Origin of the sequence: Paenibacillus sp. 11B (assembly GCF_030487755.1) — a bacterium.
GTDB lineage: Bacteria > Bacillota > Bacilli > Paenibacillales > Paenibacillaceae > Paenibacillus > Paenibacillus vandeheii.
Genome location: NZ_JAUKNS010000004.1, coordinates 345206 through 460548 on the forward strand (window position 1 = coordinate 345206; position 115343 = coordinate 460548).

Annotated in this window: 109 protein-coding genes (2 of these 109 running past the window's edge); 9 read left to right on the forward strand and 100 right to left on the reverse strand. The window is 46.8% G+C overall.

The genetic code is table 11. From position 1 onward, the window contains the following. Positions 1-685, forward strand: the 3' portion of a protein-coding gene (locus tag Q0V21_RS18445) for a response regulator (protein ID WP_301880007.1). It extends 8 nt beyond the left edge of the window; only the last 685 of its 693 coding nucleotides appear in the window; its start codon lies off the left edge, out of view; its stop codon occupies positions 683-685. Positions 686-737: 52 nt separating this feature from the next. Here the strand turns inward: Q0V21_RS18445 and Q0V21_RS18450 are convergent, their stop codons facing one another. The 5 genes from Q0V21_RS18450 to ftsE all read right to left on the reverse strand — a co-directional run bounded on the left by Q0V21_RS18450 (position 738) and on the right by ftsE (position 6764). Next, entirely contained in the window at positions 738-2063 is a 1326-nt protein-coding gene (locus Q0V21_RS18450; protein ID WP_301880008.1) for a PDZ domain-containing protein, read from the reverse strand. A gap of 64 nt (positions 2064-2127) precedes the next feature. Continuing rightward, positions 2128-3597 (reverse strand): S41 family peptidase, encoded by a 1470-nt coding sequence (locus Q0V21_RS18455; RefSeq protein WP_079350383.1) that lies wholly within the window; start codon positions 3595-3597, stop codon positions 2128-2130. 133 nt (positions 3598-3730) lie between these two features. Further along, the gene (locus Q0V21_RS18460; RefSeq protein WP_079350382.1) at positions 3731-5017 is read right to left on the reverse strand and encodes a murein hydrolase activator EnvC family protein; all 1287 of its coding nucleotides are present in this window, start codon (positions 5015-5017) and stop codon (positions 3731-3733) included. Between the two features lie 153 nt (positions 5018-5170). Further along, positions 5171-6088, reverse strand: coding sequence for a permease-like cell division protein FtsX (ftsX, locus tag Q0V21_RS18465; protein WP_301880009.1), 918 nt, complete (start codon positions 6086-6088; stop codon positions 5171-5173). Further along, positions 6078-6764: a cell division ATP-binding protein FtsE gene (gene ftsE / locus Q0V21_RS18470; protein ID WP_024631580.1), complete on the reverse strand. Its 687-nt coding sequence runs from the start codon at positions 6762-6764 to the stop codon at positions 6078-6080. The genes ftsX and ftsE overlap by 11 nt, the downstream gene beginning before the upstream one ends. Positions 6765-7016: 252 nt before the next feature. Between ftsE and Q0V21_RS18475 the strand changes: the two genes are divergently transcribed. Then, positions 7017-8450: a VanW family protein gene (locus tag Q0V21_RS18475; RefSeq protein WP_301880010.1), complete on the forward strand. Its 1434-nt coding sequence runs from the start codon at positions 7017-7019 to the stop codon at positions 8448-8450. Positions 8451-8633: 183 nt separating this feature from the next. Here Q0V21_RS18475 and Q0V21_RS18480 read toward each other — a convergent pair whose 3' ends face one another. The 4 genes from Q0V21_RS18480 to Q0V21_RS18495 form a co-directional block, all read right to left on the reverse strand. Continuing rightward, positions 8634-10193 carry an MDR family MFS transporter gene (locus tag Q0V21_RS18480; RefSeq protein ID WP_301880011.1) on the reverse strand — a complete coding sequence of 520 codons (1560 nt, stop codon included), beginning with the start codon at positions 10191-10193 and terminating at the stop codon, positions 8634-8636. A gap of 73 nt (positions 10194-10266) precedes the next feature. After that, complete coding sequence (locus Q0V21_RS18485) at positions 10267-10962, reverse strand: hypothetical protein (protein WP_301880012.1); 696 nt, start codon at positions 10960-10962, stop codon at positions 10267-10269. Between the two features lie 32 nt (positions 10963-10994). Continuing rightward, entirely contained in the window at positions 10995-11720 is a 726-nt protein-coding gene (locus Q0V21_RS18490; RefSeq protein WP_301880013.1) for a polymer-forming cytoskeletal protein, read from the reverse strand. 14 nt (positions 11721-11734) lie between these two features. Then, entirely contained in the window at positions 11735-12358 is a 624-nt protein-coding gene (locus Q0V21_RS18495; protein WP_301880014.1) for a YhbD family protein, read from the reverse strand. Positions 12359-12663: 305 nt separating this feature from the next. On the opposite strand from Q0V21_RS18495, the gene Q0V21_RS18500 reads away from it, so the two are divergent. Beyond that, the gene (locus Q0V21_RS18500; protein ID WP_301880015.1) at positions 12664-13452 is read left to right on the forward strand and encodes an alpha/beta hydrolase; all 789 of its coding nucleotides are present in this window, start codon (positions 12664-12666) and stop codon (positions 13450-13452) included. Between the two features lie 215 nt (positions 13453-13667). On the opposite strand, the gene argH is transcribed toward Q0V21_RS18500, so the two are convergent. From argH to argC, 7 genes are all read right to left on the reverse strand, one after another. Beyond that, positions 13668-15071 carry an argininosuccinate lyase gene (gene argH, locus Q0V21_RS18505; RefSeq protein WP_079350399.1) on the reverse strand — a complete coding sequence of 468 codons (1404 nt, stop codon included), beginning with the start codon at positions 15069-15071 and terminating at the stop codon, positions 13668-13670. Positions 15072-15175: 104 nt separating this feature from the next. Continuing rightward, entirely contained in the window at positions 15176-16411 is a 1236-nt protein-coding gene (locus Q0V21_RS18510) for an argininosuccinate synthase (protein WP_079350374.1), read from the reverse strand. Positions 16412-16496: 85 nt separating this feature from the next. Further along, positions 16497-17465: an ornithine carbamoyltransferase gene (gene argF, locus Q0V21_RS18515; RefSeq protein WP_301880016.1), complete on the reverse strand. Its 969-nt coding sequence runs from the start codon at positions 17463-17465 to the stop codon at positions 16497-16499. Positions 17466-17658: 193 nt separating this feature from the next. Beyond that, the gene (locus Q0V21_RS18520) at positions 17659-18915 is read right to left on the reverse strand and encodes an aspartate aminotransferase family protein (protein WP_301880018.1); all 1257 of its coding nucleotides are present in this window, start codon (positions 18913-18915) and stop codon (positions 17659-17661) included. Between the two features lie 341 nt (positions 18916-19256). Continuing rightward, positions 19257-20096 carry an acetylglutamate kinase gene (gene argB, locus Q0V21_RS18525; RefSeq protein ID WP_301880019.1) on the reverse strand — a complete coding sequence of 280 codons (840 nt, stop codon included), beginning with the start codon at positions 20094-20096 and terminating at the stop codon, positions 19257-19259. A 321-nt stretch (positions 20097-20417) separates the two neighbouring features. Next, positions 20418-21656, reverse strand: a complete 1239-nt coding sequence (argJ, locus tag Q0V21_RS18530) for a bifunctional glutamate N-acetyltransferase/amino-acid acetyltransferase ArgJ (protein WP_483312381.1) — start codon at positions 21654-21656, stop codon at positions 20418-20420. A 116-nt stretch (positions 21657-21772) separates the two neighbouring features. Beyond that, entirely contained in the window at positions 21773-22822 is a 1050-nt protein-coding gene (gene argC, locus Q0V21_RS18535) for an N-acetyl-gamma-glutamyl-phosphate reductase (protein WP_301880020.1), read from the reverse strand. 331 nt (positions 22823-23153) lie between these two features. Here argC and cls point away from each other — a divergent pair, with 331 nt between their 5' ends. Then, positions 23154-24602, forward strand: a complete 1449-nt coding sequence (gene cls, locus Q0V21_RS18540; RefSeq protein WP_079350370.1) for a cardiolipin synthase — start codon at positions 23154-23156, stop codon at positions 24600-24602. Between the two features lie 221 nt (positions 24603-24823). On the opposite strand, the gene Q0V21_RS18545 is transcribed toward cls, so the two are convergent. The 5 genes from Q0V21_RS18545 to Q0V21_RS18565 all read right to left on the reverse strand — a co-directional run bounded on the left by Q0V21_RS18545 (position 24824) and on the right by Q0V21_RS18565 (position 32184). After that, positions 24824-25729, reverse strand: coding sequence for a YitT family protein (locus Q0V21_RS18545; RefSeq protein ID WP_024631595.1), 906 nt, complete (start codon positions 25727-25729; stop codon positions 24824-24826). Positions 25730-25829: 100 nt separating this feature from the next. Next, a protein-coding gene (prfB, locus tag Q0V21_RS18550) for a peptide chain release factor 2 (RefSeq protein WP_301880022.1) occupies positions 25830-26943 on the reverse strand; the annotation gives its coding sequence in 2 pieces (ribosomal slippage) (positions 25830-26870 and positions 26872-26943; 1113 coding nt in all). 480 nt (positions 26944-27423) lie between these two features. Beyond that, on the reverse strand, positions 27424-29928 hold the full coding sequence (secA, locus tag Q0V21_RS18555; RefSeq protein WP_079350368.1) for a preprotein translocase subunit SecA: 2505 nt from the start codon (positions 29926-29928) through the stop codon (positions 27424-27426). Between the two features lie 1072 nt (positions 29929-31000). Next, positions 31001-31564, reverse strand: a complete 564-nt coding sequence (hpf, locus tag Q0V21_RS18560) for a ribosome hibernation-promoting factor, HPF/YfiA family (RefSeq protein ID WP_024631598.1) — start codon at positions 31562-31564, stop codon at positions 31001-31003. Positions 31565-31986: 422 nt separating this feature from the next. Continuing rightward, a complete protein-coding gene (locus Q0V21_RS18565; protein ID WP_024631599.1) occupies positions 31987-32184 on the reverse strand; it encodes a cold shock domain-containing protein in 198 nt (65 codons plus the stop codon). Between the two features lie 328 nt (positions 32185-32512). Between Q0V21_RS18565 and Q0V21_RS18570 the strand changes: the two genes are divergently transcribed. Continuing rightward, positions 32513-33655: a DUF4309 domain-containing protein gene (locus Q0V21_RS18570; RefSeq protein WP_301880024.1), complete on the forward strand. Its 1143-nt coding sequence runs from the start codon at positions 32513-32515 to the stop codon at positions 33653-33655. A gap of 166 nt (positions 33656-33821) precedes the next feature. Here the strand turns inward: Q0V21_RS18570 and Q0V21_RS18575 are convergent, their stop codons facing one another. The 16 genes from Q0V21_RS18575 to Q0V21_RS18650 all read right to left on the reverse strand — a co-directional run bounded on the left by Q0V21_RS18575 (position 33822) and on the right by Q0V21_RS18650 (position 51555). Further along, positions 33822-35012, reverse strand: coding sequence for an IS701 family transposase (locus Q0V21_RS18575; RefSeq protein ID WP_301880025.1), 1191 nt, complete (start codon positions 35010-35012; stop codon positions 33822-33824). A 153-nt stretch (positions 35013-35165) separates the two neighbouring features. Next, a complete protein-coding gene (gene fliT, locus Q0V21_RS18580; RefSeq protein ID WP_301880026.1) occupies positions 35166-35501 on the reverse strand; it encodes a flagellar protein FliT in 336 nt (111 codons plus the stop codon). After that, positions 35494-35886: a flagellar export chaperone FliS gene (gene fliS / locus Q0V21_RS18585; protein ID WP_301880027.1), complete on the reverse strand. Its 393-nt coding sequence runs from the start codon at positions 35884-35886 to the stop codon at positions 35494-35496. The genes fliT and fliS overlap by 8 nt, the downstream gene beginning before the upstream one ends. Before the next feature lie 29 nt (positions 35887-35915). Further along, on the reverse strand, positions 35916-37484 hold the full coding sequence (gene fliD / locus Q0V21_RS18590) for a flagellar filament capping protein FliD (protein ID WP_301880029.1): 1569 nt from the start codon (positions 37482-37484) through the stop codon (positions 35916-35918). A 16-nt stretch (positions 37485-37500) separates the two neighbouring features. Beyond that, positions 37501-37890 carry a flagellar protein FlaG gene (locus Q0V21_RS18595; protein ID WP_301880030.1) on the reverse strand — a complete coding sequence of 130 codons (390 nt, stop codon included), beginning with the start codon at positions 37888-37890 and terminating at the stop codon, positions 37501-37503. A 130-nt stretch (positions 37891-38020) separates the two neighbouring features. Then, the gene (locus Q0V21_RS18600; RefSeq protein WP_301880031.1) at positions 38021-39655 is read right to left on the reverse strand and encodes a flagellin N-terminal helical domain-containing protein; all 1635 of its coding nucleotides are present in this window, start codon (positions 39653-39655) and stop codon (positions 38021-38023) included. A 144-nt stretch (positions 39656-39799) separates the two neighbouring features. Then, the gene (gene csrA / locus Q0V21_RS18605; RefSeq protein WP_301880032.1) at positions 39800-40045 is read right to left on the reverse strand and encodes a carbon storage regulator CsrA; all 246 of its coding nucleotides are present in this window, start codon (positions 40043-40045) and stop codon (positions 39800-39802) included. Next, positions 40046-40474, reverse strand: coding sequence for a flagellar assembly protein FliW (gene fliW / locus Q0V21_RS18610; RefSeq protein ID WP_301880033.1), 429 nt, complete (start codon positions 40472-40474; stop codon positions 40046-40048). 105 nt (positions 40475-40579) lie between these two features. Further along, positions 40580-41149: a DUF6470 family protein gene (locus Q0V21_RS18615; RefSeq protein ID WP_301880034.1), complete on the reverse strand. Its 570-nt coding sequence runs from the start codon at positions 41147-41149 to the stop codon at positions 40580-40582. Positions 41150-41166: 17 nt separating this feature from the next. After that, positions 41167-42087 carry a flagellar hook-associated protein FlgL gene (gene flgL / locus Q0V21_RS18620; protein ID WP_301880035.1) on the reverse strand — a complete coding sequence of 307 codons (921 nt, stop codon included), beginning with the start codon at positions 42085-42087 and terminating at the stop codon, positions 41167-41169. 24 nt (positions 42088-42111) lie between these two features. Continuing rightward, positions 42112-43665: a flagellar hook-associated protein FlgK gene (gene flgK, locus Q0V21_RS18625; protein WP_301880036.1), complete on the reverse strand. Its 1554-nt coding sequence runs from the start codon at positions 43663-43665 to the stop codon at positions 42112-42114. Positions 43666-43684: 19 nt separating this feature from the next. Then, positions 43685-44188 carry a flagellar protein FlgN gene (locus tag Q0V21_RS18630; protein WP_301880037.1) on the reverse strand — a complete coding sequence of 168 codons (504 nt, stop codon included), beginning with the start codon at positions 44186-44188 and terminating at the stop codon, positions 43685-43687. Between the two features lie 11 nt (positions 44189-44199). Further along, positions 44200-44484: a flagellar biosynthesis anti-sigma factor FlgM gene (gene flgM / locus Q0V21_RS18635; protein WP_053779526.1), complete on the reverse strand. Its 285-nt coding sequence runs from the start codon at positions 44482-44484 to the stop codon at positions 44200-44202. A gap of 153 nt (positions 44485-44637) precedes the next feature. After that, complete coding sequence (locus Q0V21_RS18640; protein ID WP_053779525.1) at positions 44638-45045, reverse strand: TIGR03826 family flagellar region protein; 408 nt, start codon at positions 45043-45045, stop codon at positions 44638-44640. A gap of 149 nt (positions 45046-45194) precedes the next feature. Beyond that, positions 45195-50186: a fibronectin type III domain-containing protein gene (locus Q0V21_RS18645; RefSeq protein ID WP_301880038.1), complete on the reverse strand. Its 4992-nt coding sequence runs from the start codon at positions 50184-50186 to the stop codon at positions 45195-45197. A gap of 328 nt (positions 50187-50514) precedes the next feature. Beyond that, entirely contained in the window at positions 50515-51555 is a 1041-nt protein-coding gene (locus Q0V21_RS18650; protein ID WP_301880039.1) for a ComF family protein, read from the reverse strand. Between the two features lie 236 nt (positions 51556-51791). On the opposite strand from Q0V21_RS18650, the gene Q0V21_RS18655 reads away from it, so the two are divergent. Continuing rightward, positions 51792-52079: a helix-turn-helix transcriptional regulator gene (locus tag Q0V21_RS18655; RefSeq protein WP_301880628.1), complete on the forward strand. Its 288-nt coding sequence runs from the start codon at positions 51792-51794 to the stop codon at positions 52077-52079. Positions 52080-52459: 380 nt separating this feature from the next. Next, positions 52460-52723, forward strand: a complete 264-nt coding sequence (locus Q0V21_RS18660) for a hypothetical protein (RefSeq protein WP_301880040.1) — start codon at positions 52460-52462, stop codon at positions 52721-52723. 18 nt (positions 52724-52741) lie between these two features. Here Q0V21_RS18660 and Q0V21_RS18665 read toward each other — a convergent pair whose 3' ends face one another. The 49 genes from Q0V21_RS18665 to Q0V21_RS18905 form a co-directional block, all read right to left on the reverse strand. Continuing rightward, entirely contained in the window at positions 52742-52969 is a 228-nt protein-coding gene (locus Q0V21_RS18665; RefSeq protein ID WP_301880041.1) for a helix-turn-helix domain-containing protein, read from the reverse strand. A 474-nt stretch (positions 52970-53443) separates the two neighbouring features. Continuing rightward, positions 53444-54379, reverse strand: coding sequence for a glycoside hydrolase family 25 protein (locus Q0V21_RS18670; RefSeq protein ID WP_301880042.1), 936 nt, complete (start codon positions 54377-54379; stop codon positions 53444-53446). Continuing rightward, complete coding sequence (locus tag Q0V21_RS18675; RefSeq protein ID WP_301880044.1) at positions 54366-54644, reverse strand: phage holin family protein; 279 nt, start codon at positions 54642-54644, stop codon at positions 54366-54368. The genes Q0V21_RS18670 and Q0V21_RS18675 overlap by 14 nt, the downstream gene beginning before the upstream one ends. 1 nt (position 54645) lies before the next feature. Beyond that, the gene (locus Q0V21_RS18680; RefSeq protein WP_301878325.1) at positions 54646-55119 is read right to left on the reverse strand and encodes a hypothetical protein; all 474 of its coding nucleotides are present in this window, start codon (positions 55117-55119) and stop codon (positions 54646-54648) included. A gap of 13 nt (positions 55120-55132) precedes the next feature. Next, positions 55133-55264 carry a hypothetical protein gene (locus Q0V21_RS18685; protein WP_278294822.1) on the reverse strand — a complete coding sequence of 44 codons (132 nt, stop codon included), beginning with the start codon at positions 55262-55264 and terminating at the stop codon, positions 55133-55135. 55 nt (positions 55265-55319) lie between these two features. Beyond that, complete coding sequence (locus tag Q0V21_RS18690) at positions 55320-55634, reverse strand: hypothetical protein (RefSeq protein WP_301878326.1); 315 nt, start codon at positions 55632-55634, stop codon at positions 55320-55322. Then, a complete protein-coding gene (locus Q0V21_RS18695; protein WP_301878327.1) occupies positions 55631-57400 on the reverse strand; it encodes a tail fiber protein in 1770 nt (589 codons plus the stop codon). Before Q0V21_RS18695 ends, Q0V21_RS18690 begins: the two co-directional genes overlap by 4 nt. After that, positions 57354-57572, reverse strand: coding sequence for a hypothetical protein (locus Q0V21_RS18700; protein WP_301880045.1), 219 nt, complete (start codon positions 57570-57572; stop codon positions 57354-57356). The genes Q0V21_RS18695 and Q0V21_RS18700 overlap by 47 nt, the downstream gene beginning before the upstream one ends. Next, positions 57562-57723 carry a hypothetical protein gene (locus tag Q0V21_RS18705; RefSeq protein WP_301880046.1) on the reverse strand — a complete coding sequence of 54 codons (162 nt, stop codon included), beginning with the start codon at positions 57721-57723 and terminating at the stop codon, positions 57562-57564. Before Q0V21_RS18705 ends, Q0V21_RS18700 begins: the two co-directional genes overlap by 11 nt. Further along, positions 57716-57985, reverse strand: coding sequence for a hypothetical protein (locus tag Q0V21_RS18710; RefSeq protein WP_301880047.1), 270 nt, complete (start codon positions 57983-57985; stop codon positions 57716-57718). Before Q0V21_RS18710 ends, Q0V21_RS18705 begins: the two co-directional genes overlap by 8 nt. Before the next feature lie 42 nt (positions 57986-58027). Next, positions 58028-58588, reverse strand: coding sequence for a stalk domain-containing protein (locus Q0V21_RS18715; protein WP_301880048.1), 561 nt, complete (start codon positions 58586-58588; stop codon positions 58028-58030). 43 nt (positions 58589-58631) lie between these two features. Next, positions 58632-60683, reverse strand: a complete 2052-nt coding sequence (locus Q0V21_RS18720) for a hypothetical protein (RefSeq protein WP_301880049.1) — start codon at positions 60681-60683, stop codon at positions 58632-58634. A gap of 4 nt (positions 60684-60687) precedes the next feature. Beyond that, a complete protein-coding gene (locus Q0V21_RS18725) occupies positions 60688-61047 on the reverse strand; it encodes a DUF6711 family protein (RefSeq protein WP_301880050.1) in 360 nt (119 codons plus the stop codon). 12 nt (positions 61048-61059) lie between these two features. Continuing rightward, a complete protein-coding gene (locus Q0V21_RS18730; RefSeq protein WP_301880051.1) occupies positions 61060-64080 on the reverse strand; it encodes a phage tail protein in 3021 nt (1006 codons plus the stop codon). Further along, positions 64081-64446: a Gp15 family bacteriophage protein gene (locus tag Q0V21_RS18735; protein WP_301880052.1), complete on the reverse strand. Its 366-nt coding sequence runs from the start codon at positions 64444-64446 to the stop codon at positions 64081-64083. Then, positions 64415-64726, reverse strand: coding sequence for a hypothetical protein (locus tag Q0V21_RS18740; protein WP_105597973.1), 312 nt, complete (start codon positions 64724-64726; stop codon positions 64415-64417). Before Q0V21_RS18740 ends, Q0V21_RS18735 begins: the two co-directional genes overlap by 32 nt. A gap of 25 nt (positions 64727-64751) precedes the next feature. After that, complete coding sequence (locus Q0V21_RS18745) at positions 64752-65204, reverse strand: phage tail tube protein (RefSeq protein WP_301880057.1); 453 nt, start codon at positions 65202-65204, stop codon at positions 64752-64754. A 9-nt stretch (positions 65205-65213) separates the two neighbouring features. After that, the gene (locus tag Q0V21_RS18750; protein WP_301880059.1) at positions 65214-65603 is read right to left on the reverse strand and encodes a minor capsid protein; all 390 of its coding nucleotides are present in this window, start codon (positions 65601-65603) and stop codon (positions 65214-65216) included. Beyond that, complete coding sequence (locus Q0V21_RS18755; protein ID WP_301880060.1) at positions 65600-65986, reverse strand: hypothetical protein; 387 nt, start codon at positions 65984-65986, stop codon at positions 65600-65602. Before Q0V21_RS18755 ends, Q0V21_RS18750 begins: the two co-directional genes overlap by 4 nt. A 1-nt stretch (position 65987) precedes the next feature. Further along, complete coding sequence (locus Q0V21_RS18760; protein ID WP_222215888.1) at positions 65988-66314, reverse strand: hypothetical protein; 327 nt, start codon at positions 66312-66314, stop codon at positions 65988-65990. Then, positions 66314-66679, reverse strand: coding sequence for a head-tail connector protein (locus Q0V21_RS18765; protein WP_301880062.1), 366 nt, complete (start codon positions 66677-66679; stop codon positions 66314-66316). Before Q0V21_RS18765 ends, Q0V21_RS18760 begins: the two co-directional genes overlap by 1 nt. 4 nt (positions 66680-66683) lie before the next feature. After that, complete coding sequence (locus Q0V21_RS18770) at positions 66684-66998, reverse strand: hypothetical protein (protein WP_301880063.1); 315 nt, start codon at positions 66996-66998, stop codon at positions 66684-66686. After that, positions 66998-67213: a hypothetical protein gene (locus Q0V21_RS18775; RefSeq protein WP_301880064.1), complete on the reverse strand. Its 216-nt coding sequence runs from the start codon at positions 67211-67213 to the stop codon at positions 66998-67000. The genes Q0V21_RS18770 and Q0V21_RS18775 overlap by 1 nt, the downstream gene beginning before the upstream one ends. Positions 67214-67225: 12 nt before the next feature. Next, positions 67226-68179, reverse strand: a complete 954-nt coding sequence (locus Q0V21_RS18780) for a major capsid protein (protein ID WP_301880065.1) — start codon at positions 68177-68179, stop codon at positions 67226-67228. A 30-nt stretch (positions 68180-68209) separates the two neighbouring features. Beyond that, positions 68210-68797 carry a phage scaffolding protein gene (locus tag Q0V21_RS18785; RefSeq protein WP_301880066.1) on the reverse strand — a complete coding sequence of 196 codons (588 nt, stop codon included), beginning with the start codon at positions 68795-68797 and terminating at the stop codon, positions 68210-68212. Between the two features lie 106 nt (positions 68798-68903). Continuing rightward, positions 68904-70019 (reverse strand): phage minor capsid protein, encoded by a 1116-nt coding sequence (locus Q0V21_RS18790; RefSeq protein ID WP_301880067.1) that lies wholly within the window; start codon positions 70017-70019, stop codon positions 68904-68906. After that, entirely contained in the window at positions 70016-71515 is a 1500-nt protein-coding gene (locus Q0V21_RS18795; RefSeq protein ID WP_301880068.1) for a capsid protein, read from the reverse strand. Before Q0V21_RS18795 ends, Q0V21_RS18790 begins: the two co-directional genes overlap by 4 nt. 111 nt (positions 71516-71626) lie before the next feature. Beyond that, positions 71627-72964 carry a phage terminase large subunit gene (locus Q0V21_RS18800; RefSeq protein ID WP_301880070.1) on the reverse strand — a complete coding sequence of 446 codons (1338 nt, stop codon included), beginning with the start codon at positions 72962-72964 and terminating at the stop codon, positions 71627-71629. After that, on the reverse strand, positions 72954-73751 hold the full coding sequence (locus Q0V21_RS18805) for a terminase small subunit (protein ID WP_301880072.1): 798 nt from the start codon (positions 73749-73751) through the stop codon (positions 72954-72956). Before Q0V21_RS18805 ends, Q0V21_RS18800 begins: the two co-directional genes overlap by 11 nt. 62 nt (positions 73752-73813) lie before the next feature. Then, a complete protein-coding gene (locus Q0V21_RS18810) occupies positions 73814-74155 on the reverse strand; it encodes a hypothetical protein (protein WP_301880073.1) in 342 nt (113 codons plus the stop codon). 157 nt (positions 74156-74312) lie between these two features. Beyond that, complete coding sequence (locus Q0V21_RS18815; protein WP_301880074.1) at positions 74313-74777, reverse strand: sigma-70 family RNA polymerase sigma factor; 465 nt, start codon at positions 74775-74777, stop codon at positions 74313-74315. After that, positions 74778-76166 (reverse strand): DEAD/DEAH box helicase, encoded by a 1389-nt coding sequence (locus tag Q0V21_RS18820; protein WP_301880075.1) that lies wholly within the window; start codon positions 76164-76166, stop codon positions 74778-74780. It abuts the gene before it with no gap. Further along, complete coding sequence (locus tag Q0V21_RS18825) at positions 76148-76420, reverse strand: PDDEXK family nuclease (RefSeq protein WP_301880076.1); 273 nt, start codon at positions 76418-76420, stop codon at positions 76148-76150. Before Q0V21_RS18825 ends, Q0V21_RS18820 begins: the two co-directional genes overlap by 19 nt. 287 nt (positions 76421-76707) lie before the next feature. Then, the gene (locus tag Q0V21_RS18830) at positions 76708-79110 is read right to left on the reverse strand and encodes a virulence-associated E family protein (protein WP_301880077.1); all 2403 of its coding nucleotides are present in this window, start codon (positions 79108-79110) and stop codon (positions 76708-76710) included. A 17-nt stretch (positions 79111-79127) separates the two neighbouring features. Continuing rightward, on the reverse strand, positions 79128-79391 hold the full coding sequence (locus Q0V21_RS18835; RefSeq protein WP_301880078.1) for a hypothetical protein: 264 nt from the start codon (positions 79389-79391) through the stop codon (positions 79128-79130). 16 nt (positions 79392-79407) lie between these two features. Beyond that, positions 79408-79809 (reverse strand): hypothetical protein, encoded by a 402-nt coding sequence (locus Q0V21_RS18840; protein ID WP_301880079.1) that lies wholly within the window; start codon positions 79807-79809, stop codon positions 79408-79410. A gap of 2 nt (positions 79810-79811) precedes the next feature. After that, complete coding sequence (locus Q0V21_RS18845; protein WP_301880080.1) at positions 79812-79994, reverse strand: hypothetical protein; 183 nt, start codon at positions 79992-79994, stop codon at positions 79812-79814. Between the two features lie 6 nt (positions 79995-80000). Then, on the reverse strand, positions 80001-80162 hold the full coding sequence (locus Q0V21_RS18850; protein WP_301880081.1) for a hypothetical protein: 162 nt from the start codon (positions 80160-80162) through the stop codon (positions 80001-80003). Between the two features lie 23 nt (positions 80163-80185). Beyond that, on the reverse strand, positions 80186-81571 hold the full coding sequence (locus Q0V21_RS18855) for an AAA family ATPase (protein WP_301880082.1): 1386 nt from the start codon (positions 81569-81571) through the stop codon (positions 80186-80188). Positions 81572-81583: 12 nt separating this feature from the next. Next, complete coding sequence (locus tag Q0V21_RS18860; protein ID WP_301880083.1) at positions 81584-83545, reverse strand: DNA polymerase; 1962 nt, start codon at positions 83543-83545, stop codon at positions 81584-81586. Positions 83546-83615: 70 nt separating this feature from the next. After that, a complete protein-coding gene (locus Q0V21_RS18865) occupies positions 83616-84545 on the reverse strand; it encodes a DUF2815 family protein (protein ID WP_301880085.1) in 930 nt (309 codons plus the stop codon). 3 nt (positions 84546-84548) lie between these two features. Then, positions 84549-85730: a DUF2800 domain-containing protein gene (locus Q0V21_RS18870; protein WP_301880086.1), complete on the reverse strand. Its 1182-nt coding sequence runs from the start codon at positions 85728-85730 to the stop codon at positions 84549-84551. Then, a complete protein-coding gene (locus Q0V21_RS18875) occupies positions 85730-86311 on the reverse strand; it encodes a hypothetical protein (protein WP_301880087.1) in 582 nt (193 codons plus the stop codon). The genes Q0V21_RS18870 and Q0V21_RS18875 overlap by 1 nt, the downstream gene beginning before the upstream one ends. A gap of 22 nt (positions 86312-86333) precedes the next feature. Then, positions 86334-86588, reverse strand: coding sequence for an AbrB/MazE/SpoVT family DNA-binding domain-containing protein (locus tag Q0V21_RS18880; RefSeq protein WP_301880088.1), 255 nt, complete (start codon positions 86586-86588; stop codon positions 86334-86336). Positions 86589-86792: 204 nt separating this feature from the next. Next, complete coding sequence (locus tag Q0V21_RS18885) at positions 86793-86984, reverse strand: hypothetical protein (RefSeq protein ID WP_301880089.1); 192 nt, start codon at positions 86982-86984, stop codon at positions 86793-86795. 24 nt (positions 86985-87008) lie between these two features. Beyond that, positions 87009-87560, reverse strand: coding sequence for a hypothetical protein (locus Q0V21_RS18890; protein ID WP_301880090.1), 552 nt, complete (start codon positions 87558-87560; stop codon positions 87009-87011). Between the two features lie 18 nt (positions 87561-87578). After that, on the reverse strand, positions 87579-87785 hold the full coding sequence (locus tag Q0V21_RS18895; protein ID WP_301880091.1) for a hypothetical protein: 207 nt from the start codon (positions 87783-87785) through the stop codon (positions 87579-87581). Positions 87786-87859: 74 nt separating this feature from the next. After that, the gene (locus tag Q0V21_RS18900; protein ID WP_301880092.1) at positions 87860-88231 is read right to left on the reverse strand and encodes a hypothetical protein; all 372 of its coding nucleotides are present in this window, start codon (positions 88229-88231) and stop codon (positions 87860-87862) included. Continuing rightward, positions 88207-88506, reverse strand: coding sequence for a hypothetical protein (locus Q0V21_RS18905; protein WP_301880093.1), 300 nt, complete (start codon positions 88504-88506; stop codon positions 88207-88209). The genes Q0V21_RS18900 and Q0V21_RS18905 overlap by 25 nt, the downstream gene beginning before the upstream one ends. Positions 88507-88673: 167 nt before the next feature. Here Q0V21_RS18905 and Q0V21_RS18910 point away from each other — a divergent pair, with 167 nt between their 5' ends. Then, complete coding sequence (locus Q0V21_RS18910) at positions 88674-89402, forward strand: helix-turn-helix domain-containing protein (protein WP_301880094.1); 729 nt, start codon at positions 88674-88676, stop codon at positions 89400-89402. Between the two features lie 14 nt (positions 89403-89416). Further along, the gene (locus tag Q0V21_RS18915) at positions 89417-91036 is read left to right on the forward strand and encodes a recombinase family protein (protein WP_301880095.1); all 1620 of its coding nucleotides are present in this window, start codon (positions 89417-89419) and stop codon (positions 91034-91036) included. 14 nt (positions 91037-91050) lie between these two features. Here Q0V21_RS18915 and Q0V21_RS18920 read toward each other — a convergent pair whose 3' ends face one another. The 14 genes from Q0V21_RS18920 to Q0V21_RS18985 form a co-directional block, all read right to left on the reverse strand. Beyond that, entirely contained in the window at positions 91051-91380 is a 330-nt protein-coding gene (locus tag Q0V21_RS18920; protein ID WP_301880096.1) for a hypothetical protein, read from the reverse strand. A gap of 24 nt (positions 91381-91404) precedes the next feature. Continuing rightward, entirely contained in the window at positions 91405-93303 is a 1899-nt protein-coding gene (locus Q0V21_RS18925; protein ID WP_301880097.1) for a helicase-related protein, read from the reverse strand. 557 nt (positions 93304-93860) lie between these two features. Continuing rightward, positions 93861-94241, reverse strand: a complete 381-nt coding sequence (locus Q0V21_RS18930; protein ID WP_301880098.1) for a hypothetical protein — start codon at positions 94239-94241, stop codon at positions 93861-93863. Positions 94242-94564: 323 nt separating this feature from the next. Further along, the gene (locus Q0V21_RS18935) at positions 94565-95287 is read right to left on the reverse strand and encodes a response regulator transcription factor (RefSeq protein WP_024631627.1); all 723 of its coding nucleotides are present in this window, start codon (positions 95285-95287) and stop codon (positions 94565-94567) included. A gap of 4 nt (positions 95288-95291) precedes the next feature. Then, positions 95292-96452 carry a sensor histidine kinase gene (locus tag Q0V21_RS18940; protein WP_024631628.1) on the reverse strand — a complete coding sequence of 387 codons (1161 nt, stop codon included), beginning with the start codon at positions 96450-96452 and terminating at the stop codon, positions 95292-95294. 47 nt (positions 96453-96499) lie between these two features. Next, positions 96500-99223 carry a stalk domain-containing protein gene (locus Q0V21_RS18945; RefSeq protein ID WP_301880099.1) on the reverse strand — a complete coding sequence of 908 codons (2724 nt, stop codon included), beginning with the start codon at positions 99221-99223 and terminating at the stop codon, positions 96500-96502. 324 nt (positions 99224-99547) lie between these two features. After that, positions 99548-103270, reverse strand: a complete 3723-nt coding sequence (locus Q0V21_RS18950) for a SwmB domain-containing protein (RefSeq protein WP_301880629.1) — start codon at positions 103268-103270, stop codon at positions 99548-99550. A 222-nt stretch (positions 103271-103492) separates the two neighbouring features. Further along, positions 103493-104695, reverse strand: a complete 1203-nt coding sequence (gene metK / locus Q0V21_RS18955) for a methionine adenosyltransferase (RefSeq protein ID WP_024631631.1) — start codon at positions 104693-104695, stop codon at positions 103493-103495. Between the two features lie 257 nt (positions 104696-104952). Beyond that, a complete protein-coding gene (locus Q0V21_RS18960; protein ID WP_079350342.1) occupies positions 104953-105225 on the reverse strand; it encodes an alpha/beta-type small acid-soluble spore protein in 273 nt (90 codons plus the stop codon). Between the two features lie 147 nt (positions 105226-105372). After that, positions 105373-105939, reverse strand: coding sequence for a hypothetical protein (locus Q0V21_RS18965; protein WP_301880100.1), 567 nt, complete (start codon positions 105937-105939; stop codon positions 105373-105375). Between the two features lie 140 nt (positions 105940-106079). After that, entirely contained in the window at positions 106080-108680 is a 2601-nt protein-coding gene (locus Q0V21_RS18970; RefSeq protein WP_301880102.1) for a hypothetical protein, read from the reverse strand. Positions 108681-108824: 144 nt separating this feature from the next. Further along, positions 108825-112004 (reverse strand): Ig-like domain-containing protein, encoded by a 3180-nt coding sequence (locus Q0V21_RS18975; protein ID WP_301880103.1) that lies wholly within the window; start codon positions 112002-112004, stop codon positions 108825-108827. Between the two features lie 588 nt (positions 112005-112592). After that, the gene (locus Q0V21_RS18980) at positions 112593-112934 is read right to left on the reverse strand and encodes a hypothetical protein (protein WP_076332560.1); all 342 of its coding nucleotides are present in this window, start codon (positions 112932-112934) and stop codon (positions 112593-112595) included. Positions 112935-113139: 205 nt separating this feature from the next. After that, positions 113140-115343 carry the 3' portion of an S-layer homology domain-containing protein gene (locus Q0V21_RS18985; RefSeq protein WP_301880104.1) on the reverse strand. Its footprint extends 1702 nt past the window's final position, so 2204 of the gene's 3906 nt are visible here — the last part of the coding sequence; its start codon lies off the right edge, out of view — the gene reads right to left on this strand; it ends in the stop codon at positions 113140-113142.

A 115343-nucleotide genomic window follows, 5' to 3' on the forward strand; every position in this document is an offset into this window, starting at 1 on the left:
CCTGAATGAATTAAATAACCCGAGCCATTCTGTCCAACCTCAGTCCATTCGGCTGATCCTTGCGGATGATGATTCCTTTATCCGTGAAAGTCTTAAAGTCCTGCTTGGACTCGATCCCGTTATTAGCGTTACAGGTACAGCTTCCAACGGACGAGAAGCTCTCGAACTGCTGGAGTCAGGAACACCTGCCGACGTTGTACTTATGGATATTCGCATGCCCGATGGTGACGGAGTCGAAGGTACCCGAATCGTTAAGACACGCTTCCCTGACGTGCGTGTACTGATGCTTACCACGTTTGACGATGATGAGTATATTATTCAGGCTTTGCAAAACGGGGCCAGCGGTTATTTGCTCAAAATTGTGCCACCTGACCGAATCATTCAAGGGATCAAGACTGTACATAACGGGGATATGTTGATTCATCCTGATATTGCTCGTAAGCTAGCGACTCTGCTCCGCCCTGCTGCATCGGCTCAGACCCATGAAACCATTGACTCTTACGGCCTAACTCGTATGGAACTAGCTGTTGCAGAGGCTATCTCTGAAGGGCTGTCCAATAAAGAAATCGCTGCAAAGCTATTTCTGAGCGAAGGTACGGTCAAAAACTATGTTACTGATATTCTCGGCAAGCTTAGTTTGCGAGATCGGACACAAATCGCCATTTTCATGTTGAAAAATAAGTAGCAAAAAGGGTATCTCCCCTGCCTCATTAGGCGGAGGAAATACCCTTTAATTATTACATCTCTATCGACTTTTTCTCTCCCACAGGAGCTGGCGGCAGTGCCAGTGGAGCTTCAACCTCATGCTTGTCTTTCCGACGTCTTGCAAACAACTTGAGAGTTACGATATGAAACAGGGTTAGCGGACGCAAGCGGAGCGCCCAGGCTTCATGATTGTCCGGAGCCATGAGGACGCCAAGTTGATGATGCTCGCCTTCATAGATCGCCCGCTGCATGAACTTGCTCTCTCCCTGATGATTGCGTACCTCCAGCTTGCAAAAAGCCGGATTCATGCGCAAGGCGCGATGTAATTGCTCAGGCGAATGTACCAGCACGCCATTCACCTTGTACAGGGTCTCTCCTGCTTCAATCCCCAGGTCTTCCGCAGGACTATCGGGAATGACACCCAGCACCTTCAAGCCGTGCTCAGGGTGAACAAACAGCGGGCTGCGGTTTTGTTCTTCGAAGCCACTATACCACACCAGGAACTCATGTCCAATGAAAGCAGCCAAAGCTGCAACAATCATGAGTGGAGACCACCACGCAGCCAGAAGGCTGAGCACAAGCAGCCCTGTCCCATATAACAGCAATCGCTTTGCGGAAATCTGAACTTTTTTCCCCGGGAGCATACTTTGAGTCACCTCTCCGAATCCAAGCATAATCGGCAGTGCAACCAGCATGTAGCCATTTCCTCCGCTGATTAAGGCGGTCCATGGTAATGCTGCCCCGCCCGTAACTGGAACTAGGATCAGTAACGGAATCGGCCAGAAATGCTGCAGCTGGTACCCTCCGACAAGCTTGCCGCGTTTGCCTTCGAAGAGAAGCGGCGATGCCATAGATACCCCTTGCATACGAACCATCAGTGCTTCACCGATATGTAATACAGCTGCGAGCACAAGAAGTGCAGGCATATCCAGCTCACGTAAGGCTTCGGTGACAGTTCCTATCCATCCTGCGGGCTGCCAGCCCGAAGCCATATTTAAACCAAACTGCAACACACCAAGCAAACCTGCAGCATAAGCAAAACATAAGTATCGGATACGGAATAAGGCCAGAAATAACGTTGCTGCCCATATACAGATGAGGCTGCCCAGTGTAAGATGTGCCCCGAGAAACAGCGACACGATGGAGACCATTACACCGATCAGAATACCTCCGAGCACTGCACGAATGGTCTGTGTTATCGAGCTTTGCAGACGAACGTGGAACAATTTACGTTCCTGCAATAGTTGACGATGATAAACGAGTGCAATCAAGATTACCGCAATATAATAAAACGGCTGAATAAACAACTGCAACAATGCTTCCCCTAATGTAGTTAACCATGGCCAAGCCCATTCCATTGTGGATGGTCACTCCTCTCCTTCAGCCGGTTCAGAAAAAAAGAAGGCTGAAAATCAGCCTTCTTTATGGTTTCGACACAGCGGATGAAATATCCTTTGAGACATTTTCAATCGCGCGCTTCAGCTGTGCATCATATTGAGGATTGGCAATGCGTTCAATCAGAGCCGCTTCAAGTGATTCCGCGGTTTTCTCGTCAATCTGGCCTGTTGCCTGAATGCCTTTTTGTTTCTGGAATGCTTTGACCGCTTCTTCTGTCTTCTGGTCATAGTATCCGTCCACACGATCCGGCTTGAAGTCAAGTCCTCTCAGCATCGTCTGCGCACTTTTCACATCCGTGCTATTGCTGTCGTATTTCAAAGGTAATTTTTCTTTATTGATTGGTGCCACCGAGAAGTAATCCGGCTGGTTCACCGCAATATCCGGTTTGATGCCTTTTTCATGAATCCAGTCTCCATTCGGAGTCAGCCATTTCGCGATGGTGATTTTCAGCAAGCTGCCATCACCCATCTGCTTATCATAACTCGTCTGTACGGTTCCTTTACCAAAGGAGTTTTCTCCAACCAACGTTGCGCCTGCCGACTGTTGCAATGCACCAGCCAAAATTTCTGACGCACTCGCGCTGCCCTTGTTCATCAAAACCGTAATTGGATAGGATTTACCTGATCCGTTTGATTTGCTTTGTTCCTTTTTACCGTTCTTGTCTTCGACTTGAACAATAACCTTGCCTTTGGGAACAAATTGTTCTGCAATATCAATAACGACCTGCAAAACACCACCCGGGTCATTCCGTACATCAATGATCAGGCCCTTCATGTTCTGCTTCTCCAGCTTCGCCAGTTCTTCCTTAAAGCGATCGCCAGTATTCAGCGAGAATTGAGTGATGCTAATCACACCAACACCGTTATCCTCCATGTGGGCGTAGACCGTTTCCAAATCAATATCAGCACGCACGATGACAAATTCAATTAGCTCGGAAGATCCGGCACGTTTAACCTGCACCTTCGCTTCACTGCCTTTTGGACCTCTGATTTTGTTAACGGCTTTGTTCAGTTCCAAACCTTGCAGGGATTCACCATTCACGGACATGATCATGTCTTTCGCACGAATACCCGCTTTTTCGGCAGGTGATCCTTTGATCGGCGATACCACGACGACATTCCCGTCTTGAGAGGATACCTCTGCACCGATTCCGGTAAACGAACCTTCAATCGATTCCTCGAACTGGGCTGCTGTTTCCTGTCCCATATAATTGGAGTACGGATCACCAAGGGATTCCATCATGCCGTTGATCGCACCATCAATGAGTTTGGTTCGATCCACGTCTTTATAATAGTTGCTTGAGATCAAATCCATCGCGGTTTCAATCTTCTTTAAATCGTTCTTCTGCTGTGCCGTGCCAGTTACACTGGCAAGCAATCCTTCACCAGGTGCCGTCTTTGCTAGGCCTGGGGAACTCATTAGCACCAGTGTAAGCAGGCTGCCTCCAAGAAGGGCTACAATGACAAGCAGCAGGGCCGATCTTTTCTTCATCATCCGTTTGTCACCGCCTTTAGTATTGAAGCGTGTCAAATTCAATTGTTCCGTGAAACATTCCCTGAACATGCCAGCTTAGTATATGCCTAGCTTGTACGGAATATGTTTATTCCATTCCCTTGCAATCCATCTATTATAGATAATTCATTGGGTTGACTGCCGTACCATTATCCCGAACTTCAAAGTGCAAGTGAGGTCCTGTAGAGTTGCCTGTATTGCCTGATTCGGCAATAAGATCGCCTTTGCTGACCGTATCTCCCTTGCTCACCTTAAATCCGCCTTCACGCAGGTGACCATACAATGTCCAAAGACCGCCACCATGGTCTACAATAACGGTATAGCCGTATCCAGTGTACCACTCAGCCATGATTACGATACCGCCTGATGCAGCATGAACTGAGGTACCCACAGGAACAGCGAAATCAACACCATTATGCATTTTTCCCACTTCCCCCGTAATAGGGTGTGTACGCCGACCGAATGGAGAAGAAATACGTCCACCGGATACGGGTTTGGAGAAAATGCCATTCCCCGCTGAATACGTGGTCTCACTGGTCTCACTGCTGCCTGTGCTGACCTTGGTCGGCGCCTTCGCAGCTGCCGCCGCACGTGCAGCTGCTGCTGCTTTTGCTTTGGCGGCCGCGGCCGCTTGCTGTTCACGCAATTTGTTTTTCTCTTGGAGAAGGGATGAACGCTTGCTTGCAATCTGCATCAATACGTCTTCCTGTTCTTGCGTCAGCTCTTCCGATTCTTCAATTTTAGCATCATAGGAAGCGAGAAGCACTTGCTTCTCCTGTTCCTTCTCGTTCAATTGGGACTTGCGCTGTTTCTTCTGCGCATATAGACTCTTAGCTTCTGCATATTGCACGTCCAGTTCTGCCTTTTTGTCCACGACGAGCTGCTTGTCCTTTTTGTGTTCATCCAGCAGATGCTGATCCTGATCCACAATCGTTTTTAGTGAATCGGCACGAGTCAGAAAATCAGAGAAGCTTGTTGAGGTTAACAACACATCGAGATACGAAACGGCACCGTCTGTATACATCAGCCGTACACGTGATTCAAGCAATTTCTCTCTTGCAACGATACGTTCTTCTGCGGCTTGCAGATCTTTTTTCGTTGTCCGAAGATCCTCTTCCGTATTTTCAATCTGCAAGGATACGTTTGCCAGCTCATCACTAACCACATTGATCTGTTCCATGACCACTTTCAAGTAAGCATTGGTCTTGTTCTTGTAATGCTGGGCTTCCTTTTTGTTGCTGGCAGCCTTTTGCTGCTCCTTTTTGGCCGAAGCCGCCTTGCTCTCCAGTTGCTGAATCTGCTGATCAATGTCGCTAATGCTACTCTTGGCATATCCGTCAGAAGGTTGAAGCGTCAAACTGGCCAATAACGTTAAAGCCAGCAGCGAAGCTGTTTTTTTCAAAATGTGATCCCCCATCCTATGATTTCACAAGAAAGCAACCTGCACAGGTGGTGAACAGCATGTTCTTTGCTTTCTTTACACTAAAGACTCCGTCTTTACTACATATCGTCAAACAGCGTTCAGTAGTGAACCTGCTTTGCCATTCTTTTTCGATTAAACGTTAAGAGACTTGCGGATGGACAATGTACTTCCCAAAATACCAACCAGCACACCAAGTCCAATCAAGAGTGTTCCAAACAGCAGCCAAATATCGCCGAGTGGAATCAGATTAAGCATCTGCATGAATACATCCTGACCAATTGTTGCCATCAGTCGGCTGTAGCCGAAGAACAGTACCGCTACCGTAATCGCCGAACCGATCAATCCAATCAATGCCCCTTCAACAAAGAAAGGCCAGCGAATGAACGTGTTGGTGGCTCCAACCAGTTTCATAATACCAATCTCCCGGCGCCGGGCCAGAATCGTTACGCGAATCGTATTCGAGATCAGGAACATGGACATCAAACCCAGTCCCCCGACAAAAATAAATCCGATATTCCGAACAAGCTTTGTAAATTTGAACAACACTTCCACCGTTTCTTTGCCGTAGTTCACTTTCATGATCGGCTTCTCCGGATGTTTATCGTTCAATGCTTCGATTTTTTGCGCCACAAAAGTGACGGTTTCCGGTTCAATGACCTCTACTTCAATGGTCTCCGGCAGTGGGTTGTTATCCACATCGAAACCGCTCAGCACGTTGTCTGCACTTGATCCCAGACGTTCACGGAACTCCTTGAGTCCTTCTTCTTTGGAGACAAAACGAATTTCACTGACTTCAGGCATGGCACTGATTTCCTGCTCCAGCGTGTTACGCAGGTTCTCATCCACGTTCAGTTCGAGATACGTACTGATCTCGACCTGGCTGTCCACCTGGTTGGCCATGGAATTCACGTTGAGCACCAGCAGCATGAACACACCCAGAATAAGCAGTGACACGATAATGGACATGATGGAGGCCACGGACATCCAGCCGTTGCGGAATACATTTTTGAATCCCTCCCGCAAATGGCGCAAGAGAGTACTAAAATTCATAACCGTATTCCCCTCTCATCTGATCCCGTACAATCTGTCCGCGTTCAATCGCAATAACCCGTTTACGCATCGTATTCACGATATCTTTGTTATGGGTCGCCATCACAATGGTTGTCCCGCGAAAATTAATTTCATCCAGCAGCTGCATAATGCCCCATGACGTCTCCGGATCAAGGTTCCCCGTAGGCTCGTCCGCGATAATAACAGACGGATTGTTCACGATGGCACGCGCGATGGCAATACGCTGCTGTTCCCCACCCGATAACTGCGAAGGTTCACGGTTCGCCTTGCTGCGCAGCCCTACCAGATCAAGCACTTCCATCACTCGCTTCTTGATGTGACGCTTCGGCGCTTCGATAACTTCCATGGCAAATGCCACATTCTCAAATGCGGTCATGCGTGGCAGCAACCTGAAATCCTGGAACACAACGCCGATATTCCGGCGTACATAAGGAATTTTGCGTGGCTTTAACTTCCCGATATTAAATCCGTTAATGGATATTTGTCCTTTGGTCGGAACTTCTTCACGGTACATCAATTTCATAAATGTCGATTTGCCTGCGCCGGACGGACCGACGATATAGACAAATTCATTGCGGTCGATCTTCACCGACACCCCTTGTAATGCGTGGGTACCATTGGCGTAGGTCTTCCACACGTCCTGCATTTCTATCACATCATCACTTCCCGTTGCATAGTTAGCCATTATCATTTCGACACAATCCCGGCATTTCCTTTAAAAAGACCTGAATTTCATCAGGAGAAATCCATTTCGCCCTATTTTCGATGGTGAAGCTTGGATTCATATGAGTTTTATTGTAACAAATTTGTTACCTATTGAGTACCCGAAAGTTTTCCATCATAGGATCATATATATGGAAAGTGTTACGAATTGCGGAACAACAGAAGTACAAAGGAGTGTACGGATATGAAAAAAATACATTTGACGGTCATTATTCTGTTCTCTATCCTCTTGATCGGTTCCGCGTCCTATGGATTGCTGTATATGTACGTGAACCAGCCTGCTCTACCGAAAGATGTGCGTGTTGGGGAATGGTCGTTGGAAGGTATGAATCGCAAGGAGGTGCAGCAAGCACTGGATGCGCGATTGAAACAACTGAAGGAGTGGCCAGTTACTCTTGAGGTGGACGATCCGGCAGCCAAAATGATGACGTTCACCGCCGCCCAGACGGGTGCAAATTACAGCGCTGACGACTTCCGGGCTGCCGTACAGCAGCTGGACGAAGGCAATCTGTGGGAGCGAGCCTACGCCCGATATCATTTCACCAAGGAATGGTCCCTGAAGCTGACGTATAATTCAAAATCACTGCAAGAACAACTTAATCCTGCCTGGGAAAAGGAAACCTTCGGTTCACCTGCGGACGCTGTCCGCCGCATTACCGCAAGTGACAAAGTGCAATACATCCCGGAAAAAGGCGTCCGCCGGATCGCCTGGGATGAACTCGGGAACCTGATGCAGGCTAAACTGCACCGGGATTTCGCTGCACTGGATCATGATACGAAGCCGAACCCTCTACTGATTCAGCTGCCACTTTATACGCTGCAACCTGAAGTGACCCTTAATTCGCTGCGCCAGGAGGGAATTGATCGGAAAATCATTCAGTTCTCCACTGGCCTCGGAAACAGTAGTGAAGGCCGGATACATAACGTCAGTGCAGCAGCGCAAGCGGTTAACGGCTTGATTTTACCGCCAAATGGTACATTTGATTATGAGAAGGTCATCCGTAAAGCCGAAGAAGACTACGGTTTCCGGGAAGCCCCGGTCATCGTAAACGGGCAGCTGACCCCTGGCATTGGAGGCGGCATCTGCCAGGTGTCGAGTACAGTCTATAATGCAGCTCTCTTAACCGGACTGGACATTGTAGAGCGTCGCAATCACTCCCTGCCCGTCAAATATTTGCCAAAGGGACTCGATGCCACGTTCGCCTCAGGTTCGATCAATTTTCGGTTCAAAAACAATACCGGTAAGTCCCTGCTCATTCTTGCCAAAGTAGAGGGCGGGAGGTTAACAGTTAAATTTTTCGGCACCTTCCCGGAAAACGTCAGTTATGCACTGGAATCCCGTACGATTGAGACGTTAAGTGTTCCCGTGAAATATGTATCGAGCAATGTGCTGCCTGACGGTGCCCAGCAGGTGCTCCAGAATGGTCAGCCCGGATATATTGTGGAGACACTGCGCACCAAAAGGGTAGATGGCAAAGTCGTCGAATCCAAAACCATTACACGTGATACGTACAAAGCCCAGAACCGCCTGATTGCCCGCTCTGGTCATACCAACCTCCCTGATCCCAAGGAGCCTTCTGTCGTAGAGGATGGGATCAGCGACACGAAGCAGCCTTAAACTTTCTCCCACTGGAGGGCCACTACACATACACATGGATAGGTCCAACTCAGCAAAATAATAACAAACAGAAAAAGACACATCTCCCGTTCCCCATACTTGGGCTCCTCAGAGATGTGTCTTAATTAGTTCTATAGAATTGTTCTACAGATTCATATTGTGTATGGATCAGACCAGACCTTTTTAATGTCCGCCTGTGTACTCTCCCTGCTCTTCACCTATAACCATCTTCTCCTTACCCATGAAGAATGCAGCAATCAACGCCAGTGCAGCCGGGATCGCAGCCCAGGCAAAGAGCTGCACGATGGATGAAGACAGCGCGTGCGTAATGGCATCCAGCACCTGAGGCGGAATCGCCTTTCTCAGCTCTGGTGACAGCAATGCATGTGGATCGCTCAGATCCACTCCCTGAGGCACGCCGCCTGCAGGAGCACCCGTTCCACCCGCTTCCGCCGCTGATCCGGCGAGGGCATCATTCATTTTGCGAGTAAATACTTGGCTTTGCACGATACCAAAGATCGTAATGCCCATCGTCATCCCCAGCGAACGCAGGAAGTTAAGTGTGGAGCTCGCTGCTCCGCGTCTTTGCGGTTCAAACGCGTTCATGGCTGCATTGCTGAGTACCGAGAATGAAGCTCCGACACCAAGACCAACCATCACCATATATATACGAATCGTCCATAAAGATGAACTTTCATCCAGCGTTGTCAGCAAGCCAAGACCAACCACCAGCAAGGCCAGCGTAGGAATCATAATGCTGCGATATTTGATTTTGGTCATCAGGACCCCACCCAAGGACGCCGTCACAACGGATCCAAGCATCATTGGCAACAGCACGAGACCAGAGTTGGTCGCCTTGCCACCAAGAACACCCTGAATGAAGATCGGAATGTACACGGATGCGGTAATAAACGCCGCACCACTGAACATGCCAATGACGTTACTAGACCAGTACACCCGGTTGCGGAACATGCCGAACGAGATGATTGGTTCCTTGGCTCTCGTTTCTGCAAACAGGAATAGCAGTGCAAGCACCACGAATCCGGCAAACAAACCGAGGATCTGCCACGAGCCCCAAGCATACGTTTTGCCACCCAGTTCAAGCCCGAAGATGAGACAGACCACCGCACCAATCAGTGTGATTGCACCCAGCCAGTCAATCTGTTGGGATTGATGCTGATGCGATTCCTTATAGAAGAATGCAATAAACACAAACGCGATCAGACCAAGCGGCAGGTTGATATAAAATACCCATTCCCATGTCGCATACTGCGTAATGTAAGCACCCAGCAGTGGGCCAAATACGCTGGACAAGCCGAACACGGCTCCAAACAAACCGCCCAATTTGCCTCGTGATTCTGGTGCGACCACATCAAACATAATCGTAAAGGCAATCGGCACCAGTGCACCTGCACCAATACCTTGAATAGCTCTGTACATCGTCAGCTCGACGATTGTTGTTGCCGTTCCACATAATGCGGAGCCAAGCATAAATACCAGTATTCCGAAAACAAAAAACTTCTTCCTTCCATACATGTCGGATAACTTACCGAAGATTGGCATACCCGCCATCTCGGCTACCATATACGCAGAAGTAACCCATACGAACTTGTCAAGCCCACCCAGCTTCCCGACAATGTCGCCCATAGCTGTTGCCACGATGGTATTGTCCATCGAAGCCATCAGTATGCTCAGCAGCAGCCCTGCCAGCACCAATCCAATATTATTTTTACGTGTAGCCATTGTACTCAATCTCTCCCATTCACAACCGATTCATATGACTGAATTAGTATATCCGAAAAGTTACGGCGGATAATCAGTCCAAGGACCGATTGCTTTGCACCAAAACTTCCGATAGCGTATGAATTTGCAGAGAAGAGCGGTATTCCACCGTGCCGATCCGGCAGCCGGGGCCAATTTTTATTTTATCCCCTCGAACAACTTCTGCCTCTGTATACTCCAATTCGATATCGTCGCCTTCGATCATCCCTGCCTTAAGTACTGACTTCTGCCCCGAAAATAGACCTTCGAACAGTTTGCCCTTGCCGCTCTTCACTGAAATGATGGATCCGCCCATTTCCCTAACCTCGGATGGACCCATGATTTTGAGTGTCATTTGTTCAGCGCTGAGCATACCCGCTATCGTAAAACGGCCGTTCAGCTTCATATCCTCCACCTGACAATCGCCTGATACATGAAGCTCCCCTACCACTTTCATATGTTCAGCTTTTGCATACAGGTTAGAAGCATAATGCCCCTCCTGATCTTCATTATCAGCAGCAGCCTGGTCTTTCAGGGTAAGGGTTCCCGTAATTTTGATATCTGTCGATTCAAGAGATCCGTATATGACCGATGTACCGGTACATTTGAATTGATCACAGATCAGTTTATCATTAAACGAGGCATCCCCTACTACCTTGATCTTTCCGTATACACCACCAGAAGAACTGCCGTCGCCGATGATGCTAATGTCATGTTTTTTATCCATTGAACTGGCAAAATGATTATTCATGTCGATCACATCCCTTTCACTCCAAATCAAAATTAAATTCGCTGACTGCTGCCCACCTTGGCATCTGGATCAACCTCTAGTTCACCCGAATATTCGACCACTCTGACGTTACATCCGCGACCGATATGAACCTTGTTGCCACGAACAATATCTGCCTCGGTATCTTCCAGCACGATTTCATCCCCCTCAATCAAGGATGTCTTGAATGAAGGTGTACCGCCCAGTCCAATACTTTTCCAAAAGCCAGTCTGTTCCTTACGACGGATATCAATGCGCTCCCCACCAATCTCTTTGGCCGAAGAGGATGTATGCAACCTGATCTCTACCGTTCCCGCATTCAGGAAGCCGCTGATTTTAATATTGCCCTGTACGTTCAGGGACTCGCATTGTACGTCACCTTCAATATCAATCACGCCACCAATATCGATTCGTTCCCCATTCACTCGTCCGCGTACGGTACATTTCCCGTTAACTTCAAGCTCAGGGCTATGGAGGTCTCCATTAATCGTAGTCAAGCCATCCACACGAACACGAGAACTGTTCAAAGGGCCGTTCAGCGTGCACATGCCGTTAATCGTTGCACTTTCTGCACTCAAAGCTCCATGCATCTTCAATGTTCCATTCACATTAAGGGAGGTACAGTCCAGGTTACCGTTTACCTTAGCCATGCCATCAATGGATACCCGGTGAAATTCCCCGCCTGCCGTTTGGCTCAAACCTGCTACGTTCAGATCGTTTCGCAAATTACGTTCCTCCATATATGACCCACTCCTTATCCCAATTTGAGTTTCAGCTCTTCCATAAACGTTCCCATGGGCTGTCTAAGAACAACCTTCACACCATTGTCAAAATAAAGCTCCGTCCCTGCCGTTACCAGCATGAATAAAGGGACACCCATCTTGCGAATAAGCACCAGCTCGCTTGGTTTGCCTGTGAAACGATAGTAATGCTCCGACATGACGTCGATGAGCATTGTACCCTCCTGGCGGGTAATATCCCCGCTCATTAGCAGCTTATCAAGGACATAGAGCATCATGATCTGATCCAATGCATACAGCGGCCGCTCCCGGCATGCTTCATTCAACAGCTCGAGCGAAATGTTCGAAACAATGTTTCGCTCCAATAGCTGCTCAGCGGACATTTCCACTTCACCCAAAGTTGGTGAAAACACGTCTGCCAGTTCATCCAGAGACAATCCGTCCTTCATATTGAGAATCTTGTCAATCCGCAGTAATATCTGTTGCTTTGGAAAAAAAGTCTCTTGTCCGGTATAGGACGACTTCCGAATAAACCATTCCTCTGGAATGAGATTCTTCCGCTTCCAGCGGTATAACTGGCCGTAGGAGATGCCCGTCAGGTCCAGCAATTCTTTCTTGGAGATCAAATCATCCGTCATATATGGTCCCCCTTTACGTTGAAAACAGTGTAACATAACATTGTTACGCTGTAAAGAGAGCGAACAACATGGTGAATGGAATCTCCGATTTCTGTTCATATCTACTGTTCCCACATAAAAATTCATATGATTTTGGAAGCGCTTATTTTCTTTGTTTCTACAGTGGATCTTGTTATTGCGTCGAAAGTGATTTACGTATAACCTGTTTACTACAGACACTTTGGAGCCATTTCCACTCCAGATCCATCCTCTCGTTTCAATTCAGGACCTTCATCAATGAATTATGAAAGGGGTTAATTTAACACATGGCACTTATTCAATGTAATTTTTACTCGGACACGCTTGGTCTAAGCACCAGCATGCATGTTATCCTGCCACAACAAACCCAAAATCAGATTGGTATGGAGAGCGTATCGGGCCAAGGACTGCATCCCACACTGTATCTGCTGCACGGTCTATCGGACGATGACTCCATCTGGCTGCGCCGTACATCCATCGAACGATATGTTGCCGACCTTGGTATTGCCGTTGTGATGCCTCAGGTTCATCGCAGCTTCTATACGGATATGGCTGAGGGTGGACGTTATTGGACGTTCATTAGCGAAGAGCTGCCTGCACTCGCGCGTTCCTTCTTCCCGCTATCTCACCAACGTGAAGACAACTATGTTGCCGGATTGTCCATGGGTGGCTACGGGGCATTCAAGCTTGCGCTTCGGAAACCGGATCAATACGCTGCCGCGGCAAGTTTGTCGGGAGCGCTCGACATGGTAGCGCATTTGGATAATATGAATTCCAGCCCACTCTGGCGGGCCGAAATGGAACGTATCTTTGGGCCGAAGATTGCAGGCTCGGAGAACGATCTGCTGCAACTACTGAAGGAGAACCATGCGAGCAGTGGACCTCGGCCATTGCTCTATCAATGCTGTGGTACGGAAGACTTCCTGTATGAGCAGAACCAGTCCTTCCGTGAAGCCTGTTCCCAGACCGATCTCCAATTGACCTATGAGGAGGAACCCGGTGAACATGAGTGGGGCTATTGGGACAAGAAGATTCAGAATGTATTGAAATGGTTGCCTCTACCTAAACGCGTCTAGTCGAGAAATTTAAATGTAGCAACTGCATTTTACATGGATATGTACAGGGAATAACTATATAAGTTTTATAAGTTCAACTAATGATATTTACACTAGCACTCCAATGACCAGAACAAGCTTCTGATCTCTGTAATACACAAAAAGCAGGCCCTTGAGAATAAATCTCTGGCCTGCTTTTACATTTCATACTCTTTTTCACTATAGTAAATGTGACATTAACCCCGATTGGTAATCCATTGCTCTGTCATTTCAAGCACCTTCTCACTGCGGGCAATTGCTTCAGCCACCTGATTCGAAGCTGTGCCGCCATAAACATTACGGGCATTTACAACCGCTTCCGGTTGCAGCACGTCATAAATACGCTCATCGAACAGCGGAGAGAATTGACGGAATTCATCCATTGTCAGATCCAGCAGGTACTTGCCGTTCTGGATACAGTACAATACCGTTTTACCAATAACCTCATGCGCTTGGCGGAACGGCAAACCTTCGCCCACGAGGAAGTCCGCAATATCCGTAGCGTTCGAGAAATCCTGATTAACCGCTTGACGCATCCGTCCTTTGTTGACCGTCATCGTTGCGATCATCGGTGCGAACAATTGAAGCGCACCCTCCAGCGTCGCCACAGTGTCAAACATGCCTTCCTTGTCTTCCTGCATGTCCTTGTTGTAAGCAAGCGGCAGAGATTTCAGTACGGTCAGCAAACCGATCAGGTTGCCGTACACACGTCCTGTTTTACCACGAACGAGTTCAGGAACGTCCGGGTTTTTCTTCTGTGGCATAATGCTGCTGCCGGTGCAGAATGCGTCGTCCAGTTCAACAAAACCAAACTCCGTGCTGCTCCACAGGACCAGTTCTTCACTCAGACGGGATAAATGAGTCATGATCAGCGAAGCGGCTGCCAGAAACTCCACGATAAAGTCACGGTCGCTGACCGCGTCCAGACTGTTCTCGTAGACACCGTCGAAGCCCAGTTGTTCCGCCACAAAATGACGATCAATCGGGAACGTTGTGCCTGCAAGGGCACCTGCACCCAACGGCAAAACGTTAATGCGTTTGTAGCTGTCCATAAGACGCTCCGCATCCCGTTGGAACATCGATACATACGCCATCAGGTGATGGGCGAACAGAATCGGTTGTGCACGTTGAAGATGCGTATATCCCGGTACGATCGTATCGAGATTATCTTTGGCTTGTCCGATCAGCGCTTCCTGCAACGAGTGCAGCATGCCAACAAATCCAACCACGCGCTCACGCAAGTACAAATGCATATCCGTTGCTACCTGATCATTCCGGCTGCGTCCTGTATGTAATTTGCCACCTACAGGGCCGATGGTATCGATCAGGTTTTTCTCAATGTTCATGTGGATGTCTTCATCCGATACGGAGAATTCCACTTCGCCTGCGCGGATTTTGTGCAGAACGGTGATCAAACCTTCCTTGATCGTTTCTACATCCTCTGCCGGAAGAATGCCGCATTTGCCCAGCATCGTTACATGAGCCAGACTTCCTTGAATATCTTCCTCGGCCAACGCTTTATCAAAATTGATTGACGCTGTGTATTCCTCAACCAGGTGATTGGTTTGTTTGGTAAAACGTCCTCCCCACAGCTTGCTCACAGTGAGTGCTCCCCTTTCGCTCATGGACAAAGCCGCTCCTGCCAGATGTGCAAGAACGGCCCGCCTTGTCAGTTATAATCGTGATGCTCTATATGCAGATGAAATTAGTTTTTGTTTTGCTCCACACCGGAGTTTACTTTCAAACGCAATGCATTCAGGCGGATAAAGCCCGTTGCATCCCCTTGATCGTATGCTTGTGTTGGATCAGCTTCCATTGTGGCAATGTCCGGGTTGTACAGGCTGACAGGGCTTTTCACACCTGCGCCAATGATGTTGCCTTTATACAGTTTCACCCGAACGGTACCTGTTACATTTTTCTGGCTTTCCGTTACCAGTGCTTGCAGCGCCAGACGTTCCGGTGCGAACCAGAAGCCGTTGTAAACGAGTGTGCTGTAACGTGTGATCAGGCTGTCACGCAGGTTCATGACTTCACGGTCCATCGTGATGGATTCCATTTTGCGGTGTGCAGTAAACAGAATGGTTCCACCCGGTGTCTCGTATACGCCCCGGCTCTTCATGCCAACAAAGCGGTTCTCAACCATGTCCACACGACCGATACCATGTTTACCACCAAGTTCGTTCAGTTGCTCCATCACTTGCAGTGGGCTTAAACGCTCACCATTCAGTGCAACACAATTACCTTGTTCAAAATCAAGTACAACATATTCCGCTTGATCCGGTGCATCTTCAGGTGCACTGCTGAGCAGGAACATGTCCTTGTTCTCGTCCGTACTTGGGTCGAACCAAGGATCTTCGAGCACACCGCTCTCATAGCTGATATGCAGCAGGTTACGGTCTGTGGAGTACGGTTTAGCCGCCGACGCCGTTACCGGAATGCCGTGTTTTTCAGCATAAGCTATCATCTCAGCACGTCCCGGGAACTGGTTGCGGAATTCTTCCAGACGCCAAGGTGCGATGACTTGAATGTCTGGTGTCAACGCAGCTGCGTTCAACTCAAAACGAACCTGGTCATTCCCTTTACCCGTAGCGCCGTGAGCAATCGCTGTAGCACCTTCTGCACGAGCGATATCAACCATACGTTTAGCGATCAGCGGACGTGCGATACTTGTACCAAGCAGGTACTGTCCTTCATAAAGGGCGCCTGCCTGGAACATTGGATAGATGAAATCTTTGGCGAACTCGTCGCGCAGATCGTCGATGTATACTTTGGAAGCACCTGTAGCGAGAGCTTTTTCCTCAAGGCCGTCCAGTTCATCCTTTTGTCCGATATCCGCCGTAAATGCGATAATCTCCGCATCATATGTTTCTTTCAACCATTTCAAAATTACAGATGTGTCCAACCCGCCAGAATAAGCGAGTACGATTTTTTCCTTAGCCATGTTCAATGGTCCTCCCCAAGTTCAGTTGCTTAATCTATCATCGCGAAATCTATGCCTAAAATCAACCCATTCAGGCAAACAGCGTCTATTCGCTCATTAACGCGGCCATTAACGCTTTCTGCGCATGCAGCCGGTTCTCCGCCTGATCAAAGATCAGGGAGTTTGGACCGTCAATAACTCCGGCACTCACTTCTTCTCCACGGTGAGCTGGCAGGCAGTGCAGGAACATATAATCCGGCTTCGCGCCTTTCATCAGTTCCTCATCCACCTGATACGCGGCGAATGCTTGTTCACGAACCTTCTGTTCCTCTTCAAAACCCATGCTTGCCCATACATCCGTATACACGATATCTGCATCTTTCACAGCTTCCTGTGCACTGTAGGTTACAGTCACTTGCGAGCCGCTCTCCTGTGCAATGCTGCGCGCCTGCTCAACCACTTCGCTGTCAGGCTCATAACCTCCCGGAGTCGCTACTGCTACATGCATACCCATCTTGGCTGCACCAAGCATCAGGGAATGCGCCATGTTATTGCCGTCTCCGACATAAGCCATTTTCAGACCTTCCAGCTTGCCTTTGTGCTCCAGCACGGTTTGGAAGTCTGCGAGTACCTGGCATGGATGTGCTGCATCACTCAGGCCGTTAATAACTGGAACATCCGCATGTTCTGCTAGTTCAGTCACATTATGGTGTCCAAAGGTCCGAATCATGATGCCATCCAGGTAACGTGACAAGACTTTAGCTGTATCATGTGTCGTTTCGCCGCGACCGAGTTGAATATCGTTTTTGCTCAAGAAGAGCGCGTGACCACCTAGTTGGAACATGCCTACTTCAAAGGATACACGGGTACGCGTAGATGATTTTTCAAAAATGAGTCCGATCGTTTTGCCTTGGAGTGGCTGATACGGCACGCCGTTTTTATGTTTGCCTTTAATCTCAATCGCAAGGTCCAGCAAATAGCGAATTTCCTCCGCTGTATAATCTGTAAATTCAATAAAATCACGGCCTCTAAGATCGACCTTCTTGACCTTCTCCGTCTGTTGTGTTTGTGTCATGTTCATTTTGTCCTCCTTATTTCCGGTTCCCTGCACCCGCATGGGCAGAAGAGTGTAGAAGGTTGAGCTCTTGCCATCCGGCTGCTCACTTTCATCTTCCGCTAGTTTACCGCGCGGCTACAGGGATTCATCATCTTGTTCTGGCTTCGAGGCCAGTGAAGGCCCCGAGTCAGAAAGGTTTTATAAAGTCTTATTAAGCGTTCTTCGCCGCCACATGCTCTTCAATTAACGTTGCTACCAAGGATACCGCCTCATCGATCTCTTCCTTGCTCACATACAAGTTTGGAAGCAGACGAATGACATTCGGTCCTGCGGAAACAAAGAGAATACCTCGCTTCTGACCAGCGAGCACGATGTCTCCCACCGCTTCAGCACATTCGATCCCAACAAGCAGACCCATCCCCCGAACTTCTTTCACAAATGAGTTGCCTGCCATACGTTCCCGCAATGAGTTCATCAGGTACTCGCCCATTTCAGCTGCACGCTCTGGCAGTTGATCTTCGAGCATCGTTTCAATCGTTGCAATGACAACCGAGGAAGCGAGCGGTGTACCGCCAAACGTCGTTGCATGGCTGCCCGCAGTAAACGCATCTTTCAGATAACCTTTACCCAGCATCGCACCTACAGGGAAGCCGCTGCCAATACCTTTGGCTACTGTGAAAATGTCCGGCTCAATGCCATAATGCTCATGCGCAAACAGTTTGCCTGTACGTCCCATTCCCGTCTGCACTTCGTCTACAATCAACAGCAGTCCATGCTCTTCACACAGTTTCCGAACGTGGTGGACAAACTCTGGTTTGACCGGATGTACTCCACCCTCGGCCTGCACCATCTCCAGCATAATCGCTGCTGTATTGGGTCCGATTGCCGCTTCGAGTGCCGCTGTGTCATGCAAAGGAACCGTTATAAATCCGGCTGGCAATGGCAAAAATCCTTCTTTCACCTTATCCTGTCCAGTTGCTGTCAAGGTTGCGAGTGTCCGTCCGTGGAAGGATTGGGCAAATGTAATGACTTCGTACCGCCCTGTGCCTTTTACCTTCTGGTGGTAGCGACGAGCCAGTTTAATCGCCGCTTCATTCGCTTCTGCACCACTGTTACAAAAGAACACCGCGTCTGCGCATGTATTTGCTGTCAACAAAGCCGCTGCTTTTTCCTGACCCGGAATCTGGAACAGGTTGGATACATGCCACAGCTCATCAATCTGTGCTTTCAGCTTGGCTCCGACTTTCTCCGGTGCATGGCCCAGACTCGTTACAGCCAACCCGCACATGAAATCAAGATAACGATTGCCCTGATCATCCCATAGCCAGCTGCCTTTACCCTTGACCAGACTGATTGGATAACGCGCGTACGTTTGGAAAAGAGAGCTATCTGTCTGTACCGCTGCACCTGCCGCTGCTACGCCCGCTACTGCTGTGCCAGAACCTGGCTGTTCATTGCCTTTTGCCATCACCTATCACTCCTTATTTGTTGGTACACTCCTAAGGTGAATAAAACATAACACTAGACCACTTCGATTGCAGTCCACCTTCGGAACATATGCATACTCCCACTTCGATGACAGAACAACCTTCCGATCGCTGTTATCCCCAGATTTCTTTAATAAATTTTTAAAGGTGGAAATCCAGTGATAAAGGCGCACGCTCCGCTTCTTCAGGTTGTTTCTGTCCTCTCCGTTCTCGCATTTTTGTTTCTTCAGATTGGTTCTGCACTCTTCGTTATCGTGTTATGCACCCCTTCACAAAACTTCGTGTACAAAATGTTGATTACTCTGGTTATCACAAGTTCGCATTATTGCATACGCACAATTCGGGTTCCGATCGTTTCTCCGCCAAGCACACGGCTCAGGATCTGTGGTTCGCTACCGTCTACGATAACGACCTCACGCACTTTGCCTTGAATACAAGCGATGGCTGCACGCACCTTTGGAATCATGCCGCCATAGATTTCTCCGGTTTGAATCATATCCTCAATCTCCTGTACGGAGACAGTTGCCAATACTCTTTTCTCGCCGCCTGCGGTCTTCATGATGCCAGGGACATCGGTTACTACAATCATCCGGCTAACTCCGAGATGGGAAGCTACGGCACCTGCGGCTGTATCCGCATTGATGTTATAACGCTGACCAGTTGCATCTACACCAACCGGCGCGATAACTGGCATATAGCCCATTTCCACGATTCCTTGAATAATCTCCGCGTTAACGCCCGTTACGTCACCTACCCAGCCTATCTCTGCATGATTGCTAACCGGTTTCGCCTGGATCAGACCACCGTCTACACCCGACAAGCCCAGCGCACGTCCACCCACACGTTGGATCAGACGTACGATTTGTTTGTTAATACTCCCCGCGAGAACCATCTCCACGACATCCAATACAGGTTCCGTTGTCTTCCGCAATCCGTTCACGAACTCGGTCTCAATGCCCAGCTTCGCTAAATTATCCGAGATTGCCGGGCCGCCGCCATGCACGATGACAGGTTGAGTTCCCTGGGACTGTAAGTCACGCAGATCTGCAAAAAAGGAGTCAGGCAACGCCGCCAGCGTGCTGCCTCCGCATTTCATGACAAACGTCTGCTTCTCGGCACCTGCCTCAGCTCCGGTACTCTCATTTTGCAATGTTGAATTCATGAGGGCACTCCTTTCGTTTAAAAAGTTCTAAAGGGCTTAACACTTAATTGATGCGATATTCGGTGGCTGACCGTTCCGAATCCGGATCGTTCTTTTGATCGCTGTTGTCTCCAGGTTTTTTTGAATCCCCTCTTTTGGAGGGGAAAACCCGGAGACAAAGGCGAACGCTACGCTTCTACAGAATCGATTCCGTCTTCTCCACTGCCTTCGCCAGTTATCAACTACCACATAAAGTTCAATCCTTATACATTTTCTATATATTTGCGAAACAGCTTCTCATAGGGAAGCTGTTAACTTCAATAAAATAAATGCGAAATACTTTTACGTGCGGTATGCCGCGTTAATTCTTACATAGTCATACGTCAGGTCACAGCCCCAAGCGATGGCTGTTCCCTCGCCGTGGTGCAAATCGACTACAATGCGTACTGTATCGGTCTGCAAGTAGGCCAACGCTGCTTCTTCGTCAAAAACGACCGGACGAGACTGTGCGAGTACAGAGATATCGCCCAGACGGATATCCACCGTCTCCGGGTTCACTGGCTGTCCTGCGCGCCCTACAGCTGCAATAATTCGTCCCCAGTTGGCATCTGCGCCAAACATGGCGGATTTCACGAGACTCGATCCAATGACAGTCTTCGCAATGGCTTGCGCGGATTCATCACTTACCGCACCGGTTACCTGTACCTCAACCAGCTTGGTTGCTCCTTCACCATCACGCGCAATGGCTTTGGCAAGTACTTCGCACACATAAGTAAATCCAGCAGCAAAAGCTTCCCAGTCCGGATGTTCCGTGGTCAGCTCTTCGTTGTCTGCCAGACCGCTTGTCATTGCCACCAGCATGTCGTTCGTGCTCGTATCTCCATCTACCGTAATCATGTTGAATGTATGATTGGTCGCCTGGCGCAGCAGGCGCTGCAACGCTTCTGCGCCAATGACTGCGTCCGAGGTCATAAAGGCCAGCATGGTCGCCATATTCGGATGAATCATCCCCGATCCTTTGGCAGCACCTGCAATCGTAATCGTTTTGCCGTTCACCTCAACGGCGACGCAGGCTTCTTTTTTCACCAGATCAGTTGTCAAAATAGCTTGGGAAAAATGCTCTGCTTCTCCTGCTTCCTTGCCCAAGCGTGCCGGAAGTCCGCTAATCCCCGAGTGCACAGCGTCCATCTTTAGCAATTCACCAATGACACCTGTGGAAGCGACAGCAACATCCTCTTCCGCTACGCCCAATTCACGTGCAGCCGCCGTACGCATGGCGTAGGCATCCTCTTCCCCCTGTTGTCCGGTACAGGCATTGGCATTCCCGCTGTTCACGATGACTGCCTGAAGGCGTCCATTGCTCAAGCTCTCACGCGTGACTTTCAAAGGTGCGGCCTGGAATACGTTCGTTGTATACACCGCAGCTGCAGTTGCCGGCACGTCACAGCGGATCGCTCCGATGTCGTTGCGTGATGTTTTTTTCAAACCACAATGCAATCCGCCAGCACTGAACCCGCGCGGGGTTACAATCGTTCCGTTCTCAACTATCGTAAAAGCCTTTTGCTCCACATTCGTTTCCATATGTTATCCCCCGTTATGCGTTCGGCTGCATGCCGATTGTCCGCTTGCTTTGCCTGATCCGTCTTCCCCACATGGTTTCGGAATTGCGTCTGGACGCTCCCCCAATTATTCAGCCCTTATGGATATACCGGCGTCATGTTCAGCCCGAGGTTCTCCTCCCATCCCATCATCAGGTTCATATTTTGAATGGCTTGCCCGGATGCACCTTTCACCAGGTTGTCTATGACCGAAATAATCGTCAAACGACCTGTACGAGGGTCAGCTGCAAATCCGATATCACAATAGTTCGATCCGTACACTTCCTTCGTTGAAGGCCAGATCCCCGGCTCACGCACACGCACAAAAGGCCGATTCTCATAATATTTGCGGTACAGATCAACGATTTCACGGTCACTGTGTTCGCCAATTAGATTGGCATACATCGTACTCATGATCCCACGCGTCATCGGCACCAGCTGCGTTGTGAATGTTACTGTGACTGGAGTTCCAGTGATATCGCCCAGCACTTGCTCGATTTCGGGAATATGCTGATGTTTATTGAGTTTGTATGCTTTGAAATTCTCGTTCATTTCTGCATAATGATTCATCAGACTTGTTCCCCGTCCCGCACCCGACACGCCGGATTTGGCATCAATAATGATACTGGTAGGGTCAATCCATCCTGCCTCAACAGCTGGAATTAATCCAAGTAACGTCGCCGTTGGGTAGCAGCCTGGGTTGGAAATAAAGTTCTTGCCCTTCACTTCGTCTCCATACACCTCTGCCATGCCATATACCGCTTGTTCCAACAATGAAGCAGATGGTGCCGGATGTTTATACCACTCTTCATACACCGTTCCATCCTTGAGTCTGAAATCTCCAGAGAGATCAATGACCTTAAGACCAGCCTCAAGCAGGCTTGGAACGAGCTTCGCACTTACACCAGACGGGGTAGCTGTAAACACCAGATCTGCACGACTTGCGATCTCTTCCGGGTCTACGCCGTCGAGCGGCCTCAGAATCACGTCCGTCAAATGCGGGAATCCATCTGCGATGGACTCACCACTGCTGGATGAAGAGATTACCGAAGTAATTTCAACCTGCGGATGGTTCTGAAAAAAACGAATCAGTTCCACCCCGCCGTAGCCGGTGGAACCGACGATCGCCACTTTTAATTTGTTATTCACTCTCGCTCCCCCAATCCTGTTGTATGCGTTATTTATAACTGTTCTCCTGCCCTCAAGGGACGTTCATACAGCAATTCCGTCGCTTCTATGCATATTTGTGTATTATTATACAACTCTAGTTATATAAATACAACACTCTACCATCAATTTAACACGGATAATGTTGTATCCCGAACATATCTTTCCAACATCTGCGGACGAACCCGTATACTTCTGCTAAAATACGTATTATAGGAAACATTACAACCAGGGTCTAATTCATAATCAATCTATACGAGGAAGGGTTTATGAATGGATTCATGATGGTCATTATGAGACATGGGGGACTACAGTGCATATCGAATCCATTTTACTTGTTGTACTCCTGGGCCTGAATATTATTTTCGCAGCAGCGGTCGTTTTCTTCGAACGAAAGGATGCAAGTGCATCCTGGGCTTGGCTGCTCGTCTTGAACTTTATTCCGGTTTTCGGGTTTGTACTCTATCTATTAACAGGGCAAAATCTGACGCGCTACCGGCTTTTCCAGTGGAAAGAGCGCAAGAAGCTCGGGCTTGAAGAACGTATTGCCGCCCAGCTTGAACAGCTGCAAGACAACCGAACACCGTTCCGTAATCAGGCCACAGAGAGCAGTCAGGACATGATTTATATGAACCTGAAGCAGAACGATGCTCTGTTGACTGAAGACAATGCGGTCGAGATTATTACTGACGGGACAGATAAATTCCAAAGGTTACTCGATGATATCGAAGCAGCGCAAGATCATGTTCATGTGCAATATTACATTTATAGAGGCGACCGACTCGGCAAAAGAATAAGGGATGCACTCATCCGCAAAGCGCGGGAAGGGGTCAAAGTTCGTTTGCTGTATGACGCCCTGGGCTCGCGGCGGGTATCCAAACGCTTTTTCAAAGAATTGCGCGAAGCAGGCGGTTTGGTTGAAGTCTTTTTCCCATCCAAATTCAGTCTGATTAACCTGCGTATGAACTACCGAAATCACCGCAAAATCGTCATCATTGACGGTAACCTTGGATATACAGGTGGGTTTAATGTAGGGGATGAATATCTCGGCTTGAATTCCAAGTTCGGTTACTGGCGCGATACGCATTTGCGTATTCAGGGTAATGCTGTTCATGCGCTTCAGACCCGTTTTCTTCTGGATTGGAATGAAGCGTCCAAGCAGCATGATACCCCTTATGTTCCGGCGCATTTCCCTCATATTGAGGGTACAGGAACAACTGCGATGCAGATTGTATCCAGCGGACCGGATGCTGAGACAGAGCACATCAAAAACAGTTATCTGAAAATGATCAATGGTGCCAAACACTCCATTCTCATCCAGACGCCTTATTTTATCCCGGACGCCAGTGTATTTGAAGCCATACGTCTTGCGTGCCTGTCAGGGATTGATGTTCGCATTATGATTCCCAATAAACCGGATCACGCCTTCGTATATTGGGCTACGCTTTCTTACATCGGCGAGTTGTTAAAAGTGGGGGCAACTGTATTTATATACGATAACGGCTTTATTCATGCCAAAACACTCATTATCGACAGTATGGTCGCATCTGTGGGAACCGCCAATATTGACTACCGCAGCTTCCGCCTGAACTTTGAGGTAAATGCATTTATGTATGATGAAGCAATTGCGACTGCTCTTGTGCAGACGTTTGAGCATGATCTTCTTGTATCCCGTGAGATAACGCTTGATGAATACAATAAACGCAGTGTGAAGATCAAATTTAAAGAAGCCATTTCTCGTCTGTTGTCTCCGATTCTGTAGATATAATAGTGATAGTAGATATACAGTAAGTAGTACAGTGATTTTCGTTCAAAAGACAAAACAAAAAGCAAGTACTTCCTTTCCAGCCATGTCTGGTGGAGGAGTACCTGCTTTTTTTTGATTATATGCTTACTTTCTTGTTAGTTAAACGAACTGCTTACACTGCTCTCTGTTATCACGTGAATGTTAAGTTTAATTTATAGATGCCTACTCGCTGTACCTTACACTTCCTCGCGCTTAAAGCCTTCGCCCAATACTTCATGCGCATTGCTAATAATGACAAAAGCCCCCGGGTCAACGGACCGTATCAAGGCTTTCAGTCTCGGCACCTCATTCTGTCCAACGACTACCATCAGAACGGTTCGCTGATCGTCGGTGTAGCCACCTTTTGCCTCCAGCTTCGTCAGTCCGCGATCCAGATCATCCAGAATCACCTTCGTAATCGGTTCGGTCTGGTTGGAAATAATGTAAGCTACCTTCGAGTAACCAAGCCCCATCTCGACGGCATCAATGACTTTTCCGGTAACGTATAACCCGATCAGAGCAAAAAGCGACTGTTCCAATGACAGTACAAAGGCAGCCATAATAATAACTGTAGCATCCATCATCACGACACAAAGGGAATAACTCAGCCCACTGTATTTTTGTACGATCCTGGCAAGAATGCTCATGCCTCCTGTTGAACCTCTCCCCCGATAGACAATCCCAATCCCGAGACCAACTCCAATTCCTCCATAGAGTGAACCTAGGAGCGGATTCGTTGTTGGAATCGCCCAGTCCTTCGTGAGAAATACGAACAAAGGCAGAACGATACTTCCAAGCACAGAACGGATACCATACTGCTTGCCGATCAGGAGAAAACCCGCGATCAGAAGCGGAATATTAATAGCCCACTGAGTGTATGCCGGCTCAAGCCCCAGCCATTGTTTGCCTAATATCGATAACCCGGATACCCCGCCTGACGCAATCTGATTCGGAAGTAAAAATAAATTAAAGGCCACGGCAATCAAAAACGAACCTAATATGATGGATACGGTATCCACTACATTTCTCCATGGACCGTTCAGGGGAATGAGGGTAGTTAGCCTCTTCTTGCGGTTATTGTGTAAATGCTGTTGCTGCTGCATGTCATCGTGCTCTCCTTTTTTTGTATATATGCTCAAAAAAAAGCCCCTGTATATACCCAGCATACGCCTACACGTATCGGGTCTATACAGGAACTTTTGATTAATCGGTTTCTACTTTAATCTGGCTGCGCAAATAACCGTCGATGAATCCATCGAGGTCGCCATCCATTACTGCACCAGTGTTTCCCGTCTCTACGCTCGTACGGTGATCCTTTACCATACTATAGGGATGGAATACATAGGAGCGAATCTGGCTACCCCACGCAATATCCGACTGTTCTCCTCGGATTTCGTCCAGATGCTGTTTTTGTTCTTCAATTTTACGTTCATACAATTTGGAACGAAGCATCGTCATCGCCCGCTCACGGTTCTTGATCTGTGAACGTTCGTTCTGACACGTTACCACCACACCAGTTGGAAGGTGAGTGATCCGTACGGCTGAGTCTGTGGTATTGATATGCTGTCCACCCGCGCCGCTCGCACGGTACGTATCGATCTTGAGATCTTCTGTTCGAATGTCCAATTCAATCGTGTCATCAATCTCAGGAACCACATCACAGGATACGAAGGAAGTATGTCTGCGTCCCGAGGAGTCAAAAGGTGAGATTCGCACCAATCGGTGAACACCCTTTTCGGCTTTCAGATACCCATAAGCATTATGCCCTTTGATGGATAATGTGACACTCTTGATTCCTGCTTCATCTCCTGCCAGATAATCCAGCACCTCAACCTTGAAGCCACGCTTCTCGGCCCAGCGTGTGTACATCCGCATCAGCATCTGTCCCCAGTCCTGAGACTCGGTACCACCAGCACCCGGGTGAAGCTCTAGAATCGCATTCATCTTGTCATACGGCTGGTTCAGTAGAAGCTGTAGCTCGAACTCTTCTACCTTGCTCACGATGGCTGTCACACTGTTACCGATCTCCACAGCCAGATCATCATCGCCTTCTTCGTCAGCCAGTTCTGCCATCATGACCGCATCGTCATAATCCTGCTGCAGTTTGGTGTACTGGTCCACAGAACCCTTCACCGCGTTCAGCTCAGCGATTAAGGCTTGTGCCTTATCATTATCATCCCAGAAATCCGGGGCGGACATCTTCACTTCGAAGTTCTCAATCATCTCTTGCTTGAGATCTAAGTCAAAGAGACCCCCTAAGATTTGTTAGTTTCTTGCCTATTTCACGCAGGTCCTGCTTCACGCTTGGATCGATCATGTGCAATTCCTCTTTTCATTAAGATAAGCTCCCCGCATCCAGGGCATTCCTCCAGATCAAGTATCTGATGCTTCACCTTGGAGTCTCGGTCACCTTTCTATCGGCAATCCTCTTCTCCATGATCATGGTCACATAGTTATAACTATGCACCAATTACAGGTTATGCATCCTTCACTTGATCAATTAGAATACCCGGCTGCAAGGAGCCGTTCATGTCATTCTATTTAAGTTGAGCCAGCATTCGTTACACCTTACCACTCCGATTGCAATAGCATCTTTCGATCGCTCTTATCTCCAGATTTTTTGATTTCCTTTTTCAAAGGTGAAAATCCGGGGATAAAGGCGAAGCGTATGCTTCCGATGCAGTTTTCTTCCAGAAAGCTTTTAGCTCCGCTTCTCCAGATTGCTTCTGCACTCTCCGTTATGGTGTAAAAAATTCAGATCCAACTTATACACAGGGTATATAAGAGGAGCTTTGTACTACTCTTGACCGTGGCAGTGTTTGAACTTTTTGCCGCTACCACATGGACAAGCATCGTTACGTCCGATTTGGTCAGACACTTTTACCGGACGTTTCTCCGTAGGTTCGCCGCTTGTCGAGATCTGACTTTCGTCAACAACCGCTTGACGCTCCTGGTTGCTCTCGATTTGCGCTCTCATCACATAGGTTGCCACTTCTTCCTGAATCGAAGCAATCATCTGATGGAACATTTCGAAGCCTTCGAACTGGTACTCACGGAGTGGATCTGTACCGCCGTAGGCACGAAGGTGGATACCTTGACGCAATTGATCCATCGCATCAATATGATCCATCCATTTGCTATCTACTGCGCGGAGCACAACCACTTTCTCGAATTCACGAACCATCTCTTCACCGATTCGCTCTTCACGTGCATTGTACTTGTTCTGAACTTTCTCAAACAGGTAGTCGATAATCTCTTCGGCTTCCTTGCCCCACAGGTCATCTTTCGTTACTGAGCCTTCATCCAGCAATTTGCTATTCATGTAGTCGGCAACTTCCTGCAGTTCCCAGTTTTCCGGGATATCGTCACTACAATGTGCTTCCACGATACGTTCAATGGAAGGCTTGATCATATCCATAACGATCTGTTTGATATTCTCGGACTCAAGCACCTCACGGCGTTGTTTATATATAATTTCACGTTGTTGGTTCATGACATCATCATATTGGAGAACGACTTTACGTACGTCAAAGTTATTACCTTCAACCCGTTTTTGTGCCGACTCTACCGCACGGGTAATCATCCGGCTCTCAATCGGTTGGTCTTCTTCAAAACCAAGGCGCTCCATCATGTTCAGTACATTGTCTGCACCGAAACGTTTCATCAGCTCATCACCCAGTGACAGGTAGAACTGTGTGGAACCCGGGTCACCCTGTCGTCCTGCACGTCCACGCAGCTGGTTATCAATCCGGCGAGATTCATGACGCTCTGTACCGATGATGTGAAGACCGCCCACTTCAGCGACACCTTCGCCCAGGATAATATCTGTACCCCGTCCAGCCATGTTAGTAGCAATCGTCACCGCTCCTGCTTGACCTGCACCTGAGATGATTTCCGCTTCTTCAGCGTGGTACTTGGCATTCAATACCTGGTGTCTGATTCCACGGCGTTTCAGCATGTCCGAAAGACGCTCGGAGTTCTCAATGGAAACCGTACCAACCAGAACCGGCTGGTTCTTGCTATGACGTTCCACGATTTCTTCCACAACCGCTTTGAACTTACCATCAATGCTCTTGTACACCACATCAGCCATATCATCCCGTTTGTTCGGACGGTTGGTTGGGATCTGCAGTACTTCGAGACCGTAGATTTTTTTAAACTCTTCTTCCTCGGTCTTCGCTGTACCCGTCATTCCCGCAAGTTTGCGGTACATCCGGAAATAGTTCTGGAATGTAATCGTAGCAAGAGTCATGCTCTCGTTCTGTACTTCAATGCCTTCTTTGGCTTCAATCGCTTGGTGCAATCCATCGCTATAACGACGTCCTGCCATCAAACGGCCTGTGAACTCATCGACGATCAGTACTTCTTCATCACTCACCACATAGTCAACGTCACGACGCATGATTACGTTCGCTTTCAATCCCTGTACGATGTGATGGTTGAGCGTAACATTGGCATGATCATACAAGTTTTCAATACCAAATGCTTTCTCCGCCTTCGCCACACCCGCTTCAGTCAGCGCTACGGATTTCACCTTGATGTCCACCGTAAAGTCTTCTTCTGGAACCAACCGTTTCACGAAACGGTCGGCTGCATAATACAGGTCCGTTGATTTCTGAGCTTGTCCGGAAATGATCAAAGGCGTACGTGCCTCATCGACCAGAATGGAGTCCACTTCATCAATGATACAGAAGAACAATGGACGTTGTACCATCTGCTCTTTGTAGAGCACCATGTTGTCACGCAGATAGTCAAAGCCAAATTCGTTATTGGTTCCGTACGTAATATCACATGCATACGCATGTTGTTTCAAAGCATGGTCCATACCGCTCAGGTTAACCCCAACCGTCATGCCCATGAATTCATAAATTTGTCCCATTTCCTGGCTATCCCGTTGAGCCAAATAATCATTGACCGTTACCACGTGTACACCTTTGGACATCAATGCATTCAGGTATACCGGGAGTGTTCCTACCAGTGTCTTACCTTCACCCGTTTTCATTTCTGAAATCCGGCCTTCATGCAAAGCAATGCCTCCGAGCATCTGTACGTCATAATGACGTTTGCCCAATACACGACGCGATGCCTCACGTACGGTTGCAAATGCCTCCGGAAGAAGTTCATCTGTTGTTTCTCCCTTTTCAATGCGGGCACGGTATTCATCCGTTTTGGATTTCAGTTGTTCATCAGACAGAGCCTGAAATTGTGGTTCCAGTTTATTGATCACATCGACTGTCTTCATCAGACGTTTAACATCACGTTCGTTCATGTCGCCGAAGATCTTTTTGACAAGTCCTAGCATGGTATACCCCTTTCGTGCAAAACAGAATAGACCCCCTGCTGCCGCCACGCGACACCATCGGATGGATAAGAATCCACTTGCCCGGGGGTGACAAACGATATAATTTGAGCTTACTGAAGGTTACACTCCATTACTCAGCTGGCAGAATGTCCTTCCGATCGCTGTTATCCCCCGATTTCTTTACCTCCTTCTCAGAGGGAGAAATCTGGGGATAAAGCGTATGCTTCCGATGTAGCTTTCTTTCAGAAAGCTTTCAGACGAACGCTTCGCTTCTACAGGTCATTTCTGCCCTCTTCGTCATCCGTGTAAAAATCAAATTCAAATTATATGAAGAAATAATAATATACGATGAATCAACTCCAGGCTTGCCAAGGTTCCCTCATGAAGCTGATTCGGTATTCAACCGGATCCGGTTATTAGAAATAAGCCGAATACCGAGCCTTATGAATCATGTTCATGGTGCTGTGCCTGTCATTGATTATGATTAGCGATCATTCGTTGACAATTCCTCATCAGGACAATGATTCTCTTGCATAAATTGTAACAGTTTGTAAGGGTCGCCGCAACACGCCACGGCACACTTCTTTGAACTTTCGAAGCCTCTCCGATGGAGTTTAAGTGCAAAAAATCATAGTCGTTAGCGGAAGCCCTTAATTCTAACATTTCATTTTCCATTTAGATAAGCCATGTTAACGAATTTTGGTGGTAAATTTGGATTAAAATCTCAATGTTGAGAAAAAGAACATATCTGAGAATTATATCAACGTTGACATCTTCGTGCCTATGAAAATTTAATATACCCATTACACGGATCTGTCGCATTCCTACTATCTATTAGACGCAGCAGCACGGGAAATAGTTTCACAATCTTGCATCAGCGACTTTTTTCCAGCCCCCGCCGCGCGCCAAAGAGCCCCCATCCCATAAAGGATGAAGGCTCTTGTTAGTTTTTTCAATTCCAATGCAGGAAGCCATTGTGTCCCTGTCTTTATTCGTTATCATTAAGTAATCACTTTTTCTTTTCACACATAGGTTCAGTCATTAAAACTAGGTTAGATCTTCACCGAGTCCATTAACCTTGTTCAATCAAACCGTATTTTCCATCATTCCGTTTGTACACAACGCTGACTTCTTCATTCTCAATGTTAGAGAATACGAAGAAATTGTGGCCGACCATGTTCATTTGGAGAATGGCTTCTTCCACGTCCATCGGTTTCAACATAAACCGTTTTGTACGAACCACTTCAAAATCATCATCGTCCGTATCCGTATCCAGTTCAGCAGTAGCTACTGTGCCTGTCGGATCTTCCACGAAGAGCGTTTTCAGGCTGCCTTCTTGACGGAACTTACGGTTAATTTTCGTTTTGTGTTTACGGATCTGACGTTCCAGCTTGTCTACCACGGAGTCAATGGAAGCGTACATATCGTCACTCTCATCCTCGGCGCGGAGCACAATGCCTTTCAAAGGGATCGTCACCTCTACCGTATGCAAGCCTCTCGTCGTGCTCAATGTAACAGCACCGTCAGAGTTAAGGGGTGCATCGAAATACTTCTCGAGTCTACTCAACTTTTTGTCGACATAATCCTTCAAAGCATCGGTAACCTCGATTTGTTGACCTCGAATACTTAAATTCATAGGGCACTCCTCCTTTTCCTTTGCCACTTCATTATAACACGAATGTAAGCGCCATGTAAAAACTCCGGGTGACCGAATAATGACATCTGTTCAAGCCACATCAGCCAACATAGGCTTACCGCCATATTTCGCGATATTTCTCCATTTTGAGGCATAATCATCTTCATCCATTAACATGGATTATCTTAATAGGCGCTTGATGATGTAATTAACCGTTTCCGAGCTCCTTCAATCTATTATGTAAAATGAATACAAACTATGTGTTGAATCTATCAAATTCATAAGAATAATGTTTCCGGCTGATTCTCAAATTTCGAATCTATTAAAACAAAAAAAGACCCCGGAAAAACCGGAGTCTGATGCTAGCGTTAATTCAATTGGTAACCATCTAACCATATATGTAGGTCGGATTGTCCGGATGATTATAATTTGATTACGTTAGCTGCTTGCGGTCCACGCGCGCCTTCGACGATGTCGAATTCTACGGATTGACCTTCTTCCAAAGTTTTGAATCCTTCGGATTGAATTGCGGAGAAATGTACGAATACGTCGCCGCCGTCTTCAGTTTCAATGAAACCGTAACCTTTTTCTGCGTTGAACCATTTTACTTTACCTTGCATGCACTAACATTCCCTTCGTCATCAAATGAAGTGAAGCTTACGGCCTTAACCTCTGCCCACAATTCAGATGATACCATCCAAACTTATCCATTGTCAATTGGTAAAGTAAATGTTTTCTTGGAATTTTTTGTAGATTAATTGGGGATTTTGAGGAACGATGGGGTATTGTTAATATATCAGGTTATTAGACTAGTGATATGCCTATTTTTATGTATTAATTACAGATTAAATTGGAATTCCTCTACTGTGCGTATAACATCAAAAATGATACAATTTATAAAGTTTTAAATTACATATTTTTACTAGAATAGCCAAAGGAGAATCAACGATGATTTATTCAAAGCATTACAGAAAGTGGACTTTACTAGCAATACTAATTTTCACCAGCTTCACTTTATGCACATTACTAATTCTACCAACAACTGCCGCTGCAAAGGAAAAACAAATCTCTGCCGAGCAACTCAAAAGTAAAAGCCGCCTGACCTTTACACTGCGGGATGCAAATCATACGCCTTACACCGTTTATATTTTCGCGGATGACGAGCAAAAATCTACCCTTACGGAGCCTAATGATTGGACAAACAATAAAACAGGCGACAAAAGTTATTCTGGAACGTATAGTGCAGCGCTTCTAAAAAAAGGAGCCAAGTATGGAACCGTTCAAACCACTAAGTTACCCATCGAAACCATTATTCTGCCTCAGACGTGGAATTATACAATTAAAGGGAAAGAAGCAGGAACGCCTGACATGTTAATGCTTACAGATTGGGGAACTTCCAACTTTAATGAGGTGCATACTTATATAATCCGTTCTGGTGTGTTACAACCAATAAAATTCACCGACAATAAAGGCAAAAAGATTTCCGACGCATACTGGGCTCTAAGAAATAATGGTATCCGCAGTTTGTCAGGCTTCAGAGTTCAATTCAAATATTATAACAATCTGCAGTTCAAGTATGTAGTCGATACATTCAAGCTAAATCTCAGCAAGCTGGAGCTGCGTCTCAACGATACCCGCTATCTGGATCAATCATCTTGGCCAAACTCCGGGATGGGGGATCGTGCTTATCTGGAGAGTCTTAAGGCCGCTGCATCAAAGGGCATGCTACCAGGTCGATCTGACATCAGGATTGGAATGACTCTCAAGTCCGTGCAAAGTATACTAAATAAACCCGAGTCTCGTGGAAACGGGGAATGGGGAGCCTTTTATTACTATCCTCAATTTGGCCTTGGCTTTGATTCGTATATGCATGAACTTAATGCCAAGTCACGCATAGCCATTCTGCAACTATACAACGAGAAACAAAATCTCGCTCCACAGAATGTGCGGCTATGGCTAGGTAAACCTTATAATGAATATTATAACGAAGCGGCCGGCGGATATGAAATGACTTACAGGTTGGGGAAACATACATTAGTGTTTAATTATGAGGAAGAAGACGATTTGATTGATTTTACGAATATTTATTGATTATTATTGTGCAGAACAAGAAAATAGTTTTTCTGAAAAAAGAGGAGCCTGTGGAATTATCCACAAGGCACCTCTTTTTTTAGAACGATCATGTTAGTCCAACTGGTAACTGTACTTGCCAATAATCGCTTCAAATATTTGTAAGTTAAAAAACCTGACAGTACCCCTATGCGACTCTAAGCCGCGTTTTAATTTGCTCTAATGTCGCTCCGCACTGAGCTTGGTTGTAAATATATTCTATCATGTCGTGCTTTTTCTGAATGCGGTAGCCATGTATCCCGTCAATCAAGCTTCCGTGGCTACGATACGTACAACACAGCGCGGCAAACAGAAGAAGGGTCAAGTAACGGTCAATGGCCTGAGCCGAACGAACCTGGTAACGATCCATGGCCAGCTGAACTTTCGCCGTACGAAAATAGGTTTCAATGGCCCAACGTTTGCTGTAATAGCTCAATATTTCTTCATTATTTAGGGAAACATCCGTACTTAGAAAAGCTTTCATCTGCTTGGGATCGAAGCCTTCTCCCTCGGTCCAACACAGGAGCAAAACGGCGTTTTCTACCAAGTTAAGCTTGCCTTCATAACGATATACTCGGTAAGCGGAGGAGCCGATGGTCACCAGATCGGTATCCGTTTTTGAGATGTACGAAGCAAAGCTTTGGAGCGATTGCCGGATGCCTTGCGGATAGAAAATCCGGTTTGTTTTCAAGCCACTAATGACATGAAAGCCGCGCTCCGCGCAGGTTTGAAGTACGTAAGCAGATGGATACCACAAATCCATCAGGACGTAGGTTTGGCAGGAAGACAGAGGGACGGCCTGAATCATGTCACCAGCGAGTTCAATTTTACTTTTTCCTTGTGGATCGTAACGCGCTGTGGCAAAAGGAAATACCTGATCCCCTGAGCGAAGCAGCGTTTGAACGACAGCGTGCCCGTAAACATGTCGCCGCTGGAGGTGAGAATGTTGAAACGAAGCACCTTGAATCGTGTGTGTGGCCTGTGACGAAGGCTTTGTTTTTTCACACACGGTATCATCCAGAATAACAAACATGGGGCTGCGTTCTCGCCGAGCGAACGCCTGAATTTGCTGAAAAGCGACACGTTGAACTACGCGTTTCAGGTGAGAAGCATCCCAGTTCCCATAAGATAAGAAATGACTCAGCGTCCGGCGATCTCGCTCTTGCAGGCTTTCCCGGTGAATATCTGTTAACGTTCCTGTAAAACCGGTGGAAATCATCCCATCCACGAAATGCTTGATGTGGTGAAGTGCAGGTTTGGAGAAATAAAGCGGAAGTTTCCACTCGTCCAAGCGATTGTTCCAATGGTTTTCTTGTGATAAAGTAGACGTATGAGACATAACTTGTTCTCCTCTGCGTGGGGTGGTTGGTGGTACTTCTATTTTACGCAGAGAGTCAAGTGTGTCTCTATTTACATTTCATGGAACTAATTTTGGGCAAGTACAGCTTGTAATTTAAAACTCAAAAAAGTAAACCTTGTACTGATTTATCTGCTATTTCCTTCTATCCATAAGCATGCTATCAGGGGCATAAGCTGCCTCATAAACATTACGCTGCATTTTCGCTTGGTTACGCTTATGAAGCCAATCTTGGGCCTCAAGCCGGAGTACATTCATACGGGTAAGCAAGGTGGCATCAAATGCAAGAATCTGTTTAACCTTCTCTTTTTGTCTTGAGTCAAGCGGATGTTGTCCAGTCTCTTCCATTATTTGATCTACGATTCGCTGTCTCTCTTCTACAAAGTTCTCTAGATCCTCATAAGTCATCTCTTCAAGGCGTTCAATTACTTCATCCGTAATTGAAGCCAATTGCTGGATGAGTTCATCCATGAGCAATTTCGGTCTGACCCGTTGCGATCTTGGATGCCTGCACCCATGTCTCTCTTAAATCGATTAAATACCCGATAGCTTCTTCGGCTTTTTCTGGGCTTTTACGAATATTAGCTTCAATGAGAAGGTAATTTGTATATTCATAGAGAGCAAAAAGATTCTTGGACACATCGTATGACTGATCTAATGTAGACATAAGTTCACTAATAATCGTCTGAGCTTTACCCAGATTAAGATTTGCTTTCTCAATATCTTGGTTATTCAGGCCCTCAAGTCCAACCTTTACAAATCGGATTGCCCCATCGTAGAGCATAATAACCAGTTGAGCTGGCGTTGAAGTCTGAACGGAAGATTGACGATATTTTTCATAAGGAGATTTAATCAATTAGGTCACCCTCTATTATAAAATTTCTCTTAGCTGGTGGTAGAGAATAGACTGGCCGACTGTGAACTGAGTTTATTCATTGCTGTTTCCATCGCAGTGAATTGTTTATAAAAACGTGTCTCTGTGTTTTCTAGAATTGTAAGCATATTAGTAATTCTAGTATTGTACTCTTTGAGTTTCCTGCCCATAGCACTTTCTTCTTTGTAACTGACTGTGAGATCAGCTGAGAATTTACTGGTTCCGACACGTGTAACGAGACTATCCAACGAACCTGATATTTTGTCTGCCAACTTGTCAAAAATACCATTATTCGCCTCACTACCTGTGCCCTGGAACAAATCGACCGCTTTTTGAGGATTCTCAGTCAAAGCTTTTTTCAAGACGACTTCATCCAGAACAATTTTGCCTCCTGAGTTGTAGGATCCCATTGTAATCCCCATCTCAGACAAAGCGACGACTTGACCCGATATAATCCCTCTCATGTTAGAAAGAGCTGATCTTAAAATGTCATCATTTTTCAGTAGACCACTCTTAGCTTTGTCAGTCCAGTTGGTGATATCTGTATCTTTCATTGCCGTCTTTTGTTCGTCGGTCAACGGTTTGAAGTCACGATATTTATTCTCGTCTAACTTGGTATTAAGCAGTGTGATTAAAGAATTGTAATCTTCAACAAAACTTTTGATGGTCTGTAAAGCAGTGTCAGTATCACTTGATGTTGTAATCGTAACTGGAGTGTCACCTGTTGTTGGAATCACTTCGGGATCAGCTTGAGTTACTGTGGTTTTTTCAAGTGTCAGCTGGACACCATTAATTGTAATCGTATTACTTGCGCTCTCATACTTCTTATCATTTACAAATAAGAATGCATTTTTCCCTTCAACAGTCTGTTTGATTAGGTCGGTGGTAGTGTCTTTAGGATTAAAGAGATTTAATACGGTATTATTAGTATTAGCATCTGGATCAATTTCTACTTTCCCATCCTTGCCGCTTGTTTTAGAGTTAATAATTAATTTACCTGAAATTTCATCGTATTTTGCTGTAACGTTCGCTTTTGAATTTCCGTTGATGGTAGCAATCATCGTGGAGATAGAATTTCCTCCTGTAAAAGAAAAACTTTCACCATTTATTGTTAACTTAAATTCTTTTTCTGATAATTGTTTGCGATCAGCATCAGTCATATTAGCAGCGTCTGTAGGATCCATCTGTAAAATTTGCAAATCAGCTAAGGTCTTGGTGCTAGCTACAGGCCTGTCCAACCCACTAGTCGCGACTGTCTTTTTGGTTGCCACTTGCGTGATGCTAACTTTCATATCAATGCCATTGGCAGTAGCTGAAGCTTCGGCTTTAAGGGCATCTGCATTCCCACCCACTACAGCTTTTTGCGTATTCAAGGCAGCACTTTTACCATATTTATCGATCAACTTATTTGTCCGAAAATCTACGAGTTTACTATTGATTTCTCTGTAGCTGTCCCGTTTCCACTCAAGCAGTTGCTTTTCCTGATTGAGTTTATCCAGTGGAATACGTTTGGCAGTCATCATGCTCTTAACCATACTATCTACGTCCATACCTGAGAAGCCGTTAATGCGAGTAACCATTAAATCCCTCCTATAATTAAATTTTCTCGTCTACCAATATACCTGCTATCTCCATCATCTTGGCAACCAAGTCTAGTGTTTTCTCTGGTGGAATCTCACGGATAAGTTCTCCTGTATCTTTGTTCATAACTTTCACCATAATATCATGGGTCTTCTCATGCACACTGATTTCCAAGGTGGTCTCCGGGCCTTGCAAAGATTGTACGGCACGTTCAATCGTTTTGATCAGTTGCTCGTCTGCAACCGAAATTTTGGCACCTTGGCTCTCTTTGGTGCTTAAATCTTTATAATTCTTAATAGCCGACGCTGAAGATATTTGTTCGCTTGCACTTTGAACAGGAGCTGCTTCTGATCGAGACTGTCCGTTAACTGCTCCGGAAGCCGAGAAGGAAAACTGTACATTCATGTGCTCTATCCTCCAAGAACGCTTGATTTATTATATATATCGGTCATCGTCCATCGTTATTTTAGGGAATTCCTAGCAAAACAAAAAAAAGCCCCAGAATAATCCGGAGCTTTCGGTATTAAAGTGAATCTTAACGAAGCAATTGCAGAACGCCTTGTGGTTGTTGGTTCGCTTGAGCCAACATAGCTTGAGCAGCTTGTGCAAGGATGTTGTTCTTCGTTTGTTCCATCATTTCTTTAGCCATGTCTACGTCACGTACACGGGACTCAGCTGCAGTCAGGTTCTCGGAAGATGTGTTCAAGTTGTTGATTGTGTGTTCCAGACGGTTTTGAACCGCACCCAATTTAGCGCGCTCGCTGGAAACAGAGCTGATTGCTTTATCCAAAGAAGTGATTGCGTTGGAAGCGCCAGCTGTAGTAGAGATATCTACACCAGCTACACCCAGAGCAGCGGAACGCATGTCATTCACACCGAAAGTGATGCTTTGACCTTTGTTTGCACCGATTTGGAATGTAACACCACCGTTGCCTGAAGCATCAGTTTGAGCTTGAGAAAGACCCAGATCTTTGACAGTTGATTTACCAGCCAAATCTTGCAGGTTGATTGGACCGCTCTCACTTACGATTTCAAAACGACCATCAGACAGAGCATTTACTTTAACATCTTTGATAAAACCGAAATCTCCGTCTTTAGTTGCTCCAGCTGCAGTATTAGCAGCTGCAATTGCTGTGTTAATATCCGTTTGCAACTGTGTTGCTGCTGCTGCCATTGTAGTTGTGCTATCAATAGCACCCGTCAATGTTGCTTGAAGTTTAGTATCTCCAATTTGGAAGTTGAATTGGTCACCATTTGCTACATCAGTGCCATTGTAAGTGCTAGTACCAGTAGCTCCAGTATTAGCCGCAGCAGCTCCAATGAATTTACCTACAAGCTGTTGATTAGCTGTAGCAATCGAAATACCCGAATCTGTTCCTTTAGAGCCACTTTCCAGAACAAGGCTCGAAGAAGCATCTACATAACCAGAAATATGTGCAATGTTTGCGCCGGATGCATCAATTGCTTCATTGATTTTGCTTACGATCAGGTCAGCAGCAGCTTTCATTGACGAATCAGTGGCACCAGTACCTTTACCTGCCAAGATTGTGTTTTGCTCATCTGTGGAAAGGTTTTGCCAATCGACTTTAATATCAGTACCATCAATTTTAATAGTTTCACTCTTAAAGTCAGCGGACGTAATTGCTAGTGCTGTGTTCATTGCAGCAGCACCAGTCAAAGAAGCAGCTGTTTGTTTGGCAACTATTGTACCAGTTGTAGAATCCTGCCCCACAGAAGCGCCAGCAGTTTTCAAAGCACCGTTCAGCAATTTCTTCGTATTGAACTCAGTGGTATCGCCGATACGGTCGATTTCGGATTTCAATTGTGTTACTTCGCTTTGCAATGCTTTACGATCTTCTTCAGTGTTCGTACCGTTAGCGGATTGAACGGAAAGTTCACGTACACGTTGCAGGATGCTATGAGTTTCGCTCAATGCGCCCTCAGCTGTTTGGATCAAAGAGATACCATCTTGAGCATTTTTGGAAGCCATATCCAAACCGCGGATTTGACCGCGCATTTTTTCGGAGATTGCCAAGCCTGCAGCATCGTCACCAGCACGGTTGATACGAAGACCGGAAGACAATTTCTCGATGTTTTTGCTAGTAGCAGCAGAGTTAGTGGACAGTTGGCGGTGAGTGTTCAACGCCGTAATATTATGGTTGATAATCATTTGATATTTCCTCCCTGAAGATAAATTAGTTCCACATCCTTGTGGTAAACGCCGCGACATTAAGGTCGGCCGCCCTGCCGAAGCAGCGTCTAAATTATATATCGACGGAAGGTGAGCAACTGTTTATAGCAAATTGGAATATTTTTAATCTTTTTTGATATCTGTATTTCGCAGACGTTCCATAAAGGCTTCAATATTGGCTGCAAGCGGGGTTGCAGACTCCCGATTGGCCTCTTGAATGGATGCATATATTTCCTGTCTGAATATATCAATATGCTTGGGTGCGGAGATTCCAATACGTACTGTATCTCCCTCTACAGCGAGTATAGTCACCTCAATCTGATCCTGAATGATAATAGACTCGCCTTTTTTACGTGATAATACCAGCATTTACACTCCACCTTTCACTGATTTGGCATCGTCTTCTGCCCAGATCAGATGGCGTGTATCGTAAGAAGACTGATGGAGCACGACTTGTTTACCTAAATGTCGCTCGGGGTTAAGAACTACTGGTGCAAGCAGGTTCATTGTTGATTTATTCGCCTGTGAATGAATGGTGACCATAGAATATACGGACACTTGCTCTTCAATCTCCAATTCTTCCTTATCTACCTCTCCCAATTCAAAACTATAATCCGGTACAAAAGTAAACGGACTTACCAAGAGGAATGCCAGTCCCGGCTCTCTTGTAGATTGCAAATAACTGAAAGGTGTATCTTCCCAAGGAACCAAAGCAAACTCGGTTTCCTCTTCAAATCCGGGTAAACCTTTAGGAAATTGATACACATCTTCCGTTTTAACCTCTAATGATCCCCACATGCTTGTCTGAATATGAATAATAAACGCCTCCCTGGCGAAAGTTTTATGCAAAAAGAGCCATAGATGTCTAAGATCAAGACCGTCTATAGCTCTACTTTATAATAACTAGAATCCTATATCTATGGCAGGTGGCGTATACTGAATCGATGCATACTGCTTCACATAGACATCAAGCTTGCCTCGATTATACTCAATCTCCGGTCTATTCACAATGACATTCATTTCCGAGACAGCTGGAGTGAAGTTGATATCCGGCGCCTGAGTATAAACACGAGTCTCCACATTCCCAGAAGAAGCGGGTGTCCGCGTTTCCGGGAATGGCCTCGCCTGCCAGTCTGAGCCAATAATATTTGCAATGGTATTTCCAGGCTTATGAATTGCAGCCAATTCATTACCCTGTTGAACTCGTTCAGCCATATTTTGCAGAAATATCTGTTGAATGCCTGAATAGATCCGTGCATTCATATCAATCATGTTGCCGCCCGTGTAAGCAGAGAATGCCTTGCTCTGATCTACACTCAATCTCATCGGATGACTCTCCACCGTTAGCTTGGCAGGTCTGGTGTTCAACTGTACCTCAGCTTTGGGTTGACGAATGGAGAACTGTCCTGGATCAGCATCAATACTTAATAAAGTCGGCGTTGTCCTAATCTGAAGAACGGGAAGAGTACTCAAACGTTAACTCCTCCTTTTTATCTTAAGAAGTCCACCAAAGATGGCGAGATAATTTTGGCACCGGCAGACAAGGAAGCGTTATAGATGTTTTCCTGAATCTTTGATTGCATCGCCAGTTCCGCATAATCCGCATCCTCGACTTTGGATTGCAGATCTGTCAGGTTAATGCCGAGATCATCCAAACGTCCCATCATCAGATCAACCCGGTTCGTTTTGGCACCAATCTCCGAACGGATCGCAAGCATCTTGTCGGTACGGCTATCAATATGGTCCAACTGATCGGATAACTCTTTTTGATTTCCCTCTGTGAGAGCTTTCATGATGTTGTTCACGATGTTGAACAAGTTATCTTCTTCCGTCTCTGTGCCAAACACTTCATTACCACTCACGTTAATAGGCAATTGAACACTTTCACCTACGATAAAGTTAATCTTCCCTTTATCCGTCACAACAGAAGCAGCATTGGTTGTATCTAATGTACCGTCAGGGTTCGAGGGGAAATCATAAGGTTTGACGTCATACGTTTCGCCGTTAAAAATATATTTTCCGTTAAGCTTACTGTTGGAGATATCAATAAGCTGTTCCTTAAGTTGCTTAACCTCTTCGTTGATACTGTCCAGCGCGGACTGAGGATTCGTCCCTGTCGAAGCTTGTACCGTCAATTCACGTAGACGTTGTACGGCGTTACCCGCCTGATTCATAACCGTATCATTAAACTCAAGCCATGATATAGCACTGTCTACGTTTTTCTGATACTGCTCGTTAGATGAAAGTTCTGCACGATAACGAAGGGAGTATGTTATTCCTACTGGATCGTCGGATGGTTTATTAATTTTACGACCTGTCGCCAACTGGGTTTGGGTGTTATTCATCTGCTGTGCATTCCGGTTCAGGTTCAAAAGCAGCTGTGAACTGAGCATATTATTCGTTATTCTCATGGTCTGTTAAGTCACTCCTTTCTATTATCTACCTACTGTCCCAGTAGAGTTAATCAACTTATCAAGTAATTCATCAAATGTGGTCATAAATCGAGCAGATGCGTTATATGCATGCTGGAACTTGATCATATTTGACATCTCTTCATCTAACGATACACCACTGACGGATTGGCGACGTGTATCCACCTGTTCCACCAAGAATTCCGAATTGGATGTTTGACGTGCCGCTTCCTGGGATTGAACCCCCAGTTGTCCTACAATTGCACTGAATTGTGCACCAATGGTTGCATTACGAAGTCCATCAGCTGACTTCATTGGTGTATCCTTGAGGTTGGCAAGCAGAATAGCAAGTGTGTTATTCCCTTTAATTACGGTCTCCGTTCCCGAGGCATCCGTAGTCCGCAATGATGTAGCAATCTTGTTTGGATCGGCCAAAATCTCTGCATTCAATGAGATATTACCAGCTGTAATCGTAGTTCCACCACCAGCTGCTGTAAAGAACGGCACTCCTGGTGAATTGGTTCCGTCCATGCTATACCCAAGCTGATGCAGACCATTCAAGCCTTTAACCGTAACCTTCAGATCTGTAGCCAATGTCCGCGCCGCACCAGTATATGTAACACCATCCAGTACAGTATTATCTGGCAAGACAGAACCGGCAGGAAGCGTGATCTCAATATCTCCGTTGGCAAGCGTGTTAGCCAGGTCATCCATTTGTTTCTGGTAGTCACTGACTAATGTATCTCTGGATTTAATCATGCCGTGAACTTCGCCGTTAGTAAGCGTTCCGGCTGTGTACGCAGCATTCAGAAAAGCAGGATCTACTGCGACCTGTACGGCTCCGCCTGTAACAAGTGCTTGTCCATTCATCTGGATGGCATAGCCTTGTGGAGAATCCGTGACAGTAACGTTCATGATTTTGGACAACTTGTCCGTCATCAGATCTCGTTGGTCACGCAGATCGTTGGCGTTATCACCAAGAGACTCAACTTTCACGATGGCACTATTGAGGTTCGCAATGTTACCAAGATAGCCCTGGACCTCATTACTTTTCACAGCAATATTACTATTCAGATCTTCGCTAAGCGCGCCTAACTGGCGGCTAATCTGATTCATCGCATCTGTAAGTGCCAGAGTCGTTTCTTTCACGATACGACGAGCAGTAACATCCTCTGGATTTTTGCTCAGATCCGACCAGGATTTGTAGAAGTTATCCATTACGGTCCGAAATCCGGTGTCGGATGGTTCATTCACAATGGCTTCGAGTTTCTCCAACGTATCTCTTTGAATGGACCAACTTCCGAAGTTGGTATTTTCATTACGGAATTGATCGTCTAGGAATTTCTCACGCACACGGGTAATGGAGTCAAACTCCACCCCTGTTCCGAGTTGTCCTGGTGTTGTACTGTGCAAAAATGCAAACGGCTCCATAGGGATGGACGCCTGCATGTTTACCTTTTGCCTGGAGTACCCTTCCGTGTTGGCATTTGCCACGTTATGTCCTGTTGTGCTAAGCGCTGTCGTCTGCGTGAACAAGCTGCGTTTAGCCGTTTCGATTGAATGAAAAGTAGATGTCACCTTGTTTCCCCCTAATTAATCAGGCACGTGTATCAAAAAGACCAATTCGCCCTGGATTACCGTTCTTATCAGCAGGATGCTGATATGTGGCATCCTGTTCCGGCCGAGAAGCAAATATGTCCATTGAGAGATCAATAAACATCAATGATTGCTCGATCAGTTTTTGATTCAATTGATTAATTTCTTTCAATTCCTGCAATGTTCCCGCTAGCTTCTTCTGGACTTCAAGCAATCGCTGTTTATCAGCCGGATCAAAGATCAGCTTGGAGATCTCTGTGATATTCAGGTTAAGCATCGATTTGATGCCCCGCTCCTGAAGCAGTTCATGAACTGCACTCGACCGTTCACTCTCAAGTGGTTCCTGCTGTTTCATAAACTTGGATTCCTTATTCATTACAGCAATGAGTTGATCCACATCGTTTTTGACAATGACCTGTCTCTTGATCTCGCTGAGTGCCAACATCTCGCGGTGACTTTGTTCCATTTGCTGCAAAACTGCAATTAATCTGTCCAGTGCTGCCATTACGTGATCACCTATTCCTTATCAAAAGACTTAAAGTACGGCAGTAACTTGTCAGCAAGTTTGCTGCTGTCCACTTGGTAAGTTCCCGAACTTACCTGTTCTTTCAGTTCCTGTATCCGCTGTATACGTCCTGCATCCTGTGTACGACCTTGTTCCTCAAGCATCTTCATCGCCTCCGGAGAAATGGATACCTCGTCCTTACGGCGGCTCTTTTTGGCATCAGCCTGCTGATTGGATTCAACGTTCCTCTGATATGAATTGATTGCACCAATTCTACTCGGTTCATTGATTTTCATACGAATTGCACTTCCTTCCACCTTAGGATTTTTTACATTATCTTTATGTTGTCGAACGATTAGGATAATAAAAAAAACCGATAATCTTTAATAAGTTTATCGGTACGTTCCAAAACATTTGTTATAGCAAAACTTGTATTTAAGCCCTCGTTCCTATAGATCCCGTAGTTTGTCGACAGCATTATAGGTTCGTCCGCCTATGCTGCCGTTATCCTTCTGACCTACTTCTCTAGCCGCACCAGCCAAATCTTTCGTCAAACGATTCCGGCAAGAGTCGCACATATGGCCTTCACGAATCAGGGTTCCGCACACTTCACAAGGATACATCATATTTGGGGCGTTTTCGATGGAAATCCGTCCCTCCCGAATGAACTTGGTAATATTTTTAATTGAAACTTCTGTTGCATCAGATAGTTCCTGTATGTTAGTGCCTTTGTTTTCGCGTAGATATTCCACACAAGTCTGGTATTCCAGTTCAATTTCCTTGATACAATTCGAGCATACATCCCGAAAATTCAACGCATATAATTTGCCACAACGCGGACAATTACCCAGATTCATCGTTAAAACGCCCCTCTCAAACTTCCTATTCCGAATGGATAATAACTATACATTACCTTATTTTCTCACTTCAAGTCCATAGCCTCTTTGCGAATAAAAAAGAGGTATAAGGTGCATGTATGCGCAACCTATACCCCTGATTTACATCCTTAATTCAATGTTTTGATGCTTAGTACAGAAGTCCATGCACTTATATTTTGATCATTCAGTGCACGAATGCGATATTTATGAAGGCTTGATGGTAGCAAATCGGAATGAATAAAGGTTGTATCATTTATAATCGCTACGATTTGACCATCTGCTTCAATTTCATAAGTAGAGGCACCGATGACTGCATCCCATGTTAATAGAATGCCGGTCCTGTCTGGGCTTCCCTTCACTACAGGAGTGCTCAATTGTGTTATTCCTTTAATTAAGTCACTCCATGCTCCTATTCCTGCAGCATTCTTGGAGCGGATGCGGAAGGTGTGCTCTGTGTTGGCTGCAAGGCCACTTTTCGTGTAGGCAACGCCAGTAACAGCGACAATTGTACCGTCGATCTCCAGATCGTATCCAGTAGCTCCGGTTACTGCGTTCCATTTCAAGGCAATAGCCGTATTGGTTACGGAGTTTACGGTAAGTCCAGTAACGGAAGCTGGGATTGTGCTTTGTGTCAAAATGGCTGTCCATGCACTCGTATTGGTGTCCGTCAAAGCACGTACGCGATATTTATGTGCTGTACCTCCGAGCAGACTACTGTGTGTGTACGAAGGTTCGTTCACTGTCGCTACTACCACGCCATCGGCTTCCACTTCATATTTTGTAGCGTCGGCTATTTCTGCCCACGTCAGATTAATAGCCGTCTCTTCCGATGTCGCTTTCAATACAGGAGTGTTCAATTGCGTAGTTCCGTTGATCAAATCACTCCATGTCCCTACTCCAGCGGCATTCTTGGAACGGATGCGGAAGGTATGATCTGTATTTGCTGCAAGACCACTCTTCGTGTAGGCAACGCCAGTAACAGCAACAACTGTGCCGTCAATCTCCAGGTCATATCCCGTTGCTCCGGTTACCGCGTTCCATTTCAATGCTATTGCTGCATTTGTTACCGTATTAATAGTCAATCCACTAACGGAAGCAGGCAGTGTGCTTTGCGTTAAAATGGCTGTCCATGCACTTGTGTTGGTATTGATCAAAGCACGTACACGATATTTATGTGCTGTTCCTGCAAGCAAGCCGCTATGCATGTACGATGGTTCGTTCACTGTGGCCACTACCACGCCATCAGCCTCTACTTCATATTTTGTAGCGTCGGCTATTTCTGCCCACGTCAGATTAATAGCCGTCTCTTCCGATGTCGCTTTCAATACAGGAGTGTTCAATTGCGTAGTTCCGCTGATCAAATCACTCCATGTTCCTACTCCTGCAGCATTTTTCGAACGGATGCGGAAGGTGTGATCTGTATTTGCTGCGAGACCACTCTTCGTGTAGGCAACGCCAGTAACAGCGACGACTGTACCGTCGATCTCCAGATCGTAACCAGTTGCTCCGGTTACTGCGTTCCATTTCAAAGCTATTGCTACATTTGTTACGGAGTTAATAGCCAATCCGCTAACGGATGCTGGGATTGTGCTTTGCGTTAAAATGGCTGTCCACGCACTGGTATTGGTGTCTGTCAGAGCACGTACGCGATATTTATGTGCTGTTCCTGCGAGCAAGTTGTTATGTGTGTACGAAGGTTCGTTCACTGTCGCTACTACCGCTCCATCAGCTTCAACTTCATATTTCGTAGCGTCAGCGATTTCTGCCCATGTCAGATTAATAGCCGTTTCTTCCGATGTCGCTTTCAACACCGGGGTGTTTAATTGCGTAGTTCCGTTGATCAATTCACTCCATGTTCCTACTCCCGCGGCATTCTTCGAGCGGATGCGGAAGGTGTGATTTGTGTTTGCTGCAAGACCACTCTTCGTGTAGGCAGCAGCAGTAGTGGATACTAACGCGCCATCAATCTCCAGGTCATATCCCGTTGCTCCGGTTACTGCGTTCCATTTCAAAGCTATTGCCACATTCGTTACGGAGTTAATGGTCAATCCGGTAACCGAAGCAGGCAATGTGCTTTGCGTTAAAATGGCTGTCCATGCACTCGTATTAGTGTCGGTCAGAGCGCGCACGCGATATTTATGTGCTGTTCCTGGAAGCAGACTGCTATGCGTGTATGAAGGTTCGTTCACTGTGGCCACTACCACGCCATCAGCCTCTACTTCATATTTTGTAGCATCGGCGATTTCTACCCATGTCAGGTTAATAGCCGTCTCTTCTGATGTGGCTTTCAAAACAGGAGTGTTTAATTGTGTTGTTCCGCTGATTAAATCACTCCACGTTCCAACACCTGCGGCATTTTTGGAACGGATGCGGAAGGTGTGATCTGTGTTTGCTGCGAGACCACTTTTCGTGTAGGCAACGCCAGTAACAGCGACAACTGTACCGTCGATTTCCAGATCGTAACCAGTTGCTCCAGTTACTGCGTTCCATTTTAATGCTATTGCTACATTCGTTACCGAGTTAATAGTCAGTCCGCTGACGGAAGCTGGGATTGTGCTTTGCGTCAAAATAGCTGTCCATGCACTCGTATTGGTGTTGGTCAGTGCACGCACGCGATATTTATGTGCTGTTCCTGCAAGCAATCCGCTATGCGTGTACGATGGTTCGTTCACTGTGGCCACCACCACACCATCAGCCTCAACTTCATATTTTGTAGCGTCGGCAATTTCTGCCCATGTTAGGTTAATGGCTGTCTCTTCCGATGTGGCTTTCAACACAGGAGTGTTCAATTGCGTGGTTCCTCTAATCAAATCACTCCATGTTCCTACTCCTGCGGCATTCTTGGAACGAATGCGGAAGGTGTGATCTGTGTTTGCTGTAAGACCACTTTTGTTGTATGCAGTAGCGGTAGTGGATACTACGGTCCCATCGATCTCCAGGTCATATCCCGTTGCTCCGGTTACTGCATTCCATTTCAAAGCTATTGTTACATTCGTTACGGAGTTAATAGTCAGTCCAGTAACAGAGGTAGGCAATGTGCTTTGCGTTAAAATGGCTGTCCATGCACTTGTGTTGGTATTGATCAAAGCCCGTACACGATATTTATGTGCTGTTCCTGCGAGCAGACTGCTGTGCGTGTATGAAGGTTCGCTCACCGTCCCCACTACCACGCCATCGGCTTCTACTTCATATTTCGTAGCGTCGGCTATTTCTGCCCACGTCAGATTAATAGCGGTCTCTTCCGATGTGGCTTTCAAAACAGGTGTATTCAATAACGTGGTTCCGCTGATTAAATCACTCCATGTTCCTACACCAGCGGCATTCTTCGACCGTATGCGGAAGGTGTGATCTGTGTTGGCTGCAAGACCACTCTTCGTGTAGGCAACGCCGGTGACAGCGACAATTATGCCGTCGATTTCCAGATCGTAACCGGTGGCTCCAGTTACAGTTGTCCATTTTAACGCTATAGCCGTATTGGTTACAGAATTCACTGTTAATCCTGCCACAGAACCTGGTAACGTATTTTGAGTCAGTACGGCTGTCCATGCACTTGTATTGGTATCTGTCAAAGCACGCACACGGTATTTATGAGCTGTAGCTGGTGTGAGTCCGGTATGCGTAAATGTCGGATCTACAACATTACCAACAATTACTCCATCGGCTTCCACTTCATATGAAGTAGCACCGTCAATGGAAGGCCAAACGAGAATAATTTCTTCCTGTGAAGGGCTTGATTTCAGTACGGGTGTGCTTAATTGAGTTGACACAGTTAACAGATCAGACCAATTGCCTGCCCCGCCTGTATTTTTAGGTCTTAATCGGAAAGTATGTTCCGTATTAGGAATGAGTCCTGTTTTGCTGTATGTGGTACCTGTCACAGCGACGATGTTACCGTCAATCTCTAAATCGTAACCTGTCGCACCTTTTACAGCGGTCCAGGATAGTGCAACTTTATTAAATGTTGCTTCTGTTACTTTCAAACCACTGACGGAGTCCGGAACTACCAGTTGCGTTATGGTTTTACTCCAATCGCTCTCATTGTTCGAAGACAGAGCTTTTAGCGTATACGTATGACTTGAGTTTGCTGCGAGACCCTCGTGCTCATACGATGTCACATTGCCAAGCTCAATAGGCGTTTCATCATCAATCTTTAATTGATAATGACTAGCTTGATCAACCGCGTTCCATTGGATAATATTTTTACCTTCCTGGGAGCTTGCCGAAATCACCGGTTGTTGGAGCAAGGTTTTGATCTCGTACAAAGAGCTCCATTCACTTGTACCTATTGAATTAAGAGAACGCACTCTATAGGAATACAACGTATCTGGCAATAATCCGTTGCTGACAAAGGTTGTCCCATAATAAGGTCCCTTAATGATTCCATTCTCCTCAATTACATATTGCACGGCCTGCTGTGCATGCTGCCAGTTCAAGTTAACTGTATTTTCACTTTGTTTTCCTGTGATCCCAGCTGGAATAGCTGGCATGTTGTCAATCGTTACTGGGGCCACCAACTGTTTGGTAAAAGAGGCTGGTTCCGCTTTGCGTGTATAATATGGGTTCAGTTCAGAATAGAAATCTACGACCTCCCCCGTATCCGCATTAACAACCAAACTTAACTGCCTTACATCATAATTGTATACATCAACCGGTGTAAGCTGACCCAAAACATTATAGTTCGAAATGGTCCATTGCCCCACTTCCATGCCGGATTGTCTGTATGTCATTTCAGTGGAGATCTCGCGAACCTTACTTAGATCAATTAGAAATGCATTGTCGATCTGTCCAGCATATTTGGATGTATACGATCCGAAGCTTATATTTGTAATATCACTGGTGAATCCCAAGATGGACTGCCTTCTTGTAAAAGAGTAACCTGTCGTTGAAATGTTGTAGGATCTAACCCAACTAAGATTAACATCCTTCTGGTTCACCTGTAATTTACCGTTGTTATTCGTCATTACATATTGAAAGTCATTACTCGATGAGACAATACCACTACTCGTTGCGGCATCTGCACGGTTCCCCCCGTACACGCCAAACTGTCCGAATACCAGCATCAGCACTAGTAAACGGACGGTCCATAAGTAAAACCCATTTTTTCTTTTTCCTGCACTCACCGTTGTTCTCCCCTTAAAAAGATATGTTTTGCCACTCCCTGTGCTGTCACCTATGGTGAACGGCAGAACTATCTATTCTACATGGCAGAAACAATTCCTCTTTTTTACATGTAAAAATATTCTTGTCTAATTTAATGCTTATAATTTCGTTAAACAACCAACACACAAATTATATGTATGTATATGAAAATAAACAAAAGTGATAACTCTGTACATACAAGAACGTACTTTCCCTTTTGTATATAAAAGCTATAAATTTTATTTCATTATCTAACTTGCGTATGATAACCACATAGCCACCTATTAAGTGAATATGCAAATACTCAGGTCAGGATCTGGCCAAAGTCAGCGTGTAAATCTCTATTGGGAGGTTCATAGAAAATCCAGCTTTTAAGATCACCTGTCCACAGGCATCCAGGGTACTACCGGTTGTGTAAATATCATCAATCAGTAACAAGCGTAAGGGAGTTAACCGCCAATCTTGTGTTGTTGATGTGATATGTGAAGAGGCTTCTTTTCCAATCGTGTATGAATTAACTGGCTGTGAATACATGTTCTTTGGCATGGTTTCATTTGAAGCTATGTAGAGATCAGCCATTATCTCCGTTCCACCCGGCTGCATTGAGAAAGCATCCTGCATGGTCTGGATGCGCTCGCCGCGTGTTTTGAAGCTTTGTTTGGTGGTGTTGATCCGGCGCTGTAGCAGATCAACAACTGGCAGCCGATAGGCTGCGGCGAGTCCTGATGCGAGCCGCTCTGCCTGGTTGAAGCCGCGCTCGGCAAGGCGTTCGTTGCTGACGGGGACATAGGTCACCGCGTCTGGCCGCCATCGCGGCTTGTTGTTTTGGAGCAGCGACTGGCGGTTGCGTGGTGCTGCTCCGGGATGAGCGTGCGTATAGCACGCGTATGTGGTGTGGTGTTGCGCGTGTGTATTTGCGGGTGCAAACACGGCAGGAGATTGTACGGGTGCGCTGAATGATTGAAGCGAGCCAGGTCGGTGAACGGGCGCGTTGTTGTTTACATCGCCCCCGCTAGGTCGGTGAACGAGTGCGTTTGTTGACGCACTCGAATTATATGGATGTGGACTGGCATCCATATGAGATTGAGCAGGCGTGGCGGGACGAGCCGCGGGGGCCAGGGTTTCTTTTGCCAAAACAGGGTTAAGTTCCTCACTCATTGCTTGAAATGCTTGAATCAAAAGAGATGTTAATAACGGCGCGTAGCGCTCGTGACCTCTAAATTTATACATAGTGACATGATAGACTCTTTTTACAAGCAAATAAAAAAGCCCGGTGCAGCAGGCTTTATTTTGAAGAGTATATTTTCTTAAACTCGATGTACTGCGCAATAAATGCCAAATCGTCATCATCCGTTGGCGGACTATCCTGATCCCACCCGACACAAAGTAGATCGTCAACACTTAAGTCATCGTATGAATTTATGCTGTTCTCATTTTTTTCTACATTAATACGTAGCCCCTTTTCCCATGCTATCAAAAACACTTCTCCTATGGATTCTGCTCTATTAATCAATTCGAATCACACTCCCCATTCTCGTGCAGCATGTTAAATATCTAATGTTTTGGAAAGGTAGATATAAGTATTGATGTTTACCCCAATTTCCCTGCGTGCTATAATTTGCCTCGAATCACCCTTATACACAAGGAGAAATACAAAAGTGGTCAAAGTCTCCCGTGGGAGATGCCGACTTAAAATACTTCTCAAAGAGCGTCGTATGAAACAATCTGACTTAGTAAAGCTAACAGGCTATAGCAGGCACCTTATATCTAATTGGGCCAATAATCAGGATAAGATGTCTGCAGATGCTATGCTTACTGTAGCGCATGCCTTAGGTTGCCGAGTTGAAGATTTATACGATTTGATCTATCATTGAGCCTGGTCGGCTCTCCCCACGGGCATTTGTATGGTTCATCCATACATTTATATCGTTCATAATAGTTCCCCCTTTCTTAAAAAAGCGAATGAGCGTGTAAGGTACTTATATGTAAATAATACCTTTTTCCTATAACATTCGGTGTCGGAACATGTCGAACGTCCCGAAGGTAAAACTTTACATCTTTCGGCTTCAGCAAACGGTGAATTTACTTTGCATGAAAGCTATACCTAACATTATACACAGAACGCACGTTCCTGTTAATACGTATTATATTGTCGAATATTAACTATATTTTATCGTTTATTTATTTTGACGAAGTAGCATTCTCGGATGTTTTTGGTATGATTTAAGTAATCACCCTAAGAGAAGGTATGCAAATGAATCTATTTAGAATGGAAGTTATGGCAAATGGGTTCTCGCTTCACGTTTTCTATAGTGAGACTGAGGAAAGAGGGCTCAAGCAATGCAAGGAGTATGCAGCAGCGTTTCAGCGGAAGGTTAATAACATGGAACTCAAAGTCATCATTCAGAAGAGGGACAAGCAGGAGAACAGCTGGCATTACAAGGGTGTGCCATTCGAGTATTATAAGACCCTTACGAAAAAGCCTTTAAAGCAAAAAGAGAAAAACCCACCGGGATGAGCTGGTGGGTTCAGATATTCATTCATATGGTCTATACTTCTCACGCAACTGTTCCGCCTCTCGCTTACGGTCCTCAACATCCGATTTGAGAAAGAGACGAACTGACCCGGACTCTTTGACTGGCTGCAATTTACCACGCTGAACTAAGGACAGTAGATTTTGCTTGGACACGCCAAGCAGCTCCACTGTTTCAGCAGATGTTAGTACGTTCTCTTGTATGATGCGGATCAGATCGTCCCGTTCCATCAAATCACCTCGTAATCAATATTACCATTGTAGCGACACTTAGACCCAGCGAAAGCAAACTGATGATCAAAGTCACTTTAGTTATTTTTGACATACTCATGATTATACATGCTCCCTTCTTGTCATGCTATACTAAGGGAAGAGAAGGATTAAGGAACTCACACGGTCGGCCTTTGGGATTAACCGACCGTGCTACCCTCAAGTCCCGCCTATCGGCGTAAGACTATGATGAGGTTGACTACTGCGGTAAGCAAGCTGACAATGGCCGTGAGAAGCGTAACCAGCTTGTCCACCGGGAGTTCCTTTTTCTTTCTCCTTTTTTTCTTCATCCTTGTTCTCACCTCCCATAAATAATATACCATATCTGTTTACTGTAGTCAATAGGTTTATCCTGCATGTCTATGTTTTGATGAACGCAAAAAAGGCCCCGCCAGATTAACTGGTAGGGCCTTTGATATTTCCAATCGATAGGGATTATTCCTGAGTTGCTTCGATCTGTTTCAGGCGCTTGTCCAAATCGGTGACATTGCCATTTGTCGTTGCAATCAAGGCTAGGATATTTTTCCTGAGCCGATTAATGACTACCGCTGTTTCTTCCCTCGTGATCTGTGCCCCCGGACGGGTACCGTCAAAATATCCATTAGCGGTTACCTCAGCCCATGCCGCTTCTGCCCACTTGCTGGGCACGTTAATGTCTCTCTCCTGTGACACTGGCTTGTCCTCCTTAACTGGTTCATTCTTCTTTGAATACTTGGCTTTCAGCTCTGCAACCGATCCGTCAAACTCATTCAGATCCACCGCACCGCTGATCCCGTCAACCTTCCGATTACCGCGTGGCAGATATCCACCAGCCGCACCATCGCTGTACTGCCAGAAATCCCAACGCGTCCAACCGGAAGCATCAGCAGGCGTTTGGTTACTGTATCGTGCAATCCACAATGGGTACCCCCTCAGACCGCTGAAATTGCCGATGAATGCCGGATAAGTGTATACCATTGGCTTGACCCCTGTAAGCCTGTGAACCTCTTCCAGAAACGTTTTGGCTACAGCCGTAATCGTTGCTTTGCTATATCCCTTTTTGTTTGATTCATAGTCCATCACTGGCGGCAGATCAAACACGCCAATCCCACCCGCATCCTGAATGGCCCTGTAAAAATTCTGTGCTTCTGCCTTCGCAGCATCAACGCTGCCAGCAGAATCATCCACGTAATGATATGCACCGATCAGCAGGCCAGCCGCCTTGGCATCCTTCACGAACTGAAGGAACTTCGATGACCTGAAGGACTTGCCTTGTGTCGCCTTCATGAAGACAAAGGAAATCCCGTCCACTGCCACCCTCTTGAAATCGATATTACCGTTGTGATGGGATACGTCAATCCCCTGAGCATTCCCCTGTTTACGCGCTTGCATCTGTACCAGCTCCCTTTTTCGTCTGCTTCACCAACTGATTACCATAGACAGCCACAGCGCCCACTAGAATGCCTTGTACCACGCTCTCCATGCTCAAGCCAAGCATCAGGATAGAAAATACAATAGCTACACCGGAAACGATATAAATGATAGTCCAGTCTTGAACTCTTGGCGTTTTCTTGAGAACGTACCCGATCACCCAGCAGGCTGCCAATACGATCAGCAGCCTACCATCAATCAACCCTTGAATTATGTCCCATTCCACACTACATTCCCCCTAACTTAATTCCGGCCCATACAGCCGCGATAAGAAGTCCAGTCAATCCAGTTAATGCCGCACCATACACGGTACGCTTTAGCCACTTTTGGTCCTCGTCATGCTTATTTAAACGTGTCAGCGCATCTGCCGCATTGCGCTTGGCTTCATGAGCTACATCGGTTGTCTTCTTCAATTCAGCTTCAAGCTCAATAATCCGAAGAGTCATTTGCTGGGCTGCCTGTAGGGCTTCTTTGGAAATTTCTCTAACCTCGGCCAAACCTGGAGCCAATGCCGCCAGCGGCTTCAGCGCTTCCTCGATCCGAGCCAGTTGAACCTTCAAATCTACAATCGTATTTACATCCTGCACCTGCATGTCCTGTACACCTCCTGGTATGGCTTCCATACGCCAATCCCCCGTCTCTATCTGAATATATTGAAAAGCCCCCTGACCACTCCAGAGGGCATAAAAATAGCGCACCACTTGGGTACGCCTGTTATACGATATTTCCGTTTTGGTCCATTCCCGCCGCTTCCAGCGCTTCAGCCACTTTATCACGGCTTTGAACTGGTACAGACTCCAACTTTATCAGTCCTTTATGGATCATCATTACATATACAGCTAACATAGTTTCACCTCCCTTCAGGAGTGCTACGGCCCAGCGGATCAGCAGCCTAGCAAGTTTACGCCTCATCAGGTAGCACACTAAGCAGCAGCATGTGTAGTTCCATGAGTGCAAGTTGATTCGCGTTGCTCTCGGCGGACAATCTCTGGTTCTCGGCCTTGGAATCTTCGAGTTGCTGCTTTAAGAGGTTCACTTCCTGCGAAATATCAGGTGTTGGCTCGTCATACTCCCCATCGATATCAAAAGCTGTAAAATCAGAAACGCCACGAAAAGCGAACACTTCTGTTTGGTCGTTGTATCCGACGATACTATCCGCTGTTTTAACGATTCGCTGTGCCTCGAATGTTTCTCCATGAACCATTAAATTTCTCATGATCTGATCAACCCCCCTTGAACAACGGCTTCTGCTGTTGTCCCTCCAGGTTGTGCACTTAACTTAACAATGGTCGATCCGATATAAGAACCTAATCCGATACCATTTCCACTTCCTGAGTTATTATCTGAAAATACGTACGACATTGAAGATGAATATATTGCAATTGATTGCTTGTTTGATATGGTATTAGCCGTTAGATACGCATTAGAAAATGATATAGTAATGCCACTCTGAGTGCTAGATGTCGTCATTACACAGTTCGAAATTCTTGCTAACTTTACATATGTTAAATCTATCGCTGTCACATTAGATGGAGCATTTATAGTCAAGTACCTAATATATATGACGGATATACTCACCCGCATTAGCGAGACTCGCCCAGATAAGATGGCAGGAGACCCAGTGGTGGGTCCTATGATGTCGATATAGCCATTACCTTGTTTATGGGCTATGTTTATATCCTCGACATAAGTCCCAGCTGCTATGTGTATCGTGTAAGGGTTATTAAAAATAGGGGGAATTAATGATAATGCCTTGTTGATTGTTTTAAATGCTGTTGAAGTAGTTAGACCATCATTGCTGTCATTTCCCGTAGAAGCATTCACATTGTAAGTGATAAAAGTAGTTGTTAAATCAATACCCGATGAAGCGGCCGTCCAGATCGATCCATCATAATACTCCAGTTTTCCTGATCGGATACGCATCCCATGAGGTTCACTATTAGCTGCACTAGTATTTGCATGATTATCTAGAGCTGTTTGAGCTTCTGCCTGCACAGCATCGGCTTTAACCGTAGCATCCTCAGCAGCTAACTGCCGAACAGTGTTCACGGCTTTAGGTGTAGCAGCTTCGCCTTCCTCTTCGGATTCGGTAGCGTTGGAGAGCTGCACAATCCCTTTCTGTGTAAGGGACGCATCATCAATGACGATTTCCCCAACCTTCTGATCCGTGTATTCATTAGCTGCCTGTTCGGCTGCGTCTGCCTTGGCCTGCGCCCCCGTCTTGCTCTCCCCATCTTGCCGGACAAACTTGGCATCAGCTCCGCTCATAAGACCTGATAACCCACCTGTCACTGCGTCAGGAATGACATCTGTACCTCCCGGAAGATGAGTAATCGCATGAGCCCCCGGCGTTGCTTCCCCTGTTGCGGTTACGGTCACCTGTTTTGTTGTTGGATTGGTGGAAACTGTAATCCCGACACCGCCCACAAAGGTAACAGTATCGGATTTGCTGGAAGCTTCCACATCATTGATTACTGCAAAGGCGTTCTGGTTGACCTCGGCTCCTGCAGCAATCCCATTTAGCTTTGTGTGGTCCGCTGCTGTTACATGGATATTCGTATCCGATGCATGGCTGTCCAGATTGGCTTGTACGGCGTCCGTTTCAGCTTTGCGGGCAATGTCATCCGTTGCGGCTGGAGCGGCTACCTTGGCGCGGCCTGCGGCGTCACGTTGCATAAGCGTGTCAGGGGTTGAAGTGCTGGTGCGGCCATCCACTATCAGCTTGTCAGCCGCACTCATGAACCCCGCGGCATTGCCTTTTGCTGTCGGGTGCTCATCTGCCCCGCGTGCCTTGTGAGCTGCCAGATCAGCAGCAGCAGCGGCAATGGCTGCCGCCTTAGCTGCATCAGCTTTAGCCTGGGCGTCTGCTGGCGTTCCTTTGGTATCCATTTCAGCCTGCACACGATCAAAACCGATGTTAATGTTATTGAAATCCTCACTTATCTTTTTGCTGCCCTCCAGATTCGCGAACCGGTTCGCCATTCGTAACAACTCCCTTCAATAATGTTTCAACATCCTGGTGAATAGCCCGAAGGAATGCAACCTGAGAATCCAGCGTGGGCAATGTATCCACCATGGCCCGGATCACCAAAGGACTCTCACGGAAAATGTCAGTCACGTCTACGGACAGTTCAAGCACTTTCTTAACTTTCACCTGGTGCACCCCACTTCATATTTTTGATGACTCCAAGCATAGTTGCTTTCATCTCATCATTGACGCGGATCGTGATAACCTCGGCTTTTGTCTGATCATCATGGGCAATCAATTCCTCGCGGATAATCTCACGTAAACGCTGTTCATCCATGCTGTTCACCCTCCCTCAATGTAAAATCAGATTGAGTCCAAACCTCGCCGCAAGTAGCGCATCGTGGTTCCTGCTCAGGAAACGGATCAGGCTGCGGTGGAATCCCTTTGGATTTCAGAATGCTTTCAAAAATCTGTTCCTTTGCCTGGACATCCTTGTGCAGAACAAAAACAGACGTGCCACAGTATCCGCAGCACGCCAATGGTCTTTTATAGGTAATACCGTCCACTTCCAAGAAATCATCCCCCTTTTTGGGCAACAAAAAAAGAGCCCTCCGAAATGGACTCTCGTTTGTATTTATGGATTATTTGATTGCAGCAAGCGCTTCGTCTATTTGTTTCAGCTCCGCTTCGGACTTAGCTATTTCAGCGTCATATTCAGCAAGGGATTTTTCCCACTTCGTTATTGCTTCTGCATTATTACTTTTACGTACTTCTTCCAACCCTTTTACGACGTCATCTCTACCTTTTACAATAGGCGGGATGATTTTTGTCTTATATTCGTTTTGCATTGACTCAAGATAAGCTTTTGACTTACCAGTGTATGCATTTGATACGGACGATGGTTCTTGTGTAACGACTGACTCTTCACTTTCAGAAGTGATAGTAATTGTTTTACCACTCACTTTCACATCAGCTCCTAAAGCTTCGGATAAGGCGCGGGCTGGAACGTTTGCCCGTGAATCAATAACCGCTCCCTTGTCCGACAATTTTTTTCCATCCACAATAACCGTGTATTCACCAGTCACCTTTTTACCAACAAGAGATTTTACCTGATCAGCAAAAGCCCCTGCTGATGTCGAAAAAACTACACCGATAATGATACCGCCAGCAATATATGCAACTTTGTGTGCAAACTTCTTCATGTCTATACCTCCGCAATTGGTTCATTTTACCTAATATGATACATTACGGGGTCGATGTCGTAAAGGTTCCACCACCAGTATTCGGATTATTTGCATTATTACCGTGATTATGATGAGCGGTAGTTACAGAATGAGTGTGAGTATTGAAAGCAGATGTCAAACTGGAAATCTGAGACTGCAACGATGTTAACTGTGCTTGTAGACCAGTTACGCTCGAAATGGTTAACCCAGTAGCTCCAGAATTAAATGTGGCAGCACCTCCAAATGTCACAGCACCTTGCATACGGATTGGATTCCCTGTATTGTTCGAACCAATTATGATGCTATTTCCATACATGGTCAGGACGCCACTGTTTGAATAGGAATTGATCTCGCCCACCGATGTTCCGTTTGCATCCCTAAAGATCAGAGCTGCGGCCAAAGAATCATCTGTAGTCGCCATCTGTATCCTGTTGCGTCCACTTGAATCGTAGGACCGGAACCCAGCCGTATCAATCTCAATGCGCCTGCCACTGTTAGCTGTTTTCAGAACAGAACCAATGATGGTTGAACCGTTGATTGTACCACCATTGATCTGCCCCCCTGTGATGACTGCCGCCGTGATCGTACCGCTAAACTCCCCGCCAACCGCAACCATATGGCCGGACTCGTTGACGGAAAATGAGTTGCCTATCTGGATACTGCCACCTACAATGCGCCCACCGGAAACTGTACCGCTGAACACACCGTCCGAAGCTTCCAGCGTCCCTATGAATTTGTATTTGCCTGCAACCGGATCGAAGTACAATTTGTCTTGACCATCGGCCTGGAATGATAGCTTGTCGCTGTTCAGAATGACCTTGCTCTTGTGATCTTCCCGCTCAATGATCAATCCCTCAGTACGAGTGATCGTGGTCCCATAATAAGACTTGCCTTCCTTGAGGGCATCCTTATTCAGCTTGTTTACTTGTTGTGTCAGACTGCCTTCAACCACAAATTCGCTCCGCTGTTCGGACACAGACGGTGCTTCCAGGCTCATCTTCAAGCCGCCTGCAAAACTGAACACCTGGTGTAAGATGATTGACTTGTACTCTACAAGCCCATTCCATGGGATCTGGGTATCTTCCCATGTTGACACAGTATCAATCCAGGTACTGCCTTCCTGCTGCACAAACCCGATGACATCCCCTTGTTCCAACTGAGGATACCCCCGCGCTTCCATCGTCAAAGGAAGATATGCAAAGCCGTTCAGTGCTGCGTGAAGATTGTTTACTTGCGATTGGGTCATAAACGGGTTTTCGATGTATAAGGTGTGATTCTCATCCCCGGTACCCGCTTCATATTGCAACTCATCTTCGGTGTTGTACGTAACCACTACACGGCTATATGACTTAACGGGATTGGTCATTTTGGCAACCACATAATCCGCTGTCGTCATTTCAAATACAGGTTCTTCAGCAGCCGTAAACCGCTTGAATTTCAACGTGCCAGCCTTATCTATAAAAATACTCGCGCTATTCGCGGAAGCGATGTAGGCAAGCACTTGACGCATGGTGTACCCTGCTGGCCCTGCCTGCACCTGATAAGATGGATTAATCACCACGCTGCTGTCATACGTCCAGCCAAGCCGGTTGCAAATTTCATTGAAGACCGCTCTTTGTGTGGTGGGATAAGTCAAGGACGACACGTAAGCCACATCAGCCATAACCAGCTTGTCGTAACAGGTGTACGTCCAAACATCATTGATCTTCTCCCGATCATCGACAAAGAACTCTCCCAGCGGCAACCAGTCCGTCCCTGAGCCCGTCCAAGTGATATTCATGTCTTGCCATGGGTACTGTGCTTCTAGCCACGTCAGGCCAGCCAGAGACAGGGAGAGGTACGGCACGATACGTGCATTCGCCGGGATGATCTCATTTGTTCGAAGTTTGATTGTCAGTTTAGAAGGAATGGCCGTCCCGATCTGGAAACCATCGGTCAGGCTCAAACTGTTCTCAATACTGAAATCCACGATTCTACTGCTATCGTATTCCTCACTGCCTACCAGAGCCTTAACAATGAATTCCCGGTCTGGCCGTCTTAAATAATCCGTGTAGAGCGGCGATATTGGATACATCTCGTCACCTCTCTGTCAGCGTCAATTTGAGACCATTCCAGTACATGACGCCGCCACTCATGACGCTAAACGGTGCAGGCCGATTGCCGACATACATCCGTTTGGTTTCGTGTTTCCCTGTCATCGGATCTGGAAAAGTGCAATCAAAAAACACATTGGACATGGATTGAAGGATAGAGGACATTTCTGCCCAGGTTAGCATCCCCCAAGTCATGTCTATCTGCCGTTTGACTGCTATCCGGTCCCGGTTCAAGGTTCCGTTTGCAGTACGCACGGATGAATTCGCGTCATCCAAGTCAAGTACCGTCACCTGGTACGATGAAGGATAAGCGGCAATCACTTGACCATTAATTTTGATTTCCAATCTGCATCCCTCCTATGTCGTTAATGGTGAACGGCCTTGACGCCTTGTAATGTCGTTTATTGCACTCACAGTAGCACGCCCCAGCTCCGTACCATTGAGCTGAATGACGGTCTGTTTATCTCCGTTTCGGATCGCGTCCAGAATCAGGAGCAGGATTTCCACCATCGGCTGATTGTTCCCGCCGATCATGTCTTGAAGCTTGGACAACGGCGACACGACTTCTGGGTCAACGGAAGCCCCTCGGTTATCCCCGACCATGGCAAGCGTAGGCCCGTAGGCCAAACCGCCTTTTGCCAGCTTCGGAATTTTCGGGATCTGCGGTACCCCGATGTTACCCCCGCCCACTTTCTGCCCAAATACCTCGAATTCCGGAATACTTACACTCAAGCTGTTGAATCCTTCGATGACCTTGTTAATGCCATCTATGATCAGGTTCAATGGAGCTTTGACCAAGCTGTACAAGGAATCGAATATCCCACCAAAGATGTCTTTTACGCCTGTCCATGCCTTCTTCCAGTCACCTGTGAAAGCACCCGCCACAAAATCAATGACGCCGCCAAGGGTTTTCAGCAGCCCCTTGATGATGCCGCCTACGCTTTCGATGACCGTTGTGACGATGTTCAGTATGATGTTAAAGCCCTTGGTGAAGCCTGGAGCCAGTTTGTCTATGACATAACTGATCAACGGAACAATGAACTTGTTATAGATGTCCAATGCAGCGTTAACCAGTTTCATGACCACCTCGCCCACTTGCTTGATGATTCCCTTGAGCGTGCCGTCCCAAATTTCATTCAGCTTTTTGAGGAACGGCTCTATGATCGGTTTCAGGATGTCGTCCCAAAGTTTCTGGAACAGCTTGCGCGTGTTCTCCATAAACTCCGTCAGCTTCGCAAGTAGTTCAGCCCCATATTTGTTCCACAAACCTTTAATCGTCTCCAGCGTGTCCAAGACAATTTTCTTGATCAAGTCAAATACAGGCTTGAGTACCGTATTGTAAATGTCATTGATCAGCTTGACGGCCCATTCAAACGTGTTGGCTGCTTCCTTGAAAGCCCAAACCAACGTGTCTGCAAACACAGGTACCAGCGTATCAATAATCTTCGCGGCAATCGGGATGATGAAGTCATTCAAGGCATAATCCACAAAAGGTTTAAGCGTACCATTCAGCAAGTCAGAAAATGATTTCCCGATCTGCGGAATGATGTCCAAGAACAAATCCCTGAACTGCTCAAGCGCTGGATTAAGTGTGCTGTCCCATAGATCGTTGATGTGGTTGACTGCATTCGTGAAAGTCTTAGTGAACGTGTCGATGGCCCAGACCAGTGTATCTGTGAAAATGGGTACCAGCGTCTCAGCAAGCACCGTAGATACCGGGATTGCAAAGTCATTCATCATGAAATCCGTGAACGGGTTCAACGTCCCATCCAGTAGGCTTTGCAGGGCTGCCGCGATTAACGGCATATTGGTAACAAAGGCGTTCTTCACCTTCTCCAGACTTGGCAACCAAACGTTTTCCCACAGCTTAATGGATTGATCCGTGGAATTCCGGAATGTCCGGTCAAGAAAATCAAATGTCCATACGATCTGCTTCGCAATGACAGGAGCAAACGATTTAACAAAGCCTGTGACGATGGCCGGAATGAAGTCACCCAAAATGTACTTAGCCACCGGAACAAGTACCTTGTCTTTCAGATCCAAGAACGTCTTGCCCATATTGGATACCGATTGACGAATAGGCACCATCATATCAATGAACGGTTGCAATGCCGGCCGCATTTCGCCCCAGCCCGAAGAGATATACGCCCAGGCTTTTGAGAATCGGGATTTTACATCTTCCAAGAATGCAGCAACCTGTTGTTTGATTGGATCGATCTCGATTGATGGTGTTCCCAAGTCCAGGTCACCAAACCCAGCCAAACCGCCCAAGCCCCCGCCTATTCCTTTGCCAGCTCCAGCAGCTTTAGAACCTGCATCATCCAGAGCGGACGCCGCGGATTGAGCAAGGGTATTGAGCTGATCAAATCCGGCCAGACTGCCCTTCATGTCTTTCCCGGCCTTCTTGGCCTTCTTGCCTGCCTTCTCAGCCGCTTTGCCTGTATCTTCTACAGCAGGAGCTGCGGCCGCTGCTGCATCACCCATCCCGCCCATTGCATCGGTGGCCACTGTCATTCCTGCGCCACCAGCGTTCACGGCGTCACCAAAGACAAGTTCCGTAAATGCCTTGAAATAGGCTGCTGCAATCTGCAGCTTGGCAATGACCCAATTGAGCCCCTTTACGATCGGTGCCAAAATGTTGATAAAGCCAGCACCCATCGTGCCTTTAAAGATGTTCCACTGTTCGCCCATGATTCTAATTTGGTTCGCCCAGCTCTGACCATTACGGGCAAAGTCGCCCTGAGCATCGGCTGTTACCTGTAGCAAGTATCCGTAACGAAGCATGGCTTGTTCAGACTGGGTCATGGATAGCCATGATTTCGTGATGCCCTGTGACATCGCGTAGGCTTCCATGTTGACCACGGACATGTTTACACCCAATTGCTTCAGCGGCTCAGTCTCACCGACCATACCAGAGAACACTTTGTAATACGCTTCGTCATTCGTGATGTTATAAAAAGAAGCCATGTCAGCAGATAATTCCGTCAAATTAACGGACATCTGTTTCATGGCTTCACCAGAGATACCGGATGACTTGAGCATGGCACCCATGGTGGATGCATATTTCTTCCCTGCCAGTTCCGACAAACCAAAGCTGTCAATCAGGTTAGTTGACCAGTTGTTAATCTGGCTAGTCATGGCACCGAACGTAACGTTCACCACGTTCTGGACCTCAGCCAAGTCGGACGCCAAGTTGATGGCCTCTTTACTGAATTCCTTTATACCATTTACAGCAAAAGCAGCGGCAACGATCCCGCCCAGTTTGCGGAATGCCCCACCGACAAGGTTGGTAGCTGTGCCAGCGATTCCGTTAAGCTGACTTTGAAACGGCCCATAATTGAGCCCTAGGTCTAAATCTACCCGTCCTGCGCTGGACATCTACCCACCCCCAAACGCCCGGTCCATAATGGCTTCCAGACTCTTCATGTCCTGTGCATACTTCTGAGGGTCTTCCAATTGTTTATATGACTGCCGTTTACGCCAATCGTTATAGATGCGGCGCTGATCTGCGTTGAACCCCTTAATGGTCTTGGGATCTTGCTCTGCCCGGATTGATACAATGCTTCCCAGCGGTGTATCCGGCATAAGGCCGCCGACTAATGTACAGAACTCTTCCCAAGCCATATCCCCGTGTTGGCGTATGCGGATACCGTATTGTTTGGCAAGACTGGATTCAATTAGCCCCCAATCTTCGTACAGGTCATACCAGCCGTCAGGACTGGACTTCCCGCTGAAATCGCGCATTCGCTTCCTCATAGGTGATGTTCATCATCGCCGCAAGAACTGCCGATGCCAGAACCATGATATTTCCCATGCTCATTCCCTCGACATCCATTTCCTTATATGCCTTTTTGCCAAACGCGCCTTCCAAGGCTTTCAAAATACCAGTCAAGCCGCCTGTTGCCGCTTCTTCAAACGCCATCATAGCTGAAATACCGTTGTTGACAGGATACAGTTTTTCACCGATCTGAATGGACGGCAATTCTGTAGAAAACTTATCTGTGATATTAATAACTTTTGACATTGGTAAATCCCCCTTGGTTTATCAATTATGGTGTAGTTGGTGCTTTCTCAAAATCAGGCTTACCATCAGACAGCAGCTCGAATTCCAGACCGTCAATGTTGGTCGAATCGCCACCCGCTGGCGTGGTCAGGTTAATGACGCAATTCATGGTCAGCTTCGCACCGGAAGGCATCGTCCATTCAAAGATGGTTTCCACACCCTGCCCTGTTTCAAGCAGCAAACCTGCAACATAATCGTTACCTGGATCACCGTAGTTTCTTTTACCACTAAAGCTGAACGATAAGGATTTACCCGTTACTGCACGTCTGGTCCAGCCGCCCTGATCCATCGAACTCCATTCTTCCGTATTGCCGTCGATGGCTGGAGCAAAGTTTTCTAAATCCTTGATCATCACCAACTCTGAATCTGTGGAAGCTCGACCCTTGATACCTACTTTGAAAATATTGTTATGAACCGGAAAAACGCCAGTTGTCGGCATTAAAATCCCCTACCTCTCGTAATAAATCGTTGTCTCAATCACGTATTCGTATATCCCTGCATCATCGGTACCAACATCAATAGGCCATGGTGTCCGCATCTCAAAAGCAATGACACGGTGCCCTGCTATCTCGCCATCAGAACGACCAAATAGCGCAGCATAGACCTCATGGGCCTTACGCTCCGCTGTATCTGCATTCTTTGACCAGTGAACCAGGATTGATATGGACTTGCTGGCATAGCTGGTATTTGGCAGACCTCCGATAGCAATGTAAGGTTGTCCGGTATTCAGGTTGTAAACCCCAACGGACTGTTCCTTCTTGCCGTCGATCTTGCCAATGTACCAATTTGGGGAATCGATCTGCGTTTTCAGCCAATCCCTAATCTCGGACAGCATCATTTGATGAATCCACCCCCGAACTTCTTGATCAGTTTTTCAAACGTCTTACGTATCCAACCCTTCTGCTCTTGTTGCCAAGCTTCCAGCCACAACCCTTGGGCGTTAGCGTTCTTATCCCTGCGGAAGTTGTATTCTGGGTGCCAATATAGACGGCGTGCATACGGGGTGTCATAGACAATCTTCACCTGGCCCTTTTTCAGCCCTGTTTTGTCTACCCAAGCGCTTCGCTCAAGCTCACCTGTTTGCTTCGGCACAACCTGAGCATTGGCAATCTCGGTCAAGATGCTCTGTTCCTTCCCGTTCGCTACGACTTCAAGCGCCTTGATCGGGGCATTTGCAAGTTCCCGCATTGCCCGGGGATCCATCGTCACTTTAACCTTCATATCAACTCAGCTCCAATTCCGTAGAAAAGACGCTGCCGTCTGGATGTTGCGGCCTTGAAGCGCTGAATATGATCCGATCAGTACCGCCAACCCGGACAAAGCCCTCAATCAATTCTCCTGGCAGGATATCGCCCCGGATGATCACCTTACCGGATAGCGTGACCAATCGGCGCTCCTTATCCAGCTTCTGACGCATCTTCTCGTCATAACAGGCAAGCCCGTCAAAGATCAATTCTTCGACAGGCTCCCCATCCTCTGACAGCTTGGTGTGAAACACTTGAACCGGTGTCTTCAATATCCAATGTGGAAACGGAAACTTACCCCGCATCAACGTAGCCCCCTATTCATCAGCCCTGTGGCTCTCAGCAGGCTTGTTACACCTTCGGTAGTCTTAACCCCTCCGGGTCCATCAACGGCCTTAAATGACACGCTGACGCTGCCTGCCGAGTATCCAGAGAGTGGGAAGTCCAAGTAATCCCCATATTGGAACTGGAAATCGGCTTGTTGGCACACTGCCTTAACCACGTTCCCCCGCTGAAAGGCTGTCAGACCTTCTAGTTTGCGTTGTACGATGCGATTATAGGTCAGGCTGTCTATTTGGTCGGATGCCCGACTAAGAGCCTTATTCAAGTCCTCAGCCGGGATCATGCCGTCCCCATACAGTTCATACTCATCAGCTGTGGCATAAGCCATAGGATCACTTCCCAGTTTCAGCAATCTCAGCCTCAAGCGTTTCAGCGTCTTTCTCTGCTGCGCCCTCGATCCCGAGATCCGTTGCTTTCTTACGCAGAGCCTTCAACCGCTTCTCTGCCTCTTTCTTCTCAAGCTCAGCGGCCTTTGCAACCTCATCTGTCTGCGGATCTGGATCCGGTTCCGATCGATCCACCGTGTAGCCCTTCCCCTCAAACCACTGCAGCAAATGCTCGTTGTCCGTTTCCCCAATGCCATTAATAAACATGACACTTGCAGACAACCCTGTGTACTGTTCGTTTGGTGCAATTACCTTAGCCATCAAGCGCCGCCTCCCTCTTCCGGATCATCCGTTGCCGGTTCCGGATAATTCGGTTCCAAGGCATCCGGCGTTACTGTACCGATACGCTCAGTGCCTCGTGGAACCTCGTAACCGTCAGCTGTAGGTTCCAAGGCGTCCGGTGTTGGACTGCCCTGGCGTACGCCTACAAAGTACCCGTTCACATACCCGTTTGGGATATCGTCTTTATACTTCATCCTAGCCCCTCCTTACTGAACTTTGATCTTACGCATAACCCCGGCTGCTTTCGTTGCTTTCAACGCAACAGCGGAAACCATCTCGACCTCGCCCTGTTTCACTGCACCTGGAGTTGTGAAATCAGGCAACCAGGTACGTACTGGTGGTTGACCCGCCATCGATACTCCGTGGAATCCATCCAAGCCAAGACGCACAATGTACAGCGAAGTTTCGCCGGATGCATTCGTACCAACAACAGGATCATTCGATCCGGATTTCGCTCCGAGATCCACGAGCGGGGTTGTGCCGTAATACTCGACTTGTTTTCCGAACTCATCCTGCTTCGCCATGTACATACCAGAGCGACGAGCAACGGCTCTGATCCGTGCGATCATTTTCAGGTTCCCCATGATCGCTGAAGGCTCTCCGTCCAACCCCATTAAGAACTCGTCCAGCTGGTCCAAGAACGATTTATAGTTGGAATCGACTGCAGCGGAAGTGGAAAGGTCAATCGCTGCAGAAGGATTGTATTCAGTGCTGGATCCAGTCAAGGCTTTGTCCAACCCGTCAAATACTTCATCATCCACAGCGCTGTCACCATTGATTACCGTATCGTTGAACAGAGCCTTAGCCGCCTTGATCTTCTGCTGCATCTGGAATTCCGTTTCACTCACGATTCCGCCCATGCCTGCAATAACACGGTCAATACCAAACGCACCGCCGAATACTTTCAGGTCAACTGTGTAACGTTGTTTCTTCGTCTCGTGGTTAGTGTATTCACTGTTAACTGCCCGGAACTGAGCTGTTGGCTGCGTAATCGCTCGTGTATAGCCATAGGTTAATGTAGCACCGCCGCCTGTTGGGGATACCGCATCGTCAAAAGTCATATTGTCCAACAGAAAGTTATTTTTCCGAAATTCATCGATAACGCCCAGTGTAATCGCGTCCTGTACGTTTTTCTTTGCTTCGCTTAATGTAATTGCCATGTAAAATCACTCCTTGTTTTAATTGCTTATTTATTTTTGGAAATGGGACGAAATCGCATCTTTTAAGGATACAGCCGCTCCTGGTGGATTCGGATTCCCGCCACCGCCAAGTTTGAAACCTCCAGCTCCTCCGCCTGCTTCTTTGTTCTCCTCTTCCTTGAACAGATAGGCATCAGATGTTTTCAATCCGGTCAGCTGCTCATCAAGACCAACAATCTTGCCATCGTCTCCAAGAACCAGCTTCGTCTTATCGATCAGACCTGTTACAACTTTTTCGTTATGAACCTTGCCGGTTAAAGCAGCCGTAATGGCGTTGCTGATTTTGACTTCCTTCAGATCGGATTCATATTGTGTCTTGGCAGTCTGGTTCTCGGTTTTCAGTGTCTCGATCTGTTGTTTCAGATCCTCTGATAGTCCCGCAGTTTTGCCCAGATCATCAATCTGTTTATCACGATCTGTAACGTCCTTCTCCAGCTTCTTCCTAATCTCGGATAACTCGTTGTACTGCGATTTAGGTACAAAGTGCTTCGGTAACTCCTTATTCACATCTCCAATAAATGCATCGATCTTTACATCTTCCCAACCTGCTTGTTTCAACAGTTCTCTGAGCCAATCCATTTGTCATCAGCCTCCATAGATTTATATAGCTGCTCTCCAGCTAAGGGAGCGGACCGTTATGCTCCGGTCAACGAGCAATAGGCCCCAGCAGTCTCAGCTAGGGCCTTCAAACTCTTATCTTCTCCCGTTTGGGATCTCTACGTAAGTAATCATGTTCCTTCAGGTGAATCCGCAATTGGGCTTGCCACTGTCTAACCTTGGCCTTGTAATTCGCCTGATTTCCTTCATCCACACTGCCCGCTTCCAGGCGCTTGTACTTACGTATCTGGCGTTCCATGTAGCGCTGCCGCTGCTCAGCCTGGTAGTTGGCCAAAGCTTTTTCATCATCAGCCGGCTTAGGCAGTGAGCTGGTCCCCACAATGAACGTAGTCATGTTATGACGACAGTTCGGATGGAACAAACCAGCAGCAATGGCGGTACTCAGAAGCGGATACTTGCCATCAGCAACGGTCCCGCCTGAATAAACGTCGTCAATGAACACTTTGCCCTGATATGGCAGGCACAGCTTGGAACAGTTAGCATGTGACGATATCACCACAGTACGGATACCGAGCTGATCCCGCTTGGCTCCTTCACCAGCAAATACAGCTCGCTGGGAAGATGTACGCAACGCCATTTCCGCATAACTGGCCACATTCACCCTTCGACCGTTGGCATAGGTGATGGAGTCGAAGCCCTTTTCAAGAAAATCCTTAGTAGCCCGGTCAATAGCCTGGTTAAGCGAAGCAGCTCCACTGTTCAGGTAAACCTGGGACTTGTAGATGGTCTGTCTGTACACGTCATCTGCTTGCCTCAGCATGGCGTGGCGGGCTAATTGCAGATTGTTCTCTGCTGCATCTGCGAGAGCGTTAACCCGCTTCTCATTGATCCTGAAGAAGCTACGATCTGAACCATCCTCAGGCTCAACATCCGGCTTTTTGCCCGTGATCTTGTTCCACAGGCTCTTTACCGTACTTTTTACCCGATCAGCCCCGCGCCGCCAGGAGCCTTTAACCTCTTCCTCTGCGGCCTTCTTCACTTCTGGTTCATACTTCTTGGATATCTGACGTGTCTCCTTACGGTAACGCTGGATATCCTCCAGCTTGCGTTGTTGCCACTGCTCCCACTCCTTGCCCTCTCGTTCCTCGTCATCCTTGTGACGCTGAAGGTTACGCTGCATGGACTTGATCAGATCCATTTCCATGTCGCTGAAGATCTGGCGGATGTCATATTTCTTCTTCATGTCTCATCAACTTCATCGTCTTCTGGATCTGGTGGGTCATCCCGTTTCAGAGACGGTTCATCAAAGGTGATGTTCTGCTCATCCTTCAGGCGTTTAGCCTCTTCTGCCTTCTCCTCATCAGTCCAGGTGTCGCCGTACATCTCTTCCAGGGCTCTCTCGATGCTCATCACGCCAAACGTCCTGGCCTTACCCACTGTCTCAACCACGCTGCCAAAGTCTGGGGCAGCATACTCACCAAACTTGACGGACGCCTCATATTCACCAGGCTGCTTCTTCTGCAGCGTGTCATAGACCTTCAGGACAGTTTCCACTAGCTCAGGAATGACCTCGTTCAGCCGGTCAACAATCTTCCCGCGTGTGTATAGCGTTGCCTTTTCCTTCTCGCGCTGCGCTTCAGCGTTGTCTGTCTTCTTCAGGTCGATGCCTAGCGTGCTTGGAGATACAACCCCTTGCAGACACATATCCAAGACACTTGCATAAGACTCAACAAACGCCTCATACAGGATCTGCGGTTGCACCAGGTTAATCAGGCCTTTAGCTTCCTCAGCCAAAGGAACTGACAGCTTGATGAACTGGTTATCGAACGGGTTTGGCCGTAACGGTGCCCCTGTATTCGAATCCCTTGGGACCATGTCCTCCGGAATGTACTGTTTCACTCGCCCTGATCGGATCGCATCGACCCACTGGCTGACTACCTCGTCCAATGCATCGAAGTTGTCCCCCTTTGTTTCGAAAATCGATTTCCCGCGCCCTGGCCATTTCGTCGATTTGAACACCATCAGCGGAACGGCCATCAGGAACTTCCCATCATACGTAATTTCCGGAATCAGGCTAGCTGTATCCGGCAGCGTGTTCAGCGGAACATCTTTTCCATAGGCATCCAGCAGACGGGCGTGAACGTAACCACGCCCAAACACCTCTTCTAGGCGGTAGTCCTTTTCCTTCACCCGGTAGTCTGTATAGAAAACAACCTCATGGAGCCTGCCACGCTTTCGCCTGTACTCGACCTGATCTCCGCTGTAAAACTCAATCAGCGGGTACTGGCTCACATCCGGATCAATCGAAATCTTGAACGCCCCGTCACCTGTTACCAATGCACCTGATACCGATTCTGGCAGCAGCTCCTCAAAGTCGTTATCCTTGGCGATCTCTTCCCACTGCTTCGTTGCCTGCTCGTTCTGTAGCTGAATACTATCCAAATCTGCAACAACGATATCCGCCAATCGATCCGCAATCATAGCCGGTAATCCGGAATGGATCTTGCGGATCGACATATCCTCACTTGGCACGGCAGCCCAAAAACGTGCTTTACTCACACTGTCGAATGCAGCCTGCTTGTAGAACTGATCCAGCTCGGACGCATCGCCTCTATACCACAGCTGGTTCCGCAACACATTGGTCTGATATCCGTACGGCTCCCGAATGGTAAACGTCTTATTATCCGGTGCTGGTTGAATCCTCAATATCTTCATGACCATATTCTGAAACCACCCCACTCTCACCACTCCTATCTACTGCATAAGCTCCATCGCAATGCGGTAATTCAACAGCCTTGCAAAGACGCAAAAATAGGCAATCCTTACACTGTCCATCTGCCTTGAACATCCTCATACCTCCAGTCTGCGTTTGAACGGCTGCACGGCATATTCACTACTATCCAAGCAGTCAACCGGGTAACTGCCGTCATCCGTCCGGACCCATTCGCCTTTCTGGCGCTCCTTCTCATCCCATGTCGCATTCTCTAGGGCTTCCTGCCACTGCTTTAGATGGGCCATCACCTTGTATCTGCCTTGGTTGATGAGAATAGTTGTGAGCCGGATCCGGTCCACGATGCCCTCTTTCTTGTAAGCAGGCACAACTGGAATGTGTATCCCCCGCCGCTTTAACTCATTAGCCAGCGCCTGCCGGAACAGTTTGTCAGCAGATTCAGCAAAGATATGAGCGCATGACAAAAAGGCCGGATAGGTTTCCGACCATTCGACGATCTTATTCACGACTTCCTTGGCGTACCGGTCATGCGTATATCCAGACTCCTTGCCCTGCTTATGGTAATAGCCGTCCAGTAGGATGACATCTTTATACCTTGGCGTGAATCCAGTCAGCGTTGCCACCGTGGCGTCTGTACCCCCAATATCGATACCTATGGAGAACTCAATAAATCGGAAATCCTTAATATCCTTACGAGTAACAACAACTGCCGGCTTAGTGTATCCCGTGTAGATCCGCCCTGTGGCCGCTGTTCGCTTACCCAAAATATCAGCTTGATACCATAGGCTGCCTTTGTCATACGTGGATAGCGTGGTCTTGAGACGGTCGTTAGGGATAGACAGGTTATCAAACACGGTAAAGTGTTCGTAATTGTATCCGGTATTCTCTCCAAGCTTCAGCAGCTCGTCCTGGTAATCCAGAATGTCACGGTAGAACCAGTGAGAGGGAGGTTTAGGGTTAAGGTCAAAAAAGAGCTGCCTGAAGGTACTCGCCAGTGTCCGGTCAAATACCTCCTGCACAAACGACTGATGGCACTCATTGACCTCAGTGATGTACACCGTACCATACGAGTTACCTTTGATCCGGGCAGCGTCATTGGCTTTACCACCACCCGCGATAATGACTACTTTCTCCCCGGTCTTGGTCTGAATATACAGTGCGTCCCGGTTCTTGTATTCTCCCTCACGGCAACGCCCCGCAAATAGGTGCTGAAGCCCAAAGCCGTTCGAGTCAATAGCGTTCATCTTCGCAGCAGCCAAGGAAACACCTGCAACCAGATGCAGCTTGTCCGGATGAACCTCCAAACACATGGCATAGGCAATCAGGTTAATGATGTTTTTTCCGGCCCGCTTACCACCCTCAGCTACGTTCAGCCAGGCGTGTTTACTTCGGGCAATATAGCTTGCCTGTTTTTGATTAAACGGCGCATACGGGATCAGTGCGGCCTCAGTCATCATCCATCACCCGTTCAGCTACCGGATTATTAATCATATCAGCCAAAGCCACGATCTGAGCGCTTGGATTGAAGCCGTCTTTGTCTGGAACCTTCGATTTCAGCACAGCAACACGGGCTTTCTGCTCCTCTGTCATGTATCCAGCGTACCGATCCAGCATCTTCAGGGCTTCCATCTTGTCAGCAAGCTTAACGGTGGTCCCGCTCTTGCCTATCTTGATTTCACTGACAATCGCCCCGTCCACGTCGTCCGCATTCTTGAAATCGACGAAGTTGATTTGCTGCGTGATCGGCTGGCCCTCTCCATCCTGGCCAACGGTTATTTCCTTGCGACCAAAATCCACGAAATCCGTGATATCCGCAAAGGCAATTTTCATGTATTCAGCAATGATCCGTTGGATATCCAAGCCAAGCGCCTCGGTATACATTTCCTTATGTCGCTGGATCTCCGCATGCACTTTAGGATTTCTTAGCGTCTCCCATCCAACCACATGCGCTGAACGTTTGCTGTAGCCTGCTGCCATAGCTGCGCGTGTGATATTGAAGTCTCTCAGGTACTCCATGATGAAAATGCGTTGCTTGTCCGTCAGCTGGCTGTCCTCTGAGACTTTCGGCGCTGCGTGTTGCAACGTTGCAACGTTGCGTTGCGTCGCGGCTCCTCGTTGCCAGTTCTCTCGGTTCTTACGGCTACGGATCGTTGAATCCTTGATGCCGTATTGCTCAGCAAGCTCCTTCAGCGTTAAATTGCTTGTCTCAAACAATCGTCTAATCTCTTCCCAATTCGGCGTCAATTCATCTTCACCACCTCCGCTAATGTATTCGTATGTAAAAGAAAAAGCACCCCGAAGGATGCTTAATCTTCAAATCTCTCATTCTCATAACCTGGCACATGGATTCTTTTTATGAGTTCTGATACTTCAGATTTATCTTTAACTCCTGGACGTTCAAGAATCTCCAACAAATGAAGAAGCCCTTCTGGACTAGTGAAATGGTCTAAGTGCATATCTTTAAGACTCTTTCCTTCTTGAAAAAGTTGAGTCTCATTGTACATACATTTTTGATCATGATGGACAATTCTAAAACCAGTTTGGACATCCTCGCTATCACTGTACCATTCGAACCACCCTAGTCTTGCTTCTTCGATAGGATTCCCGCATTTGTCACAGATCCATTCACTCGTTGCTTGTACTGACATTCTCTCATTCCCCCTTGAATTTGTGTGAAGGACTATATTATACCAACTCAGGAGGAAGGACACAAAAAAGAGCCCTCCGCAATGGAGAGCCCTGTTATAGACAGACTTATGGTGTACATGTTGTACGGCACGACGTACGGCAGTCCGTACGGCAAGATCACAAAAATTCTTTTGAAATCTTGTCTTTAGCCCGGTCCACATAGTCCTGAACCGTTCTCTTACTTAAGCCTAGTTTAGACGAAATCTCCAAAAGCGTCAAGCCTTGTGCCATATGAAGCAGAAAGCATGTTCGCTCTCTGTCACTCAAGGCAAGTAACGCATCCACCAGACGCAGCCGTTCAGCATCGGTGATCTCCTGCCCGGACAGCTTGATATAGATTTCCCTTTGCCGATACACGTCGGTAATCTCGACGCCACGGCGGCTGCCTGGCCGTCTCCCGCGTTTTAACCACGTCAGGGCATATCTCATGTCGGACAGCATTTCAGAGACCGTGCCGGCCTCCTCTTTCTCTTGGGGATCGTTCAGATCCAGACTCTTCCGGTAATTGTCCAGTGCTCGGGAATCCGTTGAATATTGACTGATCAGTGTCTCAATCCACGTTGCTTTGGTCGTTGTTGACATCTATTTCACCCTCTCTATTCTTGCTTTCAATGCGTCCAGAAGCTTGTCCTGCGTGGCAGCCTTACCTTCCAGGGCTTTCATCACGTCTTCGTCAGCTCCACCTTGAACCACCAGGTGGTGCAGGATAACCTTCTGCTTCTGGCCCTGCCTATGCAGACGGCCGTTCGCTTGCTGATACAATTCCAGGCTCCAGTTCAGGCCGAACCACACCACGTGGTTCCCCCCGTCCTGCAGATTAAGGCCGTAGGCTGCACTGGCGGGATGTGCAAGCAGAATATCCACCTTGCCGGCATTCCAATCCAGTTGGTCCTGCGGCGTCTTTAGCTCCCGGATCCGTAAGCTGGTTTTCTCCAGCGCCTTCTTGATCCGAGTCAGGTCATGCTGGAAGCTGTAAAACACCAAAGCCGATTTCCCGTTAAGCTGTTCCACCAGCTCCATGAAGGCTTCCACCTTGTTATCGTGGATCTCAAAGACCTGCCTGTTCTCATCGTACAAGGCACCGTTACACAGCTGCAGTAACTTACCCGATAACACTGCCGCACTGGTTGCCGTGATCTCTGTCCCGTCATCGATCTCCAGAAGCAGCTCCTTCTCCAGTTGGTTGTACTGCTTCTGGGCTTTCGCATCCAGGACAACGGGAATAACGTTCATGATACTATCCGGTAGCTCAATATAATCCTCGGCCTTCATGCTGATACATAGATCAGCAATCTGTCGCTGAATCACATCATCTGCACCAGGCTTTGCGGTGTAGCCGTGGCCGTTGTAATTCTTCTCAAAATACTTTACACGGTACCCCGTGATGTTCTTCTCCAGACGTTTCCCCTGATCCAATAGATTCACCTGGGCCCACAGGTCAAGCAGCCCGTTCGGTGCTGGGGTACCGGTTAGGCCCACAATCCGCTTAATATGCGGCCGTACCCATGTCAGTACCTTGAATCGATTAGCCTTGTGATTCTTAAAACTGGACAACTCGTCCAATACCACCATGTCAAAAGGCCAGGCATTCCGGTAATACTCCACAAGCCATGCCACGTTATCCCGGTTGATCACCCATACATCTCCTGGTGTGTTCAGCGCCTTGATCCGCTGCTGTGCGGTACCCAAAACGGTAATGATACGCATATGCTTCAGGTGCTGCCACTTGGCCGCCTCGTTCCCCCAGGTAGCTTCTGCCACCTTCTTGGGTGCAATGACCAAAGTCCGGCTGACCGCGAATCGGTTGTACTTCAGGTCGTTAACGGCCGTCAAGGTGATCACGGTTTTCCCTAGACCCAGATCCAGAAACAGTCCAAGGGCATCATCTGTCAAAAGCCGGTTAATGCAATACCGCTGATAATCATGCGGGATAAACTTCTTACGCTCTACGCTCAAAGCTCCTGCAGCCATGCGTCCACCTGCTCTCTGCTGTCGATCACCCGTACCTCATGGCCCAAAGCCTGCATCCGCTTATGTTGCACCTGCTGCAGCTTGGTGGGTTTCTTACCTGGGGCCTTCAGCTCCACGAATACGGTTCGGCCTTCAGGAAGCAGTACCATCCGATCAGGCACTCCCGAGTTACCAGGCGATACGAATTTATAGGCAATGCCGCCAAGGGCTTTTATCTTATCTCGTAAATATGATTCAATTTGGCTCTCTTTCACTTGACAACCCTCCTCAGTCTGTGTTACGCGTACACGGGTGTACGTACGTAACTTTCTAGTATTTAGGCGTGTTAGGCGTTATTTAATTTCTATATTCTCTATATTCTATTTGTTTTTTATCTTTAACTAGATAACTGTCAACAGTGTCAACAAAGTATAATAAAAGTATATATAGCAAGGGTTTTGGACGTTGACAGTTGTGTTGACACTCATGTTGACACTTGAAAATCTGTCACATTTCTTTGTTGACAGTTAAGCGAGTGTCAACAATTCATCTGTCAACATTGTCAACTATCTTTGCGACGATAGCCGCGCTGGGTTTCGTATGGGCCGAATCGTCCACGATACTCCTCCCATCCTGGTATGCAGGATAAAATGCCGTTAATCTCTCGAGTGTCCGCTTGCTTCATAAACTTGATGTCCGAATTGAAGCACTCGCACCAAATTTCAGCGGCACATATCCGGTCCCGGGGGCCTCCCTCGCCTTCCTGGGGCTTCCCAAACTCGCCGGACCAGTACATCCGTCTTGTAGCCAGATCACGTTTTAACCAATCTTCCGGAACTGGCCGATCAACGAATGCCTGAATGATGCCCTCCTTTGCATTACTTTCCCTGTGAGCCTCTTGGCGCTCTTTGGCCAACTCTTCGATATCTCCTGAAAGATACAGGGGCTCGCTCAGCTGCCACCGTACAAAAGCTTCCGCATATATCTGATCGACTTCACCCTTCAGATCCTGAAACACACTCTTTGTCGGCTTCACGATGCCTACATCGATTGGCCAGAACCGCCGATTGCCTGTACGGTCCCGTAGGAACTCACTATCATTGGTTGTCCCGAAGAACACACAGCGCCGTGGATAAGGCATTGTACGCTTGCCGTAAGCTTCACGATAAATGTCTTCCGTACGACTCAGGAACTGCTTAACGGCGTTGCTCTCTGACTTACTCATCCCCGTCAGCTCACCCACCTCATTGAGCCAAACACCCTGAATCAACTCCATGGCGTCCTTGCCCTCAAAGGTGGTCAAGCTGTCGGAATACCAATCCTTGCCCATGTACCGCAGAAACGTCGATTTACCAAGCCCCTGGGGCCCTGCCAGAATCGGCATATAGTCCCATTTGACGCCGGGCTCCATTGCTCTGGCCACAGCAGCCGTGAAGGACTTCCGGGACACCGCCCGGGTATACAGACTGTCCTCTGCACCCAGGTAATCGGTGAACAGCGTGTCCAGTCTCGGCACACCGTCCCACGTCAGCCCTTCCAGGTACCTCCGCACATCGTTGAACCGCTTCTTATGTGTGATCAGGGTTAACGCGTTGTTGATCTTCGCATCTACCGCAATGCCATACACCTTTTCAATATAATGATAGATCCCTGCATCATCTGAGCTGGCCCAAGGCCGCCGATCTTCCCTGGCATCCCAAGGCAGCGCCCCAAGCACCAGACCCCGATTGGCGAATTCATCAAACGCACTCTTATCCTTTAAAGCCGGATCAAACTCCAGCACGATCAGCACGTTGTCTACGGTCTTCAGGTACACACCGTTACTGTTAAACTCCAGCCGCCGCATCCAGTCCATATCCTCGGGCTCTGCCGGCAATACAGGAGAGTCGGCAAACGCCGCTGTGGCCTTCTGGTGTCTCTCCTGCATGAGCAATCCCGCTACAGGTTCCTGGCGCATGGCGAAGTCCATCATGGCTGTGTAAGACGGAAGCTTGTTCGTAGGGGTTCCAGGCTTTGCCTCGTCGTCCTGATCTCCGAACTTGTGAAGACGCACCAGGTCAAAACTGTTTACCAGCCGTCCGCCTGTCGGATCCGTAGCATGATGGGAGAATAGAAACTGGCCATCGTCATAAACAATCGCACCGCCTGTGGTCGAACCGCCTACGTACGTAAGTCGGCCACTGCCATCATCCGTATTCAGATAGACACCTGGTAAGAATGCGTCAATCGCTGCCGGCACGTCGTAGACCTTACAGAAAGCACCCACCATACCCTGCTTCTCCGTGGGATCACCCTGCTTGGCCGCCAGGCGTACGTGTGTCTGTCCGGTACCGGGCACCTGTGGCCATGAAGCCACATTGCGCCAATCGGCATACATGCCCAGCAGGCCATCCACTGAAAGAAAAGGCTTATCCCCGAACGTAAACACGAACTGACTGTCTGCGCTGCAGCTTGGCCAGTACATGAGCCGTGAAGCTTCGAACGTGGTCGGATCACATAACCCAATGCCGATGATCTCCCCGAGCTTCCGGGCAATCGGCTCATACTCATCCGCTGTGGCCATCCGGTCCAGCGGTGCAACGACCCGAAGGCGTGGCCGGTTCTCTTCATGCTTCCGCGTACTGTAAACGGCATAGCCACAACTCAGGCCATCCAAGCGGCGAAGGATATCCGCCGTCGCGCCTGCTGGAATATTATCAAGGTCAAGCGTAACCAGATCACGGCCAATGACCGCGTTGGCTTTCCGGCGACCGCCTGACAGACTGCCACCGACAAAGCCGCCAACGTCCTTCAGGTCATCCTGTTTGCTCTTAGGCAGCTGCAAGTATTCCGCCAGCGTTTCCGCACCCCGTACAGCAGTCCGTAAACGCTCGACGATCTCCGACCAATAGGCCGTTTGCGTCTGCCAGTTTGTGCTGTGTCTGGTCCCGGCGCTTGATATAGTTAGTTGTCTGTCAAAATGCATGACGCCTGCCTCCTGGTTTATTCCGATTCTTCAACGACCCTATAGTCGTACACATCAATGTCAGATACAGTTATTAATTGAGGATCTCGATTTATAGTGTCAGGAGCAACAACACCGTACTTTTTCAACAAGAAAAATAAATCTTCCAAGCTCATTGAAGCTCTCTCAGCCTTATAGAGCTTGTTTCCAAATTCACCCTCAGCCATGTCGTCCGGTATCGAAACCTCAATTTCATGTTTGCTTTTAATTGTTTCATACACAATCAACTTTGCTTTACGCATATAGATACCTCCTGGTTTAATCAATCTCTATAACAGGTAAATCCGTAAGGGCATATTGTTGCCATGGCGGTATCTCATAAAGCTCAATCTCTCCCGCAGGATACTTCATCGTCAGGACTCCGCCAGCTTCAATCCTGGTGTGAACTGGTGTATTTTTGAACGTCCGGAGTAATCGGCGGAACAACTCATAGTTGATGACCATAGAACGTTCTTTATCCTCAATGACCACCGGGTAACCTTTGATCGGGGTTAAAGAATCAAACTGACGAACCAGGTCCTTCTTTTTAGCCTTTTGGCTAGGAGCCGTACAAGCCCGAATTTGGGCACCAAGCGTAATTCTCTTTCTGGTTATCGCTGAGTTTGCACGCTTCTTCGCTTCAGTGATTCGCTTCTTTTCATCTACGCTTAAAGCTCTCATGGCTAACCTTCTCCTCTGTGGATCTGAGATAATGCGCCCCATGTTTGACGCTTAATATCCTCCAGCACTTCGAATACTTCATGTGGAGTAAGCCCGTCGTTCTCGATCATTTCAATCATGCCCGTAACCACAAACGCGTGGGCTCGGTTACTACCGTTGAAGCGCAATTTGTCAGGATTACTCATTTTGAGTCACCGCTTTCCCTGGAGTGTTGCAGATACAACACCTGTTTTGTTTTGTTTCTTCCTTGGCGGCGGTTCCGGAAGAGGCTTGTACACCTCGCCAATCACTTTGCCGCTATCGTCTGTGACGATATCCCAAGGGATATCTGATTTATAAAGATCCGTGAACATCGGCTTTAATCTGACCTCCTGTATTAAATAGATTTACGGGCTATTCCAATCAGATCAAGCGCGAATATTCGAGCCTGGGCGTCCTTGATAATCTGTTTTAAAGTGTCAACCTCAGCAGTCTGAACGCCTTCTATGGAATGAATAAGATCCGGTGCAGTCAGCGTGGCCAGATCCTTACGAGAAGGATTCTGAAGCTGAGAAACGCGCATGGATTGTTTCCGGATAGAACGTTCAATCTGGTTGCGTACCGTCCGAGCATTACCGAAGTTCGGCTTGCCCTTCTCAATCCACAACACACTGGCCAAAGCGTCTAGGTAATCCTTATCCGGCTGATATTCCTGATCGATACACATTTGAAATCCGATCTGCACAAGCTCGGGTACCGGGTAATCTGGAAAGTGAATGGTGGTCGGAAACCTGGAGGCGAGTCCTGGATTCACCTTAATAAACTCAGCCATTTCTTTGGGGTATCCGGCAGCGATCACGACAACTTCGTCCCGCATATCCTCAATACATTGCACCATAGTAGCGAGTACAGTATCGGCCTGGCGGTGAGAAGTCTCTTTACTTGGCGTAAAAGCGTAAGCTTCATCAATGAAGAGAACGCCACCACGAGCTTCATTGAACTTAGCGACTAAGGCCCGTTCAGCTTCTCCCACATGAGGAGCCGCAATTGCAGATTGGTGGATCTCAACAAAAGGGATATCCTTTTTGTCAGTTCTTTTGAGCAACCCGATTTCTGCAAACGCCTCTCCGATCAGCCGCGCTGCCGTTGTCTTGCCCGTACCTGGATTGCCTGTGAAAATCATGTGATTCGTCTGATTCGATGTTTTAAGATGATTCTTTTTACGTAGCGCAGCGATCCGCGAGAAGTGAACCATTTCATCAACCTGTTCCTTGATAGCGTGCATTCCTGGCAGGCTTGCCAGGCGGTTCAGCGCATCCTTTGCCTTCTCGTTAACTTGATAATCCCCCACGTCCGATCCTCCTTCTTCGTCCTGGCCAACCAGTTGAGCACTTTGCCAGAACCCTTTCGTGCCGCGACCCTCTAATTCACGTTGCGCCATCAATAGCTGATACTGAGCTTCACCCTTTGTAGCCTTGATCCGTTGCCGATCCTGTACGACATCTTTGTAAAGATCCCATAAAGCTGTTTCAGGGTAATACCAGCGCGCCCAGCCTTCAGGTGTCTGATGCCGGTTAATTTGCTTCCGTCCGATATCCACGTTGTAGCGGTACTTATACTGCTTCTTTCCTTTGTGATCTCCGATCCGAATGCTGTTACAAACGCCGTAATCAAGCTTCAGGTAAATGCTGCTTGTCGTCTTGCTGTCGTAACGCTGTATGATGAATCCTTCCCGTTGTAAAAGCATGATCAGGTCGGCTGCTATTCGTGCTGTCGCCTTCAAAGCCAACCCCTCCTAATCCTTCATGTAAAATGCTGTGGTGAACCCCGCAGCCTTGAGCGGCAGCCCAGGTGCCCAGGGTACCGGTTCAGCCATCAGATCCAAGACCTTCTCCAGATCCTCCGGATAAGCCGATTCGATTCCGATTTCGTCATGAACATGCAGCACGGTATCAAACCCTGCTTGCTCCACCCGCACCAGTGATACGGCCAGACAGTCCCGAGCAATCGCTTGAACAATGTTCTCGACCAGTTTCCCACCGTAGGTGTTGATCAGCGACCATTTTCCTGTCTTCTGATCCGGGCCCATGTAATGCAATGCCTGTTTGCCAAAGTCGTTCTGAGCCAGGCGTGGCTCGACATAATATAGCTTTCTTCCGGAAGGCAGCTGAACCGTAAAGAAGTCCAAGCCGTTACCGTGATGGCTCTCCCGAGCAAAGATGATGCCCCGAACCCCTGCAGGCTGACCCGTCTCCATCACACTCAGCGCCGCCTTTTCAAAGCTGAACCACAAATCCACAATGCGCCGATTGGCGTTACGCCACCGCGTTACGATCTCTGGCAGCTCGTCCTCTTCTAGGCCCATATCCAGGGCACCCATGGCGATCAGAGCACCGGAAGCACCCTGATAACCCAAAGCTAGTTCAGACACCTTGCCCCGTTGACGCAGATCCTTGTCCACCTGTTCAAGAGGTATCCCGAACATGGCCGACGCTGAAGCCTCATAAATTTTGCCGTGGGTAGCGAATACATCCAGCCGCCATTGCTCTCCAGCAAGCCAGGCAATAACCCGGGCCTCAATAGCTGAGAAATCGGCTATATGAAGCTTCTTCCCGTCGGGAGCCACAAACGCGGTCCGGATCAATTGGCTGAGCGTATCAGGAACGTTTCCGTACATCAGTTTCAACAGATTGACCTGCTGTCCGTGAACCAGCTGCCTCGCATATTCGAGGGTGTCCATCTTGTTCCGCGGAAGGTTGTGGACCTGAACCAATCGACCTGCCCAGCGTCCTGTCCGATTGGCTCCGTAGAACTGCAACAGCCCCCGAACGCGTCCGTCTTCACAAGCTACCGTCTCCATGGCCACATACTTTTTAGTACTTGTCTTGGACAGTTCCCTGCGGATCTCCAGGACGCGCTTGGCTCTGCCTTCTTCCACGTTGTCGATCAGTCCGGATACGGTGTCTTTCCTCAGATCCTCGACCTCTTCCCCGATCTCCTTGGATAGCCACTTTTTAAGCTGCTGGACAGACTTGGGGTTGTCCAAGCCGCTGAGCTGGATGGCTTCCTGCATCAGCTCTGCTGTGATCTGCTGATCTACGGCCAAAGCCCCCTCGACCAGCTGCAGGTCACAGGCGATCCCTCGGGCATTGATTCGTTGATCCAGGAACCAAAGCTCCCATTCCATATCTGGAACCGGGAAGACCGATAGCCTGCGAAGGATCTCCACCTCTGCCACAACGTCACCCACACAGTACTGCTTGAACAGCTCCCACTTCTCAGGCTCATGATGGGGCAGGGTGCGCGTCCGGAAGCCGGTTGACTTGGCAGGCTTCTTGATCGGAATGCAGAACGTCCGAATCAGTGCGCCACCGACGCCCATTTTCTTCTTGTCCTGGGGCAGCCCGAGCGCTTCGCCTACCTTGCCAAGTCCAGCAGGGTATCCGCAGTACAGCCCGTGAATCTGAGTGCAGCGCCAATGCTCTATAGGCGAAGGCCAGAATTTGTTTAGACAGTACCATTCAAAAGCCGCGTTATATGCGTGTTTGATGACTTCTTTATCATTTAAAGCGCGGATAACTTCTTCCGGAATGACTTCACCCTGTGCTAGATCAATAATTCGCGTCGGGCCGCTATTCCAGGAATAAGCGAACAAAAGGATTTCAAAATCAGGACTTTGAACGTATCGATATAACCCTGCTTTCTTGATGTCGATACTGCTGTAGGTCTCAATATCGATGGAAAGGTGCCATGTCATGTTGTTGGTTTCCTCCTTTCTGGTAAAGTGAAGGGGTTCCGAAGAACCCCTCTACTGAAATGTCTATGAATTAGATCCCGTAGATCCCGCCGCCAAGAGGCTTGCCGGTGATCGGATCGATCTGTTGTTGCGGTGGTTGCTGCTGTCCGTAGCCTTGTTGCGGAGCTTGTCCGTACTGCGGTTGCTGAGGTGCTTGACCATAGCCAGGTTGTGCTGGCGGCTGTTGGCCGTATTGCGGTTGTTGTGGTGCTTGGCCATATCCCGGTTGAGTCGGAGGTTGCTGGCCATACTGTGGCTGCTGTGGTTGTTGGCCGTATTGCTGCGGCGGGATCTGATCATAACCCTGTGGAGCTGGCTGAGGAACAAAGCCCACTCCGCCACCATTGCCGCCGAAAGCTTGTTCAGCGGAGATCCGTCCGCCTAAGGCTTCACCATCACGAAGGATCTGCACTGGACCAAGTCCGGCACCTACCCCTTTTTTGCCGCTGTTGCTATAGGGGAAGAAGTTAATGTTCACCCGGCCATACACGCCTGAGTACACACGGGTTTGATCAATGATCGGTCCCATGTCTGGACCCACAACCGCCTGCTGCTGCTTACTGCTTGCCGTCAGAACCCAATGCCCTTTGCATTCAGGGCCAAATACTTCACCGTTTGGTCTTAATCCGTCCCCATCATGAATAGGATTGCTAGGTTGCGCCGGACGAGCCCCTGCCCATACGCCAGCTACGCCTTTTTGTGAAGCAGCTTCAATGGCTGCATTGATACGTTGCATTGTGGCAAAATCGGATTTAGGAATCAGAATCGTAGTGCTGTATTTCGGCTCCTGCCCTGGTTTGTTGGCACGTGGTGTGAACAAGTTTACAAAGCTCAGTCTTACCTCGTTTGTGGTGATTGCTGTTTCTGTTGTCATATTGTCATATCCCCTTTGATTGTAGTTAATGTTATAAAATTCGGCCCATTCCATATCGTTAAGGTAGTCATCTAAAACATCACCCATAGATCATCCATCCTTGCCGAATACGTCTTCTGGTTTTACTTGATTTGTGATACCTGGACGCTTATCATCTTCAGGAGCCAATGTCGGCGCTCCGGATCGGGTGACGACATGGCCGGATTCTGCAAGCAATTCCTTGTAGACCTTTTTGGTCAAAGCAGTCTCAAGTTGTGGCGGCGTCAATGGCTTACGATCATACAGGATCGCTTCCTCAATGCCTTTCTCTTTCAGATAGGTAAACGCCGCGTCTAGATCCACATAATCTCGGCTACCCCGACCCTCTACGGCTTTCCAGCCGGGAACGATCCCCCCTTTCAGAGTTTCAGCCAGGGCAAGCTTCTTCAGCTCGTTATACCAGCCGACAATTCCCTCGGCACGTTTCAACACGTCTGCAGCTTCCTCCCAGCTGAGCAGCGGCGGCTTCATTGGTGCTTTGGTGCCTGCCTCCATGATCTGCTCCACTCTAGCCCTGCATGTCGCTTTAGCCCGGCAAAATCCGCATTGCGATCCAGGAACATATTCACCTTCACCGTTGAAGGCTTGCTGAGCAATCGGCTTGATTGACTCCCCCCAGGACAACAGCTCGGCAGCGGACAACGACCATTCAGAAGGCTCATTCCACACTTTTGGTTGAACGATGGCCACGTGCACAGACTCAATCGGAAACAGGAGACTGAAAGCCTTGTAAGCACCCAGCGCATAAAGCTTCATTTGTGAATTGTTTTCAGCTGATACCGGAACGCCTTGTCCATTCTTGTAATCGATGACATGCAGCCTCCCGCTACCAATGATGATGCAGTCCGACGTTCCGAAGCTTTCCGGGACAAAGTCGGTCAGATCCACGCGGCGTTCGATGGCCACAAACGGCGGCGAAGGGAATTGGTGTACGATAGATTGAATGTAATCCAGGTATGCATTGGTATGATCTTCCATGATTGGCTCATACAGTTCATCCGCTTTGTACTTCTTCAGGGCAGCGTTATACTTGCGAGTCGTCAGACCCGAGAACAGTTTCTGCAGCTTCAGCTCAGCGATTTCATGGGCGAGTGTGCCGCGCTTGGCGGCCTCACTCTCACTATCAGGTAACGTGGCTTCGAGCCTGGCACTCGGCGTGCACTGCAACCAGCGGGATGCCCCACTGGCCGACAGCAGCGCGTGTGCCCGCTCTGCATGTGCAATTTCCGTCATTAGATGCGGCCCCCAAGGCTACGGAGGAACGTTGCAAACTCACCATACTTGCTTGGATCAAGCGCTGTGAGTGAGCCAGCCCCTTGTTGCTGGAGCCATCCGATCAGATCGGGACCTTTACCTGCATCCATAACGGGCTGAGCAGCTACGCCAAGTTGATCAATCGTGTAAGCTGGCGCTGTTGTTGGAACGCCTGTTTGTTGCGGTGGCTGCTGGCCATACTGTTGCTGATCCTGTTGACCTGGTTGGCCTTGCACTGGCGGCTGCTGTCCGTATTGCTGTTGTTCTGGTTGTTGGCCATACTGCGGCGGCTGACCATAGACTGGCTGTTGGCCGTACTGAGGTTGCTGCCCATACTGTGGCTGTTGGCCATATTGGGGCTGCTGTGGCGGCTGCACTGGTGCTTGGTTAGACGGCTGAGTCGGTGCCGGTTGTGTAGGCACAGTGGAGACTGTGGTTTGTGCTGGCACATCAGCATTAGGCATACTACCCAACGTGCCTGCTAGATCGTGCACCAGGTTTTTAATGTCAGCGGCGTTTACGGCTTGGAATGTGATTTGGATCGGAACGATATTTTGCATGGATGAATCCTCCTAATAGGTTTTAGTTTGATTTAGTAAGCTCTGAAGCTTTATTAATGCAAGGTGTACAGATCTGTTTACCATGAAATAAGTGCAGACTTTCAGTGTTGCCGCAGAGGATGCAGCCAGGTTGATACTTGCGAATGATGATCTTGTCACCTTCTACGAAGTACTCCAGCGGATCTCCTTCCTCAATAAAGTGAGTGCGTCGAAGCTCTTTCGGAATAACGACACGGCCCAGGTCATCAATGCGGCGGACAATACCTGTGGATTTCATACTGAATCTCCTCTCTTCCGTAAACCGGCTTTAAATCGGGCTAAATATTTTAGTGAATGAATACGTGCCTGGCGCTTGGCATTCTCGTAAGCAGCAAATTCTAAACAGATCAATCGTTCATCGCGAGTGAGGGTAAGCCAAACCTTTCCGGTTACATTCATTGCAATTTCCTTTCTGCCGGTGTAGACTGGCGATAGAATAGTTTTAATTGTGTGCAGCTGACAAGGGGTAGGAGCCTTCCAGCTGCATTTTTGCGTACAGACGATTACGATACATGCGGTACTGCTTGTCCGCATGAGAAGCGACTTTGATATGGCCACTGCGGCGCATCTGGCTTGCAAGGGCCAAGTAAAAGGCGCAAGCTGCTTTGTAATGCTGTTTTGTCATCAAGGGCAAAATTCTCACCTCCTCTCAGTGCTATCAAATATACTCAGTGATTAATTTCGTACCACCGCAGAGTTCAAAGTTAGACATTATGAACTCTTCTAATTTGGTACGAGAAACCCCGTCATACTCCTGTAGCTTTTGATAAATGTACATTTTGTTTAGTGCCATATGGTATTGGGGGTAATCCTGCTCAACAATAGATTGAATGGTCGGCCAATGTGAAGCAAAGCCACAATCGTGAAAAGTATTCTTTAGACGATCAAACACACCAAGACCCGTCAATCCAAAACCTCTCTTTTTGAAGTGAATCTCTAAATTCCTGTACTCTGCTGTTTCGAAGATAATTTCAAAGATGAACTCTCCATCTTTTTTCCAGTCAGATAAAGTGATTGCTTCAAGTTCGTGCCGTTTCACGTATTCAGCAAGCAAACCATTAAGGACTTCATCCGATAACTTTGCCAAGTATTCATAGCAAGCGAATTGTTTTGCTTTGTAATACTTCCCTTGAATTGTTTCTTCAACATACCGTTGTAATACGATACGAACCAAGGCCAATGGATCATAAGTAAACTGGACTGTCTTCATTACCTGGAAAGCCTCCTCTCATTCGTCATCTTCAATTTTTACAGCATCGATGCACTGTTCTGGATTGTCGCGCTTCGCAAGTCGTTTCTTCGCGGTGGGAGTTATCAGCCAGTAAATGTACGCTGCAGAAACACCTAGCGCCTTCGCACATTCATCAACGTTACCCGTAGCAATTAACTCATCTCCCCGGTAGACCGCATACGCTGCCTTCTTCGTCCGACTCATATAATCTGATCCTCGATGCCTTTGAAATAATGATCCAAATATAAGCACTTCCTTCAGAAAAAGTTTGAAGTTCATTAGCCCGTTTCTTCACTCTGCAGGGTTAGCAATCGATTTAATTGCATTGCAGAAGGCTCCCTTGCTAGCAACCTTGCTTTATGCTTTTCGGCTACTTGAGTAGCATCCAAGCTAGTTATGCTTCCGCGATTCAAAACAACCCCGCCAGACTCGTTCAGCTTAATTGAAACAGGGCGGTCAATTGGGCGACGCTTGTGACAATCATTTACAAACTTAAATGCCCCGCGTACTTGATCATCGCTCATACTTTCGTCAATACTTACAACATGATCCAAAATATCTCTTTGCATCGCCAATATGTCTTCATCGATTGTTTCTGGCGATAACCCCAATGCCTGCATATCTTTTAGGATGTCTTCGACTCTTCGCATATCCTCGCCCCCTGTGTGCAAATGATGTTAAATGTCTCTGGCGACAAAACTTCTCTGTATTTAGCTACTGTGAGTTCTCTAAAATCCAGAGAAGCTAGTACAGAAGCTAAAACCTTGTTTGTCTCATCTGTTGCTGGAGGTTTATGACCTGTACATAAGAGAGAAAGGTACGCTCTAGATAGTTTTTTACCTTTTAATTCACATTTCATTGAGATTTGTGAATAAGTCATACCACTTTCGGCAATTGCGTTAGAGAGGATATTGGCATATCGCATCTGTGTCCACCTCCTCAAACCACTTGTTAAACAAGAAGTTAAACTCTTGTTGTAGTCATAGTGTAACACAGCAAAAGTTTACGTCAAGCTATAACAACAATAATTTGTTTACTTATTAGTTAAACGAGTGTATACTGATGATATCGAAAAGGAGGCTATTAAGAGGAATGAATTATTTTGAACTTTTGAAAAAAAGAATAAAAGAATCCGGACTTACACTAGAAGAAATAGCTGAAAAAATCGAAAATGATGGTTTTGGGGTGGGCAAGGGGTACATAAGTAGACTACAAAACGGGAAAGTAAAAAACCCTGCAACAGATGAGTTGACTCGTGCAATTGCAAAAGCGATAAATACTAATCCAGAGGATCTGCTACTGGCAGCATTAATGGAGAGGGCTCCCCATGAACTCCATAATCAACTGATTAGATTGATTAAAGCTGAAGAGCTAAGAAGAGAATATGAAAGTGCCATTCGAGTAAAAGATGCACAATCTGGTAGCCTTCCTATTGATCGCATTATACAAATACCTCTACTTGGCTCTATAGCAGCCGGAGAGCCTATTGATCGCATTGAGTTAGCAGAAGACATCGAATACGTTGATAAAGCGATAACTAGAGGTAACAAGGCCTTTGCGCTGAATGTAAAAGGTGACAGTATGATTGGTGACATGATTATGAGTGGGGATATAGTAATTTGCATTTCACAGCAAGAAGTTACTTCTTCTGATATAGCTGTCGTTGCAGTCAATCGAGAGACCGCAACATTGAAACGGGTAAAGTGCCAAGGAGAGATGTGCATACTTATGCCTTCCAACCCTAAAATGGAACCTTCTCTCGTTCCTGCTGACCAAGTTGAAATCTTAGGCAAGGTAATTGAAGTTAGACGAAGATTTTAGAAAGGGTGATTAAGATGATAAATCTTGAAGGACTACCAGGATTGCTTTACTCAAGAAAATCAAGAAAAGATATTGAAGCTGAAAAAGAGGCTGCTGCTAATGGCAAACCTTATGATACTTTAGAAAAACATAGAATTGCGCTTCTGGAGATGGCAAAGAAGTACAAACTTCATGTTGTAGATCTCTTTGAAGAGCTAGTGAGTGGGGAATTTATTGCCGAGAGACCAAAAATGCAAAAGGCTCTGGAAATGCTTAGAAGCGGCGAAATCAAATGGGTCGGCGTTATGGACGAGGATCGCCTCGGACGTGGCGATAAGATAGATCAAGGTAGAATAGAAAGAGCCTTTAAAGAATCAAATGCATATATCATAACCCCGTACAAAATTGTCGATCTGCAAGATGAAGCCGATGAGTTGTACATGGATTACAAAGGAATGGGTGCTCGATATGAGTATAAACAGTCTAAACGAAGATTACAGGATGGTAGAAAACGATCTGCCAGCAGAGGAAACTATATATGGACCCATGCACCATTTGGGTATATTAAAGGGCTCGACTTCAAAACTAACTTTCCCCATCTCATCCAAGAGTACGAGAAGAACGCATCTGAAATGCCCAACTTAAAATTGTACCCTCATCCTGAGCAACACCAAATCGTCCGCAACATTTTTAAATGGTTTGCTGCGGGAGAGAAGATGGAAACTATATTAGATAGGTTGGTAATTGAAACTGTTTTCCCTTGGAAAAGCAGCTCATATAATTATAAAAATGTGCACAGAATGCTTAAAAACCTTGTTTACACCGGTGTATGTGTGTTCGGGAAGAAAAAATATATTAAACTTGAGGACGGTTCCTATAAGGTAATTCCAATCCCTAAAGAAGAGTGGTCTGTTACAAAAAACACCCATATTCCACTATGTTCTGAAGAAGATTTCGAAAAAGTTGAAAGAAGAATTAAAGAAGCCAATACCGCAAAGAACAAACGGAATACGGTTTTCAGAAATCCGCTGGCCACTTTGCTTAAATGTCACTATTGTGGAAATATGATGAATTACGCTATTAACTATTCTAAACCCAGAAATAAGCACCAAATTATTTGCCCTGTATTGAACTGTAAGGAAAATCACTCAATAGCCTATATCTATGTAGAAGAACAACTGGTTAAACAGATGAAGGAGTTTTATGCCGAAGTAATAGCAGATCCTAACTTCATTACTGCTTCTAAGCAAGACATCATTGAAGATTTGGAAACAAAAGTGAGTAACTTAAATAAGTTGCTTGTAAAAGCTAAAAAGCAATTAGCAAATGCGCATGACTATTTAGAACAAGAAATTTATACTTTGGACACTTTCCTTGAACGACAATCCACGATATCCAAGAAGATTGACGATCTTAACGAACAATTCAAACAAGCCAGTGAAGATCTCAATGCTGAAAAAATTAAAGCTGCTAAGAAGAACAATTTTGTCCCACGATTGAAAAACGTAGTTGATACCTTCGAACATTTAGAATTCCCTAAAGATAAAAACGATCTTTTAAAAGAGATTATTGAATGCATCTATTTCGACAAGCCTGGGCCAGGATTTAGACGAAACCCCCACTTTAACCTTGATATAACTTGGAAAGACTTGTGACCAAAAAGAGTCTATCATCGCACTGTGTATTTGTACATGCCAATCCATTCCTTCATTAAAGCATTGTACTGAACGGCGCTGCGGTTGAGGATGAAAGAACGGTTTTGCATGTGTGGTCGGACGCAGTCCGGGCAACCTATTCCTCGACCACAGCGCAAGCAGCGAATGGTACGAATCCACGGAATTTGCTGCACACATCGGGTACATACCTCTGGATAAATTGTTGAAAGGATCGCTCGGGTTCCACAGGTCAGGCAAGTTGCTCCTGGTGGGGCGAGCAGGTTATGCAGACGATGGGTAAGCTGGTGCAAATAATCGGTTAAATCGTTTAGCCAGATGGGCATAAGTGTGAGCCTCCAAAGTTGAATTTATGGATGAGACGGTGGGTGCAGGTATCCTTTGCGGCGGGCGATGGTATTCATCTTTCGGATCTGTGCCACTGCTCGGACCTGAGAACGTGTACGACGGGATGATGCAAAGACGACTCTTCCAGCTGGATCATCCATAGATCTACCTGCTCTGCCCGCCATCTGCACCAGAGACGCTTCGTCAAATAGGCTATTATCCGCATCCAAAATGAATACATCGCTACGGGGAATGGTGACGCCTCGCTCCAAGATAGTGGTGGTCACGAGCAGACGTATGGTCCGTTCACGAAAAGCAATAACCTTGCTCGCACGATCTGGATCTTGGGATGATGTTCCTTCGATATGAATTTGTGGAAACATGCGACGCATGAGATTTACAAATGCCTCAATCTGAGCGATTCGTGTCACAAAAACAAATAATTGAGCTTCCCGCAGCAAGGAGGTTTGAATGCTCTTTTTTAGTGTGGCGGGCAGCTCCCGCTTCCGAATACATTCAGCGACGGTAGGCATTTTCATCAGGTGTGGCACAGGAAGAGGATGGCGATGAAAACGAACCGGTACTCTGGCGTGAGCGAGTCCCCCCTGAGCGGCTTCCTTCTGCAGCCGAGCTGGCGGCGTAGCAGACAGGTATACAAAGTGTCCATGAGGTTTGCACGAGGAGGCTGCAGCATGAGCGAGCATAGGATCGTTGTGATAGGGAAAAGCATCGAGTTCGTCGATAATGACGAGATCGAATCCCTGGTAAAAACGCATCAGTTGGTGCGTTGTCGCGAGTGTGAGCTGTGCGTCTTTCCAGCGCTCGGTGCTGCCTCCGTATAGTGTAGCGAGCGAGATGTTAGGGAACGCCTTCGCCAAACGAGGGGCAAGCTCCAGCACGACATCCCGCCGCGGCGTAGCGACAAGAGCTCGTCCACCGCGCTCCAATATGTATTGGAGCAAAGGGAATATCATCTCGGTTTTACCGGCCCCGGTCACGGCCCACAGCAAAAACCGCCCCGGCCCATCCCCTGCGGATGACTGGGCCAAAAACGCCAGCGCCTCGGCAGCCGCCGCGCTCTGCGCCGGGCTCAACCCCCACCGGGCAAGTCCGCCCTCGGTGGGGTCAACGGCCATGCCACGACGCGATGCTTCACCGCGTCGTGGCATGGCTCCTGGCGCTGCGCTAAGCAGCAGCAGCGCACAAGCACGGCTGCGCCCCAGCGCGAGGCATGCCTCGCAGTAGGCGCACGCCGCCAGGCCGCAGGCAGCGCAGGGCACGCGCTGCCCGGCAAAGCTGCCGCATCGGCGGCAGCGGGGCGCGCTGTGCGCGCGACCAAGCCACGCGAGGCGTCGCCGCCGCGTGGCAGGCGCCTTCAGGGCGGCTGCTATGCTCAGCCGCCCCCATAGGTGCGCGAGCTGCGCAGCCGCGCGCCAAACCGAGGCAAGCTGCGGCGCTGTGTCCGCCAGCAGCGCCTCTGCCTCGGCCGCCAGCAATTGGCGGCCGCGAAGCCGCTCAGCCAGCAGGGCCGCGCCCCGCTCCAGCTGAGCCCACTCCCCCGCGGGATATGGCTCTGCCATCCCGCCCACCTCCGCACCTCTTTCAGCGGCACTCCCTACATTACCCGCCATCTCTCCCCTAGGCTCCAGTTCCCCGGAGGCCCGCTCGTACCCATCCACTTTGCGCTGCATATACGCCTTCCAATGCTCCCCTCCCCACTGATCCATCCCTCGCTCCATCTCAAAATTCTCTACCATCCATGAGGCCTGACTTAAAGGCAGCTCCCTGCCTAACAGCAACCATCGCAACACCCGCTGTCCGCTCACCCCCTCAAGCCACCACGCCACATCCACTCGGATATCCAGTGATAGAATCATCTTCCACCCTTCTCTCACTTGACACACATATAAACCAACCTTCATCTGCTCTCCTCCCTCAGCTTCAATATCCCGAAACGCAAAAAAAAGCACATGCCAACCCGACTTTTCGTCGGAGCATGTGCTTCATGTCCATCCCAATCAAATCATATCCATTTGTACTACCACTATATCAATCGTCGAGTTGTGTTACAAGTTATTGTAATTCCAAATCCTCTTCATCATATCCTTTTACCAATTCTCTTATTAATGATAATCTTTCTTTGAATACGCGAAACTTTTTCCAATCCGTACCGTCTATACTTTTAACTTAAGAGTTCTGATTTCAAAAAGCTTCTGATTGTTAACTAAAGAAGAACAGAAACCCTGCAATAACCATACATTGCATAAAAACCCATATTTAATTTATCAGCAAGCTTGGCTACAATGACAAAAAAAGACTACAGCATACGCTGTAATCTTTAACCTCGAACTTATGAAATCCAAGCTTAACTTGGCAAGCAGGTATGACTTCATTAAAAGTACTTTTTGACTGATGACATTCTTTAGCCGGTCTGTCTCAGCATTTCGTACGGATAATGATTTTAACCCGAAAAAAGCAACTACTGCTTCGGCTCACGCAAATCGATAAGGCGAATAGAACGATTCCCTGTCTGATTCCCCTGCTCCATATCGGAAGGGACAGCAGATAAGTAGGATAACTCCATTCCTTGCCTATGCATAAGCTTTTCAATGATTCGAACCGTTTCGGCTTCCGTACGATCAGCGACAACCGTCAATGTGAAGCTCTTTCCACGGTAAAATAATTCCCGGCAAAGCGCTCTTACAATACCTTCAATCCGCTGCTCCTGATTGGAAGGAATGAGCAGAATCTGCTCGTAGCCTTCGGGGTCCGGACGAGAAAGATCGCGCTGGTGCATGGCATGAACGGCCATTGCCGCCAGGAAGTATATGAGCAGAATCATAGTCAGATGAGCAACCATGGCAACTGCACCTCCTCGGAAGGTCATGCTCACCCATGGCGAACATCCCTGTATACAGCAGTATATGCTGCATCCCCTGAAGGGTTACACTTGCAAATCCCGAACGCTCATATTCCATTCTGATCGACACTGGACGAAGAAGACAGGCCAGGTCGTTCACTCATTCATGCCGAAGCTAACGTAAGTTCTACACAGCTTCACACTTTGATCATTTGCTGTAATAAAGTCCATTAACCCGCTAACCAGTCCAATATCTTGGAATGGGCGCGAGTAAACAGAAGCCTATATTTGTTAACAACACACTACATAATTACAATTGTATATTAGAGCGTAACCCAGCCATATTTGATCGAGTTGATAACCGCTTGCGTACGATCGTCCACTTCCATCTTCTGCAGAATACTGCTGACATGGTTTTTTACTGTCTTTTCACTGATGAACAGGAACTCACCAATCATTTTATTGCTCTTACCTTCAGCCATCAGACGCAACACTTCAGCCTCACGACGAGTAAGCGGATTGTTGTCGCCAGCGACAAATTTAACGCCTGCCTCTTTCGAAGCCCCCTCGCTCATTGCCCCTGTCTCATTAAGATACGTCATACGACGCAACTGCATGATCAGTTTGCCCGTTACTTTAGGGTGGATGAATGCATGACCTTCATGAACGGAACGAATCGCATTAATCAGGGACTCGGCCTCCATGTCTTTCAACAAATATCCGTTAGCGCCTTTACGCAGCGTCTCGAACACGTAGCTCTCATCATCATGAATAGACAAGATAATGACTTTGACATCCGGGAACAGCTCTCGCAATTTCTCCGTTGCTTCAACCCCGTTTTCTACCGGCATATTGATGTCCATCAATACGATATCCGGTTTATCCTGATTACAGAATTCGAGCACCTGAATTCCATCGCCGCATTCGCCGATGACCTCAATGTCGTCCTCCATATTTAAAATGCGTTTCAGACCTTCACGGAACAGCTGATGATCATCAGCCAAAAGAACTTTAATTGATGCTTTACCAGTATCACGGTTTTCCATCCTGCTACTCCTTTCCCTTATCCACGTTTGTCGGGATATGAATCACTATTTTGGTTCCTTGATTTTCCGCGGATTCGATCTCTATTCTTCCTTCTAACAGTTCAACCCGCTCTCTCATCCCAATCAGACCGAAGTGGGTATGATCCTTGCTCTTCTTCGCAAGAAGCTCCGGTTTGAATCCAAGCCCATTGTCCTGCACGACAATTTTGACGAGCTGAGCCTGGTATGTAATTTCCACTACAACATAAGTGGGATAAGCATGCTTTGCAGCATTGGACAGACCTTCCTGCACGAGGCGGTAGATCGCTGCCTCCATTGCGGAAGACAAACGATGTTCCTTGCCTCTCGTTTCAAAAAGCGAGCGGATTTTTGTTTTTTCTTCAAAATCCTGCACGTACTTCCGAAGCGTCGGAATCAATCCCAGGTCATCCAGTGCCATAGGACGCAAATTGAAAATAACTTTTCTCATTTCTCCAAGACTCGAACGAACCTGGCCTTTCAAATCTACTATTTCGGCCTGGACCATCTTAAAATCCTGCTTTATGAGCATTCTTTCTACAATTTCCGTCCTAAGCACTAGATTTGCGAGCATCTGTGCAGGTCCGTCATGGATCTCACGGGCAATGCGTTTCCGCTCTTCTTCCTGGGCCAAAATTATTTTCAAACCAATCATTTGTCGATTTTTGGCGGATTCAATAATACGGGTCACTTGACCCAACTCACCCGACAGATACTCCAGTACAACCCCCATCTGGGAACCGATCGTCTCGGCGCGCTCCACCGAAGCTTCCACATTTTTGGCACGCTTCTGCAGATCATCCCGACGGGCTTTCAGATACATTTCCTTTTCACGGTAAATCATCAGATCCAGCTGTAACTGCGTCGCTTTTTCATACGCCTGCTTGATATCATGCTCGGAATAACGGACGAAGTCACGGCTAACCTCGGTTAGCCGGATCCGGGAGCGGCGGTAGTTCAGCTCCAATTGATCTACTTTCTCGATCGTTTCCGCCGTCTCCTTCAGAACCGACTTCAACTCCTCGTTCAGCGTTTTCAGCTCATTACGGGTTGAGTCCATAATCTCAAACATTTGATATTTACTGTTTTCCATGACTTGAATGGCGTTTTTTATGACGCGGTCTATGGCATCGGCTTGTAAATCCACGTTTGTTCGACTCCATTTCTATCGTTTCCGGTATATATCATACCATATCACGATGAGATGGTAACGGTCTTCGTGTTCTGTTCCCATTTTACAGTCAGTCCAAGCTGCTCCGAAACGAGTCTGAGAGGGACTAAAGTCCTGCCACCAGATACATAAGGTGCGACTGTTGCGCTTTGTCTTTTACCATTAATAATGAATTCTTTCTGACCTACAACCAGATCGATTAGCTTACCACCACGCACAACAGTAATCCGTTGATTTCTGCTGTCCCAGCTCGCCTGTCCGCCAAAAGCATCCAATACATGCTTGATTGGAACATAGGTTGTTCCATTTTTCAGCACAGGTGCGGCGTCGATTGCCTTTTTCGTTCCGTTCACCGTCATGGATTTCTGTCCAAGCACCAGCGAAGCAGTTCCTGTAGGCAACCCTACTTCACTGGATTTGGATGGCATGGTGAAAGCAATGTTGTCAAAAGCAACCGTGCCTGTCTTCGCACGCTCATCCTGACCTTCTTCCACATTCACCACATAAACCCGTTTCAGCTTCGCCGGATAAGCAATGTTCAGCCCATTCAGGTCCACGTTCAGCTTTTTCCAACCGTCCCAATCAATTGCTTTAGCGAGGTCGGCATAAACTGTTTTGCCACTGGCATCAGTAAATTCAGCACGCAGCCAGTTCAGGCTCTTATCTCCCATAACATCCATCGACATGGATGTAGCTGTCGCAGATACCTCTTTGCCAGTGGAACCGTTCAGTTGGGCATAAGCATACATTTTACCTATTCCCGCGGTCATGTCATAGCTCAGCTGCAGCACCTTGGAGCCCGCTTTTTCACCTGTTCCAGCTGTCACGGAAGCCGATCCGGTTACACCTGCTGCGTTGGTGGTGAAGTTGATCGGGTAGCTTACATTTTCGAAGTTCTCCCATATCGTTTCACTTGCCGCAGCGGAGAGCACAACCACCGTGCTGTAACCGTCGTAACGACCGATTGCATAACCCACCTGAGCACCGGAATTCACAGAAGATACAGTTAATTGGTCTGCAGCCACTTTACCTTTGAAACCGATAAATTCCCATGTCAGCGAGTCCGCCGGAACCGTTACACTTTGTCCGTCTTTGGTCTTCGCCGTCACCGGAATGGAGATCGTTGTGCCCGCTTGGAGCGATCCCAAGCCAGATCCTGCTGTCAGTGAAGCCAGTTCACTGCCACCCAGCACGGTTACTTTAATGGAAGATGAAGCACCGTTACTTGTTGCGGTCAGCGTCGCTGTACCTGGTTTCAAACCTTTGATCGTTCCATTACTTACACTCACGATGCCGTTGTTGCTCGATTTCCACGTCATTTTGATATCGCCTGTCGCAATCGGGTTATAGTAGGTGTCGTATCCTTTGGCTGTATATTTGCCCTCTTGCCCTACCAGCAACGTTTGGCTGCCACTCACGGCAAAGCCCTTCAGCTTGCCTTCCGGCGCCGTAGAGAACACGCCCAGCGTGTTTACGACCTGACGCTGCTCTGTACCGTACTCCGTATTGAACGTAAGTCCTGCTGTCTCCTCGCCGAGCGGACGAGTTACCATCGTTGTGGAGCCGCCTCCGTCCAGATTCATGCCTTTCCATACACCAATGCTGGTCATGAAGGATTGCAGTTCAGTCAGCGACATGCCGCTGCTATTACTGTTTTTCTCCGCTGCAATAATGTAGACATATCGACCATCCTGAGAATACCCTACTGCCGTTCTGGCACGAACACCACCGATCCCGGAAGCTACAATATCGCGGGAAAACGTTGCCGCCTTGCCACCATTCACCAGAATGGTATGACCACCAATCATCATCTGCAGTTTGCTCGGATCAACGGATTCTCCAGTTGTTTTGGCTTTTAGCTTGTAATCCGCATTCAGCGTCTGCCCAACTGCGAGGTGAGTCATAATCCATGTCGCTGCCGTTCCATGCGCACGCAAAATATACCCATCTTCCGGCACCGTCATGTCTAACGCCTTTTTATCGGAAATCTGGGTAATTACACCGTTCTGCACAAGTACCTCAGTTGGTGTGGTAGAAGGATCATTAGGCCGCTTCGTGGACGTCCAAGCCGGTGTATAAATATACATCGAATTGGCATGGCTGTACTTCACCGAGCCCGATTCGACCGTGTAATCCTCCTTATTTATCCCACGCAAAGCAAACGTTGAACCATCGTCTGCCTTCACCGTGCCATCGAATGAATATTCATCAATCATCGGCTTGCCGTCCTTGGTTACGGTGAGGGCATACATGCCTGACAATTCCGATGGTGTAGACACGAGGACCCCATCCGAGACCTGTCCACCAATCGGTGCCAGTTCCCCGGATACATTAAAGTAATCGCCGTTCACAGCGGCTACTGCACCATTTTCCTTGGCCATGCCACCCGTGCTTTGTTTACTGTTCAGATTGCCGCCCTTGCCTGTCATGACGTCCAGCTTCACATAAGGATTCTGCAAATCCACTTGAATGACGTCCGCCAATACGTTCACCTTCGAGCCGGAACGTGTTGTTGTATAACTGTATTTCATCAACTTCGCACCCGAAGTCAGAATTTCTTCACTTAATTTGCTTGTCGTTGTAGATGCCGCAGCGGCTACTGACTGCCATGAACTTCCCGACCACACCTGTTGTCCCGCTCCCAGAACCGGTGCAATCCAGATCACGCCTGCCAGCGTCACAATCGCCCATTTCTTCGCCTTGCTACCCTTAACGTCGTTCAGCCGTTTCCCTTGTTTCCCCAGCATGTTTGAAACGTCTCTCCCATCTTGTATATCAATCTTAGATATCACGATCTCTACCACGTGGCAGCAGATAGCGAGATTTCTAGTATACTCTTCTATTAATAGACTACTTTTTGTGGAAAAAGTTACGCCTGTATCCTATATTAGCACTCAATCATTAGAAGATTTGGATACCACCCCAAGGAAATTCTTTCTCTCGTATGTATATTCTTGATTCTTTCATAAAGCTTATAACGACTTATTTATTTTCTACGCAAAAAAAAGAAGCATATGATCCAGACTCACATCTGCTATGCTTCTTCTTCAGAAATGTAACATTTTTTATTTTTACATATATCCAATTCGGTTAAGCATACGTTTTAGCATTACTGCCGCTTGGACTTTTGTTGCTTTTTGAAGGGGACTGAATTCTGTTGAACTAACGCCTTGAACGACCCCTGCCTGAATTGCCTTGGCAACCGCATCTTCGGACTTAATTTCCTTTTTATCCTTAAAAGGAGATAATATTTCTTTCTTAGATGTTTGAAGATATACAGGTTGTCCCACATAATCCATCGCCCGAATAATCATGATTGCCATCTGCTCCCTAGTAATCAAGCTATCCGGTTTAAATGTAGTTTTATTGACTCCAGAAATAATGCCAGCTTCTGCTGCCGCACCAATATAAGCACTTGTCGGACTCTTGGCTTTAACGTCACTAAACCGTTTGGCGGCTTCAAGATTCCCTTGAAGACCTAACCCTTTAGCAACCATTTCTGCAAATTCACCTCTGGTGATCTTCTGATTAGGTTTGTATAAAGACAAATCAGTGCTAATAATCCATTTTGAGGCCAACTCATTAATTGTATTATATGCCCAGTACTTTTTATCCGGATAGTTGACCAAATGAGTAACTGGAGCCACAGTTTGATTACCATTTAACAACCCTCTAGCTACTATTCCAGTTGATGTACTTCTATATGCCGTTGGCACATAAGAGAGTGAGTTTGTGCTGGAATCAACAGCTGTAAATCCGGTTAAAATCGTTGAAGTATTGCCTGGTAATTTTATAGAATACTGACTCTTGATATTTTGCTCCACATTTTTTCCGGTATTTCCATTGTATAGAGTGATATATATATCTGTTGCATCTGCCAAACTTTGAGCGTTGGACCGTGATAACATATATTCCAGGGTGCCTGAAGAAAGTTTAGGAACAGACTCCAGTTGTACGTATAGTACAGAAGCACCCGGAGAAGTCGTTATGCCCGCACTTTGTCCCATGGATACCAGATTCAATTGTGACAAGGGAATACTCCATATACTTTCTTTATACTTTATGCCAATTGTGCCTGTTCGGTAGCTCGCAGCGATCTGAGACAACCTGTGGAAGGGAATTCCTACATATGCATTCTCTTCAGTTGCTGGAACCTCAAACAATACAGGTTGACCTATTTTTTGGATTGAAGACGCGTAGTCAAACGCCTGCCCAAGCTTCGTCTCATCAATGATATATTGTCTTGATGAACGATTATTATGCGAGGTCGCACTTTGTACTGCTGCCGTATCGCTACTCATTACAAAAATAGCTTGCCCAAATCCGGATTCCGCTGCGCTCCATTCAGTGAGCCAAGAAGGACGTCCCTCCACCCCAGTACTCCCACCGGTAGAATTGGAGTCTGTGCTTTGCTGCAATGTCAGTGGACCGAATGTCCCTACTTCAGCATTCAGTGCATTTCTGAGTGCAACTGCACCTCCTGCTGTGTAGCTAACTGTACCCGTTTGTCCTGCTGCTAATGCAGGCACTGATCCGGATAACTTCAGGATAACAACAGTGCCTGAGGCAGAAGCGGAATTAACGGTGAAATTTGTGCCGTTGAGCTGTACCTTGAACTGTGCTGGAGACAAAGATGCCTCTGTTTTTAATCCATTTCGGAAGTTAATCAGCACAGTATCTCCTTGTAACACACCAGACAAGATGGTTCCGTTCCCATATGTATATGTCACGGGAACCAGTTCCAAATAGCCTGCGTGGTTACCATTCATGTCTGTGAGACGATTCGTACCTGGAACGTAAGAGAGTGTCACAATCTGTGCGCTTGTCACAGGTGATGCCAATGTTAGCGTCACAAGATCATCCTCAATTTCCAGATCCTTAACGAATACGGCTTTTCCATCTACCAGTACAGAATACTGGCTGTTTAACGGCTTGTTTAATCGGTTTAACGGTTCGTTATAGTAAATCCAGAGCTTATTGCCACTCACCTCAGCATTCTGAAATTCAGGTGGCTTCGTATCTGTACTGTTTCGCACATAGAACCCGCTAAATCCTGCAAGTGCCTGCCCTCGGCTATCCTTTATCGGCCACTCAGTAGGCTGATAAGCCACACGAACAACTTCTCCATTCGTAATCGCACGACTGAGGTTAAGAGTGACAAGTGAACTAGTATTGGTAGACATACTACTTACACCCACTGGTGCCCCGTCCGCAGACACACTAAATTGTTTGTATGCCTCACTTGAATTGACATATACCGTTTCTGGATAATAGAGACTAATCGTATTCGTATATGCCGTGCCTTCGCGTGGCTTCGACATGATGGAATCCAGACCGTTTTCCACATCTCTTGCAGAAAACGCTGCTGCTGCATTAAGTGACAGATCTTGAATTTTACGTGTCCCAGTTCCGGGAGTGTAGGCTATTCTCACTACTTGTCCCACCGCTACACCAGTATCCAGGACAACATACACGCTATCTCCCGAAACATAAGATGTACTTACATTTCGATTCTCTCCGTTAACCGTGACTGTGAAGCTTGAGGAAAAGGGATCAAGGCCTGAGAGTAACTCGTCATACGTCAACCGAATGATCGTATTACTGTACATCTTCGCTGTCTTAAGTACAGGAGCCGTTGTATCCAATGCCAGTGTTCTGAAGGACCACGAGCTTGCACCCGTCAAGCCTGTAAAGAGATTACCGGATTTGTCACGGAAAACATTAGCCGGAATATCTATAGAATACGTGGTGTTACTCATCAGACTCGTTTGTGGAATAATACGTAACTGCCTATTGTTCGAACTGTTGATGAGAGTGGTCGCCGTCACAGTTCCCCCATTGGTATTCTTCAAAATCGCTGACCCGGTATAAGCGGTATCCAGTTCTTTGTTGAATGTTAATGTCAGTTCACTGGTGAGCGATACTCCAGCTGCTCCATTTGAAGGAGACAGGGATGACACAGTTAATGCTGTCGGATCAGAGATAACATTGAATCCCCAATCACTTCGCTGTATTGAACTTATATCATTCCCCTGTGTATCTCGGAAAAAACCTTCCGGTACAGCTATGTATATCGTACTATTATTACTCCAATTCCTCGCTGGATCAATGGTTACCGTCGTTCTGTCAGCGTTAAAACTAATCTGAGATGAATTCGCATCAATCTCTTCGAATAAGGTATTACCTTGATAAATTTGCATTTTTCCTGCGCCATTTATTACAGCTCGATTATATGTAAGCTGAATATTCGCAGAAGGAGATACACCTGAAGCAGCATTAACAGGAGTTCGTCCCACAAGTAAGGCTGTAGCAATTCCCTCTGTATGGAAAGTCCACTCCTTGTTTAATCCCACAAAGCGCTGATTATCCGCATAAACAAAAGACTGACCACCCACCATGACATATAAATTACCATTAGGTAATGACTCAGATGGTTTAATATTCACCATTTTTCCAAGTTCCGGATCTGTGTTTATATTGTCTGGAACAATAGTAACGTCACTACTATTTACAGCAATCTCTGCCACGATGGAATCATCCTGGACTCTTCGAATTGTAATTGTCTCTTTAGAATTTGTTACTTTCTTAACAGGGTTGATGAATTCAATCACTAGTGGTGCCGAGGTACTTACATTCGTAGCATTTACTAAAGGTAAAGTCGCGCTAATACCTTTCCCCGCCAGATCTTCAGCAGCATATGCAGGCTCCATTCCCAACCATCCCGTGAAGCAGCCTTGTGTAATTAACATCAGAATCATTAGACTTGCTAATCCCTTACGGGCCATATTTTTCATAAACACCCATCCTTCCCCCTCAATCTGATTTTTTCCTAATGTCTGATATACAGACCTCATTATGTATGTCGGTCATATCGTAGTTTTTTTTTAGCTAAAAGGGAATAAAAGGAATATTAATCTAGTCTATTGACCCTTTCAGTAATTCGATATTTGAGTATGCAAAAAGCCCCTGATTCCTTATCGGAACCAAGGGCTTCTATTGATGACTGTATCGTTAACTTACAGACCTGCTTGCTCTTTCAAAACGTCCGCCTTGTCCACTTGTTCCCAAGGAACATCCAGGTCTGTTCGGCCGAAGTGACCATATGCAGCTGTTTGTTTGTAGATTGGGCGACGCAGATCCAGCATACGGATGATACCAGCTGGACGAAGATCGAAGTTGTTACGCACAAGCTCAACCAATTTCTCTTCGCTGACTTTGCCTGTTCCGTATGTATCTACGTTGATCGATACCGGGTTGGCTACACCAATCGCGTAAGCGAGCTGGATTTCCACTTTGTCGGCAAGACCTGCAGCAATAAGGTTTTTCGCTACATAACGAGCTGCATAAGCTGCGGAACGGTCTACTTTTGTTGGATCTTTACCGGAGAACGCACCACCGCCGTGACGTGCATAACCGCCGTAGGTATCTACGATGATTTTACGTCCAGTCAAGCCTGCATCTCCTTGAGGTCCGCCAATAACGAAACGTCCTGTTGGGTTGATGAAATATTTAGTCTGCTCATCCAGCAATTCAGCTGGAACGACTGGCAGGATTACATGTTCTTTGATGTCTTTTTGGATCTGCTCTAATGTGGTCTCTTCAGCATGCTGAGTAGACACGACGATTGTATCAACACGTACCGGTTTGTCACCGTCGTATTCAATCGTTACTTGAGTTTTACCATCCGGACGAAGATATTCCAATGTACCGTTTTTACGCACTTCAGCCAAACGGCGAGCGATACGGTGAGACAATGCAATTGGCAAAGGCATGAGTTCAGGTGTTTCGTTGGTTGCAAAACCAAACATTAGACCTTGGTCTCCAGCACCAATATTCTCTGTTTCACGAGCCATTTGTTCCGGGTCACGGTTCTCCAGAGCTGCGTTAACGCCTTGTGCAATGTCAGCAGACTGCTCGTTAAGAGAAGTCAGAACTGCACATGTATTGAAGTCGAAACCGAACTTGGCACGAGTGTACCCAATTTCCTTAATCGTATTACGAACGATGGACGGAATGTCCACGTATTCAGACGCTGAACTGATCTCACCGATGACAAGCACAAGGCCTGTAGCCACGGAAACTTCGCACGCTACACGAGCGTTTGGATCATTCGCCAGGAACGCGTCCAACACGGCGTCCGAAATCTGATCGCAAATTTTATCCGGATGTCCTTCAGTTACAGACTCCGATGTGAATAGATGTCGGCCTTTAATAGACATTGAAGTTTCAACCTCCCATAACCAGTAGTATGGCGATTGCCCGAACAAAACATTTACGTTGATTCGTTCACTGTACCCTCGAAAGCTTTCCGGGCGGAATAAGGACGCAGGGTCCGCAGTTACGAAGATAAGGATTTTTCAGGTAATGGCCTCAACAAAAAATCAACCTTTCCCTAGTGGAAAAGGCTGCGTACCTCAACTGCCATCTTAACGTATTTGTCAAGACGTGTCAAACAAATGGGGATAAGGAAAACACCCTATAAGTGCTGCTCTGCCTGGCGAATCAGCCTTTTCGTAATCTCTCCACCGACCGACCCATTTTCACGGGAAGTCAGATGGCCCCAGCCTTTATACTGGCCATAGGAGTGATCACTCACCTCACCCAATTCAGAACCAAATTCGGTATCTGCACCAGCAAGACCTCTACCTCCATATCCCACATTCAGACCAAACTCAGCAGCAATTTCATACTTCATCTGATCCAACATCTGACGACTTTCCGGCACCACTTTGCTGTTTCTTCTAGCCATGATCCCTGCACCTCCGGTTTTGGTTTTTTACAGTTATAGAGTGAGCAGGAACAAGGCTGGCTAGCCGTATTAATGTTTGTTAGAACTGGGTAATCTGAGCAAATGAAAAGTATAACTAATGAATAATTCCTTTAAAAGCTACAAATCCTATTTCAGAGTATATCCACCACGAACCATTACAGTTAAGCTGTATTTGTTTCCTTCCAATACCGTGATCCCTCGTCCATCCCTTGGAAAAGAGAGCAGGTGATTGGTCGGCGCTGCCTGTCCATTTGTCAGGTCAATCCCGTCCGTCAGATCCGCTACACCATTCGTACCTTCACTGACGATCACAGCTTTACCGCTACGTACAATGAACTCCGCGCCAGACTTGCCGATTAGCTGTTGACCTGGCTTCACGGTTACGATCTCAACGGCATCAGATGCGCCTGATACCAGTGGAGGAAGCGAAGTATCTCCACCTGTGCTACCGGAGTTCCCGGTTCCTGTAGAGCCGGAGTTATTACCGGATGAGTTACCAGAACCTGTGCTAGCACCGCCACCCAATGCCTTTTGAATCTGTTGGTCTACATAACTCTTCGTTACAACCGGATCGTCTGCTGTTCCTGGCTGGCTTGTACCTGCACCGATGGCTGTATTGCTGTATACCGACCCGACCCACACGCCAACACCAATCGCGAGCGCTGCAAGGGATACTTTCATATAAGGTTTCATGTGAATCATTTTCCTCCTCTGGTAATCTATTAACTTTAACTATAGAGAAAAAGTAGGGATGCGACAAGCAAAACCTCGTTTCCGTTTGGGTGGAAACGAGGTTTTGTGGACAAATCTAACGATTATTCGAATCTATGCATCTATCTTATATCAACAGGCTCTTCCTTCGGAAGTTTGGTCAGGTCATATCCGTAGCTTTGCTCTGCAAGACGAATACGTTGTCCCTGGAACTGATCATCTACGCTTAAGCGATACGAACCACCACGCAACTTCTCGAAGAAGCTGTCTTCTACGCTCCAGCTCAGTGTCTGGTTGGTTCCCACTTTCAGATCGGTTCCCAAAGTCAGCTCTTTCTCATATGATTTACCTGCTTGGTCCGTCAGAGTGAGGATTAACTTATGCTCGTTCTCACCCATCTCAATCTCTTCATTACGGGATAAGCTGTAATTCATCTCGATCTGTACAGACGAACTTCCTGCCAGATATGCTCTCACACTGTTGGCAGTCCAGGAGTAAGGGTAGAGATTAATATTGGTCAGCGTGCCTTGAACACTAATGGAAGTTGGCGGTACTTCGAATGCCAGAGCATTCACATAAGCAGTCGCTTCCCCTTCACCGGTTACAAACTTGCTGTCTGCAATACCTTCACCCACAATTAGACGCAGGTCAGAGAAGGTAACGGATTTCGGAATTTTAACCCAGAACGTAACAATCGACTTTTGACCCGGTCCAGGCAAACGCTCTGCTTGTTTCGCTGTTGCCCTGTAATATTGGCCATCCGATGTTTTGAAGTATCCTACTAGTTTACCGAGACCACTTTGACGCAGTGATTTGTTCGTCATTTCGAATTCGGTATATACGATGTCCGATGACGTTCCCGGATAACGAATCGTTCTCCGCACACCCATTTCGGTCTCTTTATCAGCAGTACCCAAAGTATATGTCTTACCACTTCCAACATAAGATACCGGTGGAATTAATCCGGACGTATTTAACGTAATCCATTCATTCGTTTCTTCCTCACTAACTTTCTCGTTCAGACTAAGTTCCAGACGAGATATACGTAATTCAGAAGGAATCTTGGTCAACAGGTACGCCTCGGTTGTCATGCCGGCTCCAAGTAACTTGCCACTTTGTGTGTAGATTAACTTCTTGTCTCCTTCAATCTCAGCAGAATCAATCATAAACATTGCTTCAAGTTCAGGAAGTTGAACTGTTTTGTTACCTGCATTACGAATAGTCACTTTTGCAGCAATAATATCACTATCAAGCCACGGCAACCGCTGTAACGATCCAAAAGACACACCAAATGTACCTTTGTTATTCTTAATGACCATTTCGGTTGTCAATCCATCTCCACTGGATACCGATTTAGGAATCGCATAGACACCTACAGGATAGGAGAAAACAAATCCATTCGTTGGAGAAGACGTTGTGGTGGATTCTGTGCTTTCATTTTTGTCTACCGGACTCATTACATACAGCTTGATTTTGCTTGTATTACCATCACCCTGAAGGGTTGCACTCAGCTTAATTGTCTTGATATCGCCTGGGTTCAATTTCAATGTATCCAAAGCTTTGGTTTCGATCGGATAAACTGTTCCGTCTGTATTACGTACCTCGAAGGTATACGTCGGCACCTTAATGGCTTTCTTGCCTTCATTCTTGAGCTTCATTTGAAGATTAAGACTATACTCACCATCATCGATTCGGACTTTGGCAGATTCAAGCAATGTGGACAGTCGTTGTCCTTCAACAGAAATGATGTTTGGCTGATTGGCAGCAACCTCTACATTCGTCTTGCTAGCCTCTGGCAATTGCAGAGCAGCAACAGGCAGAACACTCTTCTCTTCACCCTGTTCTTCTACAAGCAACAACTCAGACTTTTGCAGCTTCACTGACGTAGGGAGAGATGCCATCAGGCTAAGTGCCTTATTGGCCTGTGCCTGAATGCTAACATTGGTACTGTCTTTATCCGGAGTTAAGGGATAGTTCGTACCACTTGGCGTACGTAAAATCCATTTGATATTCGGATTTTCAAGCAATTTATAACTGATATTGTTTAAATTCACGCCAATTTTCACATACTGATTCTTATCTTCACCTGGAAACACTTTAATCCCTGACACTTTCACCTTCACAGCAGAGTCGCTTAGACGAACTGTCTTTGGTTTGCCTACGGGTGTCGTAATGCTATAGGATGCGGGCACGTTAAACTTACCCAGCGTACGTTCATAGTTAGCTTGACTGAAATCCCATTTCACGATGAGGAAGTTCAGATCACTGAGTTTCACTTCGCGACCCACTTTCATGACATAGGTTAGGTCAACCGTTGATCCAGGCGCGACTGTTTTCTTTTCCTGATCTTTTGCAATCAGTTTGGGCGAGAACGATGTTCCACCCTTGGTTTTCACTTTGCTCCAGTAATCGAGCATCATCATTGGGGTGCTGTCATTGTTCTTGTACGACAATGTATACGTAACCACATTACCATCGTCCTGAGCCAAGATATTGACATCTGTTAATCTTACGGAACTTCGTGCTGTCACTTTAACAGCTGACAGGTTACCCAAGGTATGTACAACCTTCTGCGTTGTTGTTGTCGTTTTCTTCGATGTACTGCTATTTGAACTGGTGGCAGCCGTTTTATTAGTTGTGCTCGCTGCCATGGCGATGCCAGCTGTTGAACTGATTAACAACGCACTTGCGAGCAAGCTCACAAACATTTTCTTTTGATTCACTTCCAAACCTCCCATAAGTTGCTTGTTGCTATTATAGTATAAACGTTTGGGAAGGGGAGAAAGTTACGAAGTTATAAAAAAAGGGTTAAATCTGATATAGTATCAGATTTAACCCTTTTAACTAATAAATATATGACCTGTTAATTAAGGAGTAGTAATGTCCAATTTAGTGGAAGCATTACCAGCAGCATCAATTACATAAAGATCATAATCAGTACCTGTTACTAGACCAGTAATTGCTCCGAAGCTACCGTCAGCAGCAGCTGTTGCTGTACCTACAGCAGTTGCAGTTGCAGCAGCACCATCAGCAACGATTTTAACAGTTGCGTTAGCTTCAACTGCACCAGCAGAACCAGATACCTCTGTAGCTGCAACAGTCAATTTAGTAAAATCAGCTGCAGTAGGAGCTGTAACATCTAACGCTTTAAGTTCCACTTGATTAGCCTCAGAAGATGCAACAACTACATCAGAAGCATCTTTCAGGTATCTTGGGTTAGGGATAGAAACTTCAGCCACACCTTTTTGATCAGCTGTGAAACTGATAGTTACGATACCATCATTAATGGATTGTACTGTGTAGTCAGTAACTGGAACCAGCACTTTATCATCAGCATTTTTGATAACAAAGTCAATTGCAACGTCTGCAAGTGTTTGACCAGTTTTAAGGTTCTCATTGAAAGTAACTTGGAGGTTACCATTAGCTAACCCCTTAACAGAATCAATTGTAGCTGCAATGCTATCTGTTACTGTTTTAGTATCAGCATTGATCACTTCACCAGCTGAAGTAGAAGTCGTTGCTCCAGATCTAACAGTTACAGTAACGCTTGAATTGTCAGAACCGAATTTACCGTTTTCTTTCAGCTTAGTGGAATCAGCCAGCGTAAGAACAACTTTATTAGAATTGCTAGAAGACAAGGCTGCACCAATTACGCTAAGTTCAGCGTTACCAGCTTTCACAGTGAAATCAGAAGCTGTCACTGTGCTAGAAAGCAAAGCTTTATCGAATGCAACTTCAATTTTGTTTGTAGCTGTAGCAGCAGCAGCATTGTAAGTAACATTACCTGCATCAGCAACAGCCAACTCACCAGAAGTAAGATCCTTCAAGTAGTTACCAGCAACATCTTTAACCAAGCGAACTGTTACTTTTGTAACTTTGGAAACTTGAATGTTTTGCGGGAAACCAAGAATTGCAGACTTACCATCAGAAGAAACGTTGATATTCACGGAAGAAGGAACCACTTGCCATCCATCTTCAGTGGTGAAGTAAGAATATTTAGCACGATCAGTAACCGCACCATCACCAGAAACTGCCATAGCCTCGTTAAAGGTTACAGTGATTGTATTGTTTGTTGCATTTCTAACTACAGTGTTAGAAGCCAACTCTGGAGCAGTCGAATCTTTAGCTGTCAACTCTTTAGAGTAAGGAAGAATTACATTTTTCAATGTAGTGTTGTCGTTAACACCAGTAATGTTCAAAGTGTAAGCTTTTCCTGCTGTCAGTGCAGTAGCAAGAGTAACTGTTACAGTTTTAGCATCAGCGGAAACCGATGTTGTTTTCAATTTGCTTACTTCTTTACCATCAGCATCTTTGATCACAAAGTCGCTAGATGCTACAGAAGCTGCTTCCAATGCTTTAGAGAACTTCACAGTAATTGTTTTAGCATCAGATTTCAGCTCAGCATTAACAACTTCTGGACGAGTTTGATCCAATACAGGGTTTACTGCAACTTTAGTATCAGCAGCGATTGCATTACCGGAGTAATCTTTCACGTTAGTCACATAAACATCAGTTGCGTATTGCAACTTGTTAGCCCATGTGAACTTGAAAGTATCATCGGAAATTTGTTGTACTGATCCAGTAGCGTAGTTCTTAGTAGAACCTTGCAACCAATAGATGTTGGAAGCCAACACTGTATCTGGGTCAACTGGTTCGCTGAATTTCAACGTAACTGCTTCGAAAGTAGCACTTTCTACAGCAACTGTTGGAGCAGTTGTATCAGCAACTACATCAAAGCTCAACTCTTTAGCCAAAGATTTGAAACCAGCATAATCCTCAACGTTTGTAGCTGTCACTTTGTGTGCACCATCAGATAGAGCAGTGTACAATTTAACGATTACAGTGTTACCTGTAACTTTAGTTGTTCCAACCAAAGTGTTTCCGTCAACTTGGAAGTTACCTGGGTTTGCGGATTTGATTGGCTCACTGAACACCAAACGGATTGTTTTGTTACCCAGAGCTTGAGCGCTCTCAACAACAGGCAATGTGGAATCAACTGGAGTGAATTCTTGGTCCTTAACGCTCAAAACTTTATCTCCAGCTTTAACATTGTTGAAGCTCACTTTGTAAGCTACTTGGTTAGTGAAACCAGTTTCGCTACCAGTTGCAACTGTCAAAGTCACTGATTTTTCATCAGCAGAAAGAACTGCAGATTTTACAGATTTAGCAGTACTGCTATCACGCTCGGTAATAGTATAGTTGTCAGCATCTTCTGCGGTGTTTTTGTCAACTTTACCGTCGAAGTTCAGAACTACTTGAGCCAGGTTAGTAGCACTTGCACTTTCCAGCTTAGTAGCTGTAGTTACTACATAAGTAACTTTCTCAGTGAACTCTTTATCTTTGTAAGTGAATTTCACTTCAGTTTCTTTGTTAGCTTCGAGAGCTTTATCCAAAGTTACTTTTACAGTTTCGCCGTCGCTGATTTTGAACTCAACTACTTTACCAGCTTCAGTTACTGTGTAAGATTCCACTTTCAAGCTTTGAGCTTGATCGATAGAGTAAGCTGCACCTACCAACAATTCGCGGGAAGCGTTGCCGCTGAAGTTAGCGTTAGCGTCGATCAGACCTGCGTTGATCGCTGCTTGAACATAACCTTTAGCCCATGCTGCTGCATTGTTGTTAGTTTCAGTTGGGATTTCAAGATCAAGTGCACGAGTCAAGATTGTAGCCATTTCAGCTACTGTCACTTTACCATTGAAGTCGAAGATTTTTTTCTCTACGTTTTTACCTTCCATGATACCCGCAGCAGTTACTGCTTCGATGTAAGGTACAGCCCAGTTCTTAGCTGTGTAGTTTTTGTCGTTGTAAGAAAGAGTTCCAGTGATCTCTTTCAGACCCAACAATTTAGTGATAACTTTTGCGAACTCAGCGCGAGTCATCTCTTTGTCCAGACCAGCTGTGCCATCTGGGTAACCATTGAAGATACCTTTTGCTTTCAATGCATCAAACTGTTGTTGTGGTGTTACTGCTGTGTCACCGAATGCTACAGATGCAAACATTGAGAATGCCATTGCTGTAGACAGTGCTACGGATAAAATTTTCTTCATAACCTTTTTGTCTCCTCCTTGGGCGTTCATAACATTGGAATTTTCTTTAATAGGGTCGCTCGTATTCCTCATTCTATTGTCGCACCCCCTTTCCAGAGTTATGAGCAAGTTAATATAAATGATGTCTGTGAGCATATCACAGAAACTTGTAAACAAGAATAAATGATAGAGTCATACGTAAATAGAGTAGTTTCCTAATCCTACCTTACGTATTATACAATGGGTCTCTCGTGCCGTAAAGAAATTTTTTCTAATAAATAGACAAGATTCTTCACGAGGTCATTCTTGGTAAGTTGCCCAATGTTTTCGACTCTACATCTTAAACGCAGTAGATTTCAAAAAGTTGCGGATTCCCCAAAAAAAGTTTTGAATTTATTTATGTATTGATACAGTGCGGGTCTATAACGGGTTCAAAACCTTTAATGCGGATGTACTTATGACGTTTTCTTCGAAATCACCCTGTGTAAGGAATGATGTGAACGTTTATTTATACCCGTTATTTTCCACGATGAAGCGACAAATTCTACAAAATTGAAAATAAAAAAAAGAGAGCCCTCAAGGCCCTCTTCTTGGATCAGTGACTATAACTTAGCGGATCTTCATCGCCAGCTCAATAATTTGAGCACGCATATTTGGATCACTGTTCAATCTCAGATACATATCGTCAATTGGCTGTCTGTTCTCCCGGTATGTCTTCTCATGCTTCATCGTGGTGTGAGACCATTCAATCAATTCATTCTCGGCCAGAACCAGACTGTTATACGCATCATGGAAGCCGGTAGACTGTACAAGTCCTTCCATTACTTCCTGAGAGATCTCTTCGGTCTTACGTGTATCTTCCAACTTTTTCTCCAGAATGACTGCCTGCTTCTCGAACTGTGTCTTTGCCTTCATGTAACCCAATTGGGCTCTCGAATAAATCGGTTTCATTAGCTAACTTCACCCTCTAGATCATTGTGTATTTACCGTTATTGTATCTTAATCTCTAGCAAATTACAAAAATAGTTATTGGTAAAAAACAGATTTCTTCTATTATAAATGAATTCTATACAAGATGTTCCTTGGTCATAAAAAGAACCCGCCCCTTTTAGCAAAAGGGACAGGTCCTTCCTAAAATCATTTCAACTATGCTAGATTAACTCAATGTTTTAGGGAATAACTTCGTGCTCTTCTTAAGCAATTCTACAGCAATCTTGGCTGCTTCTGCACGTGTCAAATTCCCTTTAGGATTAAACTGGTACAACGTTTTGGTAGATCCTGTGACCTGCACAGGGCTACCTTCCATAATTTTTGCTTTGGTTACTGCCTGTACTGATGGACGAGCATAGTACTCAATGGAGGTGGAATCCTGGAACGACTTCGCTAAAGCTGAAGATAATTTGCTATCGTTGGCCGCAAGCTTGCTGCTCATTGCCCGTGCAATCATCACCGCAGCCTGTTCACGCGTAATCGAGTCCTCTACTCCAAAATACCCGTCGCTCAAACCTGTTACAATACCTGCTCTCGCGGCCGTTTCAATGGAGGCATAGTCCCACGTATCACTCTTGGTTGTAGGAGACACGTCAGTAAAGGTCTGTGTATTGGTATAGTTCAATGGGATATCCAGACCTTTAACCAGCAAGGTAGCGAATTCTCCGCGTGTCGTCTGATCATCTGAACCAAACGCGTTGAAACGCAGGTTATTCATGATCCCTTTGGAATACAATGCATTCAGCAGATTTCTTGCCCACGGATGATTCGTGATATCCTGATAGCTTTTACTTTGCTTCATAACTTTGTAATAGCCAAACTCATCAAAGGAAACTGTAATCGTATGTTTCTTGGTGTCTACTACTCCGCCAATCGGTACCCATTCACCAATGTTGGTTTTGTCTGTGTAACGGAATACCGTAATCGTTGAACCCACTTCATCAACAATAGTCGGATCATACGCAAGCGTTAACGTTCCCCGGTTAGAAGGAACCAGGACACGTTCTGTTGGATATTGCGTAAAGCTCCCTTCCAGCGAGTACGGTGTCACACCATCTGTTCCAGGCTTGTACCCACTCGATCCTTTATCTCCAAGCTCACCAATTCCGCCGTTGATCCAATACGTCTCCGAGATCGGCACAAAGTTACTTGTGGTCAGATTCGAGTTGAACAACTCTGTCAAAATGGTTGGCACCGTGATTGGTGTCAGTCCTCCCGTACTGCGAGGATCAGCCTGTCCGATATTAAAGCCATAGTCATTTTTCCGTTCAAGCACGCCATCCTTCGGATCGGCAATACCAAACAGAATTTTGTTGTCAGGATAAAATTTGACTACACCACTGCTCGACTTGGCAGCTGATTGAAGTATGGTGCCTTTAGGGAAGGCTAATTCAACCTTCTTGTTAAATACCGAATATTTGTTGGCAATTTTAGGTGTCATATACTGTGCATCTGTTCCGACTGTGCCCGTATAGAACACATTAATCGTGTCGTTGATAGTAGCGCCATCCCTAATAATCTGAATTTTGATAGCATTGCTCTTATCCTGTTTCAACCCCACGTAATTCAGAACGAAGCGATCATTCATATCTGGACGTTTGATGGCAGGCTCTTTATCGATCAGAACTTGCGTAGCTCCTTCCGCTTCGATATCAAAGTGTACATAGTTTTTATTTACAACAATCTGCTCACCTACAGTTGCTACAGGTGAAAGAATGCGATAGGAGGATGGCTCCCTTACGATCTCAAGTCGTTGTGTTGTTCTTGCACCTGTACTGTTAATTAACTCTAACGTGTATACATGGCTGCCAGGTGTATCAAATACATAGTTACGAATCCGAACCATGAATTCATCCTGATTCCCTGCAAAATCAGAAATGTGACTATCTAAAGTTTGCTTATTGGTATCCGCTGTATCTGTGACTGGCATTGGATTATACGTATAGATCAACTTAGAACCGAAGTACAAGTTAGCGATCTGTGCACCGCCACCTTTGAATACCAGATCATATCTCTCTTCACTCGTTACGTATTTGCCGTCCCTAATGATAAAGTCCGTTGTAACTTTAAAAATATTGGACATTTCCTCAGGTGTATACTGACTAACATCTGCCTTGGTAAAATCCTGACGAGTATCCGTCGGAACAGGAACCGGCATGAATTTATCAATATTGGAAACATTACTATCCGAGATATAAATCCTTAATTTTTTCTCGATTACTTTCGTCTTTCCAGCGCCGTCCTTATCCGTACCTGTAATGGTAATTGTATTTTCACCGTACACAAGATTACCATTCGTACCGCCAATCTGAAGTGCGAAAGAAAACTTTCCATCTGTTGTTCCAGGAAAACCTGTAACAGTTGTGTTCA

Bases quoted from the DNA above. Each gene is read 5' to 3' on its own strand.
- Q0V21_RS18450 (WP_301880008.1), bottom strand. From the start codon at position 2,063: ATGGAATGGGCTTGGCCATGGTTAACTACATTAGGGGAAGCATTGTTG.
- Q0V21_RS18455 (WP_079350383.1), bottom strand. From the start codon at position 3,597: ATGATGAAGAAAAGATCGGCCCTGCTGCTTGTCATTGTAGCCCTTCTT.
- ftsX (WP_301880009.1), bottom strand. From the start codon at position 6,088: ATGAATTTTAGTACTCTCTTGCGCCATTTGCGGGAGGGATTCAAAAAT.
- Q0V21_RS18475 (WP_301880010.1), top strand. From the start codon at position 7,017: ATGAAAAAAATACATTTGACGGTCATTATTCTGTTCTCTATCCTCTTG.
- Q0V21_RS18480 (WP_301880011.1), bottom strand. From the start codon at position 10,193: ATGGCTACACGTAAAAATAATATTGGATTGGTGCTGGCAGGGCTGCTG.
- Q0V21_RS18485 (WP_301880012.1), bottom strand. From the start codon at position 10,962: ATGAATAATCATTTTGCCAGTTCAATGGATAAAAAACATGACATTAGC.
- Q0V21_RS18490 (WP_301880013.1), bottom strand. From the start codon at position 11,720: ATGGAGGAACGTAATTTGCGAAACGATCTGAACGTAGCAGGTTTGAGC.
- Q0V21_RS18495 (WP_301880014.1), bottom strand. From the start codon at position 12,358: ATGACGGATGATTTGATCTCCAAGAAAGAATTGCTGGACCTGACGGGC.
- Q0V21_RS18500 (WP_301880015.1), top strand. From the start codon at position 12,664: ATGGCACTTATTCAATGTAATTTTTACTCGGACACGCTTGGTCTAAGC.
- Q0V21_RS18510 (WP_079350374.1), bottom strand. From the start codon at position 16,411: ATGGCTAAGGAAAAAATCGTACTCGCTTATTCTGGCGGGTTGGACACA.
- argF (WP_301880016.1), bottom strand. From the start codon at position 17,465: ATGACACAAACACAACAGACGGAGAAGGTCAAGAAGGTCGATCTTAGA.
- Q0V21_RS18520 (WP_301880018.1), bottom strand. From the start codon at position 18,915: ATGGCAAAAGGCAATGAACAGCCAGGTTCTGGCACAGCAGTAGCGGGC.
- argB (WP_301880019.1), bottom strand. From the start codon at position 20,096: ATGAATTCAACATTGCAAAATGAGAGTACCGGAGCTGAGGCAGGTGCC.
- argJ (WP_483312381.1), bottom strand. From the start codon at position 21,656: ATGGAAACGAATGTGGAGCAAAAGGCTTTTACGATAGTTGAGAACGGA.
- Q0V21_RS18545 (WP_024631595.1), bottom strand. From the start codon at position 25,729: ATGCAGCAGCAACAGCATTTACACAATAACCGCAAGAAGAGGCTAACT.
- secA (WP_079350368.1), bottom strand. From the start codon at position 29,928: ATGCTAGGACTTGTCAAAAAGATCTTCGGCGACATGAACGAACGTGAT.
- hpf (WP_024631598.1), bottom strand. From the start codon at position 31,564: ATGAATTTAAGTATTCGAGGTCAACAAATCGAGGTTACCGATGCTTTG.
- Q0V21_RS18565 (WP_024631599.1), bottom strand. From the start codon at position 32,184: ATGCAAGGTAAAGTAAAATGGTTCAACGCAGAAAAAGGTTACGGTTTC.
- Q0V21_RS18570 (WP_301880024.1), top strand. From the start codon at position 32,513: ATGATTTATTCAAAGCATTACAGAAAGTGGACTTTACTAGCAATACTA.
- Q0V21_RS18575 (WP_301880025.1), bottom strand. From the start codon at position 35,012: ATGTCTCATACGTCTACTTTATCACAAGAAAACCATTGGAACAATCGC.
- fliT (WP_301880026.1), bottom strand. From the start codon at position 35,501: ATGGATGAACTCATCCAGCAATTGGCTTCAATTACGGATGAAGTAATT.
- fliD (WP_301880029.1), bottom strand. From the start codon at position 37,484: ATGGTTACTCGCATTAACGGCTTCTCAGGTATGGACGTAGATAGTATG.
- Q0V21_RS18595 (WP_301880030.1), bottom strand. From the start codon at position 37,890: ATGAATGTACAGTTTTCCTTCTCGGCTTCCGGAGCAGTTAACGGACAG.
- Q0V21_RS18600 (WP_301880031.1), bottom strand. From the start codon at position 39,655: ATGATTATCAACCATAATATTACGGCGTTGAACACTCACCGCCAACTG.
- csrA (WP_301880032.1), bottom strand. From the start codon at position 40,045: ATGCTGGTATTATCACGTAAAAAAGGCGAGTCTATTATCATTCAGGAT.
- fliW (WP_301880033.1), bottom strand. From the start codon at position 40,474: ATGTGGGGATCATTAGAGGTTAAAACGGAAGATGTGTATCAATTTCCT.
- flgL (WP_301880035.1), bottom strand. From the start codon at position 42,087: ATGAGAATAACGAATAATATGCTCAGTTCACAGCTGCTTTTGAACCTG.
- Q0V21_RS18630 (WP_301880037.1), bottom strand. From the start codon at position 44,188: ATGGCAGCACTGGACAGATTAATTGCAGTTTTGCAGCAAATGGAACAA.
- flgM (WP_053779526.1), bottom strand. From the start codon at position 44,484: ATGAAAATCAATGAACCGAGTAGAATTGGTGCAATCAATTCATATCAG.
- Q0V21_RS18640 (WP_053779525.1), bottom strand. From the start codon at position 45,045: ATGAATCTGGGTAATTGTCCGCGTTGTGGCAAATTATATGCGTTGAAT.
- Q0V21_RS18650 (WP_301880039.1), bottom strand. From the start codon at position 51,555: ATGATGACGATTTGGCATTTATTGCGCAGTACATCGAGTTTAAGAAAA.
- Q0V21_RS18655 (WP_301880628.1), top strand. From the start codon at position 51,792: ATGTTTACCCCAATTTCCCTGCGTGCTATAATTTGCCTCGAATCACCC.
- Q0V21_RS18660 (WP_301880040.1), top strand. From the start codon at position 52,460: ATGAATCTATTTAGAATGGAAGTTATGGCAAATGGGTTCTCGCTTCAC.
- Q0V21_RS18665 (WP_301880041.1), bottom strand. From the start codon at position 52,969: ATGGAACGGGACGATCTGATCCGCATCATACAAGAGAACGTACTAACA.
- Q0V21_RS18670 (WP_301880042.1), bottom strand. From the start codon at position 54,379: ATGCAAGCGCGTAAACAGGGGAATGCTCAGGGGATTGACGTATCCCAT.
- Q0V21_RS18685 (WP_278294822.1), bottom strand. From the start codon at position 55,264: ATGTTAGCTGTATATGTAATGATGATCCATAAAGGACTGATAAAGTTG.
- Q0V21_RS18690 (WP_301878326.1), bottom strand. From the start codon at position 55,634: ATGAGAAATTTAATGGTTCATGGAGAAACATTCGAGGCACAGCGAATC.
- Q0V21_RS18695 (WP_301878327.1), bottom strand. From the start codon at position 57,400: ATGGCGAACCGGTTCGCGAATCTGGAGGGCAGCAAAAAGATAAGTGAG.
- Q0V21_RS18705 (WP_301880046.1), bottom strand. From the start codon at position 57,723: ATGGATGAACAGCGTTTACGTGAGATTATCCGCGAGGAATTGATTGCC.
- Q0V21_RS18715 (WP_301880048.1), bottom strand. From the start codon at position 58,588: ATGAAGAAGTTTGCACACAAAGTTGCATATATTGCTGGCGGTATCATT.
- Q0V21_RS18720 (WP_301880049.1), bottom strand. From the start codon at position 60,683: ATGTATCCAATATCGCCGCTCTACACGGATTATTTAAGACGGCCAGAC.
- Q0V21_RS18730 (WP_301880051.1), bottom strand. From the start codon at position 64,080: ATGTCCAGCGCAGGACGGGTAGATTTAGACCTAGGGCTCAATTATGGG.
- Q0V21_RS18735 (WP_301880052.1), bottom strand. From the start codon at position 64,446: ATGCGCGATTTCAGCGGGAAGTCCAGTCCTGACGGCTGGTATGACCTG.
- Q0V21_RS18740 (WP_105597973.1), bottom strand. From the start codon at position 64,726: ATGTCAAAAGTTATTAATATCACAGATAAGTTTTCTACAGAATTGCCG.
- Q0V21_RS18745 (WP_301880057.1), bottom strand. From the start codon at position 65,204: ATGCCGACAACTGGCGTTTTTCCGGTTCATAACAATATTTTCAAAGTA.
- Q0V21_RS18750 (WP_301880059.1), bottom strand. From the start codon at position 65,603: ATGATGCTGTCCGAGATTAGGGATTGGCTGAAAACGCAGATCGATTCC.
- Q0V21_RS18755 (WP_301880060.1), bottom strand. From the start codon at position 65,986: ATGAAGGTTAAAGTGACGATGGATCCCCGGGCAATGCGGGAACTTGCA.
- Q0V21_RS18760 (WP_222215888.1), bottom strand. From the start codon at position 66,314: ATGCGGGGTAAGTTTCCGTTTCCACATTGGATATTGAAGACACCGGTT.
- Q0V21_RS18765 (WP_301880062.1), bottom strand. From the start codon at position 66,679: ATGGCTTATGCCACAGCTGATGAGTATGAACTGTATGGGGACGGCATG.
- Q0V21_RS18770 (WP_301880063.1), bottom strand. From the start codon at position 66,998: ATGGCTAAGGTAATTGCACCAAACGAACAGTACACAGGGTTGTCTGCA.
- Q0V21_RS18775 (WP_301880064.1), bottom strand. From the start codon at position 67,213: ATGAAGTATAAAGACGATATCCCAAACGGGTATGTGAACGGGTACTTT.
- Q0V21_RS18780 (WP_301880065.1), bottom strand. From the start codon at position 68,179: ATGGCAATTACATTAAGCGAAGCAAAGAAAAACGTACAGGACGCGATT.
- Q0V21_RS18785 (WP_301880066.1), bottom strand. From the start codon at position 68,797: ATGGATTGGCTCAGAGAACTGTTGAAACAAGCAGGTTGGGAAGATGTA.
- Q0V21_RS18790 (WP_301880067.1), bottom strand. From the start codon at position 70,019: ATGAAGAAGAAATATGACATCCGCCAGATCTTCAGCGACATGGAAATG.
- Q0V21_RS18800 (WP_301880070.1), bottom strand. From the start codon at position 72,964: ATGATGACTGAGGCCGCACTGATCCCGTATGCGCCGTTTAATCAAAAA.
- Q0V21_RS18810 (WP_301880073.1), bottom strand. From the start codon at position 74,155: ATGTCAGTACAAGCAACGAGTGAATGGATCTGTGACAAATGCGGGAAT.
- Q0V21_RS18815 (WP_301880074.1), bottom strand. From the start codon at position 74,777: ATGTCAACAACGACCAAAGCAACGTGGATTGAGACACTGATCAGTCAA.
- Q0V21_RS18820 (WP_301880075.1), bottom strand. From the start codon at position 76,166: ATGGCTGCAGGAGCTTTGAGCGTAGAGCGTAAGAAGTTTATCCCGCAT.
- Q0V21_RS18830 (WP_301880077.1), bottom strand. From the start codon at position 79,110: ATGCATTTTGACAGACAACTAACTATATCAAGCGCCGGGACCAGACAC.
- Q0V21_RS18835 (WP_301880078.1), bottom strand. From the start codon at position 79,391: ATGCGTAAAGCAAAGTTGATTGTGTATGAAACAATTAAAAGCAAACAT.
- Q0V21_RS18840 (WP_301880079.1), bottom strand. From the start codon at position 79,809: ATGAGAGCTTTAAGCGTAGATGAAAAGAAGCGAATCACTGAAGCGAAG.
- Q0V21_RS18845 (WP_301880080.1), bottom strand. From the start codon at position 79,994: ATGAGTAATCCTGACAAATTGCGCTTCAACGGTAGTAACCGAGCCCAC.
- Q0V21_RS18850 (WP_301880081.1), bottom strand. From the start codon at position 80,162: ATGTTCACGGATCTTTATAAATCAGATATCCCTTGGGATATCGTCACA.
- Q0V21_RS18860 (WP_301880083.1), bottom strand. From the start codon at position 83,545: ATGACATGGCACCTTTCCATCGATATTGAGACCTACAGCAGTATCGAC.
- Q0V21_RS18865 (WP_301880085.1), bottom strand. From the start codon at position 84,545: ATGGGTGATGTTTTAGATGACTACCTTAACGATATGGAATGGGCCGAA.
- Q0V21_RS18870 (WP_301880086.1), bottom strand. From the start codon at position 85,730: ATGACGGAAATTGCACATGCAGAGCGGGCACACGCGCTGCTGTCGGCC.
- Q0V21_RS18875 (WP_301880087.1), bottom strand. From the start codon at position 86,311: ATGCAAAATATCGTTCCGATCCAAATCACATTCCAAGCCGTAAACGCC.
- Q0V21_RS18880 (WP_301880088.1), bottom strand. From the start codon at position 86,588: ATGAAATCCACAGGTATTGTCCGCCGCATTGATGACCTGGGCCGTGTC.
- Q0V21_RS18890 (WP_301880090.1), bottom strand. From the start codon at position 87,560: ATGAAGACAGTCCAGTTTACTTATGATCCATTGGCCTTGGTTCGTATC.
- Q0V21_RS18895 (WP_301880091.1), bottom strand. From the start codon at position 87,785: ATGAGTCGGACGAAGAAGGCAGCGTATGCGGTCTACCGGGGAGATGAG.
- Q0V21_RS18900 (WP_301880092.1), bottom strand. From the start codon at position 88,231: ATGCGAAGAGTCGAAGACATCCTAAAAGATATGCAGGCATTGGGGTTA.
- Q0V21_RS18905 (WP_301880093.1), bottom strand. From the start codon at position 88,506: ATGCGATATGCCAATATCCTCTCTAACGCAATTGCCGAAAGTGGTATG.
- Q0V21_RS18910 (WP_301880094.1), top strand. From the start codon at position 88,674: ATGAATTATTTTGAACTTTTGAAAAAAAGAATAAAAGAATCCGGACTT.
- Q0V21_RS18915 (WP_301880095.1), top strand. From the start codon at position 89,417: ATGATAAATCTTGAAGGACTACCAGGATTGCTTTACTCAAGAAAATCA.
- Q0V21_RS18920 (WP_301880096.1), bottom strand. From the start codon at position 91,380: ATGCCCATCTGGCTAAACGATTTAACCGATTATTTGCACCAGCTTACC.
- Q0V21_RS18925 (WP_301880097.1), bottom strand. From the start codon at position 93,303: ATGAAGGTTGGTTTATATGTGTGTCAAGTGAGAGAAGGGTGGAAGATG.
- Q0V21_RS18930 (WP_301880098.1), bottom strand. From the start codon at position 94,241: ATGGTTGCTCATCTGACTATGATTCTGCTCATATACTTCCTGGCGGCA.
- Q0V21_RS18935 (WP_024631627.1), bottom strand. From the start codon at position 95,287: ATGGAAAACCGTGATACTGGTAAAGCATCAATTAAAGTTCTTTTGGCT.
- Q0V21_RS18945 (WP_301880099.1), bottom strand. From the start codon at position 99,223: ATGCTGGGGAAACAAGGGAAACGGCTGAACGACGTTAAGGGTAGCAAG.
- Q0V21_RS18950 (WP_301880629.1), bottom strand. From the start codon at position 103,270: ATGAAAAATATGGCCCGTAAGGGATTAGCAAGTCTAATGATTCTGATG.
- metK (WP_024631631.1), bottom strand. From the start codon at position 104,695: ATGTCTATTAAAGGCCGACATCTATTCACATCGGAGTCTGTAACTGAA.
- Q0V21_RS18960 (WP_079350342.1), bottom strand. From the start codon at position 105,225: ATGGCTAGAAGAAACAGCAAAGTGGTGCCGGAAAGTCGTCAGATGTTG.
- Q0V21_RS18965 (WP_301880100.1), bottom strand. From the start codon at position 105,939: ATGAAACCTTATATGAAAGTATCCCTTGCAGCGCTCGCGATTGGTGTT.
- Q0V21_RS18975 (WP_301880103.1), bottom strand. From the start codon at position 112,004: ATGAAGAAAATTTTATCCGTAGCACTGTCTACAGCAATGGCATTCTCA.
- Q0V21_RS18980 (WP_076332560.1), bottom strand. From the start codon at position 112,934: ATGAAACCGATTTATTCGAGAGCCCAATTGGGTTACATGAAGGCAAAG.